The 115,343-nt window shown below is 72.9% G+C and carries 98 protein-coding genes, 3 tRNA genes, 1 pseudogene and 1 riboswitch (2 of these 103 running past the window's edge); of the genes and pseudogenes, 43 read left to right on the top strand and 59 right to left on the bottom strand.

The genetic code is table 11. From position 1 onward, the window contains the following. Positions 1–410: the 3' end of a DMT family transporter gene (locus EYB28_RS01795; protein ID WP_166844355.1), read on the top strand. It extends 568 nt beyond the left edge of the window; 410 of the gene's 978 nt are visible here — the last part of the coding sequence; its start codon lies off the left edge, out of view; its stop codon occupies positions 408–410. Here the strand turns inward: EYB28_RS01795 and EYB28_RS01790 are convergent. Beyond that, entirely contained in the window at positions 338–3,262 is a 2,925-nt protein-coding gene (locus EYB28_RS01790) for an FAD-binding and (Fe-S)-binding domain-containing protein (protein WP_166844354.1), read from the bottom strand. The two genes, EYB28_RS01795 and EYB28_RS01790, sit on opposite strands and share 73 nt — an antisense overlap. Positions 3,263–3,354: 92 nt before the next feature. Here EYB28_RS01790 and EYB28_RS01785 point away from each other — a divergent pair, with 92 nt between their 5' ends. Beyond that, complete coding sequence (locus EYB28_RS01785) at positions 3,355–3,933, top strand: AAA family ATPase (RefSeq protein ID WP_166844352.1); 579 nt, start codon at positions 3,355–3,357, stop codon at positions 3,931–3,933. A 76-nt stretch (positions 3,934–4,009) separates the two neighbouring features. Here EYB28_RS01785 and EYB28_RS01780 read toward each other — a convergent pair whose 3' ends face one another. The 7 genes from EYB28_RS01780 to EYB28_RS01750 all read right to left on the bottom strand — a co-directional run bounded on the left by EYB28_RS01780 (position 4,010) and on the right by EYB28_RS01750 (position 11,637). Then, complete coding sequence (locus tag EYB28_RS01780) at positions 4,010–4,444, bottom strand: (deoxy)nucleoside triphosphate pyrophosphohydrolase (protein WP_166844350.1); 435 nt, start codon at positions 4,442–4,444, stop codon at positions 4,010–4,012. A gap of 93 nt (positions 4,445–4,537) precedes the next feature. Beyond that, on the bottom strand, positions 4,538–4,777 hold the full coding sequence (locus EYB28_RS01775; RefSeq protein ID WP_240930341.1) for a LuxR C-terminal-related transcriptional regulator: 240 nt from the start codon (positions 4,775–4,777) through the stop codon (positions 4,538–4,540). 144 nt (positions 4,778–4,921) lie between these two features. Next, positions 4,922–5,290, bottom strand: coding sequence for a glycine cleavage system protein GcvH (gene gcvH / locus EYB28_RS01770; RefSeq protein ID WP_166844348.1), 369 nt, complete (start codon positions 5,288–5,290; stop codon positions 4,922–4,924). 99 nt (positions 5,291–5,389) lie between these two features. Next, positions 5,390–6,544 carry a glycine cleavage system aminomethyltransferase GcvT gene (gene gcvT / locus EYB28_RS01765; RefSeq protein WP_166844346.1) on the bottom strand — a complete coding sequence of 385 codons (1,155 nt, stop codon included), beginning with the start codon at positions 6,542–6,544 and terminating at the stop codon, positions 5,390–5,392. An 80-nt stretch (positions 6,545–6,624) separates the two neighbouring features. Further along, positions 6,625–9,681 (bottom strand): aminomethyl-transferring glycine dehydrogenase subunit GcvPB, encoded by a 3,057-nt coding sequence (gene gcvPB / locus EYB28_RS01760; protein ID WP_166844344.1) that lies wholly within the window; start codon positions 9,679–9,681, stop codon positions 6,625–6,627. A gap of 193 nt (positions 9,682–9,874) precedes the next feature. Then, a riboswitch (glycine riboswitch) is annotated at positions 9,875–9,971 on the bottom strand. Between the two features lie 26 nt (positions 9,972–9,997). Continuing rightward, positions 9,998–10,630: an HdeD family acid-resistance protein gene (locus EYB28_RS01755; RefSeq protein ID WP_166844341.1), complete on the bottom strand. Its 633-nt coding sequence runs from the start codon at positions 10,628–10,630 to the stop codon at positions 9,998–10,000. A 98-nt stretch (positions 10,631–10,728) separates the two neighbouring features. Continuing rightward, positions 10,729–11,637: a LysR family transcriptional regulator gene (locus tag EYB28_RS01750; RefSeq protein ID WP_166844339.1), complete on the bottom strand. Its 909-nt coding sequence runs from the start codon at positions 11,635–11,637 to the stop codon at positions 10,729–10,731. A 242-nt stretch (positions 11,638–11,879) separates the two neighbouring features. On the opposite strand from EYB28_RS01750, the gene EYB28_RS20055 reads away from it, so the two are divergent. After that, positions 11,880–12,290 (top strand): hypothetical protein, encoded by a 411-nt coding sequence (locus EYB28_RS20055; protein WP_205710812.1) that lies wholly within the window; start codon positions 11,880–11,882, stop codon positions 12,288–12,290. Positions 12,291–12,314: 24 nt separating this feature from the next. Here the strand turns inward: EYB28_RS20055 and EYB28_RS01740 are convergent, their stop codons facing one another. The 5 genes from EYB28_RS01740 to EYB28_RS01720 form a co-directional block, all read right to left on the bottom strand. Beyond that, on the bottom strand, positions 12,315–12,791 hold the full coding sequence (locus EYB28_RS01740) for a DUF6328 family protein (RefSeq protein WP_166844338.1): 477 nt from the start codon (positions 12,789–12,791) through the stop codon (positions 12,315–12,317). Continuing rightward, positions 12,788–13,585, bottom strand: a complete 798-nt coding sequence (locus tag EYB28_RS01735; RefSeq protein ID WP_240930340.1) for an endonuclease/exonuclease/phosphatase family protein — start codon at positions 13,583–13,585, stop codon at positions 12,788–12,790. Before EYB28_RS01735 ends, EYB28_RS01740 begins: the two co-directional genes overlap by 4 nt. 101 nt (positions 13,586–13,686) lie before the next feature. Further along, positions 13,687–14,868, bottom strand: coding sequence for an aminotransferase class I/II-fold pyridoxal phosphate-dependent enzyme (locus tag EYB28_RS01730; protein WP_166844336.1), 1,182 nt, complete (start codon positions 14,866–14,868; stop codon positions 13,687–13,689). Between the two features lie 42 nt (positions 14,869–14,910). Further along, on the bottom strand, positions 14,911–15,282 hold the full coding sequence (locus EYB28_RS01725; RefSeq protein WP_166844334.1) for a type II toxin-antitoxin system VapC family toxin: 372 nt from the start codon (positions 15,280–15,282) through the stop codon (positions 14,911–14,913). Further along, on the bottom strand, positions 15,279–15,515 hold the full coding sequence (locus tag EYB28_RS01720) for a type II toxin-antitoxin system Phd/YefM family antitoxin (RefSeq protein WP_166844332.1): 237 nt from the start codon (positions 15,513–15,515) through the stop codon (positions 15,279–15,281). Before EYB28_RS01720 ends, EYB28_RS01725 begins: the two co-directional genes overlap by 4 nt. 97 nt (positions 15,516–15,612) lie before the next feature. On the opposite strand from EYB28_RS01720, the gene EYB28_RS01715 reads away from it, so the two are divergent. Together EYB28_RS01715 and EYB28_RS01710 are read left to right on the top strand one after the other, a co-directional pair. Next, positions 15,613–16,158: a DUF1992 domain-containing protein gene (locus tag EYB28_RS01715; RefSeq protein ID WP_166844330.1), complete on the top strand. Its 546-nt coding sequence runs from the start codon at positions 15,613–15,615 to the stop codon at positions 16,156–16,158. A 47-nt stretch (positions 16,159–16,205) separates the two neighbouring features. Next, positions 16,206–16,991 carry an HAD-IIA family hydrolase gene (locus tag EYB28_RS01710; RefSeq protein ID WP_166844328.1) on the top strand — a complete coding sequence of 262 codons (786 nt, stop codon included), beginning with the start codon at positions 16,206–16,208 and terminating at the stop codon, positions 16,989–16,991. Positions 16,992–17,006: 15 nt separating this feature from the next. On the opposite strand, the gene EYB28_RS01705 is transcribed toward EYB28_RS01710, so the two are convergent. Continuing rightward, on the bottom strand, positions 17,007–17,591 hold the full coding sequence (locus EYB28_RS01705) for a DapH/DapD/GlmU-related protein (protein ID WP_370459426.1): 585 nt from the start codon (positions 17,589–17,591) through the stop codon (positions 17,007–17,009). A gap of 51 nt (positions 17,592–17,642) precedes the next feature. Between EYB28_RS01705 and EYB28_RS01700 the strand changes: the two genes are divergently transcribed. Continuing rightward, complete coding sequence (locus EYB28_RS01700) at positions 17,643–18,515, top strand: Nif3-like dinuclear metal center hexameric protein (RefSeq protein WP_166844326.1); 873 nt, start codon at positions 17,643–17,645, stop codon at positions 18,513–18,515. Here the strand turns inward: EYB28_RS01700 and EYB28_RS01695 are convergent. Next, entirely contained in the window at positions 18,505–18,921 is a 417-nt protein-coding gene (locus tag EYB28_RS01695) for a RidA family protein (RefSeq protein WP_166844324.1), read from the bottom strand. The two genes, EYB28_RS01700 and EYB28_RS01695, sit on opposite strands and share 11 nt — an antisense overlap. An 80-nt stretch (positions 18,922–19,001) precedes the next feature. Between EYB28_RS01695 and EYB28_RS01690 the strand changes: the two genes are divergently transcribed. The 3 genes from EYB28_RS01690 to EYB28_RS01680 are packed head-to-tail and all read left to right on the top strand — an operon-like array spanning position 19,002 to position 23,118. Then, complete coding sequence (locus EYB28_RS01690; protein ID WP_166844322.1) at positions 19,002–20,345, top strand: alanine racemase; 1,344 nt, start codon at positions 19,002–19,004, stop codon at positions 20,343–20,345. Next, entirely contained in the window at positions 20,345–22,003 is a 1,659-nt protein-coding gene (locus tag EYB28_RS01685; RefSeq protein WP_166844320.1) for an amidohydrolase family protein, read from the top strand. The genes EYB28_RS01690 and EYB28_RS01685 overlap by 1 nt, the downstream gene beginning before the upstream one ends. Beyond that, positions 22,000–23,118, top strand: coding sequence for an alpha/beta hydrolase (locus EYB28_RS01680; protein ID WP_166844318.1), 1,119 nt, complete (start codon positions 22,000–22,002; stop codon positions 23,116–23,118). Before EYB28_RS01685 ends, EYB28_RS01680 begins: the two co-directional genes overlap by 4 nt. Here the strand turns inward: EYB28_RS01680 and EYB28_RS01675 are convergent. The 6 genes from EYB28_RS01675 to EYB28_RS01650 all read right to left on the bottom strand — a co-directional run bounded on the left by EYB28_RS01675 (position 23,105) and on the right by EYB28_RS01650 (position 28,183). After that, a complete protein-coding gene (locus EYB28_RS01675; protein WP_166844316.1) occupies positions 23,105–23,662 on the bottom strand; it encodes an N-acetyltransferase in 558 nt (185 codons plus the stop codon). The two genes, EYB28_RS01680 and EYB28_RS01675, sit on opposite strands and share 14 nt — an antisense overlap. Positions 23,663–23,817: 155 nt before the next feature. Beyond that, positions 23,818–24,321, bottom strand: coding sequence for a low molecular weight protein-tyrosine-phosphatase (locus EYB28_RS01670; protein WP_166851521.1), 504 nt, complete (start codon positions 24,319–24,321; stop codon positions 23,818–23,820). A gap of 67 nt (positions 24,322–24,388) precedes the next feature. Next, entirely contained in the window at positions 24,389–25,141 is a 753-nt protein-coding gene (locus EYB28_RS01665) for a succinate dehydrogenase/fumarate reductase iron-sulfur subunit (protein WP_166844314.1), read from the bottom strand. Continuing rightward, positions 25,134–27,065: a fumarate reductase/succinate dehydrogenase flavoprotein subunit gene (locus EYB28_RS01660; protein ID WP_166844312.1), complete on the bottom strand. Its 1,932-nt coding sequence runs from the start codon at positions 27,063–27,065 to the stop codon at positions 25,134–25,136. The genes EYB28_RS01665 and EYB28_RS01660 overlap by 8 nt, the downstream gene beginning before the upstream one ends. A gap of 9 nt (positions 27,066–27,074) precedes the next feature. Beyond that, positions 27,075–27,905 carry a hypothetical protein gene (locus tag EYB28_RS01655; protein ID WP_166844310.1) on the bottom strand — a complete coding sequence of 277 codons (831 nt, stop codon included), beginning with the start codon at positions 27,903–27,905 and terminating at the stop codon, positions 27,075–27,077. Continuing rightward, the gene (locus EYB28_RS01650) at positions 27,902–28,183 is read right to left on the bottom strand and encodes a hypothetical protein (RefSeq protein ID WP_166844309.1); all 282 of its coding nucleotides are present in this window, start codon (positions 28,181–28,183) and stop codon (positions 27,902–27,904) included. Before EYB28_RS01650 ends, EYB28_RS01655 begins: the two co-directional genes overlap by 4 nt. A gap of 163 nt (positions 28,184–28,346) precedes the next feature. On the opposite strand from EYB28_RS01650, the gene EYB28_RS01645 reads away from it, so the two are divergent. Beyond that, positions 28,347–29,264 (top strand): SDR family oxidoreductase, encoded by a 918-nt coding sequence (locus EYB28_RS01645; RefSeq protein WP_166844307.1) that lies wholly within the window; start codon positions 28,347–28,349, stop codon positions 29,262–29,264. Positions 29,265–29,624: 360 nt separating this feature from the next. On the opposite strand, the gene EYB28_RS01640 is transcribed toward EYB28_RS01645, so the two are convergent. The 10 genes from EYB28_RS01640 to EYB28_RS01595 all read right to left on the bottom strand — a co-directional run bounded on the left by EYB28_RS01640 (position 29,625) and on the right by EYB28_RS01595 (position 40,970). Continuing rightward, a complete protein-coding gene (locus EYB28_RS01640; RefSeq protein WP_166844305.1) occupies positions 29,625–30,584 on the bottom strand; it encodes a diguanylate cyclase domain-containing protein in 960 nt (319 codons plus the stop codon). Positions 30,585–30,792: 208 nt separating this feature from the next. Further along, a complete protein-coding gene (locus EYB28_RS01635) occupies positions 30,793–31,884 on the bottom strand; it encodes a type I restriction endonuclease (protein ID WP_166844294.1) in 1,092 nt (363 codons plus the stop codon). Between the two features lie 123 nt (positions 31,885–32,007). Then, positions 32,008–32,907: a hypothetical protein gene (locus tag EYB28_RS01630; RefSeq protein ID WP_166844292.1), complete on the bottom strand. Its 900-nt coding sequence runs from the start codon at positions 32,905–32,907 to the stop codon at positions 32,008–32,010. A gap of 54 nt (positions 32,908–32,961) precedes the next feature. Continuing rightward, the gene (locus EYB28_RS01625) at positions 32,962–34,491 is read right to left on the bottom strand and encodes an AMP-binding protein (protein ID WP_205710811.1); all 1,530 of its coding nucleotides are present in this window, start codon (positions 34,489–34,491) and stop codon (positions 32,962–32,964) included. After that, positions 34,488–35,258 carry an enoyl-CoA hydratase/isomerase family protein gene (locus EYB28_RS01620; protein ID WP_166844290.1) on the bottom strand — a complete coding sequence of 257 codons (771 nt, stop codon included), beginning with the start codon at positions 35,256–35,258 and terminating at the stop codon, positions 34,488–34,490. Before EYB28_RS01620 ends, EYB28_RS01625 begins: the two co-directional genes overlap by 4 nt. A gap of 73 nt (positions 35,259–35,331) precedes the next feature. Then, positions 35,332–36,870 (bottom strand): sodium/proline symporter, encoded by a 1,539-nt coding sequence (locus tag EYB28_RS01615; RefSeq protein ID WP_166844289.1) that lies wholly within the window; start codon positions 36,868–36,870, stop codon positions 35,332–35,334. Positions 36,871–37,050: 180 nt separating this feature from the next. Then, the gene (locus EYB28_RS01610) at positions 37,051–37,965 is read right to left on the bottom strand and encodes a LysR family transcriptional regulator (protein WP_166844287.1); all 915 of its coding nucleotides are present in this window, start codon (positions 37,963–37,965) and stop codon (positions 37,051–37,053) included. A gap of 48 nt (positions 37,966–38,013) precedes the next feature. Next, positions 38,014–38,361 (bottom strand): hypothetical protein, encoded by a 348-nt coding sequence (locus tag EYB28_RS01605; protein ID WP_166844285.1) that lies wholly within the window; start codon positions 38,359–38,361, stop codon positions 38,014–38,016. Positions 38,362–38,657: 296 nt separating this feature from the next. After that, complete coding sequence (locus tag EYB28_RS01600; RefSeq protein ID WP_166844283.1) at positions 38,658–40,433, bottom strand: ATP-binding protein; 1,776 nt, start codon at positions 40,431–40,433, stop codon at positions 38,658–38,660. A 453-nt stretch (positions 40,434–40,886) separates the two neighbouring features. Further along, positions 40,887–40,970, bottom strand: a tRNA-Leu gene (locus EYB28_RS01595). Between the two features lie 238 nt (positions 40,971–41,208). Between EYB28_RS01595 and EYB28_RS01590 the strand changes: the two genes are divergently transcribed. From EYB28_RS01590 to pknB, 7 genes are read left to right on the top strand one after another with little or no spacing between them, the layout of a single operon-like run. Beyond that, complete coding sequence (locus EYB28_RS01590) at positions 41,209–41,928, top strand: DUF3662 and FHA domain-containing protein (RefSeq protein WP_166844281.1); 720 nt, start codon at positions 41,209–41,211, stop codon at positions 41,926–41,928. Positions 41,929–41,938: 10 nt separating this feature from the next. Further along, positions 41,939–42,436, top strand: a complete 498-nt coding sequence (locus EYB28_RS01585; RefSeq protein ID WP_166844279.1) for an FHA domain-containing protein — start codon at positions 41,939–41,941, stop codon at positions 42,434–42,436. 7 nt (positions 42,437–42,443) lie between these two features. Then, a complete protein-coding gene (locus tag EYB28_RS01580) occupies positions 42,444–43,832 on the top strand; it encodes a Stp1/IreP family PP2C-type Ser/Thr phosphatase (RefSeq protein WP_166844277.1) in 1,389 nt (462 codons plus the stop codon). Beyond that, complete coding sequence (locus tag EYB28_RS01575) at positions 43,829–45,370, top strand: FtsW/RodA/SpoVE family cell cycle protein (protein WP_166844275.1); 1,542 nt, start codon at positions 43,829–43,831, stop codon at positions 45,368–45,370. The genes EYB28_RS01580 and EYB28_RS01575 overlap by 4 nt, the downstream gene beginning before the upstream one ends. Further along, entirely contained in the window at positions 45,367–46,830 is a 1,464-nt protein-coding gene (locus EYB28_RS01570) for a penicillin-binding protein 2 (protein WP_166844273.1), read from the top strand. The genes EYB28_RS01575 and EYB28_RS01570 overlap by 4 nt, the downstream gene beginning before the upstream one ends. Beyond that, a complete protein-coding gene (locus tag EYB28_RS01565; RefSeq protein WP_166844271.1) occupies positions 46,827–48,539 on the top strand; it encodes a serine/threonine-protein kinase in 1,713 nt (570 codons plus the stop codon). Before EYB28_RS01570 ends, EYB28_RS01565 begins: the two co-directional genes overlap by 4 nt. Continuing rightward, positions 48,540–50,567 carry a Stk1 family PASTA domain-containing Ser/Thr kinase gene (gene pknB / locus EYB28_RS01560; RefSeq protein ID WP_166844269.1) on the top strand — a complete coding sequence of 676 codons (2,028 nt, stop codon included), beginning with the start codon at positions 48,540–48,542 and terminating at the stop codon, positions 50,565–50,567. 42 nt (positions 50,568–50,609) lie between these two features. On the opposite strand, the gene EYB28_RS01555 is transcribed toward pknB, so the two are convergent. Continuing rightward, a complete protein-coding gene (locus EYB28_RS01555) occupies positions 50,610–51,296 on the bottom strand; it encodes an aminodeoxychorismate/anthranilate synthase component II (protein WP_166844267.1) in 687 nt (228 codons plus the stop codon). A 71-nt stretch (positions 51,297–51,367) separates the two neighbouring features. Further along, positions 51,368–52,096 (bottom strand): DUF881 domain-containing protein, encoded by a 729-nt coding sequence (locus EYB28_RS01550; RefSeq protein ID WP_166844265.1) that lies wholly within the window; start codon positions 52,094–52,096, stop codon positions 51,368–51,370. A gap of 125 nt (positions 52,097–52,221) precedes the next feature. Between EYB28_RS01550 and EYB28_RS01545 the strand changes: the two genes are divergently transcribed. Beyond that, on the top strand, positions 52,222–52,491 hold the full coding sequence (locus EYB28_RS01545; RefSeq protein WP_166844263.1) for a cell division protein CrgA: 270 nt from the start codon (positions 52,222–52,224) through the stop codon (positions 52,489–52,491). Positions 52,492–52,615: 124 nt separating this feature from the next. Here EYB28_RS01545 and EYB28_RS01540 read toward each other — a convergent pair whose 3' ends face one another. Together EYB28_RS01540 and EYB28_RS01535 are read right to left on the bottom strand one after the other, a co-directional pair. Beyond that, positions 52,616–53,272: a rhomboid family intramembrane serine protease gene (locus EYB28_RS01540; protein ID WP_370459424.1), complete on the bottom strand. Its 657-nt coding sequence runs from the start codon at positions 53,270–53,272 to the stop codon at positions 52,616–52,618. Between the two features lie 388 nt (positions 53,273–53,660). Continuing rightward, positions 53,661–54,200 (bottom strand): peptidylprolyl isomerase, encoded by a 540-nt coding sequence (locus tag EYB28_RS01535; RefSeq protein ID WP_166844261.1) that lies wholly within the window; start codon positions 54,198–54,200, stop codon positions 53,661–53,663. 93 nt (positions 54,201–54,293) lie between these two features. Between EYB28_RS01535 and EYB28_RS01530 the strand changes: the two genes are divergently transcribed. Beyond that, complete coding sequence (locus tag EYB28_RS01530) at positions 54,294–55,319, top strand: hypothetical protein (protein ID WP_166844259.1); 1,026 nt, start codon at positions 54,294–54,296, stop codon at positions 55,317–55,319. A gap of 140 nt (positions 55,320–55,459) precedes the next feature. Here EYB28_RS01530 and EYB28_RS01525 read toward each other — a convergent pair. The 6 genes from EYB28_RS01525 to gyrB all read right to left on the bottom strand — a co-directional run bounded on the left by EYB28_RS01525 (position 55,460) and on the right by gyrB (position 61,622). Further along, positions 55,460–55,535: transfer RNA gene (locus EYB28_RS01525), tRNA-Ala, on the bottom strand. Positions 55,536–55,571: 36 nt separating this feature from the next. After that, the gene (locus EYB28_RS20245; protein ID WP_240930338.1) at positions 55,572–55,691 is read right to left on the bottom strand and encodes a DLW-39 family protein; all 120 of its coding nucleotides are present in this window, start codon (positions 55,689–55,691) and stop codon (positions 55,572–55,574) included. A 64-nt stretch (positions 55,692–55,755) separates the two neighbouring features. Beyond that, positions 55,756–55,829 (bottom strand) — tRNA-Ile (locus EYB28_RS01520). A gap of 125 nt (positions 55,830–55,954) precedes the next feature. Further along, entirely contained in the window at positions 55,955–56,800 is an 846-nt protein-coding gene (locus EYB28_RS20240) for a DUF3566 domain-containing protein (RefSeq protein ID WP_240930337.1), read from the bottom strand. Then, entirely contained in the window at positions 56,800–59,379 is a 2,580-nt protein-coding gene (gyrA, locus tag EYB28_RS01510; protein WP_166851505.1) for a DNA gyrase subunit A, read from the bottom strand. Before gyrA ends, EYB28_RS20240 begins: the two co-directional genes overlap by 1 nt. Before the next feature lie 140 nt (positions 59,380–59,519). Beyond that, entirely contained in the window at positions 59,520–61,622 is a 2,103-nt protein-coding gene (gyrB, locus tag EYB28_RS01505; RefSeq protein ID WP_166844258.1) for a DNA topoisomerase (ATP-hydrolyzing) subunit B, read from the bottom strand. Positions 61,623–62,095: 473 nt separating this feature from the next. On the opposite strand from gyrB, the gene EYB28_RS01500 reads away from it, so the two are divergent. Then, positions 62,096–63,679, top strand: a complete 1,584-nt coding sequence (locus EYB28_RS01500; protein ID WP_166844256.1) for a hypothetical protein — start codon at positions 62,096–62,098, stop codon at positions 63,677–63,679. An 85-nt stretch (positions 63,680–63,764) separates the two neighbouring features. Here the strand turns inward: EYB28_RS01500 and EYB28_RS01495 are convergent, their stop codons facing one another. From EYB28_RS01495 to dnaA, 5 genes are all read right to left on the bottom strand, one after another. Further along, positions 63,765–64,403 (bottom strand): DUF721 domain-containing protein, encoded by a 639-nt coding sequence (locus EYB28_RS01495; RefSeq protein ID WP_370459423.1) that lies wholly within the window; start codon positions 64,401–64,403, stop codon positions 63,765–63,767. Continuing rightward, a complete protein-coding gene (recF, locus tag EYB28_RS01490) occupies positions 64,393–65,628 on the bottom strand; it encodes a DNA replication/repair protein RecF (protein WP_166844254.1) in 1,236 nt (411 codons plus the stop codon). The genes EYB28_RS01495 and recF overlap by 11 nt, the downstream gene beginning before the upstream one ends. Before the next feature lie 16 nt (positions 65,629–65,644). Then, the gene (gene gnd, locus EYB28_RS01485; RefSeq protein ID WP_166844252.1) at positions 65,645–66,538 is read right to left on the bottom strand and encodes a phosphogluconate dehydrogenase (NAD(+)-dependent, decarboxylating); all 894 of its coding nucleotides are present in this window, start codon (positions 66,536–66,538) and stop codon (positions 65,645–65,647) included. Between the two features lie 75 nt (positions 66,539–66,613). After that, positions 66,614–67,747 (bottom strand): DNA polymerase III subunit beta, encoded by a 1,134-nt coding sequence (gene dnaN, locus EYB28_RS01480; RefSeq protein ID WP_166844250.1) that lies wholly within the window; start codon positions 67,745–67,747, stop codon positions 66,614–66,616. 873 nt (positions 67,748–68,620) lie between these two features. Then, complete coding sequence (dnaA, locus tag EYB28_RS01475; RefSeq protein ID WP_166844248.1) at positions 68,621–70,039, bottom strand: chromosomal replication initiator protein DnaA; 1,419 nt, start codon at positions 70,037–70,039, stop codon at positions 68,621–68,623. A gap of 413 nt (positions 70,040–70,452) precedes the next feature. On the opposite strand from dnaA, the gene rpmH reads away from it, so the two are divergent. The 8 genes from rpmH to EYB28_RS01435 all read left to right on the top strand — a co-directional run bounded on the left by rpmH (position 70,453) and on the right by EYB28_RS01435 (position 76,450). After that, positions 70,453–70,590 carry a 50S ribosomal protein L34 gene (gene rpmH, locus EYB28_RS01470; RefSeq protein WP_153942278.1) on the top strand — a complete coding sequence of 46 codons (138 nt, stop codon included), beginning with the start codon at positions 70,453–70,455 and terminating at the stop codon, positions 70,588–70,590. 3 nt (positions 70,591–70,593) lie between these two features. Then, positions 70,594–70,974 (top strand): ribonuclease P protein component, encoded by a 381-nt coding sequence (rnpA, locus tag EYB28_RS01465; protein ID WP_166844246.1) that lies wholly within the window; start codon positions 70,594–70,596, stop codon positions 70,972–70,974. Continuing rightward, positions 70,974–71,288, top strand: coding sequence for a membrane protein insertion efficiency factor YidD (gene yidD, locus EYB28_RS01460; RefSeq protein ID WP_166844244.1), 315 nt, complete (start codon positions 70,974–70,976; stop codon positions 71,286–71,288). The genes rnpA and yidD overlap by 1 nt, the downstream gene beginning before the upstream one ends. 64 nt (positions 71,289–71,352) lie before the next feature. After that, positions 71,353–72,288 (top strand): membrane protein insertase YidC, encoded by a 936-nt coding sequence (gene yidC / locus EYB28_RS01455; RefSeq protein WP_166844242.1) that lies wholly within the window; start codon positions 71,353–71,355, stop codon positions 72,286–72,288. Between the two features lie 26 nt (positions 72,289–72,314). After that, positions 72,315–72,833 (top strand): R3H domain-containing nucleic acid-binding protein, encoded by a 519-nt coding sequence (locus EYB28_RS01450; RefSeq protein ID WP_166844240.1) that lies wholly within the window; start codon positions 72,315–72,317, stop codon positions 72,831–72,833. A 119-nt stretch (positions 72,834–72,952) separates the two neighbouring features. Further along, a complete protein-coding gene (gene rsmG / locus EYB28_RS01445) occupies positions 72,953–73,612 on the top strand; it encodes a 16S rRNA (guanine(527)-N(7))-methyltransferase RsmG (RefSeq protein ID WP_166844238.1) in 660 nt (219 codons plus the stop codon). 203 nt (positions 73,613–73,815) lie between these two features. Next, entirely contained in the window at positions 73,816–74,886 is a 1,071-nt protein-coding gene (locus tag EYB28_RS01440; protein WP_370459422.1) for a ParA family protein, read from the top strand. Between the two features lie 97 nt (positions 74,887–74,983). Beyond that, positions 74,984–76,450: a ParB/RepB/Spo0J family partition protein gene (locus EYB28_RS01435; protein WP_166844236.1), complete on the top strand. Its 1,467-nt coding sequence runs from the start codon at positions 74,984–74,986 to the stop codon at positions 76,448–76,450. A gap of 3,241 nt (positions 76,451–79,691) precedes the next feature. On the opposite strand, the gene trxA is transcribed toward EYB28_RS01435, so the two are convergent. The 6 genes from trxA to EYB28_RS01405 form a co-directional block, all read right to left on the bottom strand. Then, on the bottom strand, positions 79,692–80,018 hold the full coding sequence (gene trxA / locus EYB28_RS01430) for a thioredoxin (protein WP_166844234.1): 327 nt from the start codon (positions 80,016–80,018) through the stop codon (positions 79,692–79,694). A 26-nt stretch (positions 80,019–80,044) separates the two neighbouring features. Next, positions 80,045–81,064 (bottom strand): thioredoxin-disulfide reductase, encoded by a 1,020-nt coding sequence (gene trxB / locus EYB28_RS01425; protein ID WP_166844233.1) that lies wholly within the window; start codon positions 81,062–81,064, stop codon positions 80,045–80,047. 119 nt (positions 81,065–81,183) lie between these two features. Further along, on the bottom strand, positions 81,184–83,109 hold the full coding sequence (locus EYB28_RS01420; RefSeq protein ID WP_166844231.1) for a hypothetical protein: 1,926 nt from the start codon (positions 83,107–83,109) through the stop codon (positions 81,184–81,186). 109 nt (positions 83,110–83,218) lie between these two features. Continuing rightward, on the bottom strand, positions 83,219–85,048 hold the full coding sequence (gene murJ / locus EYB28_RS01415) for a murein biosynthesis integral membrane protein MurJ (RefSeq protein WP_166844229.1): 1,830 nt from the start codon (positions 85,046–85,048) through the stop codon (positions 83,219–83,221). Further along, positions 85,045–87,396, bottom strand: coding sequence for a DUF6049 family protein (locus EYB28_RS01410; RefSeq protein WP_166844227.1), 2,352 nt, complete (start codon positions 87,394–87,396; stop codon positions 85,045–85,047). Before EYB28_RS01410 ends, murJ begins: the two co-directional genes overlap by 4 nt. Positions 87,397–87,406: 10 nt before the next feature. Then, a complete protein-coding gene (locus EYB28_RS01405; RefSeq protein ID WP_166844225.1) occupies positions 87,407–88,048 on the bottom strand; it encodes an NUDIX hydrolase in 642 nt (213 codons plus the stop codon). 139 nt (positions 88,049–88,187) lie between these two features. Between EYB28_RS01405 and EYB28_RS01400 the strand changes: the two genes are divergently transcribed. From EYB28_RS01400 to EYB28_RS01390, 3 genes are read left to right on the top strand one after another with little or no spacing between them, the layout of a single operon-like run. Then, positions 88,188–89,660, top strand: coding sequence for a CCA tRNA nucleotidyltransferase (locus tag EYB28_RS01400; RefSeq protein WP_255461436.1), 1,473 nt, complete (start codon positions 88,188–88,190; stop codon positions 89,658–89,660). Continuing rightward, entirely contained in the window at positions 89,657–90,028 is a 372-nt protein-coding gene (locus EYB28_RS01395) for a MerR family transcriptional regulator (RefSeq protein ID WP_240930335.1), read from the top strand. Before EYB28_RS01400 ends, EYB28_RS01395 begins: the two co-directional genes overlap by 4 nt. Before the next feature lie 57 nt (positions 90,029–90,085). Continuing rightward, positions 90,086–91,105, top strand: coding sequence for an aldo/keto reductase (locus EYB28_RS01390; protein ID WP_166844222.1), 1,020 nt, complete (start codon positions 90,086–90,088; stop codon positions 91,103–91,105). An 81-nt stretch (positions 91,106–91,186) separates the two neighbouring features. On the opposite strand, the gene EYB28_RS01385 is transcribed toward EYB28_RS01390, so the two are convergent. After that, a complete protein-coding gene (locus tag EYB28_RS01385; RefSeq protein WP_240930334.1) occupies positions 91,187–92,749 on the bottom strand; it encodes an MDR family MFS transporter in 1,563 nt (520 codons plus the stop codon). Positions 92,750–92,973: 224 nt separating this feature from the next. Further along, a complete protein-coding gene (locus EYB28_RS01380) occupies positions 92,974–94,320 on the bottom strand; it encodes an MFS transporter (protein WP_166844221.1) in 1,347 nt (448 codons plus the stop codon). Between EYB28_RS01380 and EYB28_RS01375 the strand changes: the two genes are divergently transcribed. After that, the gene (locus EYB28_RS01375) at positions 94,226–95,545 is read left to right on the top strand and encodes a Gfo/Idh/MocA family protein (RefSeq protein ID WP_370459421.1); all 1,320 of its coding nucleotides are present in this window, start codon (positions 94,226–94,228) and stop codon (positions 95,543–95,545) included. The two genes, EYB28_RS01380 and EYB28_RS01375, sit on opposite strands and share 95 nt — an antisense overlap. Next, positions 95,542–96,585 carry a Gfo/Idh/MocA family protein gene (locus tag EYB28_RS01370; RefSeq protein ID WP_166844218.1) on the top strand — a complete coding sequence of 348 codons (1,044 nt, stop codon included), beginning with the start codon at positions 95,542–95,544 and terminating at the stop codon, positions 96,583–96,585. Before EYB28_RS01375 ends, EYB28_RS01370 begins: the two co-directional genes overlap by 4 nt. A 59-nt stretch (positions 96,586–96,644) precedes the next feature. Here the strand turns inward: EYB28_RS01370 and EYB28_RS01365 are convergent, their stop codons facing one another. Then, positions 96,645–97,736: an inositol-3-phosphate synthase gene (locus tag EYB28_RS01365; RefSeq protein ID WP_166844216.1), complete on the bottom strand. Its 1,092-nt coding sequence runs from the start codon at positions 97,734–97,736 to the stop codon at positions 96,645–96,647. Beyond that, the gene (locus tag EYB28_RS01360) at positions 97,733–98,407 is read right to left on the bottom strand and encodes a PadR family transcriptional regulator (protein ID WP_166844215.1); all 675 of its coding nucleotides are present in this window, start codon (positions 98,405–98,407) and stop codon (positions 97,733–97,735) included. Before EYB28_RS01360 ends, EYB28_RS01365 begins: the two co-directional genes overlap by 4 nt. A gap of 322 nt (positions 98,408–98,729) precedes the next feature. Between EYB28_RS01360 and EYB28_RS01355 the strand changes: the two genes are divergently transcribed. From EYB28_RS01355 to rplI, 5 genes are all read left to right on the top strand, one after another. Then, on the top strand, positions 98,730–101,294 hold the full coding sequence (locus EYB28_RS01355; protein WP_166844214.1) for a transglycosylase domain-containing protein: 2,565 nt from the start codon (positions 98,730–98,732) through the stop codon (positions 101,292–101,294). 163 nt (positions 101,295–101,457) lie between these two features. Next, positions 101,458–101,748: a 30S ribosomal protein S6 gene (rpsF, locus tag EYB28_RS01350; RefSeq protein WP_166844213.1), complete on the top strand. Its 291-nt coding sequence runs from the start codon at positions 101,458–101,460 to the stop codon at positions 101,746–101,748. A 166-nt stretch (positions 101,749–101,914) separates the two neighbouring features. Beyond that, positions 101,915–102,457: a single-stranded DNA-binding protein gene (locus EYB28_RS01345; protein ID WP_166844211.1), complete on the top strand. Its 543-nt coding sequence runs from the start codon at positions 101,915–101,917 to the stop codon at positions 102,455–102,457. 89 nt (positions 102,458–102,546) lie between these two features. Continuing rightward, positions 102,547–102,783: a 30S ribosomal protein S18 gene (rpsR, locus tag EYB28_RS01340; RefSeq protein WP_166844210.1), complete on the top strand. Its 237-nt coding sequence runs from the start codon at positions 102,547–102,549 to the stop codon at positions 102,781–102,783. 20 nt (positions 102,784–102,803) lie between these two features. Continuing rightward, positions 102,804–103,250 carry a 50S ribosomal protein L9 gene (gene rplI / locus EYB28_RS01335; protein ID WP_166844209.1) on the top strand — a complete coding sequence of 149 codons (447 nt, stop codon included), beginning with the start codon at positions 102,804–102,806 and terminating at the stop codon, positions 103,248–103,250. A 193-nt stretch (positions 103,251–103,443) separates the two neighbouring features. Here the strand turns inward: rplI and EYB28_RS01330 are convergent, their stop codons facing one another. Together EYB28_RS01330 and EYB28_RS01325 are read right to left on the bottom strand one after the other, a co-directional pair. Then, entirely contained in the window at positions 103,444–104,568 is a 1,125-nt protein-coding gene (locus EYB28_RS01330; RefSeq protein WP_166844208.1) for a type IV toxin-antitoxin system AbiEi family antitoxin domain-containing protein, read from the bottom strand. Between the two features lie 39 nt (positions 104,569–104,607). Then, a complete protein-coding gene (locus EYB28_RS01325) occupies positions 104,608–105,912 on the bottom strand; it encodes an MATE family efflux transporter (protein WP_166851490.1) in 1,305 nt (434 codons plus the stop codon). Between the two features lie 457 nt (positions 105,913–106,369). Here EYB28_RS01325 and dnaB point away from each other — a divergent pair, with 457 nt between their 5' ends. Then, entirely contained in the window at positions 106,370–108,967 is a 2,598-nt protein-coding gene (gene dnaB, locus EYB28_RS01320) for a replicative DNA helicase (RefSeq protein WP_166844206.1), read from the top strand. 735 nt (positions 108,968–109,702) lie between these two features. Continuing rightward, a complete protein-coding gene (locus tag EYB28_RS01315; RefSeq protein WP_166844205.1) occupies positions 109,703–111,532 on the top strand; it encodes an acetolactate synthase large subunit in 1,830 nt (609 codons plus the stop codon). A gap of 176 nt (positions 111,533–111,708) precedes the next feature. On the opposite strand, the gene EYB28_RS01310 is transcribed toward EYB28_RS01315, so the two are convergent. Beyond that, positions 111,709–113,112: a polysaccharide deacetylase family protein gene (locus EYB28_RS01310; RefSeq protein WP_166844204.1), complete on the bottom strand. Its 1,404-nt coding sequence runs from the start codon at positions 113,110–113,112 to the stop codon at positions 111,709–111,711. Between the two features lie 109 nt (positions 113,113–113,221). Here EYB28_RS01310 and EYB28_RS01305 point away from each other — a divergent pair, with 109 nt between their 5' ends. From EYB28_RS01305 to EYB28_RS01295, 3 genes and pseudogenes are all read left to right on the top strand, one after another. After that, positions 113,222–114,061 (top strand): AraC family transcriptional regulator, encoded by an 840-nt coding sequence (locus tag EYB28_RS01305; RefSeq protein WP_166844202.1) that lies wholly within the window; start codon positions 113,222–113,224, stop codon positions 114,059–114,061. Positions 114,062–114,136: 75 nt separating this feature from the next. Then, positions 114,137–114,783: pseudogene (locus EYB28_RS01300) on the top strand (dihydrofolate reductase family protein). A 4-nt stretch (positions 114,784–114,787) separates the two neighbouring features. After that, positions 114,788–115,343, top strand: the 5' portion of a protein-coding gene (locus tag EYB28_RS01295; protein ID WP_166844201.1) for a histidine phosphatase family protein. Its footprint extends 107 nt past the window's final position; 556 of the gene's 663 nt are visible here — the first part of the coding sequence; the start codon lies at positions 114,788–114,790; the stop codon falls past the right edge of the window.

The raw sequence follows: 115,343 nt of genomic DNA, 5'->3' as shown, positions 1-115,343 counted from the left end.
TCGTCGGCGGCCTCGAGCTGCTCGTCGCCGCGGCGCTCGTCGAGGGGGCGCCGCCCTCCCTGTCGGTCACCGAGACCCTCGCGTTCGCCTATGTGAGCCTCGTCGCGACGGCCCTCGGGTTCGTCTGCTGGTTCAGCGGGTTCCGCCACCTCCCGGCCGGGGCGGTGGGCGTGATCGGCCTGCTGAATCCCGTCACCGGCGTCACACTCGGGGTCCTCGCCGGGGGCGAGGTGCTCACCGCGCCCCAGGCGCTCGGGATCGGGCTCGTCCTGGCGAGCGTCGCGCTCGTCAACGCGGGACGCCCCGCCGCGCCGGGCAGCTCGTCGCGTCGGGGCGGTCAGGGCGTGGCCGCACCCCCGCGGCCCGAGGTGCGCGTGGCCGCCTCCAACAGCTCCAGCACGTGCACGTAGTCGCGGCCGGTGGCACGCGACATCCCCATCTCGCAGGTGCGGTTGTTCGACACCGCGGCGTCGAAGGCGCCGTCGGCGCGCTCCCGCTCGGCGATCTCCACGCTCTGGTCGTGGGTGGCCGCCGCCGTGAGCTCGGGGTGCAGCATGCCGCGGTCGCCGGCGAAGCCGCAGCAGTTCCACGCGTCCGGGACCACGGCCTCGTCCGCGACGACGCCGGCCACGGCGCGCAGGTCGTCGACCGCGCCCAGGTGCACGGACGCGCAGGTCGGGTGCACGACGACGCGGCCGGTGCGGGCGATCTCCACCCCTCGCGCCGCGAGCCCCGGCAGCACCTCGGCGCGCACGAACGTCACGGCGTCCACGATCCGCAGGCGGGCGAACCGCTCCCGGTCCGCCGGGCCGAGGTGCTTCGGCGTGTCCACGAGCCCGTGGGTGCAGCTCGACGCGTCGCAGACCACCGGCAGCTCTCCCCCGCGCGTCGCCGTCCACAGGGCGTCGAGCACGCGGCGCGCCATCTCCGCGGCGCCGTCCGGCAGGCCCTTGCTCGCCCAGGGCGTGCCGCAGCACAGGCCGCCGATGCCGTCGGGCACCGCGAGGCCCACCCCGGCGCGCTCGCACAGGGCCCGCAGCGCCGGCTCGGCGCCGACCGGCCCGTCGCCGCCGAGCGGACCGCTGGGCAGGCCGCCGCCGGCGGGGGCGAACAGCTCGCCCATGCAGGAGGCGAACAGCACGCCCCGGGGCTCTGCCGCGGGCGTGACGCCGGAGGTGCCGCGCTGCGGCCCGGGCCCGGGCAGGTCGCCGTCGACGCGGGGCACGACGTCCGTGCCCACGACGCCGCGCGCGACCTCGGACGCGAACCGGGTCACCGGGGTCGGCACCTTCTCCACGACGCCGAGCGCGCCGCGCAGCACGTCCACGACGGGCTCCCAGCTCTTCGCCAGCGCGACGCCGCCGCGCTGCACCGTCCGCGGGTTCGCCCGCGCGCGGTGGCCCTTCATCACCACGCCCGTGTCGATGTCCACCGGGCACGCCTCCACGCACATGGAATCGGCGGCGCACGTCTGCACGCCCCAGTAGCGGAACGCCTTCTCCAGCTCGGCGCGCTCCGCGTCGTCGCCGCGCGCGGCCGCGCCCTGGATCTCCTTGAGCAGGGCGATGCGCTGGCGCGGCGTGGTGGTCGCGGTGCGCGACGGGCAGCCGGGCTCGCAGTACCCGCACTCGACGCACCGGTCCACCTGCGCCGCGTCCTCCCCGCCGGCGGACACCTCGACCTTGAGGTCGCGCAGGTGCTCCTGCGGGTCGTCGGTGATGAGCACGCCCGGGTTGAGCAGCCCGGCGGGGTCGCAGAGGCGCTTGACCTCGCGCATCACAGCGTACAGCTCGTCGCCGTACTGGCGGCGCACGAACGGCGCCATGATGCGGCCCGTCCCGTGCTCGGCCTTCAGGGAGCCGCCGTGGCCGAGGATCATGTCCACCAGGTCGTCGCTGAAGGCGGAGTAGCGCTCCAGCTCGGCCGCCTCCCCGAGGTTCGGCGTGATCATGAAGTGCAGGTTGCCGTCCTTGGCGTGCCCGAACGTCACCGCGTCGTCGTACCCGTGCCGGGCGAAGAGCCCGCCCAGGTCCCGGACGGTCGCGGTGAGGTCGCCGACCGGCACGACGACGTCCTCCAGCAGCGCGGTGCTGCCCGCGGGCCGCGCTCCCGCGACGGCGGTGTACAGGCCCTTGCGCACCTGCCAGAGGCGGGCGCGGGTGGCGGCGTCGGTCGCCATCGCCGCGGGCACCTCCAGCGTGAGGTCCGCGACGGCGTCCGCGGCGGCGTCCCGCAGCGGCGCGAGGGCGTCGTCGTCGGCCGCGCGGTACTCCACGAGCAGGGCGGTCTGACCGGTGATGCCGGCGCCCGCGGCCAGGGACCGCATCGACGGGTCGGCCTTCGGGTCGGCGGCGGCCACCCGCAGCGAGGCCGCGTCCATGAGCTCCATCGCCTCGGGGCCGGTGGCACCGAGCGGGACGAGGGCGTCCGTGGCGCGCTCCAGCGAGTCGAAGACCAGCAGCGTGGTCGCGACCTTCGGCAGCAGCGGCACCGTGCGGAACGTGACGTCGGCGACCCAGCCCAGCGTGCCCTCCGAGCCGATCATCAGGTGCTCGAGGATCTTCACGGGCGCGTCGTGGTCCACGAAGGCGTTGATCGAGTAGCCCATCGTGTTCTTCATCGCGAACTGGCGCTCGACCTCGGCCCTCATGGCCGCGCTGCCGCGCACCCGGTCCCGCAGCTCCGCCAGACCGCGGTGCAGCTCCGGCTCGACGGCGGCCAGGTGCGCGTCGGCGTCCGGAGCCCCCGTGTCGACGACGGTGCCGCTGGGCAGCACCACCGTCATCGCCTCGACCGTGCGGTACGCGGTGCGCGTGGTCCCCGACGACATCCCGGAGGAGTTGTTGGCGACCACTCCCCCGATGGTGCAGGCGATCTCGCTCGCCGGGTCCGGGCCCAGGCGGCGGCCGTGGCGCAGCAGGTGCGCGTTGACCAGCCGCAGCGTCGCCCCGGGCTGGCAGCGGACCCGCTCCCCGCCGTCGAGGACCTCGACGCGGGTGAAGCGCGTGCGGGTGTCGACCAGCATCCCGGCGCCCGACGCCTGCCCCGACAGGCTGGTGCCGCCCGAACGGAACGTGACCGGCATGCCCCGCCGCCGGGCCTCGCCCATCGCGGCGACCACGCCGTCCAGGTCGTCGGCGCGCACCACGGCGTCCGGGCGCAGGAGGTAGTGCGAGGCGTCGTGCGCGTGCGCCACCCTGCTGAGCAGGTCCGTCCTCAGCTCGTAGCCGGGAGCCGTGACCTTGGACGCGGGGGCACTCATGGGCTCAGTCCACCACACGCCCCCCACTGGTCCAGGTCCGCGGGGCTGGTGCCCCGGCACACCGTCCGCGCAGCACGTCATAGGATCCACGGATGCCCCCCGAGCCCGTCCCCGCCGCCGCCCCTCCCCGACGGATCCTCGTCGCCGGGACCTCGGGCGCCGGCAAGACGACGCTCGCCGGACGCATCTCCCGGGTGCTGGGCGTGCCGCACACCGAGCTCGACGCGCTGCACCACGGCCCCCGGTGGACGCCCCGGCCCGAGTTCGAGGACGACGCACGCGCTCTCGCCGCCACCGATGCCTGGGTCACCGAGTGGCAGTACCGCCGCGTGCGGCCGCTGCTGCTGGAGCGGGCCGATCTGCTGGTATGGCTCGACCTGCCCGTGCACGTCGTGATGCGGCAGGTCACGGCGCGTACCGTCCGTCGCCGCCGGGAACGCACCGTGCTGTGGAACGGCAACGTCGAGCCGCCCCTGCGCACCTTCCTCTACGACCCCGACCACATCGTGCGGTGGGCGTGGCGCACCCGGCACAAGCTCCGCGGGCTCGACGTCCGCCTCGCCGAGGAGGCGCCCCACCTGCGGGTCGTGCGGCTGCGCAGCCACGAGGAGACCGACGCGTGGGTCGCGTCGCTCGCCCCCCGGTCCGCCGAGCGGACGAAGGGGTCGTGACCGCGCCACGGTCACTCCGGTCGAAGAAGCCGCCGTCCGGGCCGAGCTCCGGGCGTCGGGTCGTCCGCGGGTCGGGTCAGTGCACGTCGACCGGGTCCCGGAGCAGCTCGGCCAGGCGCCCGACGATCGGCACGTCGCCGTCGAGCCAGTCGACCTCGAACAGTCCGTCGGCGGTGAGCCAGCGCAGCTCGTCGTGCTCCACGAGGGGCGCGGGATCGCCCGCGACGACCGTGCCGAACCACAGGCGCAGCACGTGCCGCGGGGTGATGGGCCACACGCCGCCGTCGGGCCCGGGGATCTCGCGGCCGAGGCGCGCGCGCACGCCGAGCTCCTCGGACAGCTCCCGGTGCAGGGCCTCGACCGGCCCCTCCCTCGGGTCCACCTTGCCGCCGGGGAACTCCCACCGGCCAGCGATCTCGGCGGGGCGGGTGCGCCGCGCGGCGAGGAGCCGCGCCGGTCTGGCGAGGTCGTCCACGAGGGCGGCGGCGACGACGAGGCGGCGTGCGGTCATGGCGACGATTCTGTCAGGCGGGCTCGCCCGCCCCCGGACACGGTCGGGGCCGCCGACGACAGCTGTGTCGTGCGGCGGCCCCGGCGCGATCCGCTAGTGCCCGATCCCGGCCCGTCGTGCCCAGGCCACGGCCTCGGCACGGCTCGAGACGCCGAGCTTGCGGTACACGCTGCGCACCTGCGACTTGACCGTGTTCCGCGTGACGAACAGCCGCGTGGCGATCTGCTCGAGGGTGACCTCTTCGGAGAGGTTGGACAGGACGACGCGCTCGCGACGCGTCAGACTCGTTCCCGGCAACGGCATCGGCCGCGGCTCCAGCTCCATCGTGCTCATCTTCGTGTCCTCCGTCGACGACCGCCGGCCCTGGGGAGCCGGCCTGGGGAGAGCCGTCGATGGTCCAGAGGGGGAAGCACCGCAGTCGTGACGCGACTCACGGATCCCTGATCATCACGATTCGATAACGGGATGGTCGCGCTCTCAGCCCGCCTGGGCCGCGTACTCCTCGGCCGTCATGAGCTCGCCGCGCGACGACACCTCGACCTTGAACAGCCACCCGGCGCCGAACGGGTCGGAGTTGACCACGGCGGGGTCGTCGACCGCCGACTGGTTCACCTCGACCACGGTGCCGCTCACCGGCGAGTACAGCTCCGAGACCGACTTGGTGGACTCGATCTCGCCGACGACGGCACCCGCCTCGATCGTCGCCCCGACCTCGGGCAGCTCCAGGTACACGACGTCGCCCAGCGCGTCCGCGGCGACGGAGGTGACGCCGATCGTGGCGGGCGACGCGTCGTCCACCCACTCGTGCTCGGCGGAGTAGTGCAGGGCGGCGGGGAAGTCGGCCATCGGGGCTCCTCGGTTCCGGTGTGGGGCGTGGTCGCTGGATCGGACTGGACGGGCGCACCGCGACCCTCCGGGGCCGCGGTGCCTCTGGCAAGGATTGTGCTACGAACGCCGGTAGAACGGCAGGGGCACGACGACGAACGGCTCCGCCCGGCCGCGGACGTCCACGGCGAGCTCGGTGCCCTCCGCGGACACCTCGGGCGTCACGTACGCCATCGCGACCGGGTACCCGAGGGTGGGGGACGGCGCACCGGACGTGACGCGGCCGACGACCGCGCCGACCTCGCCGTTCAGGCCGCGACGGACCACGTCGTAGCCGGCGCGCGCCGGACGGCGGCCCTGGCCGCGCAGCCCCACGAGGACCCGCGCGGGCTCGCTGTGCGCCCGGGCCTCCAGGGCCGCACGCCCGACGAACGGCAGCGGCGCGCCGGCGTCGTCCGTCTTGTCCAGCTTCACCACGCGGCCCATGCCCGCCTCGAACGGCGTCGTGGTCTCGTCCAGCTCGTGGCCGTAGAGCGGCATACCCGCCTCCAGGCGCAGCGAGTCGCGGGCCGACAGGCCCGCCGGCACCAGGCCCAGCGGCTCGCCCGCCGCGAGCAGCGCCCGCCACAGCTCCACGGCGCGGTCGGCGTCCACGAAGAGCTCGAAGCCGTCCTCCCCCGTGTACCCGGTGCGCGCCACGAGCAGCTCGACGCCCGCCACCGTCGCCGGCGCCGACGCGTAGTACCGCATCGTGCGGACCGTCTCGACGTCCGCGGCGGCGGTCAGCCCCGCGAGGATCTCCTCCGCGCGCGGCCCCTGCACCGCCGCGAGCGCCGTGGTCTCGGAGCGGTCGTCGACCACCGCGTCGAACCCTGCGGCCCGGTCCACCAGCTCTCGGGCCACCCGCACGGCGTTGCCCGCGTTGGCGACCACCAGGAAGTGCTCGTCGCCGAGACGGTAGGTGATGAGGTCGTCCAGGACCGCGCCGTCCTCGGCGCAGATCATCGAGTAGCGGGCGCGGCCGACCTTGATCGCGCTCGCCCGGCCGACCAGGGCGTGGTCCAGCGCGGCACCCGCCTGCGGGCCGGTGAGGTGGATCTCCCCCATGTGCGACAGGTCGAACAGGCCCGCCGCGTCGCGCACCGCACGGTGCTCCGCGAGGTCCGAGGTGTACCGCAGCGGCATGAGCCACCCGCCGAACCCGGTCATGCTCGCCCCGAGGGCGACGTGCTCGTCGTACAGGGCCGTCGTCTTGTCCTGCTGGTCCTCGGTCATCGAGGCTCCCTTCCAGTGTTGTGGGCGCGAGATTGGCGCTGTTCGGCGACGAATAACGCCAATCTCGCGCCCACAGCGGATCAGTGGGTGGCGAAGGCCTCGGGCGGCGGGCAGGAGCACACGAGGTTGCGGTCCCCCTGCGCCCCGTCGATCCGCCGCACCGGCGGCCAGTACTTCGTCTGCCGCAGCGTCGCGACCGGGAAGGCCGCGAGCTCGCGGGAGTACGGGTGCGACCAGTCGTCGGCGGTGACGCTCGCCGCCGTGTGCGGCGCCTGCCGCAGCGGCGAGGACGCCACGTCCCACTCCCCCGCCGCCACCCGGTCGATCTCCGCCTTGATGGCGATCATCGCGTCGACGAACCGGTCCAGCTCCGCCAGGTCCTCGCTCTCCGTGGGCTCCACCATGAGGGTGCCCGCCACGGGGAACGACATCGTCGGCGCGTGGAAGCCGTAGTCCATGAGCCGCTTCGCGACGTCGTCCACCGTCACCTTGGTCGCGGCGGTCACCGGGCGCAGGTCCAGCACGCACTCGTGCGCCACCAGGCCGTCCGCCCCCGTGTAGAGCACCGGGAAGTGCTCGTGCAGGCGGGCCGCCACGTAGTTCGCCGTCAGCACGGCGACCTTCGTCGCCTCCGTCAGGCCGTCCGGCCCCATCAGCGCCAGGTAGGCGTACGAGATCGGCAGGATGCCGGCCGAGCCGTGCGGCGCGGCGCTCACCGGCACGCCCGACCCGGTCTGCGCCGCCAGCGGGTCGCCCGGCAGGAACGGGACCAGGTGTTCCGCCACGGCGACCGGCCCGACGCCCGGGCCCCCGCCGCCGTGCGGGATGCAGAAGGTCTTGTGCAGGTTCAGGTGCGAGACGTCGCCGCCGAACTCCCCCGGCTTCGCCAACCCGACCAGGGCGTTGAGGTTCGCCCCGTCGATGTACACCTGGCCGCCCGCATCGTGTACGAGGTCGCACACCTCGCGGACGTGCTCCTCGTACACCCCGTGCGTCGACGGGTACGTGATCATGATCGCCGCCACCCGCTCACCGTGCTCCGCGAGCTTCGCGCGCAGGTCGTCCAGCAGGATCTCCCCGTCGTCCGCCGTCGCGACCACGGCCACGCGCAGCCCCGCCAGCGCCGCCGACGCCGCGTTCGTCCCGTGCGCCGACGCCGGGATCAGCACCAGGTCACGGTCACCCTCACCGCGCGACCGGTGGTACTCCTTGATCGCCAGCAGCCCCGCGAACTCGCCCTGCGACCCCGCGTTCGGCTGCACCGACACCGCCGCATAGCCCGTGATCTCCGCGAGCTGCGCCTCCAGCCCCTCGATCAGCTCCGCATAGCCCCGCGTCTGGTCCGCCGGCGCGTACGGGTGGACGTCCGCGAAGCCCGGCCAGCTGATCGCCTCCATCTCCGCCGTCGCGTTGAGCTTCATCGTGCACGAGCCCAGCGGGATCATCGACCGGTCCAGCGCCAGGTCCTTGTCGCTCAGCGCGCGCAGGTACCGGAGCATCGCGGTCTCGCTGCGGTGCGTGTTGAACACCGGGTGCTGCAGGTAGTCGGTCGTGCGGGTCACCGCTGCCGGCAGCTCGTTGCCGGTCGGGGTCTCACTGCCGGCGGCGGGCGCGGAGACGCCGCGCGCGGCAGCGTTCACGGGCCCTTGGGGGCCCTCCACTTCGGGCTTGACTGCCGCGCGCGGCGTCTCCGCGCCCGCCGCCTCGTGCACCACGTTCCGGCCATCGTTCGTCGCCGTGCTGCCGTCCTCGCTCACGGCACCCTGCTCCAGCACCGTGCCGAAGGAGGCGAGGACGGCGGAGACATCGGCGGGGGTGGTGGTCTCGTCGCAGGCAATCTGTACATGGTCGCCGTCAGCCTTGTACAGGTTGTAGCCCGCCTCGGCGGCGGCCGCGACGATCTCCTGCGCGCGGCCGGGGACGACGGCGCGGACGGTGTCGAAGAAGACGTCGTGCTCGACCTCGACGCCGGCGGCGCGCAGTCCGTCGGCGACGGCGACGGCGCGGGCGTGGGTGCGCTCCGCGATCGCGCGCAGGCCCTCGGGGCCGTGGAAGACCGCGTACATCGACGCCACGACGGCCAGGAGGGCCTGGGCGGTGCAGATGTTGCTCGTCGCCTTCTCCCGGCGGATGTGCTGCTCGCGGGTGGCGAGCGCCAGCCGGTAGCCGGGGGTGCCGTCCGCGTCCTTCGAGACGCCCACCAGGCGGCCCGGGAGCTGGCGCTCCAGGCCCTTGCGCACCGCCATGTAGGCGGCGTGCGGGCCGCCGTAGAACAGCGGGACGCCGAAGCGCTGCGCCGACCCGACGGCGACGTCGGCGCCGAGCTCGCCGGGGGAGACCAGCAGGGTCAGCGCCAGCAGGTCCGTCGCCATCGTGACGAGCGCCCCGCGCTCCTTCGCCTCCGCGACCACGGCACGGGCGTCCAGCACCCGCCCCGACGCGCCGGTCTGCTGCACCACCACGCCCACGAGGTCGCCGGCGGGCAGCGTGCCGCCGCCCGCCGTGAACGCCTCCAGACCCGCCGTCAGGCCGGACTCCAGCGACACCACGACCACCGGCAGGCCGATCGCCTCCGCGCGGCCGCGCGTCACCGCCAGGCTCTGCGGGAACAGGTCGGCGTCCAGCACCACGTAGCCGCTCTTCGTGCGGGACGCCCGCCACATCAGCGCCACCGCCTCGGCGACCGCCGTCGCCTCGTCCAGGAGCGAGGCGCCCGCGATCTCCAGGCCCGTGAGGTCCTCGACCGCCTGCTGGAAGTTCAGCAGCGCCTCCAGCCGACCCTGCGAGATCTCCGGCTGGTACGGCGTGTACGCCGTGTACCAGGCGGGGGACTCCAGCACGTTGCGGCGGATCACGGCCGGCGTCGTCGTGCCGTAGTAGCCCAGCCCGATCATCTGGCGCTTGACCTCGTTGCGGCCCGCCAGGTCGCGCAGGTGCGCCAGCACCTCGGCCTCCGTGCGCGCGGCGGGCAGGTCGAGCGGGCGGTCGCTGCGGATCGCCTTCGGGACCGCGGCGTCCACGAGGGCGTCGAGCGTGTCGTACCCGAGCCGGTCGAGCATCACCTGCACGTCGCGGCCGCGGGCACCGAGGTGCCGGTCGGCGAAGACGTCAGGGTCGTGCGCAGGGGTGTGGGTCACGTCGGGCGCTCCGTGAGGTCGGGCCGGATGGCGGGCGGGGCACGAAAGGTGTCCCTCCCCGCTCTGTCATCGGACGCACGCGTCGACCTGAGAGTTTTGCCGGTCCGCCTGCGGGGCGCGCCGACTTGCACCGTCGGTGGGTCCGCACGCGCCGGGGTCACCGGGCACGGGACGGGCCACTTTTCAGAGTTGCCTCGCCACGACGGTACGGGGGCCTGAGAGATTCCCGGGGAGGGGTATTGCTCCTTCGGCGCCGACCTCGGAGGGCCGGACTCTCCCGTCATGGTTCGAGCGGCTGTGTGGTTGTGCCGTCAGTCTAACCGGGCCCGGCGGATTGCTCACCGGTCCCGCCCGACGGCGCGCTCCGGCGGGCGTCCCGGACCCGCGTGCCCGTGGCCAGGCCCCCGACGAGCAGCACCGCGCCCGTCATCAGGAGGTACAGCGCCAGCAGCAGGCCCACCGTCACCTGGTCGTCCGTCGGCCGCGCGAGCACCACCACGCCCAGCACCAGCCACAGCGCCGCGTTCGCCAGGCGCCAGTCCCAGCCCGGCGCGCGGACCGCCCGGGCCCGCAGGGCGCCCACGGCGCCGGTGACGCCCGCCGCGCACGCCCACAGCCCCACCACGAGGAACAGCGCCGGTGCGCTCATCGACGGCCACAGGACGATGACCAGCGCCGCGCCCACGCTCACGAGGCCGGCGACGAGGCGCCAACCGACCTCCCCGTCGCCGCGCCGCTCCTGCACCCCCTCGAGCGCGAGGAGCACGCCCTGCGCGAGGATCACCAGACCGAGGAGCCAGCGCAGCCAGACCAGCCCCTCGTCCGGGTTCGCGAACAGCACGACCCCGCCCACCAGGCAGGCGGCCGCCCGCACGTGGACGAGGCCCCACAGCCGCCGCGCGGTCCCGAGCGTGCGGCGGGACAGCGGCGTCGTCGCGTCGTCGGGCATGTCCGCCTCCCCGGCCGGGCCTCCGGTCGCTCTCTGCTGGCGATGCTAGGAGCACCGGCCGCCCGGCGCCCGCCGGGGGAGCCGGGACGGCCCGGTCGTCAGCCCAGCTCGAGGTCGCGCGTCACGTCGACCATCGCGTCGACGACGGCGCGCACGGCCGGCCCGGGCTCGTGCCGCGTCGCGCGGTGCCGGGCGACGATCCGCCGCGACCCCAGGCCGGCCAGGCTCACGGACTCGACGCCCTCCGGGACGTCCCCGCGCTCCATCGCGAGCGCGGGGAGCATCGCGACACCCTGGTTCGCCGCCACGAGAGACATCGCCGTGTCGAAGTCGAAGTAGGCGTGCCGGGTGGTGATGGTGGCGCCGAGCGAGCGGCCGAGGCGCCGCAGCGCCCGGTCCGCGGCCGTGCCGGACACGGCGCCGATCCACGGCAGGTCGCGCAGGTCGTCGAGACGCTCGGGGCGCGGCATCGCGGCGGGCACCACGACGCACCACGGCTCGTCGACGAGCGGCACGTCGTGCACGCCGCGCGGGGCCGGCGCGTCCATGTCGACGTCCCGCTCCAGCAGGATCACGTCGAGGTCGCCGGCGCGGAGCATGCGCAGGGCGTCCGCGGGCTCGTGCTCGCGCACCTCCACCTCGACGCCGGGGTACTGCTCGGCCAGGTCCAGGAGCATCGGCGCGACGACCACACGGATCGCGGACTGGAACGCGCCGAGCACGACCTTGCCCGTGACGCCCTCACCGAGGGCGGCGATCGCCTGCCGCGCCTCGAGCAGCTCCGACTCGACCCGCTCCGCCGCCTCCGCCAGCACGCGGCCGGCCGGCGTGAGCGTGACGCCGCGCGGCCCGCGGTCGAGGACGGCGATGCCCTCCTCGGCCTCCAGGCGGGCGATCTGCTGGGACACGGCGGACGGGGTGACATGCAGAAGGTCTGCTGCCGCGAGCACGCCCCCGGACCGGTGGACGGCAAGGAGAAAGGCAAGTCTCCGTGGGTCGGTAGCCATGTAGAAATGCTAACTGCCTCGCGCAGAAAGATGAGATTGTGCTGAAGCAGGTTCGTGCTCCAAGATGGGTGCAGCGCCAGGTCGGACGACCCGGCCCCCGGGTCTTCGGGGGCACGGACCGGCTCCCGGTTCTCGGACGGCGCCCCCGTACTCACACCCTTCTTCGTGGTGCTCGCCGCGCGCTGCCCGGACTCCGGGCGGCGCCGCCGTGCGCTGCCCGTCATGCCCCCGGAGGTGGCCTGATGTCGTTCTCCCTGCTGACCGTGATCACCGCCCTCGGTTGGGTCGGTGCTCTCGCCGTGGTGCTCGCCTACGGCATGGTGAGCCGAGGCCGCTGGACCGCCGACTCGCTCGCGTTCCAGCTCTCCAACTTCGGCGGCGCGTTCGTCATGCTGCTCATCGCGATCGCGAACGGCATCTGGCCGTCGGCGCTGGCGAACGTCGCGGCCGTCGTGATCGGCGCCGCCGCGATGCGCACCATCACCAAGGCCCGCAAGGCCGAGCGCGCCCGGGCGGTCGCCGCCGTGCTGGCCGAGTCGCCGGGGGAGCCGCACCTCTTCGTCGTCGACGGGTCGGACGACCCGACGGCCGGCGGACCCGTCGCGGAGCCCCGCGCCGCCGAGGAGGCCGACCGCGTCGGGCTCGCCGCCTGAGGCGGTCAGTGCGGCGGAGCCCGCTCACGCCCGCCGGCGCACCACCGCCGGCAGCACCGCCCAGAGGCCGAGCAGGACCACGGCCGTGCACGCGCCGGTGACGATCCCGGCCGTCCGTCCCAGGACGACGTCGAACACCAGCAGCGCCGTCCCCGCGAGAGCGACCGCGAGCAGCACCAGCCCGGCACGCGTCAGGCGGTCGCCGCCCGTCACCACGGACCGCTTGAGGTGCTTGCGGAACAGGGCCCTGTGCAGCGCGACCGGCGCCACGAGCAGGCCGGTGGCGGTGATGCTCACCAGCACGAGCACCAGGTAGACGGTGTGCTGGAACTCGTCCAGGTCGGCGAACCGCGACTGGAACGGCAGGATCAGCAGGAAGCCGGTGAGGATCTGCACACCGGTCTGCATGACCCGGAGCTCCTGCAGCAGCTCGTTCCAGTTGCGGTCGGAGCGCTGCTCCGGCGTCTCGGGGCGGTCCGGTGTCGTGTCCTCCTCGCTCATGCCACCTCGTCCCAGGCGTCGTCGGCCTCGTCCTCGTCGACGACGGCGCTCCCGCGCAGGGTGAGGTCGGCGACGACGGCCCGGTGGTCGCTGATCCCCAGGTCGAGGGCACGCGCGGCGCCGGTCACCTCGCCGTCCACCAGCACGTGGTCGATCCGGATCCACGGGCGGGTCCGGGGGTACGTCGGCACGTGCACGAGGTCGCGCCACCCGGTCCACCGCGCGGGCAGCCCGTCGCGCACGTTGAGGTCGCCCGCCACGACCAGCGGGCGGGGGGCGTGCCGCAGCCGCCGCCGCAGCCGGGCGAGCTGCCACCACTTCCAGGGATGGCGCTGGGACAGGTGGGTCGTCACGACGGTGACGGGCCCGTCCGGCGTCGCGACGGCGGCGGCGAGCGCCACCCGCGGCTCGTCCACGCCCAGCGGCGGGACCCCGGGGAGGTTCAGCCCCGGCAGCCGGACGGGCCACCACACGTCGACCGGGTGCCGGGACATCAGGGCGATGCCGTACCCGGGGCGTCCGGTCGGCGGAGTGACGGGCGCGCGGCGGCGGCGCCACGGCGGGTCGAGGGGGCCGAGCAGCGCGGGGACGAACCGGTGCTCGAGCGCGCCGACGGCCGCGGCGAGCGCACCGGCCTGGTCCGCACCGCCCGACCGGTCCTGCCCGCGGTCGACCTCCTGCAGCGCGACGACGTCGGCCCCCAGCCCGGCGAGCAGGTCGCCGAGGCGGGCCAGGGCGACGCGCCCGTCGTCGGCGAGCGCGTGCCGCACGTTCATCGTCACGAGCCGGATCATGCGTTCCTCCTTGCGGACCGCGGGACTCGATCGTGCTCCTCGGCGGGACCGCACGCGACCGCGAGCGGGTCCCTCGTCCGCGGGCGGGCGGGCGGCCGCGGTCAGAGGGTGCGGTGCCAGGCGATGATGCGGTCGACGGCACGGCTGACGACGTCGGGGGAGGCGGCGAACGACAGGCGCACCCAGTCGCCGCCGTGCACCGCGTCGAAGTCGCTGCCGGGGGTGATCGCGACGTCGGCCTCGGCGAGGAGCCGGGAGCAGTACGCCACGGAGTCGCCGCCGACGGCGCCCGTGAACGCGCTGACGTTGCCGTACAGGTAGAACGCTCCGTCGGCGGGCGCGACAGGGCGCCAGCCCAGCTCGTCCACGCGGTCGAGCAGGGCGGCCCGCGACGCGGCGTAGCGGGTGACGTCCTCGGCGGCGGCCGCGTACCCGGCGTCGGACAGGGCTGCGATCCCCGCGTGCTGGGCGAGCGCCGGGGGAGAGAGGGCGACGTTCCCGGCGAGGGCGTCGACCGGTCCGACGAGCTCGTCGGGCAGCACGAGCCAGCCGAGCCGCCAGCCGGTCATGGCCCAGTACTTGGAGAACGAGTTGACGACGACGGCACCCGAGCCCGCGTACGTCGCGGCGGTGGCCTGCTGGACGTCCGTGGAGTAGGCGATGCCGTGGTAGATCTCGTCGCTGATCAGGCGGACGTCGTGCTCGGCGCACCAGCGGGCGACGGCGTCGAGCTCCGCCGGGGTGATCATCGTGCCGGTGGGGTTGGCGGGAGAGGCGACGACGACGCCGTCGAGCCCGCCGCCGTAGTACGCCTCCATGAGCGAGGAGACGGTCGGCTGGTAACGCGTCTCGGGCCCGCAGTCGAGCTCGACGACCTCGCAGCCCAGCGCGGCGAGGATGTTCTTGTAGGCGGGGTAGCCGGGCCGGGCGAGCGCCACCCGGTCGCCGACGTCGAACGCCGCGAGGAACGACAGCAGGAACCCGCCGCTCGACCCGGTGGTCACCGCCACCCGCGCCGGGTCCACGTCGACGTCGTACCAGCGGCGGTAGTGCGCCGCGATCGCCTCGCGGAGCGCGGGCACGCCCATGGCCTCGGTGTAGCCGAGGTCGCCGTCGCGCAGCAGCTCGGCGGCGCGGCCGCGCACGACGTCGGACGCGCCGGTGGACGGCTCGCCCGCGCAGAGGTTGAGCACGTCGCGGCCCGCCGCACGGCGCTCGTTCGCGGCGGCGAGCACCTGCATGACGGCGAACGGCGGGACGTGGCTGCGGCGGGAGACCTTCATGCGGCCCATCATGCCGTCCGCCCCGTCGGTGGACGCGAGACCTCAGACGGTCGGCACGTCGTAGTCGCGGAACGCGGGGTCGACCGTGGCCACCGTCATCCCCTCGACCTGGGCCTGCGCGACGATCATGCGGTCGAACGGGTCCCGGTGGTGCCACGGCAGGTGCCGCAACCGCTCCGCGTGCTCGGCTGTGAGGTCCACCGGCGCGAACCTGCCCTCGACCAGCACCTCCGCCATGCCCTCGGGCGCCTCGAGCTTCCCGAGCGACGCCTTGATCGCCACCTCCGCGACGCTGACCGCCGAGAAGTGGACGTCGTTGCGCCGGTCGGCCAGGACGCGGCGGTGCTCGGGCGACAGGTTCGGGTCGTCAGCGAGCCACCACAGCAGCACGTGGGTGTCGGCGAGCACCCTCATGCGCCGTACCAGTCGCGCAGGTCGTCGTCGGTCAGGCTGTCGAAGTCTTCTGCGACCCGCACCCGGCCCGCCCACGCACCGGGCGTCCGGTCCGCGTCCGGCCGGCGGACGGCGGAGAGGACCGCGACCGAGCGGCCGTGCCGTGTCAGGGTGATCTCCTCCCCGTGCTCCGCCCGGACCACCAGGCGTGACAGGTGCGCCTTCGCCTCGTAGATGCTCACCCGGGTGCTCATACGAACCATCGTATCGACTTCTGGACAGATCTGACTAGACCGATCGCACGGTCCAGCATCTCGTTAGGCTGGAGCGAGTCGTACCGAGGAGACGCCGATGACGCCGCACCGCCGCACACCGGACCATCAGGAGAACGACCCCCTGCGGCACGTCGCGCAGTACCGCATCGACCAAGACGTGGCAGCGGAGCAGGCGGGCGACGACGGCCCTGAGGCCGACGACGGCGACGCGCCCGGTCCACGGCCCCGGATGGACGACCGGGCGCTGTGGGTGGACACCGTGATCGACCAGGCGATCCGGCGCGGCGAGTTCGACGACCTGCCCGGCCAGGGCAAGCCGATCCCCGGCATCGGCGGCACCCACGACCCCGACTGGTGGCTGAAGAACCTGGTGGAGCGGGAGAACATCACCGGCGTGCTGCCCGCCGGCCAGCTGCGGAAGGACGACGCCGAGCTGGACGACACCCTCGACCGGGAGCACGACGAGGCGCGGGTGCGGCGCGTCGTCGAGGAGTTCAACGCCCGCGTGGTGGACGCGCGGCGCCAGCTCACGGGCGGCCCGCCCGTCGTCACGAGGACCCGCGACGTCGAGCGCGAGGTGGCGCGTTGGCGCGAGCGCCGCCGCGCGCACGGGATCCGCTGAAGGAGGCCGGGAACCATGCCCGCGCGGACCGCGGCGAGGAGGCGACCGTGACGCACGGGCACGCCGTCCTGCTCGACCTGCAGGGCACGGTCTACGCGGGCGACCACCTGGTCCCGGGTGCGGACGCCGCGGTGGAGGCGCTGCGCGACGCCGGCCACGCGGTCCGGTTCGTCACGAACACCGACTCGGCGGACTCGGCGGCGATCCTGGCGATGCTGCGTCGCATTGGACTGGGGCTGGACGCGGCGGAGCTGTTCACGCCGGTCGACGCCGCGGGGGCGTACCTCGCCGGGCACCCCGACCCGCGGGTGCACGTGCTGGCGACGGGCGCCGTGCGCGACCAGCTCGCGTCGACGATCACGGTGGTCGACCCGCAGGACGGCCCGACGCACGTACTGGTCGGGGACACGCGCGACGTGCTGGACTACCCGGCCCTCGACGCCGCGTTCCGCGCGGTGCTGGAGGGCGCGGAGCTGCTGGCGCTGCAGCACGGACGCTGGTTCCTGCGCGGCGGGCGGCCGGCGATCGACACGGGCTCGATCACCGCGGCGCTGGAGCACGCCGCGCAGGTGCGCGCGCGCACGCTCGGCAAGCCGAGCGTCGACTTCCTGCGGCTCGCGCTCGGCACCGTGAGCCCCGCACCGGACGAGCGGCACGTGTGGGTGGTGGGCGACGACCGGACGTCGGACATCGCCATGGGCCGCGACGCCGGCGTGCGCACCGTGCTGGTGCGCACCGGAAAGTTCTCCCGCCAGCAGCACGAGCCCGACCTGCCCGAGGCGGAGCACGTGGTCGACGACCTCACCCGCCTGCCGGAGCTCCTCGACGGGTAGCGGGCACGCGGGTGCCTACCAGCTCCTCCGGACGCCGGCCTTGGCGCCCGCGACGAGGCTGCGCGGCGGCACGTCGTCGGCCACGACGGCGCCCGCGGCGACGACGGCGTCCCGCCCGATGGTCACGCCCGGCAGGATCGTGGCGCCGGCGCCGATCCACACGTTCTCCGCGACGTCGATGGGCCCGCCCGTGAGGTACAGCCGGCGCTCGCCCGGGTCGACCGGGTGGCTCATGGTGATGAACGTGGCGCGCGGGCCGACCATGGTGCCCGCCCCCAGCCGGATCCCCGCGTAGTCGAGGAACGTGCAGTTCTGGTTGACGAACACCCGCTCGGCCAGGTCCAGGTGCAGGCCGTGATCGGTGAAGAACGGGGGGTAGATCGTCACCCGGTCCGGAAGCGGCCTGCCGAGGATCTCCTCGAGGAGGGCGGCCCGGCCCGCCGCGTCGTCGAACGGCAGGACGTTGAGCCGCGACGTGAGCTCGGTGACCCGCAGGACCCGCTCCGACATGGCGGTGAACTCGGCGCTCAGGGGACGCGCCGTCGTCGGGACCTCTGGGCCGTGGATGGGCATGAGTCGCTCGCTGGGCACGGCGCCCATCGTGCCGTCCGCCACCGACACCGCGTCGGTGCCGGACCCTAGGTTGGTCCCATGACGCCCACCGACGACGCGCGCCGTGCGCCCGGGGCGCCGCGGCCCGCCGACGCGACGCTCACCGCCGCCTGCCTGGTCTCCCGCGCCGCGACCGCGCTCGCGGTGCCGGCGCGCCCCACGACGGTCGACGGGATCGTCGCCGGCGACCCGGCCGCCGTCGTGCGCGGGGTGGTCGTGACGACGCTGGCGACGCTGGCGGTGCTCGGGGAGGCGGTGGCCGCCGGGGCGAACGTGGTGGTGACGCACGAGCCGCTCGACTATGACCACGCGGGGGCGGCGGTCGCCGACCTGGAGTCCGAGGACGACCCGGTGCTGGCCGCCAAGCGCGCGTTCGTCGCCGAGCACGGGCTGGTGGTGTGGCGGTACCACGACGCGTGGCACGACCGCCGCCCGGACGGCGTCGACGAGGGGGCCGCCCGGGCGCTGGGCTGGTCCCTGGAGCCGGCCCCGGCGGCCGACGGCGTCGCGGTGTGCGACGTCGCCCCGACGACGCTCGCGGACCTCGCCGCGCGGGTGGCCGGCGAGCTGGGGGCGCGCACGGCGCGCTACGTCGGCGCGCCCGACCTGCCGGTGCGGCGGGTCGGCATGGACCTGGGGTTCCGCGGGTTCGCCCGCAACCGTGCCCTGCTGCGCCGCGACGGTGTGGACGCCGTCGTGGTGGGGGAGGCGCACGAGTGGGAGACCGCCTCGTACGCCGCGGACGCCGCGCACCTGGGCGGGGCGGGCCTGGTCGTCGTCGGGCACGTGCCCTCGGAGCAGGCCGGCATGGCCTTCTTCGCCGAGTGGCTGCGCGACGTCGTGCCCGAGGTCCCCGTGCGGTTCGTGCCGACGGCCGACCTCGCCCGCCCCGTGCCGGGGGTCAGCCGATGACGGCCTGGGCGTCGATCTCGACGAGCATCTCCTCGCGGGGCAGCTCGACCATCACGGTGGTGCGGGCGGGCAGGACGGCGTCCTCGCCGAGTCGCTCGGCCAGGAACGCGCCGTAGGCCTCGTTCATGGCGGGGAAGTCGGCGCGCGTGGTGAGGTAGACGCGCAGCATGAGGACGTCGGCGAACGTGGCACCGCCGGCGGCCAGCACCGCCTCGACGTTCTCCAGCGTGCGGCGCGTCTGCGCGGCGACGTCGCCGGGGTAGAGGTACTCGCTGGTGGCCGGGTCGACGGGGCCCTGGCCGGAGACCTGCAGCAGGTTGCCGGCGCGCACGCCCTGGGAGAAGGTGTGCGCCGGGGCGGGGGCCCGGTCGGTCGTCACGGCGGTGCGCTGCGTGCCGGTGGTCATCGTCGGTCCTCCTGGAGTTCGTTCAGATTGCTGACATACTGTCGTAGCACGCCCCGACCGCGCAAGGAGGACGGCTCAGCATGGAGCACGACGGCACCACCGACGCCTGCCGGATCGACCGCACGGCGCTCGCCGCGCTCGCCGACGAGCGCACGGGCTGGCAGCACAAGGCGCTCCCGCCGGGGCTCCGCGGGCTGACCGTCGCCGAGGTCCGCGAACGCCGGCCGCACCTCTCGGAGCTGCCGACCCCGCTGCTCACGCTCTCCCGCGCGGCCCTCGACCACAACGTGCGCGTGATGGCGGACTGGTGCGCGTCCCGCGGTCTGAGCCTGGCCCCGCACGGCAAGACGACGATGGCGCCGGCCCTGTGGGCGGACCAGGTGGCCGCCGGGGCGTGGGCGATCACGGTGGCGAACCACTCCCAGCTCGCGGTGGCGCGCGCGTTCGGCGTGTCCCGGGTCATGGTGGCGAACTCGCTGATCTCCCCGCTCGCGCTGCGCGCCCTGGCCGACGACCTGGCGGCGGACCCGGGGCTGCGGGTGCTCGTCTGGGCGGACGACGTCGCGACGGCCCGGCTCATGCACGAGGCCCTGGACGCGCACGTCACGGGCGGCGCGCGGCGCCCGGTGGACGTGCTGGTCGAGCGCGGGGGAGCGGGCGGCCGCACGGGAGCCCGCAGCCTGGCCGCGGCGCTGGAGGTGGCCGAGGCGGTCGCGGCGTCGCCGCACCTGCGGCTCGCCGGCGTGGCCGGGTACGAGGGGGCGCTGGCGCACGACTCGGACCGGGCCGGCCGGGACGTGGTGCGCTCCTACCTCCGCGATCTCGCCGAGGTTCATGCACAGATCGAGGCCCGCGACCTGTACGAGACGGCCGAGCCGGTGGTCTCGGCCGGGGGCAGCGCGTTCTTCGACCTGGTGGACGAGGTGCTCTCCCCGCTGACGACGTCCGGGGCGCGGGTGGTGCTGCGCAGCGGCGCCTACCAGGTGCACGACGACGGCTTCTACCGGCACGTCTCGCCGCTCGGCGACGAGCCCCGCACGGACGGGCCGGTGCTGCGCGCCGCGATGCACGGCTGGGTGCGGGTGTCCTCGCGGCCCGAGCCCGGCCTCGCGCTGTTCGACGCGGGCAAGCGCGACCTGCCGTTCGACGAGGGGCTGCCCCGGGTGCAGCTGCGGCGGCCGCGAGCGGCGGGGGAGGAGCCGGTGGTGCTGCACGGCCTCACGGTGACCGCGCTCAACGACCAGCACGGCTTCTGCCGGTTCGACGCGGACGGCGGGGCCGAGCCCCTGCGCATCGGCGACGAGCTGCGCCTGGGCCTGTCCCACCCGTGCACCGCGATGGACAAGTGGTCGCTCGTGCCCGTCGTCGAGGACGCGGACGCCGCGGACCCCGTCGTGGTCGACCTCGTGCGCACGTTCTTCTGATGGGTGCCGACTGGCTGGTGCGCGACGCCCTGGTGCTGGACGGCACGGGGGCCGACGGCGTGCTGGCCGACGTCGCCGTGACCGCGGGGCGCGTCACCGCCGTCGACGCCGGACGGCGGGACGCCCGCGCGTCGGGCGCGCACCGCGTCGTCGACGCCGGTGGCCGGGCCCTCAGCCCCGGGTTCGTCGACATGCACGCCCACTCGGACGTGCAGATCCTCGCGAACCCGGACCACACCGCGAAGGTCAGCCAGGGCGTGACCCTGGAGGTGCTCGGCCAGGACGGCCTGTCGTTCGCCCCCGTGGACGGAACCACGCGCGACGCGCTCCGCGCGCAGATCGCGGGCTGGAACGACGACCCGCCCGGCTTCGACTGGGACTGGGAGTCGGTGGCCGGGTACCTGGACCGCCTGGACCGGGGGATCGCCTGCCACGCCGCCTACCTGGTGCCGCAGGGGACGCTGCGCCACCTCGTCGTCGGGCCCGAGGACCGGCCGGCCACCGCCGCCGAGGTCGCGCGCATGGGCGAGCTGCTGACCCGCGGCCTGCGCGAGGGCGCGCTGGGCATGAGCAGCGGGCTCACGTACGCGCCCGGCATGTACGCCGACGGCGCCGAGCTGACCGCGCTGCTGCGCATCGTCGCCGCGCACGGGGGCTACTACAGCCCGCACACGCGGTCCTACGGCGCGGGCGCGCTCGAGGCGTACGCCGAGATGATCGAGCTGGCACGGACGACGGGATGCGCGCTGCACCTCACGCACGCGACCATGAACTTCGCCCCGAACGCGGGCCGCGCGGGCGACCTCCTCGCGCTGGTCGACGCCGCGCTGGACGACGGCGTCGACGTCACGCTGGACACCTACCCCTACCTGCCGGGCTCGACGACGCTCAGCGCCGTGCTGCCGAGCTGGGCGTTCTCCGGCGGCCCGGACGCTCTGCTGGCCCGGCTGGTGGACCCGGCCGACCGAGCCCGGATCCTGCACGAGGTGGAGCGCGTCGGCACCGACGGCTGCCACGGCTGCGTGGCCGAGTGGGACACGATCGAGGTCAGTGGCGTACAGAACCCGGCGCTCGACATGTACGTCGGTCGCACGGTCGCACGGATCGCCGGTGACGAGGGCCGTGCGCCCGGCGACGTCTTCATCGACCTCCTCGTCGCCGACCGGCTGGGCACGACGATCCTGCAGCACGTGGGCCACGAGGAGAACGTGCGCGCGATCATGACGCACCGGGCCCACTGCGGCGGGTCGGACGCCATCCTCGTGGGCGGACGCCCGCACCCGCGCGCGTGGGGCACCTTCCCCCGCTACCTGGGGCGGTACGTGCGCGAGCTCGGGGTGCTGGGCCTGGCCGAGTGCGTGCACCACCTCACCGGGCGTCCCGCGGCACGCCTGGGGCTGACCGACCGTGGCCTGGTCCGCCCCGGCTGCGCCGCCGACCTCGTGCTGTTCGACCCCGACACCGTGGCCGACACCGCGACGTTCGAGGACCCGCGGCAGCAGGCCGCGGGCATCGACCTGGTGCTGGTGGACGGCGTCGCCGTGATGGACGGCGGCGCCCGCACGGACGCCCTGCCCGGCCACGCGGTCCGCCGCCACGGCAGCACACCCCCGTCCCGGTCGCGCGGCCCCGCGCCGTTTCGTACGTTCGGGGCGTGAGCGCGCGCACGACCGGCGGTCGGCAGGACCCCGGCGACGAGGGCACGGAGCCCGTCGGCTGGGTGCCCGACGTCCTGCCCGGCTTCGAGCGGCGCACGCTCGTGCTCGAGCCGGACTTCGAGGGCCCGGTGGTGGCGACGCTCGTGCGCCGCGCGCCCGGCACCGCGGCCACCGACGCCGTCCGCGTGCCGGACGCCGGGGTGGACGTGCTGTACGTGCACGGGTGGAACGACTACTTCTTCCAGGCGCACCTGGCGGAGTTCTGGGAGTCGGTGGGCGTCCGGTTCTTCGCGCTCGACCTGCGCAAGTACGGGCGCAGCATCCGGCCGCACCAGACGCCCGGGTTCGTCACCCGGCTGCGCACCTACGACGAGGAGATCTCGGCGGCGCTGGACATCATCGGGCACGGCGAGGAGAAGGCGTCCGGACGGCGGCTGGTGCTCATGGGCCACTCGACCGGCGGCCTGGTCCTGAGCCTGTGGGCGGCGCACCGGCCGGGCCGTGCGGACGGCCTGGTGCTGAACAGCCCGTGGCTGGAGTTCCAGACGCGCCTGCTCGGGCGCCGGGTCCTGGAGCCGGGCGTGCGGGTCCAGGCGGCGCTCGCGCCGCTGAGCCACATGATCAACCTGGACCAGGGGCTCTACGCCCGGTCGGTGTCCTCGCGGTTCGACGGCGAGTGGGAGTACGACGCCGTGTGGCGGCCCGACCGGGGGTGGCGCGCGACGCCGGCGTGGATGTCGGCCGTCTTCCGCGGGCACGACCGGGTGGCGCGCGGCCTGGGGATCGACGTGCCCGTGCTGGTGCTGCTGTCGGCCCGGTTCACCCCGCCGGTGCGGTGGAGCGTCGAGATGCTCCGCACCGACACGGTGATCGACGTCGTCGGCGTGGCCCGGCGCGCGGCCGACCTGGGCAACCGGGTGACGATCGCGCGGGTCGAGGGGGCGCTGCACGACGTCACGCTGTCCGCGGCGCCGGTACGCGACGTCGTCTGGGCGGAGACGGCGCGCTGGTTCCACGCGTACGTGCCGCCCCGCCCGGAACCCTCGCCGGCGCCGGAGCCCCACGGCTGGCGGCGGCTGTTCCGCCGGCGGCCCGCCCGCGTCAGAGCGTCCTGACCAGCTCCAGCTCCTCCCCGGCGTCCAGGGTGAAGCGCCGCCCCGACGGCGCGAAGCCGAGCTTGCGGTACGCCGCCTGCGCGCGCGGGTTGTCGGTGTGGACGCAGAGGCGGGAGACCTCGATCCCCAGGCCACGGGCCCAGGCGTGCACGCCGTCGAACAGCAGCCCGAGCACGCCGGCTCCGCGGTGCTCGGGCCGCACGAACACCCCGACCACGTGCACCTGACGCCGGTCCACCGCCCCGCCGAGCGCGCCGTCGCGCACGCCCCCGGCCCCGGGCTCCTCGACGAGACCGGTCGCCGTGCCGGCCCAGGTGCCGTCCGGGGCGACGGCCACGACCTGCGCGACCTCGGCGCCGGCCGCCGCCCCGCGGGCACGGCCCTCCCAGAAGACGTCCGGCTTCGCCGCGGCCTCGTCGTGCGACTCCAGGAACGCCACAGGCGCGGCCGGGTCGAGCAGGGCCGCCAGGCGCAGGTCCCGGACCTCGCGCCACTCGTCGGCCCGCACGCGGCGGACGTCGTACCGGGGGCGCGTCGTGCTCATGCTGAGTCCTCCCCGCACGATCGCTGCGGTGCCTCGCTCCGGCACACCTCGTCCCTCGGCGTCCCTCCGCGGGGGCTCCTCACGCTCATGCCCGGATCCTCGCACGCGCGGCCGGCGCCGTCCCCGGAATTCGGGCACGCTCCCGGGCGGGGCGGTCAGCGGCCGTCGAGCGCCGCCCGCACGTGCTCGACGATGCCGTCGGCGGCCCCCTCGACCTCGGCGAGCGTCGTGGCGAACCCGTCCTGCGCGCCGTACCAGGGGTCGTCGACGTCGAGGCGCGGGTCATCGTGCGACGCCGGGTCGCCGAGGCGGGGCGCGTTCGGGTCGAACGTCCGGAACATCCGGATCTCGGCGCCCCGGCGGCCGTCCGCCAGGCGGCGCAGCCGGCGCGCGTGCTGCGCCGTCATGGGCAGCACCAGGTCGCGGGCCGTGAGGTCGGCGGGCGTGACCTGCCGCGCGCGGTGCCCGTCGCCCGTCGGGTAGCCGTGCTCGGCCAGCTCGCGGCGGGCACGGGGATCGACCGGGTTGCCGTGCTCCTCGTCGCTCACGCCCGTGGAGTCGACGACGACGCGGTCGCCGAGCCCCGCGGCCTCGAACCGGTCGCGCAGCACGACCTCCGCCATCGGGGAGCGGCAGATGTTGCCGGTGCAGACGGTCATGACGCGGTACGCGGGAGTCTCGGTGCTCACGGGCACCATGCTCGCACCACGGCGAGGGGGGCGGCCGTCACGCCCCGCGACGGCGGATGGTCCGCCCCAGCCAGACCAGGGGGTCGTACTTCCGGTCGGCGACGCGCTCCTTCATCGGGATGAGGGCGTTGTCGGTGATCTTGATGCCCTCCGGGCACACCTCGGTGCAGCACTTCGTGATGTTGCACCGACCCAGCCCGTGCTCGTCCTGGACGACGGCCACCCGGTCGGCGACGTCGAGCGGGTGCATCTCGAGCTCGGCGACCCGCATGAGGAACCGCGGGCCCGCGAAGGCGCCCTTGTTCTCCTCGTGGTCGCGCACCACGTGGCACGTGTCCTGGCACAGGAAGCACTCGATGCACCTGCGGAACTCCTGCGAGCGCTCGACGTCGACCTGGCTCATGCGGTACTCGCCGGGCGCCAGGTCGGGCGGGGGCGTGAACGACCGGATCTCGCGCGCCTTCGCGTCGTTGAACGACACGTCCGTGACGAGGTCCCGGATCACCGGGAACGCCCGCATCGGCGTGATGGTCACCGGTGCGCCGATATCGAGCGCCGACATGCGGGTCATGCACATCAGCCGGGGCCGTCCGTCGATCTCCGCCGAGCACGACCCGCACTTGCCCGCCTTGCAGTTCCACCGCACCGCGAGGTCCGGCGCCTGCGTGGCCTGCAGGCGGTGGACGACGTCGAGCACCACCTCGCCCTCGTCGACCTCCACCTCGAAGTCGACGAGCGAGCCGCCGGCGGCGTCGCCGCGCCACACCCGGAACGCGCGCGTGTCACCCATCGGAACCTCCCTGCGGGTGGGACGACAGCTCCGCCGGCGTGTAGTACTTCTCCAGCTCGGCGAGGTCGAACAGCGCGAGCAGGTCCGCGCGCATGGGGTCCCGTTCCGCCACCTCGACGGCGACTGGCGGGACGGCCGGGTCGTCGTCCTGCGGACCGGACCGTCGGCGGCAGCGCAGCACCCGGTGCCGCCACTGCGGGTCGAGCGTCGGGTGATCGTCGCGGGTGTGCCCGCCGCGACTCTCCGTGCGGGTCAGGGCCGAGGTCGCCACCGCCTCGCCGACCACGAGCATGTTCCGCAGGTCCAGGGCCAGGTGCCAGCCGGGGTTGTACTGCCGGTGCCCGTCGACGACGACGTCTCGCAGCCGCTCCCGCAGCTCGCCGAGCCGCGTCAGCGCCGCCGTCATCTCCGCCTCGGTGCGGATGATACCGACGAGGTCGTTCATCGAGCGCTGCAGGTCGGCGTGCAGGGCGTACGGGTTCTCGCCCGCCGCCTCGCCCCGGTCGAACGGCGCGAGCGCCGTGGCGGCGGCCGCGTCGACGTCCTCGGCGCGCGCCGCGGGCCGGCCCTCCAGGCGCTCGACGTACCCCGCCGCCCCGAGCCCCGCGCGCCGGCCGAACACCAGCAGGTCCGAGAGCGAGTTGCCGCCGAGCCGGTTGGAGCCGTGTATGCCGCCCGCGCACTCGCCCGCCGCGAACAGGCCCGGCACGCCCGAGGCGCCCGTGTCCGGGTCGACGTCGATGCCGCCCATCACGTAGTGGCAGGTGGGACCCACCTCCATCGGCTCGGCCGTGATGTCGACGTCCGCCAGCTCCCGGAACTGGTGGTACATCGACGGCAGGCGCCGCCGGATCTCCTCGGCCGGCATGCGGCTCGCGATGTCGAGGAGGACGCCGCCGTGCACGGAGCCGCGCCCCTCCTTGACCTCGGTGTTGATCGCCCGGGCGACCTCGTCGCGGGGGAGGAGGTCAGGGGTGCGACGGTTGTTCTCCTGGTCGTCGTACCAGCGGTCCGCCTCGTCCTCGGACTCGGCGTACTGCCCCGTGAACACGGCCGGGACGTAGCCGAACATGAACCGGTCGCCGTCCGAGTCTTTCAGCACGCCGCCGTCGCCGCGCACGCCCTCGGTGACGAGGATGCCCTTGACGCTGGGCGGCCAGACCATGCCCGTGGGGTGGAACTGGACGAACTCCATGTCGACGAGCTCCGCGCCGGCCCGCAGCGCGAGCGCGTGCCCGTCACCCGTGTACTCCCACGAGTTCGACGTCACCTGGAACGACTTCCCGATGCCGCCCGTGGCCAGCACGACGGCGGGCGCGGAGAAGACCACGAACCGGCCCGACTCCCGCCAGTACCCGAACGCGCCCGCGATCGCGCCGTCGTCGGACCGGAGCAGCTCCGTGACCGTGCACTCGGCGAACACCCGCAGCCGGGCCTCGTAGTCGCCGGTGGCGGCGTGGTCCTCCTGCTGCAGGGCCACGATGCGCTGCTGCAGGGTGCGGATGATCTCCAGCCCGGTGCGGTCGCCGACGTGCGCGAGCCGCGGGTACGTGTGCCCGCCGAAGTTGCGCTGGTGGATGCGCCCGTCCTCCGTGCGGTCGAACAGCGCGCCCCACGACTCGAGCTCCCACACCCGGTCGGGCGCCTCCTTCGCGTGCAGCTCCGCCATCCGCCAGCTGTTGAGGAACTTGCCGCCGCGCATCGTGTCGCGGAAGTGCACCTGCCACGAGTCGTTCTCGTTGACGTTGCCCATCGCCGCCGCGCAGCCGCCCTCGGCCATCACCGTGTGCGCCTTGCCGAACAGCGACTTGCACACGATCGCGACGCGCAGCCCGCGCTCGCGCGCCTCGATCGCCGCGCGGAGCCCGGCGCCGCCCGCGCCGACGACGAGGACGTCGTACTCGTGGCGTTCCGTCTCGGTCAACGGGCCTCCTCAGCCGATCAGTCTCAGGTCCGTGAGCGTCCCGGCCGCGACGAGCGCGACGTACAGGTCGGTGAGGACCAGCGTGGCGAGCGTGACCCAGGCGAAGAGCATGTGCCGCGTGTTGAGTGCGGACACCCAGGTCCACAGGCGGTACCGGACGGGGTGCTTCGAGAAGTGCGCGAGCCGGCCGCCCATCACGTGCCGGCACGAGTGGCACGACACCGTGTAGCACCAGAGCAGGGCGACGTTGACGAGCAGCACGAGGTTGCCCACGCCGACGACGAACCCGTCCGTGGGGTGGTGGAAGGCGACGATCGCGTCGTAGGTGTTGATCGCCGACACGAGCAGCGCCACGTAGAAGAAGTACCGGTGGACGTTCTGCAGGATCAGCGGGAAGCGCGTCTCACCGGTGTACGTGGCGTGCGGCTCGGGGACGGCGCACGCCGCCGGCGCCAGCCAGAACGACCGGTAGTACGCCTTGCGGTAGTAGTAGCAGGTGAGCCGGAACCCGAGCAGGAACGGCAGGCTGAGCGCCGCGTACGGGATGAGCGGGTTGTCCGGCAGGAACATCCCGAAGTGCGCGGAGCCGGGCTCGGCCGCGCACCCCAGGGACACGCAGGGCGAGTAGAACGGCGTGAGGTACCGCTCGTCGGCGAAGAAGTACTGCCGCTGGAACGCCCGGAACCCGCCGTAGACGAGGAACGCCAGCAGCCCGACGGCGGTCGCCAGCGGCGGCAGCCACCAGCGGTCCGTCCGCAGCGTCCGCGCCCCGACGGCGGCCCGCCCCGGGGCGTCGACCCCGGTGCCGGGCCGACGACGCCGGGGGACGGTCGTCGTCACGACCGGTCGCCGTGGTAGCCACCGAGTCCTTCGTCGTCGGCGTCCTCGAACATGGTCTCGTCCAGCGGCGTGTCGGGCACGACGACGTGCTCGGGCACGTGCCCGTGCCGCACCGGCTCGGCCGACGCGAGGTCGGCCGCGTCGATCTCCAGCCGCTCGACGTCGTTCACGAGGCGGCGCACCCCGGGCGCGTCGCCGTAGGCGCTGTGCACCGCGGACACGCTGTGGCGCAGCTGCTCGATCGCCCGGCGAAGGTCGGCGAGCTCGGCGGTCGTCATTCGGCACCTCCTGAGCGACGCGCCTCACGTCGTTGTGAGGTGCGTCACTACTGACTCTGCCGTGAAGACGCCGGAGTGGCAAGGGCAGGGCTCCCGTGGACGGCCGCACGGCCGGACCCGTCTCGACAGGCCCCCGCGGGCGTTTCGTGGCTACCGTGAGGGCATGGTGCGGTGGTCGGCGGACGGTCTGGTCGCGGTCACGGGCGTGAGCGGGCGGCTCGGGTCCCGGCTGGCGTTCCGGCTGGCCGCGGAGGGCGCGCGGCAGCGCCTGGTCGTGCGACAGCGGGGCCGCGAGCCGCGTCTGTCCGACGGGCGCGCCCTGCCGGAGTGCGAGGTCGCCCTCGCGGACGGGTACCGCGACGTCGCCGCGATGCGGACGGCGTTCGAGGGCGTGCGGACGGTGTTCCTCGTCAGCGCCCGCGAGGCCGCGGACCGGGTGGCGCAGCACGCCGCGATGATCGACGCGGCCGTCGACGCCGGCGTCGAGCGGCTGGTCTACACGTCGTTCGCGGGCGCGGCCCCGGACGCGACGTTCACGTTCGCGCGCGACCACTGGCACACCGAGCAGCACCTCGCGGCGGCCGCGCGCGCCGGGCTGCGGGTCACGGTGCTGCGGGACAACCTCTACCATCACGCCCTGACGACCTTCGTCGGCACGGACGGGGTGATCCGCGGGCCCGCGGGCACGGGACGGGTCGCGTCCGTCGCGCACGACGACGTCGCCGACGTGGCGACCGCCGTCATCCTCGACGAGAACCCGGCGCGGCACGACGGCGCCACGTACGAGGTCACGGGGCCCGAGGCGCTCACGCTGGACGAGGTGGCCGCCACGCTCTCGGAGGCCACCGGGCGCCGGATCACCTACCACGCGGAGACCGAGGCGGAGGCGTACGAGTCCCGCGCCGGGTACGGGGCGGAGGACTTCGAGGTGGCGGGCTGGGTCTCGTCGTACACCGCGATCGCCGTGGGGGAGCTCGCGCACGTGTCGGACGACGTCGACCGGCTCGTGGGGCGGCGGGCCCGGTCGCTCGCGCAGTGGCTGGACGACTACCCCGGGGAGTGGGCGCACCTGCGCCGCTGACCGGGTTCGCCGTATTCCCGTGTTCGCCCGCGGGAAATCCCTTGGCGCCGCTGAGCGGGCAGGCGTAGCGTCGTCGGCACATGAGAAGGGAGGTGATCCGAGCAGTGAAGACTCTTCGGACCCATGAGGTGGTCGCGCGCTGACGTCGCGCGTCTGATGTAGCTCCGCGCCACAGAGGCGCGCGGACCGGTGGCGAGTTCCTCGCGACCACCGGAGCCCGCGGGTGCCGTGCCCTCGTCCAGCACGGCGGGTGGTGCCGTCTCCGGCACCACCACCCCGCGGGCTTCTCGCTGCCCGCGGTCCACCCGCAGGCCTGCCGGAGCGGAGCGCGTCTTCGTGTCGCGCAGGGCGAGGCCTGACTCAGGCCGGCATGCCGGCCCGGACGGCATCCTGCGCGAGCCTCGCCTCGGCGGTGCCCAGGAGCTCGTCGGGGTCGGCGGAGCCCGCCACGGACCACACGACGGCGGAGTGCAGCGCGGGCCACACCTGCCGCCCGGCGTGCACGGCCGGCGTCGCGAGGCCGCTCAGGAGGTGCTGCCGCACCATCTCGGCCGAGGCCGCCGCGTGGAGGTCGTCGAGCGACGGCAGCGTCGCGAGGACGGCGAACCGGTCGCCCTCGACCCGGCCGGCCTCGCAGCCGCGGGGGAGGAGCTCCACGATCCGGGACGCGAGCCCGGACAGCACGAGGTCGCCGACCTCCTGCCCGTGCCGAGCGTTGAGCGCCGCCATGGCGCGCACGTCGAACAGCACCACCACGACCCGGGTCCCCGAGCCACGCACGAGCTCGCACCGGCGTGCCAGGGCGTGCCGGGTGGCCTGGCGCGACGGCAGGCCCGTCAACGGGTCGTGGGTGGCGCGCTCGGCGAGCGCCGCGACGAGGGACCGCATGATGTCGGCCGTGCCGGCCGCGGCCCACGTCCGCCCCGTGACGAGGACGTCGTCGTACCGGTGCTCCCCGGAGCGGGCCATCGCGCGGGTCGCGACGTCGGGCACGCGGGTGGCAGGGTCGACGACGAGCGGGGCCCAGTCCGTGACGGTGGCGGCGGGCCGCCGCTCCAGGACCGCGCGGCCGTAGCCGAGGCGCCCCGTCAGCGCGGCGGCCAGGCCCGCGCGGGTGATGATGCCGGTCCGCCCGCCCGCGTCGTCCTCCACGACGACGCACCCGACGTCCGGGCTGCGGAAGACGACCTCGAGCTCGCCGACCGGCATCGACGACCCCACCGCCAGGACGGGTCGCGCCAGCTCGCCGGCGGTGCCCGCGAGCCGCTCCCCGCCCCGGGGAGCGAGGTGCTGGGCCATCCTGGCGATGTCGTCGTGCACAGCCCGCAGTATGGCCGCCGGCGGTCCGCGACCGGGACCCCCGTCGGCGACTGTTCGCGCAGAGATCATGCGACATTCGCCGCCCGGCCGCCGTCACGTCACGTCCGTGCCCGGATGCCGACGGCGACGCGGGTGCGCGCCCGGGTCGGGCCGCTCGCGACGGCCGGCGACCGGCAGTCCACCCGCCCGCACGGCGGTCGGGGGCTCTTCAGATGTAGTGGTGCACCGTCTTGCGGATGCGTTCCGCGTGCTCGTATATCTGGTCGAGGGAGTCGATCGGCACGCGCGTCTCGTTCTTCTGCTCGTCGAAGAGTCCGAGGTACTTCTGTCCGGTGTTGAAGTGCAGGCGCACGATGGGCTTGCGGTTGTTGTCGTCGAGCAGCACGCCCATGTAGCTCTTCGTGTCGCGATGGACGATCCGGACCGGCGGAACCTCGCTGCAGGCGATGGCTCGCACGATCTGGTAGCCCTCGATCTCTTCGAGAGTCGTCTCGATGCCCTTGTCGTCGCCCTCCGCGGAGTCCACGCTCTCTTCCGCCGCGGTCGCCGCCGAGACCGGCGCCGCCGCGGCGTCGGAGTACGACTGTCCGCCGAGCGCCGCCTTCAGCCGATCGTTCACCTGATCGGCCAGGAACTGCTTCGTGGCCTTGGAGACCAGGACCCGGAACTGCTCCCGGACCCGCTGTGTGAACGACCCGTCGTACACCCGGTTGGTGAGTGCCTTCACCCACTCGTCGTCGGGGTCACGGAACTGCCCGGCGAGCGCCCGCTTCAGGGCCCCGATGTACTTGAGCTCCTCCGCGGCGCTGACGACGGAGTCGAGGTCGAAGGACTCCTTCGTCAGCTTCTCGATCTCCGGGACCAGCGACTCGTCGATGTCCAGCAGGTCGAGCTGCAGGAACGGCTTGTCGTCCATCCGGTTCGACCTGTCGAGGTCGGTGTAGAAGTAGTAGTGCTGACCGTTGGTCAGGAGGGCGATCCTCGCGTTGGTCGTCGCGAAGTACCGGAAGAGCTGCGACGCGTGGTTCAAGGTGAGCGGGGCGCCGACGGCCTTCGCCTCGACGAGGATCTGCACCTCGCCGTCCCGGACGATCGCGTAGTCGATCTTCTCACCCTTCTTCGTCCCCACGTCCGCGGTGAACTCGGGCACGACCTCGTTCGGGTTGAAGACGTCATAACCCAGGACGAGCGAGATGAAAGGCATCACGAAGGCGTTCTTCGTCGCCTCCTCCGTCTCGATCCCACCCTTCTGCTGTCGGATCTTCGCCGCGAGCGAGGCGAGTCGTTCATCGATGTCCACGTCTATACCTCCCGTACGCACCAAGGCGACGGACAATACTTCTCTGCTTCACCGCAACATAGCGAACGACGACATTTCACCCGACGAACCGCGGGTGAATCCGTTCTGAGTCGGCGACTCGGATCAGTGCGGCAGTCTCGGATCTGGTCGGCAGCCCGAGGTGCCGATCCGATCCGGGACTGCCGCGGTGAACGAGGCGTCGCGGCGCGCGACCCCGGCCAGCAGGTCAGCCACCTGGATGCGGGCGTCGTCGCGGGAGTCGACCTGGCGACCGCCCAGCAGGGGCGGCGGCGCGGGCGCGGCCGCCTGGGCGAGGTGGGTGGCGAGCCGCGCCATGCGCTGCGGGGTGAGGGCACTCTGCTCGTCGTGCACCAGCACGACCGAGCGCCGCCCCGCGCTCCACCACAGCACCGTGTCCGCGACGGCGGGGATCAGGGGCTCCAGCGGCGGCGGGATCGTGGGGTCGCCGGCGACCAGCCGCTCCAGCACCGACACCACCCGCGCGCGAGTCAGCCCGCGCAGCACGGGGACGTCGTCGGGGACCTCGGCGAGGAAGCGGGTGACGGCCGCGTGGTCGACCCGGTGGACCCGCCGGGTGCGCACCATCGCGACGAACGCCGTCAGGAACGCCGTCCGCTCCCGGAGCACGGCGGCCTCACCGCGGTGGTCGGCACCGAGGAGCGTGCCGTCGCCGTAGGACGGCTCGCCGACGAGCAGGTCGAGCGCCCGCGACGCGACGAACGCCCGCTTGTCGACCGCGTGCACGTGCGCGCGCCCGCGCAGCGCGTCGAGGAACCAGTCCACGGCGTCGGGGCTACCCGGCCGCAGCAGCACGTACGCCTTGTGCTCCGCGGCGGCGGGGTGCGCGAACCGTTGCGCGAGGTCCGCCAGCAGCTCACCCGCCTCCGCCGCCGTGAGGTCGGTGCTCGCATGCGTGATCACCGGCGAGGCCGGGTCCAGGAGGTTGCTCCCGGAGAAGCCGGACTCGTCGCACGCGATCTCGACCGCGTCCGCGGTGGTCATGCGCCCATGCTGGCCCGACGCCGGGGCCCCGCACCAGCGGAGACCCGGCGGCGCTCAACGCTGCGCGCAGTCGAGCGCGCCGTCGGTGCCGCGGGGGAGCCGGTGCTTCGCCACCCGCTGGCTCGGTGTCAGGGGCAGCTCGTCGAGCACCCGCACGTAGCGCGGCACCTGGAACGGCGCCAGGTGGTCGGCACCCCACGCCACGACGCTCCGCGGGTCCGGCTCGGCGCCGTCCCGGAGCGTGACGACCAGGAGCATCTCCTGCTCGCCGACGTCGGCGGCGACGCCGACCACGGCGCACCGCTCGACGTCGGGGTGACGTCCGTAGACGTCCTCGACCTGCCATGCCGAGACGTTCTCGCCGCGCACGCGCACGCTGTCGCTGGCCCGGCCGTGGAAGTGCAGGTTGCCACCTGCGTCGAGGGTGCCGTGGTCGCCCGTGCGGAACCAGTCGCCGTCCCGCGCCGCGGCGGAGGCGTCGGGGTTGCCGAGGTACCCGGGGGTGAGCAGACCCGGGACGGTGGGCCGGACGAGGATCTCCCCGGGCGCGCCGTCGCCGGCACGGACGTCGAACCACGGCAGCGGGCGCCCCACCCCCTGCCCGGGGCCCTCCTTGTTGACCGTGACGATGCTGGAGGTCTCCGTCATCCCGTAGCACTCGTGCACGGCGACGCCGAACCGCTCCCGGCACTGCTCCCAGATCGCCGGGGTGGCCCCGGCTCCCCACGCCACGCGGACGCGGTGGCGGCGCTCCAGCTCCGACGGCGGCCGGCCGAGCAGGATCTGCAGGATCCCGCCGAGGTAGTGCACGTGGGTCGCGCCGGTGCGCACGACGTCGGCCCAGAACCCGGAGGCGGTGAAGCGCCGCGCGAGCGCGAGGGACACGTCGGCGTACAGCGGCATGAGCAGCGTCTGGGCCCCGCCCACGTGGAAGATCGGCTCCCACAGGTAGAGCACGTCGCCGGGACGGGCGTCGGTGACCTCCAGGGCGCCGACGGCGGCGGCCCGCAGCATGGTCTGGCTGACCCGGACGCCCTTGGGCGGGCCGGTCGTCCCGGACGTGTACAGGAGCAGGCTCGTGTCCTGTACCGCGCCGCCGTCCCGCCCTGGCAACGCCCACAGGTCGGTCGTCGCGCCGGCGTCCTGCGCGACCGCGACGCCCGGGCCGAGGGCCGCAGCACCCTCCCGCTCGCGCAGGTCGGCGACCACGGCGCCCACGACGTCCGCGCCCCCCTCCGCCACGAGGTGCGTCGCGCCGGAGTCGTCCAGCAGGTGCGCGAGCGGGGCGCCGCGGAGCTTCGGGTTGAGCGGCACCCAGAGCGCGCCGACGCGGACCAGGGCGAACACGACGGCGACGTGCGCGACGGTGTTCGGCAGCGCGACGGCGACCCGCGCGCCGACGCCGACGCCGGCGGCGACGAGGGCGTCCCGGACCCGGTCGACCTCGGCGTCGAGCTCGCCGACGGTGACGCGCCGGTCACCCGCGGTGGCGTAGAGCCGGTCGGGTCGCTCTGCCGCCAGCGCGGAGAGCTCGGCGGAGACGTCCCGCCCGCCGATGACCTGCGCCGGCGTCGTCACGCTCACGAGGCCGCCGCGTCGCGCCGGCGGGACAGGAACTCCTGGGCGGTGCCCTGCGGCTCGCCCTCCGCGTAGGCGCCCTTGTCGATCTCGAGAGCGGCGGCGAAGGCGGCGCGCAGGCCCGGTCGCAGGGTCTCGTAGAGGTGCTGCTTGGTGAGCCGGAACGCGTGGGCCGGCTGGGCGGCGAGCTCGGCGGCGCGCTCCTGGGCGCGGGCGAGCACGCGGTCGGCGGGCACGATCTCGGTGACCAGCCCGAGGTCGCGGGCCTCCGCGGCGTCGACGAGCCGCCCGGTGAGCATCAGCTCGGCCGTCTTGGCGTGCCCGAGCGACTGCCACGTCAGGTACATCCCCGTGATGCTCGGGATGCCCGACCTCACCTCAGGCTGCCCCATCCGGACGCCGTCGTGCGCGACCCGCAGGTCGCAGAGCAGGGACAGCTGGTAGCCGGACCCGGCGGCGACCCCGTTGAGCGCTGCGACGACCGGCTTGGGGCAGGACAGGATCGTCTCGTACACGTCGGCGAAGGTCCCCAGCCAGGTCTCGACGTCGTCGACGCCGAACCCGGCGAGCTCGTTGAGGTCCTGGCCGGAGCAGAACGCGCGGTCACCGGCGCCGGTCAGCACGACGGACCGGACGTCGGGGTCGGCGCCGAACCCGGCGACGGCGGCCCCGACGGCCCGCTGCATCTCCTGGCTCCAGGCGTTGAGCGCGTCCGGGTTGTCCAGGGTGACGATGCCGCAGTCGTCGACGACCTCGGTGAGTACCTGCCCCATGGGGATCCTCCTGGTAGGTAGGTGGTGGTGCGTGGTGGTGTGGTGCGCCCGCCGGGCCGGCGGACGGTCCCGCTCAGGCGGTCGCGGCCTCCGCGGGGGCCGGCGCGCCGCTGCGGACGGCGTCGTACTGCTCGCGCACGGTCCGCGACGGCTCGGGGCCCAGACGGTTGCCCACCCAGACGCCGAGCAGGCCGGCCGCGAACCCGGGGACGAGCTCGTACAGGCCGATCGGGTCGACGAGCGGGTAGAGCACGACGGTGAGACCGCCGGCGAGCATGCCGACCAGGGCGCCCACCCGGCTGGTGCGCCGCGAGTACAGCGCGGCGAGGATCACGGGCCCGAAGGCGGCGCCGAACCCGGCCCAGGCGTAGGACACCAGCCCGAGGACGGTGCCGCCCCGCAGGGCGATGGCGACGGCGACCACGGAGACCAGGACGACGGTCGCGCGGCTGATCAGCACGACGGTGCGGTCGGTCGCGTCGCGCTTCACGAACGCGCGGAAGAAGTCCTCGGAGAGGGTCGTCGCGGCGACCACGAGCTGCGAGTCGGCGGTGCTCATGATGGCGGCGAGGATGCCGGCGAGGAAGACGCCGACCAACCACGACGGCAGCAGCTCGGTGACGAGCTGCGCGTACCCGTTCTCGGGGTTCGCGAGGTCGGGGCCGAAGTAGGCGACGGCGAGCATCCCGATGACGCCGCCGAAGCCGAGCAGGGTGACGGACAGGAACACGCCGATCCTGCGGGCGCCCTTCGTCGACGCCGCGGTGCGCAGCCCCATGAAGCGCGCCAGGATGTGCGGCTGCCCGAAATAGCCGAGCCCCCACGCCAGCGCGGACACGATCGCGACGACGGCGACCGAGCTGCCCGAGACCCACTGGCCGTCCACGAGCGCGACCTCGACGAACGGGGACGCGAGGTCGGGGTTGGCGTCCCCGATGCTCTGCGCGACGGCGGCCGGCCCGCCGAGGCTGACGAGCGCCACGACCGAGACGACGGCGAGGCTGACGAACATCAGCACGCCCTGCACGACGTCCGTGTAGCTGGAGGCGAGGAACCCGCCGAGGCTCGAGTAGAGCATGACGACGGCGGCGCCGAGCAGGATGCCCGTCGTGCTCGACACGCCGAACACCTGCCCGAACATCACGCCCGTCGCGACGAGGCCGGAGCCGAGGTACACGACGTAGAAGACGAGGATGACGACGGCGGACACGAGGCGCACGGCGTCGCTGTGGAACCGGTTGGCGAGGTACGCCGGCAGGGTGACGGACTCCGCGCGCCGCCCGCTGCGCCAGTCGAAGCCGTGCTCGGTGTCCTCGCGGAGGCGGCCGGCGACGACCCGCCAGCTCACGTAGAAGCCGACCGTCAGGCCGATGATCATCCACACGTTCTGCATGCCGCTGACGTAGAAGGCGCCCGGCAGCCCGAGGAAGACCCAGGAGCTGGAGTCGGTGGCCTTGGCGCTGAGGGTCGCGGCGAAGGTGCCGAGCCGCCGGCCACCGATGGCGAAGTCGCCGACGTCGTCGTTGCGGCGCATGAACCACAGGCCCATGCCCAGCATGACGGCCAGATAGAGCACGAACGCGACGACCGAGGCCGTGGTGCTGCCGTCCATCTGATCTCCCCATCCCCGCAGCAACGCTGCCGCGTCATCGCCCTTGGTGTCCGTCGAGTCTGCGGGCCCGGCGGGGGACGGGACCAGGGCCTGTGGACCAGAGCTGGACACGCTCGGCATCAGCGCCGCTTACGCTCCGGCCTCCCGGCCCGCGAGCCACGGCCCGGCGACGGCGGGCGCTCAGCGGGCGGTGTCGCCGAAGCCCGCGGTCACGCGGCGGATGGCGGCCAGGAACGCGCCCGTCAGCGGGTTGTCGTCCACCCGCCGCGTCGCGGCGACGATCTGGCGGCGGGGGAGCCGCCGGGTGAGGGGCAGGGTGACGATGTCGTCGTCGGGCTCGTACCCGAGGCCGGGGATGAGAGCGACACCGAGGCCGGCCGCGACGAACCCGCGGACGGTCCCGAAGCTGTTGCTGCGGAACGCGATGTGCGGGCTGAACCCCTCGTCCTCGGCCAGCGCGACGAGGCAGCGGCTCGCGGCCGTGTCCTCCCGGTTGGCGATCCATCGCTCGGCCGCCAGGTCGCCGAAGTCGACGGCGGCGGCGTGCGCCAGCCGGTGCCGCCGGGACGCGATGACGCACAGGTCCTCGACCATGAGCTCGGTGAGCCGCACCTCGGGCGGCCACACCACGGGCACCAGGTCGTACCGGAACCCGAGCGCGACGTCGAGGTCGCCGTCGAGCACCCTCGGGAACAGCTCGTGCGGCTCCCCCTCGTCGAGGGAGATCTCGACGTCACGACGGCGGACCAGGAAGCGCGCGATCACCTGCGCCACGATCGGCCCGCCCGCCGAGGCGAAGCTGCCGATCCGCAGCCGCCCCGCCTGGCCGGCGGCGAGGCGCGCGGCGTCGGCCTCGAGCTGCTCGACCAGCGCGAGCAGCTCCCCGGACCGTTCGAACAGGTACTGCGCCGCCTCCGTGGGCTGCACGCTGCGGGCGCTGCGCTCGAACAACCGCAGCCCCAGCGACCGCTCCAGGCCGGACATCTGCTGGGACACCGCCGAGGCCGTGTACCCGAGCTCGCGCCCCGCGGCCGCGAACGACCCGAGGCGGATCGCCGCCGCGAGCGTCCGGAGGGTGGTCGGGTCGAGCGCCATCCGCCGAGGATAGGCCCGCGGCGGGCGGCACGATGCCGCACGACCAGGTCAGCCCCGCGGCTGCGAGCTCGTGCCCTGGTACGGCTCCGGCGGGCCCGGTTCAGCGGCCGTGTCGGGCGAGACCTTGCCGCCCGCCCGGTGCGGCTCCCCACCGGGGCCCGCCGTCGCGGGGTCGCCGCCCGACGGCTCGGCTCCGTCGCGCAGGTCGGCGATCCTCTGCTCCAGCACCGTCACCACCGGCAGGCGGTCGCCGTGCGCCCGCTCGTAGGTCAGGAGCTCCTCGACGCCGGCCGCGTCGAGCGCACGGATCCGGTGGACGAGCTCCCCGGTGGACAGGTGGTCGTAGTCGGGCAACGGCAGGTCATCGTGTCCCGGTGCGGTCGGGTCGTCGGTCATCGTCGTCGCCTCCCCTCAGGGGCGTGCGGAGTGCCGTACCCCTCGACCGTAGGCACGCGCCGACGGCCCCGCACACCCTCGCGACGACCTTTCCCTCGCCGCCGGGACCTCGCTAGGTCCGTCACCCGGAACGCAAGAGGTCCCGGTCAGGAGAACCTGACCGGGACCTCTCGAAGTGCTTCGGCACTGGGACCGAATCCTTCTCACGTGGGTGGTTTCCGAAACTCGCTCACCAGAGCCTCCATCGCGACTGCGCCAGCGCCAGGCACACCCTGATCGGCCGTCCAGGCACACCTTCAGCCTTGGGCCGAGAGTCGATACTCGCGGTGTCGACTGGTCGGCGGTGCGGTCGCGATGACTACCCCCTCTGCGACGAGCACTCGTAGCCTCGGTCGCAAGGTGCCGACCGTCGTATCGAGGCGGTCGGCCATCGCGCGCACCGAGAGCTGTCCCGCATCGGCAAGCGCGTTGAGGATCCTGTCGTCGATGCTCCCCGGTGCAGGCGCACGCACGTCGGCCTGAGGGAAAAGGGCGACCTGGTCGCGCCGCACACCGTCGAGCCGGTGTCCGGGTCGGTAGGCCCCGTCCGTACGACGCGGAAACTGCAGCCAACCGTCGTCGACCAAGCGTCGGAGCACATGCTTGGCGTCCGCCGAGTCCATCGCCAGCTGCGCACGCAGCACCTGGTCGTCGACGGCATAGCCGCGGTGGACCAGAACCAGCGTGCGACGCAGATCGGCGTCCATGTCCGTCGCACCGACGGAGTCGAGCCAATCGCTTGTCTCTGGGCTCAGTAGTCCGTGCCGGTCGAGAACGACAGTCAAGTCTGTCACTCGTGCGACATAGCGCGGGGCCGCCAAGCCGGAGCGGCCGAGCGCACCGGTCATGGCCGGGATCCCCGAGCCCGCGTTTTCCGACACGGCCTCCTCGGTGTTGAGCATGGGCACGTCCGCTAGCAGCGCCGACAGGACCGCGTTGCGAGAGCGCGAGGTTCCGCTGAACAGATCGACCACGCGACGCCCACCCCAAATCCCGCCGGGGTTGGCGATCTCGAGGCGGTCCGGGAACAGTTCGACGCGGACTTGGTCGCCGAGTGCCCACGGGCTGTAGTCGCGGTGCGTCAAGGCATTGGCGATCGACTCACGGATCGCCAGCTCGGGAATCTCCGGTTCGTCGCGGGCACCCGCCCCGGCGACGACCCGTCGAACCTGGATGTTCTGAAGCACGGCCCGCACCACGTCTTCCACCATGGCGGGAATCGGCCCTTCGATGACACGCCGGTCGAGCATCCGTTGTTCACCGACGAACACATCTTTCGAAGTTCCCGGATAGACAGTGAACGTCACCATGGCCTGCGGCACGAAGTGCTGGGGGTATCGCCCGAGTGCCAACAACCCGGCCAGTGTCGGCGTCGCACCGTCGCTCGCGAGAACGTTGTGCCGCACGAGGATGTCCTTGACGGAGGTCAGGTCAACGACCGAGCGCGGGCGTCGACGACGAAGCCTGGCGACGAAGCGTTCGACCAGATCGTGCTCGAGGTCGTTCAGGGTCGCACCCGGTACCGGGTCGGAGTCGACGCGCGGTTGCTCGACATTCGTCGAGAGGAGAAACACCCCGTACGTGCTCATGCGCCGGTCGCCGTCGCCGACACGTTCGTAGGTCCCAGCCTCCTTGCCCTGGCTTGTCACGAACAAGGGCCTCTGCCCGGCCGGCAGCGCTTCGACGTCGACGACGACCACCGGAGCGTCGTCGACGACAGCAATGTCGACGGAACCAATGGGACGTGGAGTAACCGGGCCCGCACCCTCGTCACTCCGGCGCGGCCGGAAGCCGTTCGAGACCGCATCCCGTATCGCGGTCGCGTCGAAGCCTTCGACGGCGGCGAAATGATGCTTCTCGTCCAGGCCCAGGATGATGAGCCCGCCGTCCCCGTTCGAGAACGCGCTCACCGTCGGCCAGATGTCCTTGGGCAAACCACCGCCGGCAGCCTTGACCTCGATCTGCGCCAGGTCGGTCGACGCTGCACGCAGGCGCCCCACCACCTCGTCGAGCGGGCCCTGACTCGTTTCCAACCGAGCACCATCACTCTCACGTCAGTGCATCATCACTACAGTTCAGTGATGATCACTGTAGTCCAGTGAGTCGATCGTCACCTGCTCATGGAGCGACCAGCCCGAACCCTGGGCCGAGCAGCTCGGCGAACCACCCGACACCCGGCCCATGGGCCGAGCCGCCCGGACAGCGCGCCGACATCGCCGAGGACCGCCCCAGCACCACCAGGCACCCGGCGACAACTGACACCACCGGCATCGCGCAGCCCCGACCGCGCCGCACACCGTCGCGCCCGCACACACCTCCCGCGGCCCTCACGACGCGGTTTCACCAGGTCCGACAGCCGGAGTCAGGGCTCGCGCCGGCGCCCACAGCCGGTTCAGACCTCCCGGAACGCAGAAAGTCCCGGCCAGGAGAACCTGACCGGGACTTTCCGAAGGTGTTCCGGCCCTGAAGCCGAAACCCTCCTCACGTGCGCGAGGGGGGAGTTGAACCCCCACGCCCTCTCGGGCACACGGACCTGAACCGTGCGCGTCTGCCTATTCCGCCACTCGCGCGTGCCGAAGAAGATTAGCACGGTCGTGGGGCAAGTCCCCAATCGCCCTCTCCGGACCCTCGACGAACGGTCCCGGCGCAGGTCAGAAGGCCGACCGTGACCTGACCGTGACACTCCGGTCCCGGGTCTGCGCCGAGGATTCGCAGGAAATCCACACCGCGCGGAGGGCTCCTGCTGCACCCCTGCCTACGATCTAGATAGTCTGCCCGCGGACGATCGGGCAGGCGGGAGGAGGTGGCATGGGCGCCCTGGAGCGCTTCGAGAAGAGTGTCGAGCGCATGATGAACAACGCGTTCGCCAAGGTGGGTCGCAACAGCGAGATCAAGCCGGTCGAGCTCGCGAGCCGGCTGCGGCGCGAGCTGGACGACCGTGCTGCCGTCGTCGGCCGCGACCGCACGGTCGTGCCCAACGAGTTCACGATCGAGCTGTCGTCGTCCGACTTCTCCCAGATCGAGGCCTGGGGAGCGGAGACGATGGCGGACGAGCTCGCGACGAACCTGACCGAGTTCGCGGCGTCGCAGCACTACGCGTTCGTGGGGCCGGTGAGCGTGTCCTTCGAGGAGCACGAGGAGCTCGCGGGCGGCCGCTTCCAGCTGCGCTCGTCGACCGTGCGCGGCAACGTCGCACCCGCGACCTCCGCCGCGCCGTCCACCCGCCACCCGCTCATCGACATCGACGGCCAGCGCTACCTGCTCACGGGCCCCGTCACGGTCATCGGCCGCGACGCGGAGGCGGACATCGTCGTGGACGACCCGGGCGTGTCCCGCCGTCACCTCGAGATCCGCGTGACCCCGGAGGGCGTCGTCGCGACCGACCTCGGCTCCACGAACGGGCTGTTCGTCGAGGGCCACCAGGTGCCCGCCGCCACCCTGCTGGACGGCAACACCCTGACGATCGGGCGCACCCGCATCATGTTCTGGTCCGGTACCGCCGCTGGCCAGCCGACCGAGGACTGGTGATCTACCAAGAATGGGCGAGCTGACGTTCACCCTGCTGCGGCTGGGCTACCTCGTGCTGCTGTGGGTGTTCGTGCTCTCCGCCGTCGCGGTGCTGCGCCGGGACCTCGCACCGCGCGGAGCACCGCGAGCCTCGCGCGCCGAGCGCCGCCGCACCGAGGAGGCCGCTGGGCCGCCGGCCGCCGCCGCGCCCGCGAAGCCGGCCAAGCCCGCACGGGGCGGCCCCACCAAGCTGGTCGTGACCGCCGGCCCGCTGACGGGCACGACCCTGCCGCTGTCGACCGCGTCGATCCTCATCGGCCGCGCCCCCGGCTGCACGCTCGTGCTCGACGACGACTTCTCGTCGTCGCGGCACGCCCGCATCTACCCGCAGGGAGACCAGTGGTTCGTCGAGGACCTGGGCTCCACCAACGGCACGTTCATGGGAGAGACGAAGATCACGGGACCCACCCTGCTGACCCCGGGCGCCGGTGTGCAGATCGGCCGGTCCGTCGTCGAGCTGCAGCGGTGATCGGCCCGTGACCCTCACCCTCCGGTACGCCGCGCGCTCCGACGTCGGCCTGGTCCGCACGTCGAACCAGGACTCCGCCTACGCCGGCCCGCACCTGCTGGTCGTCGCCGACGGCATGGGCGGGCACGCGGGCGGCGACGTCGCGTCCCAGCTCGCGATCGCGGCCCTCGCGCCGCTGGACCGCACGGAGCACGGCCCCGACCAGGCGCTGAACGACCTCGAGGACACGATCGAGCAGGCCCGCGAGGACCTGGTGCGGGCCAGCGAGGCCGACCCGGAGCTGGTCGGCATGGGCACCACCGTCACCGCCCTGCTGCACACCGGCACGACGCTCGTCATGGCGCACCTGGGCGACTCGCGCGCCTACCTGCTGCGCGACGGCGTCCTCTCGCAGGTCACGGTCGACCACACGTTCGTGCAGCACCTGGTGGACACGGGCCGCATCTCCCCGGACGAGGCGGAGCACCACCCGCAGCGCAACGTGGTGATGCGCGTCCTCGGCGACTTCGACGTCGACCTCACCCCGGACATGTCCGTGCGCGAGGCGCACGCCGGCGACCGGTGGATGCTCTGCTCCGACGGCCTGTCCGGCTTCGTGTCGCCCGAGCAGATCACCGAGGTGCTGGACGGCACCGCGTCGCCGGACGAGGCCGCGGAGGTGCTGGTCGAGCTGGCGATGACGGCGGGCAGCACCGACAACATCACGGTCGTGGTGGCCGACGTCGTGGACTCGGACGACGGGCCGGCGCCTGCCGCCGCGACCGCCGAGGACGTCGCCCAGATCGTGGGCGCCGCGGCCTCCGGCGAGCTGCCCGACGCGCTCACCTCGACCCCCGACGACGGCGCGGCCGACCCCGACACCCCGGGCGACCGTGACGAGGACGACGAGGACGACGAGGAGGAGGACGACGACCTCGACGACGCCCGCCCCCGCCGCCGGCGCCGGCCCTGGCTGGTCGCCCTCGTGACGGTCGTGGTCCTCGGCGCCGCGGGCTACGGGCTGTGGGCGGCCTACGGGTGGACGCAACAGCAGTACTACGTCGGTGTCGCCGACGGTGAGGTCGCGGTCTACCAGGGCATCCCGGCGAGCGCCGGGCCACTGACGTTGTCCACGCCGGTCGAGCTCACCGGAACGTCCGTCGACGAGCTCCCCGACTTCTGGGCGGACCAGCTCGACGGGTCGATCCGCACCTCCTCCGAGGCCGAGGCTCGCGAGCGCGCCGACCGGCTCATCGCCGAGGCCCAGCCCGAGCCCGAGCCCACCCCCACACCCACACCCACACCGAGCAGGACCCCGAGCAGCACCCCGTCACCCCGGTCGTCCGCCGGGCAGGGCGGCGACCAGAAGCAGTCCGGGAACCAGGCCGGCGGCTCCGGCGGAGGGGGTGGCGGATGAGCGCGGTCGAGTCGCCGGGCCCGGTCGTCGAGCCCACCGAGCGCCGTCCCGCCCGCGTCGCCGAGCTGTTCCTCCTGGTCCTCGCGCTGGGCGCGGGCATCACGGCGTTCGCGATGGTCGGCCGCAGCATGACGGGCGACCTGCCGGACGGGTTCTGGCCGAAGAGCACGGCCCTGGCCGTGGTCGCCCTGGGCGCCCACGTGGTGCTGCGCATCCGCGCGCCCTGGGCCGACCAGGTGATCCTGCCCGCCGTCGTCTTCGTCAACGGCATCGGCCTGGCGATGATCCTGCGCCTCGAGCTCGCGGACATGAGCGGCGCCAACGCGTGGTCCAGCCTGCTGTACACGTCGCTGGGTGCCGTCGTCGCCGCCCTGCTGGTCTGGTTCCTGCGCGACCACCGCTGGATCCGCAAGCTCACGTACACCGCGATGCTCGTCGGCCTGGGCCTGGTCGCGCTGCCGCTGATCCCCGGCGTCGGCCAGGAGATCAACGGCGCGCGCATCTGGGTGAACGTCGCCGGGTTCTCCATGCAGCCCGCGGAGTTCGCCAAGATCGCGTTCGCGATCTTCTTCGCGGGCTATCTCGTCACCAACCGTGACACGCTCGCCCTCGCCGGGCCCCGGGTGCTGGGGCTGCAGCTGCCGCGCCTGCGGGACCTGGGCCCGATCATCATCATCTGGGCGGCGTCGCTCGGCGTCCTCGTCTTCGAGCGCGACCTCGGCACCTCGCTCCTCTTCTTCGGTCTGTTCGTCGCGATGCTGTACCTCGCCACCCAGCGGTTCAGCTGGATCCTCATCGGCCTGGTGCTGTTCGCCGCGGGCGCCGTGCTCGCCACCAGCATCTTCCCGCACGTCGCGGCCCGCATGGACGTGTGGCTGCACCCGTTCGACGCCGACCTGTACGACTCCGGTGCCTCGTACCAGATCGTGCAGGGCACGTTCGCGATGGCGTCGGGCGGCCTGTTCGGCACCGGCTGGGGCGAGGGCTACCCGTACCTGGTGCCGTTCGCGTTCTCCGACTTCATCTACTCGTCTCTGGGCGAGGAGCTCGGGCTCACCGGCCTCCTCGCGATCCTGATCGCCTACCTGGTCATCGTCCAGCGCGGCCTGCGCACCGCCATCGCCGTCCGCGACGGCTTCGGCAAGCTCCTCGCGGGCGGCCTCGCGTTCGTCATGGCGCTGCAGCTCTTCGTCGTCGTCGGCGGGATCACGCGGATCATCCCGCTGACCGGCCTCACGCTGCCGTTCATGGCCCAGGGCGGGTCGTCGTTGCTCGCGAACTGGATCGTCATCGCGCTGCTGTTGCGCATCTCCGACAACGCGCGCCGCCCCTCCGTGCTGCCCGTGCGGGGCACGGTGGCGCCAGGCGGCGCCCTGAACGACCCGATCGTCGTGGGCGACGACGCCGGGACGCCCGCGCTCGGCACCCCCGTGCGCCGGTCCGTCGCCGACGGGCCCGGCACCGGTCCGGCGCCGTCCGCCCCGACCGAGGCCATCGACCCCGCGTGGGGCCCGGACCACGGGGGTGAGCGCCGGTGAACTCCACCCTGCGCAGGCTCGCCGGCGTCGTCATGGTCATGTTCGTCGCGCTCATGGTCTCGACCACCTGGATCCAGTTCTTCCACGCCGACAACCTCAACGACGACAACCGCAACGTCCGCAAGATCTACAACGAGTACGGGCGCGCCCGCGGCCCGATCGTCGTCGGCGGCGAGGCGATCGCGCAGTCCGTGCCCGTGGACGACGCGTTCGGCTACCAGCGCGAGTACGCCTCCGGGCGCCTGTACGCGCCGTTGACCGGCTTCTTCTCCCTCGCCAACGGCACCACCGGGATCGAGGACGCCGAGAACGACTTCCTCAACGGCCAGGCCGACGCCCTGTGGGTGGACCAGCTGCGCAACCTGCTCACCGGGCGCGACCCGCAGGGCTCGTCCGTCGAGCTCACGATCGACCCGGCAGCGCAGCAGGCGGCGTGGGACGCGCTCGGCGACCAGCGCGGCGCCGTCGTCGCCCTCGACCCGTCGACCGGCGCGATCCTCGCGATGGTGTCCAAGCCCACGTTCGACCCGAACGACCTCGCCTCGCACTCCACGAAGAAGGCGAGCGACGCCTACCAGGACCTGCTGAACCAGGACGACGACCCCCTGGTCAGCCGTGCCACCGCGACCAGCTACCCCCCGGGCTCGACGTTCAAGCTCGTGACGACGGCGGCAGCCCTGGAGAGCGGCGACTACACGCCGGACTCGGTGATCGAGGCACCCTCCGCCTACACCCTCACCGGCACGAGCACGCAGGTCGGCAACTTCGCCGGCACGTCGTGCTCGTCCGCCGGGGAGATGACCCTCGCCGACGCGCTGCGCATCTCGTGCAACACCGCCTTCCTCGGGCTCGGGGGCGAACTCGGCGCCGAGACGATGAACGAGCAGGCAGAGAAGTTCGGGTTCGGCACCGACTTCACGATCCCGTTCCCGACCGCGAAGAGCCAGTACGACCCCGACCCGGCCGAGATGACCACCGCCGAGGTGGAGCTGTCCGGCATCGGGCAGGGCAGCGTGGCGGCGACGCCGCTGCAGATGGCGATGGTGTCCGCGGCCATCGCGAACGACGGCGAGGTCATGGAGCCGTACGCCGTCGACACCGTCCGCGACCCGCAGCTCGAGGTCGTCCAGCAGGCCTCGCCGACCCGGCTCGGCCGGGCCGTGTCCGAGGAGACCGCCGGCCAGCTCACCGACATGATGACCAGCGTCGTCGAGTCCGGCTCCGGCACCGCGGCGCAGATGTCCGGGGTGACCGTCGCCGGTAAGACGGGTACGGCCCAGCACGGCGACAACTCCGAGCCGCCGCACGTCTGGTTCACGTCGTTCGCGCCGGCCGAGGACCCGCAGGTCGCGGTCGCCGTCGTCGTGGAGGAGGGCGGCGACCTGGGCGGGTCGGCCACCGGCGGCAGCGTCGCCGCGCCGATCGCCAAGTCCGTCATGGAAGCGGTGCTGAACGGATGAGGCCGACCACGGGGCTCGCTCTCGGCGACCGCTACCGGCTCACCCGCCAGATCGCCGTCGGCGGCATGGGTGAGGTCTGGGTCGCCGACGACGGGTTCCTCGGCCGCGAGGTCGCCGTGAAGGTGCTCCGCGAGGAGTACACGGGCAACGAGGACTTCCTGCGCCGCCTGCGCACGGAGGCGCGCAACAGCGCCGCGCTGTCGCACCCGAACATCGCCCAGATGTACGACTACGGCGAGCAGGACGGCACCGGCTACCTCGTGATGGAGCTGGTGCTCGGGGAGCCGCTCGCCGACCTGCTGGAGCGCGAGCCGGTCGTCGCGCCCCGCAAGCTGCTGCCGATCCTCGCGGCGACGGCCCGTGGGCTGCACCACGCGCACCTGGCCCAGGTGGTGCACCGCGACGTCAAGCCCGGCAACATCCTGCTCGAGCACGGCGGCGGGGTGAAGATCACCGACTTCGGCGTCTCGCTGGCCGCGAACCAGGCCCCGATGACGGCGACAGGCATGGTCATGGGCACCGCGCAGTACCTCTCGCCCGAGCAGGCGGTGGGGCAGGCCGCGACGCCGTCGTCCGACATCTACGCCCTCGGGGTCGTGGCCTACGAGGCGACGGCCGGCAAGCGACCCTTCACCGGGTCGACGCCGGTGGACATCGCCGTCGCCCACGTCAACGCGACCGTCCCGCCGCTGCCGTCGCACGTGCACCCCGAGCTCGCGGCCCTCGTCGAGCGGATGCTGGAGAAGGATCCCGGGCGGCGTCCGGCGTCCGCGGCGGAGCTCGCGCAGGAGCTGGACGTGCTCGCGCGGGAGATCGCGCAGGACCCGCTGGGCGCGCGTTCCCGCTCCGCCCGCCGGGTCGCCGCCCGCGGCGGCAGCCGGCCTCCACGGGCCGTGCCCGCGCACGCCGCACCCGCACCGGGTGCCGAACCTCCGACGCAGACCGCCGGCGAGGCGATCGCCGAGGAGGCCGACCCGACCCGGTACGGCCCGGTCGGCACGGTCGCGTCGCCGCCGGCCCCCTCGACGCCGACCTCGCCGTCGGGGCACGTCCCGACGCAGAACCCGTTCTCGCCGGTGCCGTCGCAGCCCGGGGCGCCGTCCGGCACCGGACCGTCGGACACCCCCGTCGACGGGGAGCGGCCGGCCGGCCGCGCCTACCCGCCCCGCCGCGACAGGCACGGCGGGCCCTCCGACGCGCGCCGGCCCCTCACGCGCCGCGGCGCCGCGGCCGCGCGCCGGCCCGCCGAGCCGCAGGGACGCGGCGGCTCCCGCTCGGCGTCGTCCCGCACCGGCGGCAAGCGGACGTCGACGACGACCGGGCAGCGGTTCGGCCCGCTCGGCCGGTTGTCGTGGCCGCTGCTGGCCCTCCTCGCACTGCTCCTGGTGCTCCTGCTCGCGACGCTCGTGCGCAGCCTCTCCGCCGACGACGCGGCCTCCGCGGCCGGGATCGCGATGCTGATCACGGCCCCACGGCGGCTCCTGAGCCCCTATGCTGCGACAGCCGGTCCGACGTCGGACCGGCGTGCGCCCGGTGCTCGGCCACGTGCCGCGGTCGCCGGGGGTCGGACCACCTGCTCGACGACGGCGAACGAGATCGTCCCGTCCGACCGCACGACCGTGCACGCGAGCATCACCCCCGCGGATGGGATGATGCACCGGAAGCCGTCGCGCGCCCCGCGCGCGACCACGACCGAGAAGGACGACTGAGTGGTGGACAACACGCCCCGGGTACTCGCCGGCCGGTACGAGGTCGGTGAGCTCATCGGCCGCGGCGGCATGGCCGAGGTGCACATCGGGCACGACAGCCGCCTCGGCCGCACGGTCGCCATCAAGGTGCTGCGCTCCGACCTCGCACGCGACCCGTCCTTCCTCGCACGCTTCCGGCGCGAGGCCCAGTCCGCCGCCGCGCTGAACCACCCCGCGATCGTCGCCGTCTACGACACCGGCGAGGACACCGTCACCGACACCCAGGGCGCGACGGTGCACGTGCCGTTCATCGTCATGGAGTACGTCGAGGGCCACACCGTCCGCGACATCCTGCAGGACGGCGCCGCGGTGCCCATCGAGGAGGCCCTGGAGATCACGGCGGGCGTGCTGAGCGCCCTCGAGTACTCCCACCAGGCCGGCATCGTGCACCGCGACATCAAGCCCGCCAACGTGATGATCACGCCCACCGGCGCCGTGAAGGTGATGGACTTCGGCATCGCCCGCGCCGTCGCCGACTCCGCGGCGACCATGACGCAGACGCACGCCGTCATCGGCACCGCGCAGTACCTGTCGCCCGAGCAGGCCCGCGGCGAGCAGGTGGACGCCCGCAGCGACCTGTACTCCACGGGCTGCCTGCTGTTCGAGCTCCTCACCGGCCGCCCGCCGTTCATCGGCGACTCCCCGGTCGCCGTGGCCTACCAGCACGTGGGCCAGGCCGCGCAGCGCCCCAGCGAGCTCGCCTCGGACGTGCCGGAGGTGCTCGACCGCATCGTCCTGAAGTCGCTGGCCAAGGACCGCGACACCCGCTACTCCACCGCCGCGGAGTTCCGCGCCGACCTCGAGTCCGCCCTGCGCGGAGGTGCGGTCACGGCGCCGCTGCTCGGCGCCGCGGCCGCGGGCGCCGGCGCCACCCAGGTGATGGGGGCCGGCGCCGGCACGCAGGTGATGGACCCGGCCACGCAGCAGTGGGGCGCCACGGGTGCTCCGACCACGCCGCCAGACGGCACGCCCACCGAGGAAGAGGGCAAGAGCCGCAAGGGCCTCATGTGGACGCTCATCACGATCGGCGTCCTCGCCGTGGCCGCGATCGTCACGATCCTGCTGCTGAACGGCAACCGCGGCCCCGAACAGGTCGAGGTCCCGCCGCTGCCCGCGACGGTCACCTCGCAGGAGGCCCGCGACCGCATCGAGGGCGCCGGACTGGTCTACGCCGAGGAGATCGACACGGAGTCCACGGAGCAGGAGGGCACGTTCCTCGGGCAGAACCCGCAGGGCGGGGCGATGGTCGACGAGGGCTCCAGGGTGACCGTGACCTTCGCCGCCGGGCCCGACACGATCGCGGTGCCGCCGCTGGCAGGGCTGTCCGAGTCCGAGGCGGAGGACGCGCTCGCCGAGGCCAACCTCCAGAAGGGCGAGGTCTCCCAGCAGAACAGCGCCTCCGTCGCCGAGGGCGACGTCATCGAGTCGAACCCGGGCGAGGGGCAGGCCGTGACCGAGGGGGACTCCGTCGACCTCGTGCTCTCCACCGGCCAGGTGAGCCTGCCCGACCTCCGCGGCATGTCCGAGGACGCCGCGAAGAGCAAGCTCTCCGACCTGGGCCTGAGCTCGGACACCAGGGAGGAGGAGAGCGACGAGGAGCCCGGCACCGTCATCTCGCAGAGCCCCGCCGAGGGATCGGTGACGCAGGGCGACACCGTCGAGCTCGTCATCGCCAAGGAGAAGGCACCCGAGATGACGACCGTGCCCGAGGTCGTCGGTCAGACGCTGGAGGACGCACAGAACGCCATGGGCAACGCGAACCTCGAGGCGGACCCCACCTTCGAGAACTCCGCCGACGTCCCGACGGGCACGGTCATCTCGCAGGAGCAGCCCCCGGGCACCGAGCTCGAGGAAGGGTCGCACGTCGGGATCGTCGTCTCCTCGGGCCCGGAGGCCGGCGAGGAGCCCAGCACCGATCCGACCGACGGCGAGACCCCGGGCAGCGGCGACGGCGGCGTGGGCGACCTGTTCGGCGGCGACGACTCGTAGCGTCGCCGCGCCGATCACCGGCCCGGCCGACCGCTCGCCGCGTCAGCCCTGGTGCACGAGCGGCGCCATGCCGGACGAGCGCGCCACGGCGCCCTCGTCCCCGCACACCGCGAGCCAGTTCGCGAGCAGCCGGTGCCCGCCCTCGGTGAGCACCGACTCGGGGTGGAACTGCACGCCGTGCAGCGGCAGGTCCCGGTGGCGCAGCGCCATGACGACGCCGCTGGCCGTCTCGCCCGTCACCTCCAGCTCTGCCGGGACGGTCTCGGGCAGCACCGCGAGCGAGTGGTACCGGGTGGCCGTGAACGGGGACGCGAGCCCCTCCAGCACCGCCACGCCGTCGTGCTCGACCAGGCTCGTCTTGCCGTGCATGAGCTCCGGGGCGTGCGCGACCGTCGCGCCGTAGACCTCCGCCAGCGCCTGGTGCCCGAGACACACGCCCAGCATCGGTGTGGCCGACCGGGCGCAGGCCCGGATGACGTCCTCGGAACGCCCGGCCTCCTTGGGCGTGCCGGGGCCGGGCGAGACGAGGACGCCGTCGAACGGCTCTCCGTCGTCGTCGTGGAAGACGCCGTCGGCGTCCGGCTCGGGCACGGCGTCGTTGCGCACCACGACGGTGCGGGCCCCGAGCTGGTCGAGGTACCCGACGATCGTGTAGACGAACGAGTCGTAGTTGTCGACGACGAGGATCCGCGGGGCGGGGTGCGGCGCGTCGGTGGTCGTGTCGGTCATGTCGGTGCCCGTCTCTGCCTGAGGTGCTGGTCCGTGGTCGAGGTGCGGCGCGGGGGCCGCGGGGCGGAGGCTCACGAGAACACGTCGGTCCCCTCCGGCACCGTCGCGTACTTCATCTCCGTGCCGCCGGTGTAGGCGGGGAGCTCGAGGCCGTCCGACGGCGTCACGGACCACCCGAGGGCGACCCAGTCGACGTACTGCTTGTAGATGCGCACGCCGGGGGAGGCGTCGAGAGCCGCCCGGAGGCTGTCCGGGTCGCCGATCGCCTCGATGACGTACGGCGGCGAGAAGACCTTGCCGTGCAGCAGCAGGATGTTCCCGGAGCAGCGGAACGCCGAGGTGGACGTCACCCGCTCGCCCTGCAGCGTCATGGCCTCGGCCCCGCCCGCCCACAGCGCGTTGATGACGTGCTGGACGTCCTGCTGGTGCACGACGAGATCGTCCGCACGGACCCCGCTGATCGACCGGCTGGAGGCGGGGGCGTCGTCGAGCGACACGGTGAGTCCTTCGCCCGTCACCGGGAGCGCGCCCGAGACCACGGACTCGCGGGCGACCAGGTCGGCGTCCCGCGCCGGCAGCCCGGTGTCGGCCCGGGCCCCGAGGTCCTGGACCTGCTGCTGCAGGCTCGTCATCTCGTCGGTCAGCGCACTGACCCGGTCCGACTCGGAGCTGACGAGCTCCGCGAGATCCTGAGGCTCCCGCCCCTCGGAGTCCGCGAGGCGCGCGCTCGCGGTGAAGAGGAGGCCGGAGGCGGCGAGCACGCAGGCGACCGACACGGCGGAGCGGACGCGGCGGTTCATGCCCTCACCTCCTCGGCTCGGTCTCGGGCGGTCCTGCTGACGACTACGCTAGTCGACGGAACCGCACCAGGCGGCGGCGTCCCGACCTCCGACCGCCGCACCAGTCCCGGACAGGAGCCCTTCCCGTGCCCGAGTCGAAGTCCCGCAAGAAGAAGGCCGTCACGAAGCCCGCGGCAGCGACGCCGTCGGCGGCCCCCGCCAAGCAGCAGGGCAATCCCCGCTGGCTGGTGCCCACCATGCTCGGCCTGATGCTGCTCGGCCTGGCGTGGATCGTGACGTACTACCTGACGGCGCCCGGCATGGGCCTGCCGATCCCCCCTCTGGGCGGCTGGAACCTGGCGGTCGGTTTCGTCCTCATCATCGCCGGCTTCGGCCTGACGACCCGCTGGAAGTAACCGTCCGCGCTGGTCACCGGTCTTCCACAGGTGTAGTTCCACAGCTGTGAGAAACCCTGTGGACAACCCGGGGAAGGCCGGGCCCGGGCGGGGTGCCGACGACGACGTCCGCACCCCGTCCGGGTCAGAGGTAACCGACCGCCGCGTAGCGCCAGAGCGTCACCGCGACGAGGGCCGCACCGACGAGGGTGGGCAGGGCCCACCCGACGAGCGCCTGCCGCTCGCGCGGTGCGGCGGCGTAGCCCGCACCGACGAGGAGTCCCACCGCGAGCCCACCGAGGTGCGCCTGCCAGGCGATGTTCGGCAGGAAGAACGGGATCGCCATGTTGATGGCGATGAGGACCACGATCTGGGTCGCGCTGCGTCCCATGCGCCGCAGCGCCGGGATGATCGCGCCGAACAGGCCGAAGACCGCGCCCGAGGCGCCCACCGCGCCCGTGTACCAGATCCCGAGACCGTCCGCCGGGGTGGACAGCAGCACGATGCCGACGGAGCCCCCGACCGCGGCCAGCACGTACAGGGCGATGAAACGGCCCCGGCCGAACGCCTGCTCCAGGAACGGGCCCACGATCCACAGCGCGTACATGTTGAACAGGATGTGCATCGGGCTGGTCGAGTGCAGGAACGCGGCGGTGAGGAACCGCCACGGCTCGTCGAGGCCGACGACCGGCGCGAAGGCCCAGCGTTGCGTCCAGGCGCCGTCGGTGACGAGCTGGAGCACCCAGCTCACCGCGCACAGGGCGATGATCGTCAGGGTGACGACGGGGCGCCCGGTACGCACGGGCGCGCCGAAGACCGTTCTCGCCGACCGTGTGCTTCGGGCCGCCTGCGCGACGCAGTCGACGCACTGGACGCCGACGGCGGCGGGGCGCTGGCACTCGGGGCAGGTCGGCCTGCCGCACCGCTGGCAGCGCACGTACGACACCCGGTCGGGGTGCCGCGGGCAGACCGGCGGAGCGCTCGCGGGCTGCTGCGACGCGACGGGGGGCTCGGATGCAGAGATGGCTCGGTCCTCCGGCTTCCGGCTCAGGGGTGGGTGAGTCGATGTGGCAGGGCGGCGGCGGGCGACGTGGTCGCGGCCGTATCTTTCCCGAAGTGGAGCGCCCCCCAGGGCGCGTGAACGCGGCCGCGACCGCGTCGCCCGCCGCCGCCCGGAACCGTGTGGTGCCTCAGTCCTCGATGGTGACCGAGTTGATGACGATGTCGTCGACCGGACGGTCACCGGGGCGGGTCTTGACCGTGCCGATGGCGTCGACGACGGCGCGGGACTCGTCGTCCGCGACCTTGCCGAAGATGGTGTGCTTGCCGTTGAGCCACGGCGTCGCGGCGGTGGTGATGAAGAACTGCGAGCCGTTGGTGCCCTCGACGGCGCCCGTCACCGGGTTGCGGCGCTTGCCGGCGTTCGCCATCGCGAGGATGTACTTGTCGTCGAACGCGAGCTCCGGGTGGATCTCGTCGTCGAACGTGTAGCCGGGGCCGCCGGTGCCGGTGCCCAGCGGGTCGCCACCCTGGATCATGAAGCTGTCGATCACCCGGTGGAAGATCACGCCGTCGTACAGCGGGTCGTTCCGCTCGGCGCCCGTGCTCGGGTCGGTCCACGTGGTCGTGCCCTTGGCAAGACCCACGAAGTTGTCGACGGTCTTGGGCGCATGGTTCGGCAGCAGCTCGATACGGATGTCGCCGGCCGTGGTGTGGAGGGTTGCGAACATGTCCACATCCTCTCACCGTTCTCTCTCCGGGATCGCCCGTTGCCCGGCGCGTGTATCGCTGCGGCACGGCGCTCCTGGTGGCACAGTGGGTTCATGGTGCGAAAGAACGTCGGCGACAGCGTCAAGGACATCGGCAGCGACATCCCGAAGGAGCTGAGCTCCAGGCTCGCCACGCTCGGCGAGAAGGTCGACAAGGCCAAGATCAAGGACTCCGCGACGGACACGGCCGCCGTGCTCGTCGACGTCGGTTCCCGGGCGGCGGGTGGTGCCAAGGACGCCGCGACGCACGCCAAGGGGTGGGCGGAGCCGCGCGTCGACTCGTTCCTGGAGTGGCTCGTGCCCCGAGCCGAGAGCGCGTGGCGCGACAGCGTGCGGGCCGCCGCACCGCGCATCGAGGCCGCGGCGGACAAGGCCGGCCCGATGGTGGACACGGCGCACGACAAGATCGTCGACGAGTACCTGCCCCGGCTGGTGACGGCGTTCAACGACGCCGCGACCCGTGCTGGTGCGACCGCTGCCGCGGCCACCGAGGCCGCGACGGAGGCCGCGGGCAAGGCCGGCAAGAAGGCCGCGAAGAAGGCGCGGAAGGCGGCCGCGGAGGCCGAGAAGGCCGCCGCGAAGGCGGCGAAGAAGGCCGAGAAGAGCTCCGGGGCGGGCAAGAAGGTCCTCGTGACGGTCGCCGTCGTGGGGGCAGCTGCCGCGGGGTACGCCTTCTGGCGGCGGGCGCAGCCGCAGAACGACCCGTGGGCCGAGCCGTGGGAGCAGGCCTCGGGGCCCGACTTCGACGGCGCGGCGCGCGACGCCAGGTCGGCCGTCGGGGACGCCGCCGAGGCCGTGGGCGAGGCCGCCGGGCACGCCGTCGCCCGGGGCCGCGAGGCGGCGGAGAAGGGCCGCGAGGCCGCCGAGCGGGCGACCGGGCGGGCCACCGAGCTCGGCGACGAGGTCGGCGAGAAGGTCGGCGAGGCCGTGGACAAGGCCCGCGACAAGGCGACCGAGACCGCCAAGAAGGCGTCGAACCGCAGCCGCAGCACCCGCAAGGACTCCGACACGGCGGGCAAGGACGAGTCGGCGACGTCCGCCCAGGACGACGACAACGAGTCGGGCTCCACGACGAGCTGACCCGCACCGCCGGCTCCCGAGCACGACGAGGGCCCCCGTCCGTACCGGGCGGGGGCCCTCGTTCTACGCATGGCTCGCCGGTTCACGCTCCGGGAACGACGAATCCCACCCTCACCGAACGTGTCGGTGCTGGTGGGAGGTGGTGGAGCCAGGGGGACTCGAACCCCCAACCCCCTGCTTGCAAAGCAGGTGCGCTACCAATTGCGCCATGGCCCCGGACGGCCACGAGGGGCCGCGCACGCGCGAGGCGTGTCAGTCGATGGAGTCGGTGACCTCCGACCAGAGGTCTCGGTCGGCGGCGTCCTCGTTGAGTCGCCGCCAGACGAGATAGCCCGCGCCCAGCGCGAGCAGGAGGACGAACAGCTTCTTCATGAGAACCTCCTCGTCACGACCTCGAGGCCGTGCCTGTCAGGGCCCGGGCCCGGTTGGCCTGGAGTGGGGCTAGGAGGACTTGAACCTCCGACCTCTTCCTTATCAGGGAAGCGCTCTAACCGTCTGAGCTATAGCCCCGTGACGCGCGAGAGAACGCGCGTGCAGCACGGAACGTTACCGTACGCCGGCCCCGTCCCCAAACCGGGAACGTGGGCCGGCGGTGTGACGTCCGTCCCGGGTCTCGCGCCGTCCGCGGACGGCGGTCACTCGTCCGTCAGGGTGAGGTGCACGCCGCCGACGAGCGCCGCCGTGATGTTGTACAGGATCGCCAGGATGGTCGCCACGGCGGTCAGCAGGACGACGTCGATGATGGCGATGAGGACCGACAGGGACACGACACGGTCGAACTCGATGAACTGGACGATGTTCACCGTCTGCGGCCCCACGGTCTGCTGCAGGAAGTCCTGGATCGTGGCGAACGTGCCCATGTCGTTGAGGACGTACCAGACGACCATCGTGGCCACGACGATCATGAACCCGATCGCGACCGAGAGCAGGAACGCGAGCTTCATGACCGACCACGGGTCGATGCGGGAGATCGACAGCCGCACCCGCCGCGGCCCGGCCTCTGCCGCCGGCGTCGCCGGTGCGGCGCCGTTCGTCGCGGCGGCCGTGCCGTGGACGCTGCCCGCGGAGTAGTGCATCTCGGGGCGCGGCTCGTCCGCGGTGGCGCCGGGCCCGCTCGTGCCCGCGCCCGTCCGGGCGTCCGAGGCCGGGTCGCCGTCGCCGGCGTCGTCCCGGGTGCTCTCGGGCCGCGCGGACTGGACCTTCTTCGCTGCCGAGCGAGCCGCCGCCAGCGCCGCGGCGGCGGCCTTCACCGCGCCGTCCTTGACCGGAGAGGCGCCCGTGGGCGGCGGCGGGACCGTCCCGGGGGCCGCCTCCGAGGCCTGCGTCTCGTCCGCGGCGGTGTCCGAGCCCGTCGCCGGCGGCCCGGGCACCTCCGCGCGGGGCGCGGCCCGGTGCGTCTGGTCGTCGACCTCGGGTGCGGGATCCGTCTGTGCCGCCGGTGGCGTGGTGGACGCCGTGGTCGACGCGCTCTTCTCGGTCATCAGTCCTCGTCCCCGCTGCTCTCGTGCTCGTCGGCGGCCTGTCCGTCCACGCTAGCCGACTCCTCCTCCGCACGACGCTCGACGTTGCGGGCCACCGCGATGATGCGGTCTCCCTTGTCGGGCTTGGCGAACGTGACACCCTGCGTGGTCCGCCCGGTGAGGTTCACCTCGGCCACCGCGGACCGGACGATCTTGCCACGCTCCATGACCACCAGCACCTCGTCGTCCGGGTCGGTCACGAGCGCCCCCACGAGGTCTCCACGAGCCTCGACGAGGTTCGCCACCTTGATCCCGAAACCGGCACGTCCCTGCACCCGGTACTCGTCGATGCCGGTGCGCTTGGCGAAGCCTCCCTCGGTCACCACGAACAGGTCCGTGCCCGGCGTGACGACGTCCGCGTTGAGCAGCTCGTCCTCCTCGCGGAACTTCATGCCCGTGACGCCCGACGTCGCACGGCCCAGCGGCCGCAGCGTGTCGTCGTCGGCGGGGAACCGGATCGACTGGCCCTTGCGGGAGACGAGGATGAGGTGGTCGTCGGCGTTGACGAGGCGGGCGGCGACCAGCTCGTCCGGGGTGCCGGACTCGTCCTCGCGCAGGTTGATGGCGATGAGGCCGCCGGAGCGCGGGGAGTTGTACTCCCCGAGGCGGGTCTTCTTCACCAGACCGCGACGTGTGGCCAGGACCAGGTAGTCCGCCGCCTCGTAGTCGGGGAGGTCGAGCACCTGGGCGATGTGCTCGCCCGGCTGGAAGGCGAGCATGTTCGCCACGTGCTGGCCCTTGGCGTCACGGCCGCCCTCGGGCAGCTCGTACCCCTTGGCCCGGTACACGCGACCCAGGTTGGTGAAGAACAGCAGCCAGTGGTGCGTGGTCGTGACGAAGAAGTGCTCGACGATGTCGTCCTCGCGCAGCGCGGCGCCGCGCACGCCCTTGCCGCCGCGGCGCTGGGCGCGGTAGTTGTCGCTGCGGGTGCGCTTGGCGTAGCCGCCGCGCGTGATGGTGACGACGACCTCCTCCTCGGGGATGAGGTCCTCGACCGACATGTCGCCGTCGAACGGCAGCACCGTGGTGCGGCGCTCGTCGCCGTAGCGCTCGACGATGTCGTCCATCTCCTCGCGCACGATCGTGCGCTGCCGCTCGGGCTTGGCGAGGATGTCCTGGTAGTCCTCGATCCGGCGCTCGATCTCGGCGTGCTGGTCGATGATGCGCTGCCGTTCGAGCGCCGCGAGACGACGCAGCTGCAGCGCGAGGATGGCGTTGGCCTGCTCCTCGTCGACGTCGAGCAGCTCCATGAGGCCGGTGCGGGCCTCGTCGGCGCTGGGGGAGCGGCGGATGAGGGCGATGACCTCGTCGAGCGCGTCCAGGGCCTTGAGGTACCCGCGCAGGATGTGGATCTCCCGCTCGGCCTCCGCGAGCAGGTACTCGGTGCGCCGGCGCACGACCTCGATCTGGTGGGTCGTCCAGTGCCGCACGAACGCGTCGAGGCTGAGCGTGCGGGGCACGTCGTCCACGAGGGCGACCATGTTGGCGCCGAAGGTGTCCTGCAGCTGGGTGTGCTTGTACAGGTTGTTGAGCACGACCTTCGCGATCGCATCGCGCTTCAGCACGATGACGAGGCGCTGCCCGGTGCGGCCGGAGGTCTCGTCACGGATGTCGGCGATCCCGGCGATCTTGCCGTCGTTGACCAGGTCGGCGACCTTCGCGGCGAGGTTGTCCGGGTTGACCTGGTAGGGCAGCTCGGTGATGACGAGGCAGATCCGGTTCTGGATCTCCTCGACGTTGACGACGGCGCGCATCGTGATCGAGCCGCGCCCGGTCCGGTACGCCTCCTCGATGCCCTTCGTCCCCAGGATCTGCGCTCCGGTGGGGAAGTCCGGCCCCTTGATCCGCTGCATCAGCGCGGCGAGCAGCTCCTCGCGCGACGCCTCCGGGTGGTCCAGGTGCCAGCGGACGCCCTCCGCGACCTCGCGCATGTTGTGCGGCGGGATGTTCGTCGCCATGCCGACGGCGATGCCGGCCGACCCGTTGACGAGCAGGTTCGGGAAGCGTGCCGGCAGGACGACGGGCTCCTGCGTGCGGCCGTCGTAGTTGTCCTGGAAGTCGACGGTGTTCTTCTCGATGTCCCGGACCATCTCGAGCGCCAGCGGCGCCATGCGGCACTCGGTGTACCGCGGGGCGGCCGCAGGGTCGTTGCCGGGCGAGCCGAAGTTCCCCTGCCCCGCGACGAGCGGGTAGCGCAGCACCCAGTCCTGCACGAGCCGCACGAGGGTGTCGTAGATCGCGGTGTCGCCGTGCGGGTGGTACTTGCCCATGACGTCGCCGACGACGCGCGAGCACTTCGAGTACGCCCGGTCGGGGCGGTAGCCGCCGTCGTACATCGCGTAGAGCACGCGGCGGTGCACCGGCTTGAGCCCGTCGCGCACGTCGGGCAGCGCGCGCCCGACGATCACGCTCATCGCGTAGTCGAGGTAGCTGCGCTGCATCTCGAGCTGCAGGTCCACCTGCTCGATGCGGCCGTGGTGCACCGCGACGCCGCCGTCCGAGCTCTCGGGTGCCGCCTCGCCGGGCACTCCGTCGTTCATGTCAGGGCCGGGGGTCTCGTCCGTCACCGTCTACCTTCTTCCTTTCCTGCGCCCGCCCGGGCGCGGGTGCCGCTCCTGCTCGTCCACCGCGTCCACCCGTGTACACCGGCGTCGTGCCGACCTGTACACAGATGGTCGGGCTAGATGTCGAGGAAGCGGACGTCCTTGGCGTTGCGCTGGATGAAGCTGCGTCGGGACTCGACGTCCTCGCCCATGAGGACCGAGAAGATCTCGTCCGCGGCCGCGGCGTCGTCCATCGTGACCTGGAGCAGGGTGCGGCTCTCCGGGTCCATCGTGGTGTCCCACAGCTCGGAGTAGTCCATCTCGCCGAGACCCTTGTACCGCTGGATCCCGTTGTCCTTGGGGATCCGCTTGCCGGCCGCGAGGCCCTGCTCCAGGAACGCGTCGCGCTCCCGGTCGGAGTACACGTACTCGTGCGGGGCGTTCGACCACTTCAGCCGGTACAGCGGCGGCTGCGCCAGGTACACGTACCCCTGCTCGACGAGCGGGCGCATGTACCGGAACAGCAGCGTCAGCAGCAGGGTGCAGATGTGCTGGCCGTCGACGTCCGCGTCGGCCATGAGCACGATCTTGTGGTACCGCAGCTTAGAGATGTCGAAGTCCTCGCCGATCCCGGTACCGAACGCGGTGATCAACGACTGGATCTCCTGGTTGGACAGTGCCTTGTCCAGCCGGGCCCGCTCGACATTGAGGATCTTGCCGCGCAGCGGCAGGATCGCCTGGTTGTGCGGGTTGCGGCCGCGGACCGCGGAGCCGCCCGCCGAGTCGCCCTCGACCAGGTAGATCTCGCAGTCCTCCGGCCGGTTCGACTGGCAGTCCTTCAGCTTGCCGGGCATCCCGCCCGAGCTGAGGATCCCCTTGCGACGGGTCGCCTCGCGCGCCTTGCGGGCCGCGATGCGTGCCTGCGAGGCCTGGATCGCCTTGCGCACGACGTCGCGCGCCTCGTTCGGGTGCGCGTCGAACCAGTCCGTCAGCTGCTCGCGGACCACCCGCTGCACGAACGTCTTGGCCTCGGTGTTGCCCAGCTTCGTCTTCGTCTGGCCCTCGAACTGGGGCTCGCCGAGCTTCACGGAGACGACCGCCGTCAGGCCCTCGCGGATGTCGTCGCCCGTGAGGTTGTCGTCCTTCTCCTTGATGATCCCCTTGTCGCGCCCGTACGCGTTGACCAGGGACGTCAGCGCCGTGCGGAAGCCCTCCTCGTGGGTGCCGCCCTCGGGGGTGGAGATCGTGTTGGCGTACGTGTGAACCGACTCGCTGAAGGCCGTGGTCCACTGCATCGCGATCTCGACGGAGACCTTCCGCTCGGTGTCCTCCGCCTCGAAGTCGATGATCTCCCGGTGGATCAGCTCGGCCTTCTTGGCGCCGTTGATGTGCGCCACGTAGTCCGTCAGGCCCTGGTCGTAGCGGTAGGTCACGGTCCGCACCGGGTCGGCGTCCACGTCCGACGACGACGGGTCGGCCGCGACGTCGTCCGCGTCCGCGTGCGTCCCGCCGCCGGCCACCTCGTCGTCGGCGACGGCGTGGCCGGCCCGCTCGTCGACCAGCGTGATCTGCAGCCCCTTGTTGAGGAACGCCATCTGCTGGAACCGGGACCGCAGGGTCTCGAAGTCGTACTCGGTGGTCTCGAAGATCGTGTCGTCGGCCCAGAACGTCTGGACGGTGCCCGTGGTCTCGTCGGGGCCGAGCGGGTCGAGGCGCCGCACCTCGGTGAGCGGCTCGCCGCCGTCGCTGTACTCCTGCCGCCAGTGGTACCCGTCGCGGCGGACCTCGGACACGAAACGGCTCGACAGGGCGTTGACGACGGACATGCCGACGCCGTGCAGGCCGCCCGAGACCGCGTAGCCGCCGCCCCCGAACTTGCCGCCCGCGTGCAGGATCGTCATGACGACCTCGAGCGTCGGCTTGCCCTCGGTGGGGTGCATCGCGACGGGGATGCCGCGGCCGTTGTCCTGCACCCGCACGCCGCCGTCCGCGAGCAGGGTCACCTCGATGGTGTCGGCGTGGCCCGCCAGGGCCTCGTCCACAGAGTTGTCCACAATCTCGTACACCAGGTGGTGCAGACCGCGCTCACCCGTGGAGCCGATGTACATGCCCGGACGCTTGCGGACGGCCTCGAGGCCCTCCAGGACGGTGATGTTGCCGGCGTCGTACCCGCCCCCCGGCCCGATGCCTGCGTCGGCGGCGGCAGTACTGGGACGTGGGGTGTCGGTTCGGTCTGCCACGGGCTGGGCTGCTCCTCGGTCGTCGTGCACGCGCAAGTCCCCCGCAGGGGCAGGACGGCGCGGCTCACAGGTTCCGGGCCCGACACCACGCGGACCTCTCGGGGCGAGGGCGGCGTGGCACGCCGTCCACCACCCGTCGGAGCCGCCCGACGACGCCTCGTGAGCGCCCGGTGACGTCACCCGGAATGACTGCCCCAGTCTACCTGGCGGGGGCGCCGGATCCGCGGATATCCAGCCCTCGGGGAGCCCTTCGCACGCAGGATCACACGGCATCGCCGCCCGATCTCTCCACACCGTTGTCCACAGGCGGCCGCCGCCGCACCTCACGGTCGACCCCGACCGCACCTTGGGTCCGTTATCGGATATTTATCATCCTTCCGCCACTTCCTCCCCTGCTGGTAGGAATGCTGCGTTTGCTGTCTGCCCGGCGCGACCCCCCGAGCGTCCGCCGACACCGAAGGGACCCCTGGACCGTGAAGAGAACCCTGGCGAGCGTCGTCGCCGGCGCGCTGGCCCTCGGAGGCCTCGTCGCCACCGCGACACCCGCCTCCGCCCACACCCCGACGATCGCCGCCGACTGCGACACCCTCGACGTCCGGCTGACCGATTACTCCCCCCGCGAGGAGAACGTCGTCACGATCCACGTCGACGGCGAGCCCGTCCTCGAGGAGTCGTTCGGCAGCGGAGCCTCCGTCAGCGTCCCGCTCGACGCCGCCGCGGACACCGACTGGACCGTCGCGGTCGAGGCCGGCGACGACCCGGACGGTCACCGCGGCTGGTCGTTCGAGGAGTCCGGCGAGCGCGCCGCCTGCGAGACCCCGGAGCCCGCCGGCTCGCCGGTCCAGGTCGCGATCTACCTGTACCCGAAGCTCGACGCGAGCCGAGGCGCCGCCTGGGAGAACTCCGGGACGCAGGAGCTCCTCGGCACGAAGACGCTCACCCTGGCCGAGGACGAGCTGCGCAACGACCAGCACTGGTACACCGAGCTCCCCGAGACCGACCTGCTCGACGGCGTCGACCTGTGCACCGGGTGGGGGATCCAGCAGGACCTGCTGCGCGGAGGGCCCGACGAGTACGAGGTCCCGCAGAACATCACGTACCCCGACGGGTCCTCCATGGACGGGAGGCTGGTCGACTGGCAGCACCAGGAGCTCGACGAGCTCGGCGTCGAGCTGCCGACGGCCGCGGACTGCGACCGTCCCGAGCAGCCCGAGGAGCCCGAGGAGCCCGTCGTCGTGACCCCGGAGATCCCGGCGCCCGTCACCGTCTGCGGCGCCGACGCGACCGCCGTCGTCCCGCCCGCGAACTCGGAGCAGGTCACCTACCTGAGCACCGAGGCCGGTGTCGTCGCGACCCCGACCGAGGGCAACACGTTCGGTGCGGACCTCGCCGGCTACGTCCGGACCGACGAGGGCGACGTGCTCTTCCCGATCGACGACCTCCTGCCGGCCGAGGAGGACTGTGCGCTGGTGCCCGGCGACATCGCGGCCGTCTGCGAGGGCGCGACGCCGTACCTGGTCTACGGGGTCGGGCTGCCCGAGGGCATCGAGGTCGATGACGAGACCCCGCTGACGATCACGTTCCTCAACCCCGACGGCGACGACTACGTGCAGGAGGACCTGCCTCTCGAGGGCCGGCTCCTGTGGCCCGGCGCCTCGGACACCGAGCCCCTGCAGTGGCCCGGCTACGAGCGCCAGGAGGACGGCTCGTACACGGCGACCGACGGCAACTACGCCTGGACCCGTGACGGCGTGCAGGTCCTGTTCGAGGTCAACCCGTCGTACTCGACCGTCGTCGACTACCCGGCGGCGTCGGAGGACTGCGCCAACCCGCCGGCGGACGACACCGCGCGCCCGGTCGCCGCGGAGACCGACGAGACGCCGGCGCCCGCCGTCGACGCCCCCGACGTCGCCGAGGAGGCGGCCCCGGCCGCGTCCACGGAACCGGAGCTCGCCGCCACGGGGACGACGGCCGGCTGGGTCGCGGCCGTCGCCGTGCTCCTGATCGGGATGGGCGTCACGCCGCTGCTCGTCCGTCGCCGGCTCCGGACCCGCTGACCGGGCCGGAGAACCTGACCGCGCCCTGACGGGCTCGGCGTCGAGGGGCCCTCGGGACGCAGGTCCCGAGGGCCCCTCGACGTGGTCAGCCGTAGGTGTCGCGCGGCCCCGGACCACGCACCGACCGACGACCGCGACGGAACCCCGGGCCTGCGGGGCCGAGGACCGTGACCTGCTCGACCACGCCCTCGCCGACCTCCTCGGCGAGCCGGCGCAGGAGGGTCGGCGTCAGCAGGCGCACCTGCGTGGCCCACGCCGTGGAGTCCGCGCGGACCACCAGGACGTTGTTCTCGAACGTCTCCGGCTGGCAGTGGTCCGCGACCTGGTCGCCGACCACCTCCCGCCACCGGCCGATCACCCCGCCCACGGAGACGTCGGAGGTCCAGCCCTTGTCCCGCAGGAGACGCGAGATCACCTCGGAGAGAAGCTGCGGGTCCCGCGCGTTGGGCCCCTTGCCGGCGCCGCGCGGCTCGGAGAGCGGCGAATGGCGTGCCGGGGCACCCGGGCGCAGGCCCTTGGCCCGCGCGGCCGCCTTGGCCCGGTTGAGCGCCTCGCGGGCCACCTCGATCGCGGGCGTCAGCTCGGTGCGGTCCCGCACCGGACGCAGGTCGCCCGGCTGCCGGCGCCCGGGGACGTCCGCGGCCGCGTCCTGGACGCCGCCCTCGACGGTCGCGCCCGCGCCGTCGAGCGCGCCGCCGTCGTCGTCCGGCACCTCAGGGCACACGACGCACCTGTCCCGGGGTCACCTCGAACCGCGCCCCCATCAGCCCGGCGGGGACGTCCTCGGGCACGGCCGCCGTGACGAGCACCTGGCGGGCCGGCGCGACCAGCTCCGCGAGGCGCTCCCGGCGCCGGACGTCGAGCTCGGCGAAGACGTCGTCGAGCACCAGGACCGGATCGGCGTCCGTGCCCTGGTCCGGGTCCCAGAAGACGTCGTCCGGCGCCGGGCCGGCCACGTCGTCGGCGGGCGGAGGCTGCGGCGTGCCGCCGAGCAGCCGGTACGACGCCAGCCGCAGTGCCAGGGCGAACGACCACGACTCGCCGTGGCTCGCGTACCCCTTCGCCGGCAGCCCGCCTAGGGTGAGGACGAGGTCGTCCCGGTGCGGGCCGACGAGGCTCACCCCCCGCTCGACCTCCTGGTCCCTGACCTGCACCATCGCGTCGAGGAGCGCCTTCTCCAGGTCGGCGGCGCCGTCGGGCGTCGCCGGCGTCGGCCCGTCCGGGGCACCGGCGGCCTCCGCCTCCGGGACGTTCGAGCGGTACGTCAGCTCGGCGTGCCCGTCGGCGTCGCTCACCTGCGCGTAGGCGGCCGCGACCTCGGGCCGCAGCGCCCGCACCAGCGCGAGGCGCATCGTGAGGATCTGCGCCCCCAGCTGCGCCGCCTTCGTGTCCCAGACCTCGAGGGTGGACAGGTCCGGGGCGCGCCCGCCACGGCGGACTCCCCGCAGCGACTTCAGCAGGGCGGAGCGCTGGCGCACCACACGCTCGTAGTCGCTGACGACGCCCGCCGCCCGGGGCAGGAGCTGGACGACGAGCTGGTCCAGGAACCGCCGGCGGCCGTCCGGGTCGCCCTTGACCAGCGCCAGGTCCTCGGGCGCGAAGAGGACCGTCCGCAGGATCCCCAGCACGTCGCGGGCACGCCCGGGCTGGCCGCGGTTGACGCGGGCCCGGTTCGCCTTGCCGGCCGTGATCTCCAGCTCGACGGTGGAGGCACGGTCGCCGCGCACGATGCGGGTCCGCACGATCGCCCGCTCCGCCCCGGCGCGGATCAGCGGCGTGTCCGTGGCCACCCGGTGGCTGCCGAGCGTCGCGACGTAGCCCAGCGCCTCGACCAGGTTCGTCTTGCCCTGCCCGTTGCGCCCGACGAAGGCCGTCGGGCCGGGATCCAGCTCGACGTCGGCCGCGGCGTAGGAGCGGAAGTCGATCAGGGAGAGGTGCGAGACGTACATGCGCCGGAGGGCGGGACTACTGCGCGGGCTTGACCGCGTGACCGCCGAACTGCTGGCGCAGGGCGGCGACGGCCTTCATCGCCGGGGAGTCCTCCTGACGCGAGGCGAACCGGGCGAACAGCGCGGCGGAGATGACAGGCAGCGGCACGGCGTTGTCGATCGCCTCGTCGACGGTCCACCGGCCCTCGCCGGAGTCCTCGACCCAGTCGTCGATCGCCGCGAGCCGGGGGTCCTCCTCGAGCGCCTTCACCATGAGCTCCAGGAGCCACGAGCGCACGACCGTGCCGCGCATCCACGCCTTCATCGTGCCGTGCACGTCGGTCACGACGTCCTTGGCCGCGAGCAGCTCGTACCCCTCGGCGTACGCCTGCATCAGGCCGTACTCGATGCCGTTGTGGACCATCTTGGCGAAGTGCCCGGCGCCGACCTCGCCCGCGTGGACGAAGCCCTCCTCGCGGGGGCCCTCGGGACGCAGCGCGTCGAAGACGGGCATCAGCGTCGTCACGTGCTCGTCCGCGCCGCCGCACATGAGCCCGTAGCCGTTCTCCAGGCCCCAGACGCCACCCGAGACCCCGACGTCGACGTACCCGATGCCGCGCTCGGCGAGCTCGGCCGCCCGCAGCTGGTCCTCGGGGTAGTGCGAGTTGCCGCCCTCCACCACGACGTCGCCGGCCCCCAGCAGGGTGCCGAGCTCTTGCACCACGCCGCGGGTGGGGTCGCCGGCCGGGACCATCACCCACACGACCTTCCGGTCGCCGGGCAGCGCCGCCACCAGGTCCGCGAGCGAGGCGACGTCGGACACCTCGGGCCGCGGGTCGTACCCGGTGACCTCAATGCCGCCGCGGCGCAGCCGCTCACGCATGTTGTGGCCCATCTTCCCCAGGCCGACGAGTCCGATGTGGCTGACCATGGGGCTTCCTTCCGGGACGGTGCTGGAGTCAGGGCGAGCGTACGTCGTCCGGCACGGGGCGCGCCGGACGACGCGTCAGCCGGCGAACCGGATTGGGACCAGCAGGTAGCGGTACTCCGACGAGTCCTCGCCGTCGAGCGACTCCTGGCCCGTGAACTCCACGGGCTTGTTCGGGTGCGTGAACGACATCCGCACGAAGTCCGTGCCGAGCGCGCCGAGTCCGTCGAGCAGGAACTGCGGGTTGAACGCGACCTGGATGTCCTCGCCCACGAGCACCGCCTCGAGCGCCTCGGAGGCCTGCGCGTCGTCGCCCTGCCCGGCGTCGAGCACGACCTGGCCCTCGGTGAACGACAGGCGGATCGGGGTGTTGCGCTCCGCGACGAGGGCCACGCGCTTCGCGGCCTCGATCAGCGGCGCGGTCGCGACGACGGCGTGGATCGGGGTCGCGTCCGGGAACAGGCGCCGCACGGGCGGGTAGTCGCCGTCCACCAGCTGCGACGTCGTGTGCCGGCCGCCGGCCTCGAACCCGATGAGGTCGACCCCCTGCCCCGTGGTGAGGCCGATGTTCACCAGCCCGCCGCCGGAGCCGAGGGACTTCGCGACGTCGGTCAGGGTCCGCGCGCGGACCAGCGCGACGGCCGAGTAGCCGGGCGTCGCGGGGGTCCACGTGAGCTCGCGCAGGGCCAGCCGGTAGCGGTCCGTGGCGATGAGGGTGATGCGCTCGCCCTCGATCTCCATCCGCACGCCCGTGAGCAGGGGCAGGGTGTCGTCGCGGCTCGCGGCGACGCTCACCTGGGCGACGGCGTGGGTCAGCGCGTCTCCGGTCACCGTACCGCTGAGCTCGGGCATCGCCGGCAGCGCCGGGTAGTCCTCCACAGGCATGGTGAGCAGGGTGAAGCGCGACGCGCCGCAGGTGAGCACGACCTTGGTGCCCTCGAGGGTGACGTCGACCGGCTTGTTCGGCAGGGCCCGGGAGATCTCGGCGAGAAGCCGCCCGGAGACCAGCACCGTGCCGGGCTCGGACACCTCGGCGGGGATCTCGGAACGCGCGGAGACCTCGTAGTCGAAGCTGGACAGCCCGATGGTGCCCGCCGTGTCCACCTCGATGCGGACACCCGCCAGCACGGGGGCCGGCGGCCGCGTGGGAAGCGTGCGCGCCGTCCAGGTCACGGCCTCGGCCAGGACGTCACGCTCAACCCGGAACTTCATCCCACTCCTCGAGTTGTCGGTCGATGCGGACGACACGCGGGCCGCGCCCTGCGTCCCGGGCGCGGGACGTCTCGGGAGGCGCTGCTGTCGTCCGTGGCAAACCCTACGCGAGTCGGAGCTTCTTCGGCACGTGAGCGGGGCGACGGTGGACGATGCGGGGGAGCGGTGTCCACCAGGAGGGCGGGCCCTGTGCACGGTCGCCCGACCTACGGGGGCGACCCGGCGCTCCGGACCCGGGTGCAGCCCGTCGCCCGTCTGCCTGATGAAGGTGTGGTGATTCTCTTCCCATTGACATGAACGTCATCGTCATAGGGGCTGTGGAACTTGGGGAGAACGTGCGTCTTCGCAGGTCAGAGCGGTGATAGCACTGTGGAGGGCGTGGGGGCGCAGATGTGGACAACTCGGGTTGCCTGTGGGCGACGGAATCTGTACCCACAGGCGTCCACCGATGAGGGGGTCGTCGTCCACCGGTTCTCGCGCTCGGTCCACACCCGTCCACAAGATTGTCCACAGGTGTGAATCGGGCCGGCGGACGAGAGGCCGCAGTTGTCCACGGGTCTGCTCCACAGGGGTGGGGACGACGGCGCGTCGAGACGGCGGTTCCGCGCCCCGGGATGTGGGCGGTCCTGTGGAAAGCGGTGCGGGACGGCGGTCACGGCTGTGCACAGGACCGTACGGGGCCCGTGTCGTGGTGGACGACGGGGCCGGATCTGTGGACAGAGGCGCTGGTCGAGGTGGACGGCGTGCCGTGAGCGTCCGTGCGCTTCGGTGCGCCCGGGTCCGGAGGTCCAGGAGGGAAAGGACGCCGCCGGCGCCTCACAGGTCGGCGAGGCCCCGGGGACGGGCACGGCCCGGCGCGATGCCGGGGAGGGGTCAGCCGCGGTGCTGCTGCTTGATCCGGCTCGTGAGCTCGGTCACCTGGTTGTAGGTGGAGCGGCGCTCCGCCATCTGGCCCGCGATCTTCTTGTTCGCGTGCATGACGGTCGTGTGGTCACGCCCGCCGAACTGCTGCCCGATCTTCGGCAGTGACAGGTCCGTCAGCTCGCGGCAGAGGTACATGGCGATCTGACGGGCCGTGACGAGCACGCGCGAGCGCGACGACCCGCACAGGTCGTCGATGGTGAGGCCGAAGTAGGCCGCCGTCTGGGCGATCACCATCGACGGCGTGATCTCCGCCATGTCGTCGTCGGTGATGAGGTCCTTGAGGACGATCTCGGCGAGTGCGAGGTCGACCTGCTGGCGGTTGAGGTTCGCGAACGCGGTGACGCGGATGAGGGCGCCCTCGAGCTCGCGGATGTTCGTGGAGATCCGCGAGCCGATGTAGCTGAGCACGTCGGCGGGCACGTCGAGGTGCTCGCTGGCGGCCTTCTTGCGCAGGATCGCGATGCGGGTCTCGAGGTCGGGCGGCTGCACGTCGGTGATGAGGCCCCACTCGAACCGGGAGCGGAGGCGGTCCTCGAACCCGTTGAGCTGCTTGGGCGGGACGTCAGAGGTGATGACGACCTGCTTGTTGGCGTTGTGCAGCGCGTTGAAGGTGTGGAAGAACTCCTCCATCGTCTGTTCCTTGCCCTGCAGGAACTGGATGTCGTCGATGAGGAGCACGTCGACGTCGCGGTAGCGGCGCTGGAACGCGCCGGCGCGCCCCTCGCCGATGCTGTTGATGAAGTCGTTGGTGAACTCCTCGGAGTTCACGTAGCGCACGCGCACGTGGGGGTATAGGTTGTGCGCGTAGTGGCCGATGGCGTGCAGCAGGTGCGTCTTGCCCAGGCCCGAGTCGCCGTAGATGAACAGCGGGTTGTAGGCCTTGGCCGGCGCTTCCGCCACCGCGACCGCCGCCGCGTGCGCGAACCGGTTGGACGAGCCGATCACGAACGTCTCGAAGATGTAGCGGGGGTTGAGCCGCGTGGGCTCGGCGGACGGCTTCGGCGTCGGGGGGAGGACGGGTGCGTCCGGCTCCTCCGGCTCGCCGGCCTCGGCCGGCGTCGCCGTGTAGTCCTGGGACGGGCCGGTGAGGGTGTCGCTGCTGAGCTCGGGGTCGACGGTGATCCCGAACCGGACCTCCCGGCCCAGCGTGGCCGCCATGGCCGAGACGAGCTGGTCGCGCACGCTGGTCTCGAGGTAGGTCCGGGTCTGCTCGTGAGGCACCGCGATGAACACCGTGTCCTCGACGATCGCCATCGGCTTGGCGAGCTTGATGAACGCGAGCTGCCGGGCCGTCATGTCGGGCCGGGCCTCGAGGGTGGCGAGAGTGTGCGCCCAGACGTCGGTGATGTTCTCGTCCGGCTGGGCCACGGGGCGTCGTCCTTGTCCTCGGGATGGTGGTTTCGGGTGGGGGCGGGAAAAACCGCGGACCTGCCACGACACCAGTCTTTCCACACGCTTGTCCACACGCTGTGGACGTTGTGGACAACTCTGTGGACGACCGTACCGGGCAGGCCGCGCGACGTCGCGCCGGGGTGCTGAGATCTTCGCCATCGTAGCCGCCGTGCCGCCGGCCGACCCAGGGGGCGCCAGTTTGACCGCGCACCCCCCCGCGGCGTAACGTCATACAGCCGTTCCAGGTCTTTCGCGCGCCATCACGCGGGCAGCCAAGCCTCGGGCCGGCCGGTCGGCTCGCGGCGCACCTGACGCGCACCGACCTGTGTGATGACCAGCATCGTCGAGGAACTGACGGTGTGCCTCCCCGACGTTTCTTGGAGTTACTCGTGAGCAAGCGGACTTTCCAGCCGAACACCCGCCGTCGTGCGAAGACCCACGGCTTCCGGCTGCGTATGCGCACCCGTGCCGGCCGCGCCATCCTGGCGAACCGCCGCCGCAAGGGTCGCGCCGAGCTCTCCGCCTGACACGTGCTGCCCGCGGCGCACCGACTGCGCCGTTCCGTCGACTTCGAACGGACGGTGCGCCGCGGCACGCGTGCAGGTCGGTCGACCGTGGTGGTCCACCTGCTCCTCGACACCGAGGTCCAGGACCCGCCACAGGTCGGCTTCGTCGTGTCCAAGGCCGTGGGGAACGCCGTGCAGCGGAACGTCGTCAAGCGCCGACTGCGGCACGCTGCCGCGTCGCACCTGACGACGCTGCCCGCCGGGTCGCTCGCCGTCGTGCGGGCGCTCCCGCCGTCGCGCGGCGCCGACTACGGGCGCCTCGACCAGGACCTGTCCGGCTCCCTGACGCGGGCCGTGGCGCGCGCCACGGCCCGCGTCGTCGGTCGTGACCACCGGAGCACGTGATGAGCACCTCGACGATCGGGCAGGGGCGCGACCTCCTGCGGAACCTGCCCGCCACCGTGCTGATCGGCGTGCTGCGCGTCTATCAGAGCGTCATCTCGCCCCTGACCGGGCCGACCTGCAAGTACTACCCGTCGTGCTCGCAGTACGCGATCATCGCGATCCGTACCCGTGGCACCCTGCGGGGGACAGGCCTCGCACTCTGGCGGATCCTGCGGTGCAACCCGTGGAGCCTCGGCGGCGTCGACGACGTCCCGCCCGCTCGGTCGAAGCACGTCCACGAGGACGAGCACGACCTCGAGCACCACGGCGCCTGAGCGACTGACTCTCCCGGCCGGCGCCACCGGGACCGCGGACTTCCGACCAAGGAGACATTTCGGGATGATCGACACCATCCTCTACCCGCTCGAGTGGGTCGTGGCCTGGATCATGTACGGGTCGCACGCCGTCTTCACGACCCTGGGCATGCAGGACGGCGCCGGGCTCGCGTGGGTCCTGTCGATCGTCGCGCTGACGATCGTCATCCGGATCGCCCTCATCCCGCTCTTCTTCAAGCAGATCAAGGCGTCACGCGGGATGCAGATGATGCAGCCCGAGCTGCAGGCCGTGCAGAAGAAGTACAAGGGCAAGACCGATCCCGCGTCCCGCGAGGCCATGGGCCGCGAGACAATGGAGCTCTACCGCAAGCACGGCACGAACCCGATGGCGTCGTGCTTGCCGATCCTGCTCCAGTCGCCGATCTTCTTCGCGCTGTTCCGTGTGCTGAACCACCTGCAGGGCATCGCCGACGGCAGCTACCAGGCGATCGGCCCGATCGACCGGCAGGTCGCGGGGGACATCGAGCAGTCGAGCCTCTTCGGGGCGCAGCTGTCCGACATCTTCCGGACGACGGACTCGATGACCTCGCGGATCGTCGTCATCGTCCTCATCGTCATCATGAGCGCGACCATGTTCTTCACGCAGCGTCAGCTGACGATGAAGAACATGCCGAAGGCCGCCCTCGAGGGGCCGATGGCCAGCACCCAGAAGATGATGCTGTACATCCTCCCCGTGATCTTCCTGATCTCCGGGGTCAACTTCCCCGTGGGTGTGCTGATCTACTGGGTGATCTCGAACCTGTGGTCCATGGGCCAGCAGTTCTACACGATCAAGAAGATGCCGGCGCCGGGGTCCGAGGCGGAGCGTCTGCTGAAGGAGAAGCGCGCACGCAAGGCCGCGGCGAAGGGCGCGATCGAGGCGGAGCCGGAGCCCGAGCCCGAGAAGCCCCGTGGCCAGCGTGAGCAGCCCAAGCGCAAGAATCGGCAGAAGCGTCGGTGAGTACCGAGAGGACCGTGACGACTGACATGAGCACCGAGACCACGTCCGTGGACCAGGACCCCGACCGCACCGCGCGCCTCGAGGAGGAGGGTGAGATCGCGGCGGACTACCTGGAGGAGCTGCTGGACATCGCCGACCTGGACGGCGACATCGACCTCGACATCCGCCACGACCGCGCGGCGGTCGACGTGGTCGCCGACGAGCAGGGGTCGCTCGCGCCGTTGGTCGGGGCGCAGGGCGAGGTGCTCGAGGCCCTTCAGGAGCTCACGCGCCTCGCGGTCCAGGCCCGTACGGGGGAGCGCAGCCGGTTGATGCTCGACGTGGCGGGTTTCAGGGCGACGCGTCGCTCCGAGCTCACCGCACTGGCGGAGCGCGCGGTGGAGCAGGTGCGTGAATCGGGCGAGGAGCTGGAGCTCGACCCGCTGAACGCCTTCGAGCGGAAGGTCGTGCACGACGTCGTGACGGCCTCGGGCCTCGTCAGCGACTCGCGTGGCGTCGAGCCCGAGCGGTATGTGGTGGTCAGGCCCGCCTCGCCGGAGGAGTGACGCATGCGCGAGGGCCCGTCGTTTCACGTGAAACGACGGGCCCTCGCCGTGCCCGCCAGTTCTGTCGGCCGTGGAGAGAGCGGGGCACGCCGTGCTGTCCCGGGAGAGGGAGCATTCCCATGACGATCGAGAACGACGAGACCGGCGCCACCGATGCTGCGCTCGGGTCGAGTCCCGCGGTACGCGGCTACTTCGGCGACCGCTACGAGCTCACGGCCCGGTTCGCCGAGAAGCTGCGGGCCGAGGGGGAGCTGCGTGGGCTGATCGGCCCTCGGGAGGTCCCCAGGCTGTGGGAGAGGCATATTCTCAACTCCGCGGCGGTGCTCCCGTTCCTGTCCGCGGCGCGCACGATCGCGGACATCGGCTCCGGAGCGGGGCTGCCCGGGATCGTCGTCGCGATCGCGCGGCCGGACGCCGAGGTGCTGCTCGTCGAGCCGATGGAGCGCCGCACGGCCTGGCTCACCGAGGTCGCCGACGAGCTCGGACTCGCCAACGTGCGGGTGAAGCACGGGCGGGCAGAGGAGTACCACGAGGCGTTCGAGGTCGACGCGGTCACGTCGCGTGCTGTCGCTGCTCTGTCCAAGCTGGCACGCATGAGCCTTCCGCTCGTCCGGCCAGGCGGGGAGATGGTCGTTCTCAAGGGCCGCAACGTCGCCCAGGAGGTCGACCCCGCACGCAAGGTGCTGCGGTCCTTCAGGGCGGGCGAACCCGAGATCATCGAGGCGCACACGGTCGAGGGTGTGGAGTCGACGACTGTGGTTCGCGTGCGTCGCGGCTGACGGCTCGAACCGCAGGCTCGCGGACACTCCGACCGGCTTCTGCGCCGACCGCGGGACGGTGGGCGTCGCGCGTTCCCCGTGGCCGGAGTTTCGTCCGCTCGCCCACCTGGGCGACGCCGTAGAGTGTGCCCGGGGCCCGGGACATCTGCTCGTGCGCGATGCGAGTCCGGGGTGATCAGCGGGAGCTATCGGAGGAGCGGCACGTGAGCACCAGTACGGAACACGTCGACGACGTCCCGCGGGACGACGAGGTACCGACGGGTGACCCGGCTGTTTCACGTGAAACGGAACCGCGGCTGGAGTGGGCGCAGGACGGCCTGCCGGCGGGGGTCGACGCGCACCGCGCAGCGCTGGTCGCTGCGGTGCCCGATGCGGACGAGGAGACGCCGCTCGCGGCTCAGCTGGCGATCGACGCGCGTCGCAGGATCGACCTGCAAGGTCGACGCTTCCCGAAGCCGGAGCGCACGCGGGTCATCACGGTGGCCAACCAGAAGGGCGGCGTCGGCAAGACCACGACGACCGTGAACCTGGCGGCCGGGCTCGCGCAGTCAGGGCTGAAGGTGCTCGTGATCGACAACGACCCGCAGGGGAACGCATCCACGGCATTGGGGATCGAGCACAGGGCGGGCACCCCGTCGATCTACGAGGTGCTGGTCGACGGCGATCCACTGGATTCGGTCGTCCAGGAGTGCCCGGACGTGCCCGGCCTGTACGGGGTGCCGGCAACGATCGATCTGTCGGGTGCGGAGATCGAGCTGGTCTCCCTCGTTTCACGTGAAACACGGCTGCGTCGGGCGTTGGACGTGTACCTGGACCAGCGAGCCGCTCGCGGCGAGGAGCCCATCGACTACGTCTTCGTGGACTGCCCACCGAGCCTCGGGCTGCTGACGGTCAACGCGTTCGTCGTAGGACGCGAGGTCCTCATCCCCATCCAGTGTGAGTACTACGCGCTCGAGGGCCTGAGCCAGCTGTTGAAGACCATCGACCTGATCAAGGCACACCTCAACCGTGAACTGCGCGTATCGACGATCCTGCTGACGATGTACGACGGCCGCACCAACCTCGCGCAGCAGGTGGCCGCCGAGGTCAGGCAACATTTTCCCGGCGAGACGCTGCGGACGACGGTGCCGCGTTCCGTGCGCATCTCCGAGGCGCCCAGCCATGCACAGACCGTGATCACCTACGACCCGAGCTCGACGGGCGCACTGGCGTACCTGGAGGCGGCGCGCGAGATCGCCGAAGCAGCGACGCAGAGGACCGGGACCGGACGATGATCGGACGGGCGGGCGGAGGAGCGAGCGGGAGCTGCAGGGCTGGAGCGGACGGTTCGGTGACGGGGTCTCATCGCCCCGCGGTGCAGGAGGCACGAGGATGAGTCAGAAGAAGCGTGGTCTCGGTCGGGGTCTCGGTGCGCTGATCCCGTCGTCACCGGAGAGCGACCGCCCGGTCGACGTGTTCTTCTCGGGGAGCGGTGAGCAGGGCGGGTCGGGATCCAGCGCCGCCGTGACAGGCGCCGTCGGTGATGAGGCCAGGGATTCAGAGGACGCGGCCGGGCGCACGAAGGGGCGCTCCGCCTCGTGGGACTCAGCCATCGCCGGGGGCCGATTGCGGATTCGGTCGCAGGCCGTCGGCGGTTCGCGTCCCGACGGGTCGGAGGGGACGTCGACCGCGACGTTGGAGCAGGCCGACGATCGTGCGCCCCTGGAGCGTGACCGAGAAGGGGAGGGTGCGACGGCTGCCGTGCCGGCTCCGGTCGACGGTCCTGTCGACCTCGAGTCGCTCGGTGTCACCACCCGTATCGCGACTACCGTGAGTGACGGGGACGATGCCGTGACGGCACTTCCCGGGGACGACACGGAGACGGCCGGCGTGGCCGGCGCGGAGACGACATCTCTGACCAGTGGCCACGGCGCGGAGCCGTCGGAGGACACCGTCTCATCAGAGGAGACGCCGACCCCCGACCGCGACGATGCCGATGCCGTTTCACGTGAAACGGAACTGGTGCCTGTCCCGGGCGCCCGCTTCGCCGAGGTTCCGGTGGAGTCCATCCGGCCGAACACCCGGCAGCCTCGCACGGTCTTCGACGAGGGCGATCTCGACGAACTGGTCGACTCGGTCTCCCAGATCGGGGTGCTCCAGCCGATCGTCGTCCGTCCGGACCGTTCGGTCGAGGGCCAGTACGAGCTGATCATGGGGGAGCGGCGGTGGCGCGCCTCCCAGGTCGCCGGGCTTGAGACCATTCCCGCGATCGTGCGGGAGACCGACGACTCGGACATGCTCCGGGACGCTCTGCTGGAGAACCTGCACCGTGCGGCGCTCAACCCGCTCGAGGAGGCGGCGGCCTACCGGCAGCTGCTCGACGACTTCGACTGCACGCACGAGGAGCTCGCGTCTCGCATCGCGCGGTCCAGGCCGCAGATCTCGAACACGCTCCGTCTGCTCCGTCTCCCCCCGCTCGTGCAGCGGCGGGTGGCGGCAGGTGTGCTGTCCGCGGGCCACGCCCGCGCCCTCCTGGGCTTGACCGACGGGGCCGAGATCGAACGGCTGGCTCAGCGCATCGTCTCCGAAGGTCTCTCCGTCCGGGCGACCGAGGAGATCGTGACCTTGCTGGTGAACGGCGACGGGACGGCAGCGCCGCGCCGGTCACCGCGAGCGGGCCAGCGCAGCGAGGCGATGGATGAGCTGGCGACGCGCCTCTCCGATCACTTCGAGACCCGGGTCAAGGTGAACATCGGCAAGAACAAGGGCCGGCTCACCGTCGAGTTCGCCTCTGTCGAGGACCTGAACCGCATCCTGGAGGTCATGGCACCGGAGGATCCTGGACTCCTGCGCCCCTGAAGCATCGCGTGCCGTCGAGGGGGCTCGTTTCACGTGAAACGAGCCCCCTTGCCACGTGTCGAGTCGTGGCCGGGTGGCCGTATCGTGCGGCTCGACGAGCCTGACCTCTCGTGACGACGAGTTCCGGGAGTGTCGAGAACGGGACCGTGCGTGAGGGTGCCCGTCGAGCTGCTCGACACCACGGCGTACGAGCGGGTTCGCCGGCGCCTCCTCAACCACTGGGGCTCGCTCGTGCCGCGGCGCGTGCTGCCCAGTCAGCCGACGGGATCGTCGGCCCACCAGGTGGCACGGAGGGGCCGCCCGCGCGGGGGGGCTGGACGGATGCGCGACGACCGTGTCGAGGTCGAGTGGCCACGGCACAGGGCCTTGCGCGCCCCCCCCGGGCATCGGGCAGTCGACGACAGTACCGGTCGGACGCGAATGCTTCCGACAGTCAGTCGCTCCGGCGAGGTCGCGCCGTGGCACTCCGGGGCGACGGACGTGTCTGCGGGCCGACCCTGGCCGCACCGTACAGGGGCAGGTAACGTGACGATCGACGACCTTCAGCCCGGTGGCCCCCGCACGGCGCCGCTACCTCGGCGAGTGCCGGTCCGGCCCGGGCGTGACGGATCCGGCGGCCGTGCCGGTCGTGCTCCCTTCACGCACCGACCTGTGCGAGGTGTACGGATCCGGCCACCACGGTTCGGCGGATGACGTCGGTGGTACCCGCGGGCGGTGAGCTCATGCAGCTCGCCGGGGGAGCGCCTAGCCGGGCTCGGCGGACGTGCGCCCCCGGCCCGCTGGCTCCGTGTTCTCATTGGCGCGCACTGGAGGCCTCGCGCGTGCGCCGGACCCCGCAGGTGCGGAGTCGGGACGGCCGCCAGCGTGCACCCACGGCCTCAGTGTGGTCGTGCGGAGCCGCACGACATGAGCACCGTCGAGGTCAGTTCGACGTGTCCCGAGTATCACTTCCCCGCGTATGCGGGGGGCTGCACCTTCCCTGTGGACCTGCAGGCACTCCGGGGGTGGCGTAGGGGCGTCAGTCTCGCGCGACGGTGGGCATGACCGAGGACAGTGCCGTCGAGGCCTTCTGAACGAGCTCGCCCAGGAGGCGCGAGGAGCGCGATGCCGACGAGGGGAGGGACCCTGTCGTCCATCCAGTCGATGACGAGTGCCAGGGGGACGAGTGCCTCCGGAACGGGCCACCGTTTCACGTGGAACGGCACGACGCCGGCGCAGTGTCCATCGAGTGCCATGGTGGCGAACTCGTGTGCTGGGGATGTCGTGCACGAACGTCTGACGTCGTGAGCATGGGGGGGTGCTCCGTCATCCGGTCGCAGGAGCGCGAGCCGAGATCGGTCGACTTGTGGCGTGCAGGCGGAGGAACGGCAGGCCCAGGGGCTCGGAGGTGGGGTGGTTCCACGTGAAACGTCGCCGGCCGGGGGAGGACGACGCCGACGAGAGATCGGCACCCGCGCGTCGCGGGCCCGAGGCGGTGGTCAGAACCCGATGCAGTGCTTCGGAGAGGGTCGGCTCGGACATGACTGGTGGCGAGCAGCCTGAGTCTCGCCAGGGACTGACGGCATCAGGGAACGAGCGATGTTTCACGTGAAACGGCGTCGAACGCCGACCGAGGGCGGCGCGCCGTTGAGGATCGCGGTGAGCATGGGGCGCCGGGGATGGCGTCAGCGCCACGTCCGACATGGTGCGCCTGGAGCGGCCGAGGACATCCGGCTCGTCCGCCGACGACGAGGAAGCGTGGCACCGGTCGGGGCAGATGACTCGGGCGAGGTCCGGGGTGCCGCACGGCGCCGTGCCGTCGTGAATCACTGGTCGGTGTTGCGGAGGCTGTGGAGGCCTGTCCCGCTGACCGTCGTCGGTGACCGGCGCTGAGGAGGCAGGGCAGGCAGCACCGGAGGTCGTGCATGGCGCACCCGCGCGGGCTGGTGCCATGAATGCGGTGCGCTGGGACGCCACGGGAGTCCCCGCGCGGGCTCGTGGTCGCGGCCATCGTGACGATAGGCCAGGCATCGAAGGTGCCAGCCGTTGTCGAGCCATGTGGGCGGTGGCGGATCGCACCGCTATCGGTGAGCCGGCGGGCTCGGCGGGCTATGGACTCGTCTCGTGCTCGCCCGAGCGCTCCACCTCCGGGCCGGCACTCGTCGGCTTCGCCCTCCGGGCCAGGGTGGCGCCGGCCCGGCCCGGGCAGGCGACGCTGCGGGACATCTCCCGGAGGCGGCGGGCCGCGCATCTCCGCAGGTCAGACCATCCGGCAGGCCGGCGATCACGGGAACCTGGCCGAGCCCCATGACCGCTGGTCGCCCGCCCCCACGGGCAGCTCTCCACACTCGAACTCCCTGGTCGTGGCGGGGGAGCGCCATCGGTGCCCTCGCGTGGCGAGGGAGGAGCGACGGATCCCGCGTGTGCGAGGAGGGGGACGGACCGAGTGCGGCCCTCGAGGGGCGGCGGATCCCGCGTGTGTGAGGAGGGGCGACGGACCGCGCATGGGGCGGAGACCTGCCTCGTGCACGTGGCCGTGCGACGTGGCGACGCCGGAGCGTCGTACCGCACAAGGGGCCCGGACCGGCGGGGGAGCGGGGTCACCGCAGCGAGAGGAGGCGAGCGAGAGCTCGGAGCAGTCGGGAAGGTCGTTCTCGCTCCTGGGTCCTGCGACACCGTAGCTCGGGCCGAGGATGCGACGACCGTGGGGCGCTCCCAGGGGGGTCCACGGACATTCCCGACCATACCGAGTGCCGCGTCCGGGCGGCGACGGCGGAACGACCCGGGATGACGACCGTGTGCAGTGGCGGGTGCCGGAGCGGGTGCCGACGGATGGTGGGTGAACCACACGAACCACACGAACCGCACGGTACGGACGCGACGGTGCCAGTGACGGACGCGACGGTGCCGGGCGGAGGCGACGGTGCCGGGCGGAGGCGACGGTGCCGGGCGGAGGCGGTGTGCGCATGCGGTGTGGCCTGCACCGTGGGCACGCCGCGATGCGGTGGGGTGGGGACGACGCGGTGGGGTGGGGACAACGCGATGGTTGGTGGGCGCCCACCAGGCTCGGCGCCGAGGGGTCCGTGAGACCGAGGCGGCGACGCGGTGCGGTTCCGGCCGGCACACCGGAGCTCGTGCCCGGCGGACATTCATGGTGGAGCGGCCTCGACGACCGTGCCTCGACGTGACGAGCGCGAGCCGGGCACGACGAAGGCGGCTGGTGTTTCACGTGAAACACCAGCCGCCTCCGGGACGCTCGACGTCAATTCGCGAGCAGGGCGTCGATCTCCTCCTGGATGGCCCGCTTGGGGCGGGCGCCGATGATCGACTTCACGAGCTCGCCGCCGGAGTAGACGTTCAGGGTCGGGATCGAGGTGATCCCGTATGCCATCGTGGTCTCCTGGTTGGCGTCGGTGTCGAGCTTCGCGATCTTGATCTTCTCGCTGTACTCGTCCGAGAGCTCCTCGAGGATCGGGGCCACCATGCGGCACGGACCGCACCAGGTCGCCCAGAAGTCGACGAGCACGGGCACGTCGGACTCGAGAACCTCGGTCTTGAAGGTGTCGTCGGTGACGGCGACGGTCGGCATGGTTGCTCCTTCGGTGTCGGAGAGGGTCAGCCCGCGACGGCATCGAGGGACGCGTCGTCGTCGAGCGCCGCCGGGAGGCCGGCGGGGTTGTCGGTGTCGGCCAGGTCGGCGAGGTACGCCTGGGCGTCCAGCGCCGCCGAGCAGCCCGACCCGGCGGCGGTGATCGCCTGCCGGTAGGTGTGGTCGACGACGTCACCGCAGGCGAAGACGCCGGAGAGGTTGGTCCTGGTGGACCGGCCCTCGACGAGGATGTAGCCCTCGTCGTCGAGCTCGACCTGGCCCTTGACCAGGTCGGTGCGGGGGTCGTGACCGATGGCCACGAACAGCCCGGTGACGTCGAGGTCGCGCTCGGCGCCGGTCACGGTGTCGCGGAGCGTGAGGCCCGCGACCTTGTCGTCGCCGGTGATCCCCGTGACCTCGCTGTTCCAGGCGAACTCGATCTTCGGGTCGGCGGTGGCACGGTCGGCCATGATCTTCGAGGCGCGCAGGGCGTCCCGGCGGTGCACGACCGTGACCTTCGACGCGAACCGGGTGAGGAACGTGGCCTCTTCCATGGCGGAGTCGCCGCCGCCGACCACGGCAATGTGCTGGTCGCGGAAGAAGAAGCCGTCGCAGGTGGCGCACCACGAGACGCCGCGCCCGGAGAGGCGCTTCTCGTCGGAGAGCCCGAGCTCGCGGTAGGCCGACCCGGTGGCGAGGATGACGGCGCGGGCGTGGAAGGTCTCGCCGAGCGCCGTGACGACGGTCTTCACGTCTCCGGTCAGCTCGACCCGCTCGACGTCGTCCCACAGCACGCGGGCACCGAACTTCTCCGCCTGCTCACGCATCGCGTCCATGAGGTCGGGGCCCTGGATGCCGGCGGGGAAGCCGGGGAAGTTCTCCACCTCGGTGGTGTTCATCAGGGCACCGCCGGCGGTGACCGACCCGGCGACGACGACGGGTTCCAGACCCGCCCGCGCCGCGTAGACGGCGGCGGTGTAGCCCGCGGGGCCCGAGCCGACGATGACGATGTCGTGCACGGTGGGGGCGGTCGGCTGGTCGGTCACGTTGTCTCCTGGGGTCGGCTGGTCCGGGTCGCCACCGGCCTCAACATCACGGGGGGCCGGGATGTTCCCCGACCGGTGCGGGGCGCGCGGCACACCGGGACGGGGTGCGCCGCGCGCGGTCACGAGATGACGATCTCGTTGAGCTCGAGGTAGTTCTTGCCGTTCGTCACGGGCAGCTCGGTGATCCACAGGACGAACGAGTCGGAGATGGTCTCCTCGGACAGCTTCAGCGTGGTGGTCGAGTCGAAGGAGCCCTCGGCGAGGACCTTCCCCGACGTCGGCTCGGAGTCGCTGGTGGCGCGGACCTCCACGTGCCCGCCCGAGGAGTTCGTGCTGAGCTCGATCGTGGAGACCGGCGCGGGCTCCTCGAGCTGGATCACGTATCCGACGCCGGACTTGAGGTTGCCGAAGTCGGGCGTCGTGTACTGGCGGGTGTACCAGAACGTCGACGGGTCGGCGTCGTAGGCGAGGTCCACCGCCTCCGGGTGCTCGCCGTCGTGGTCGCCGGACGCGGCACCCTCGGGATCGAGCTGGTTGCCCGACGCGATCAGGGGGCGCACCTCGGGGCTCTCCTCGGGCGACGGCTCCTCGGACGTCTCGTCGGACGTCTCGTCCTGGCCGGAGGCCGCCGGCGGCTGCGACGTCGACGGGCTGGCCGCGATCGGCGGCTCGAACGGGTCGAGAGCGCGCGACACCGCCCACAGGGCCCCGGCGACGACGAGCACCACGACGAGCGCCAGGACGATCGGTGTGGGGTTGACGCCCCGGCGGCGGGGCGCGGGGCTGGAGGCGAACCCGCCCGTCGAGGCCGCAGGCTCGGCGGGGCCGGAGCCGGGCGGCGGCGGGACGGGAGCGTGCACCGTCGTGCCGGTCTGCTGCGAGGCGTACCCGGCGGCCGCGTACCCCGTGCCCGGCGGCGGGGGAGCGACGGGCGTCCCGGGCGCGGCCTGCTGCGGCGGCATCGCCGTCGTCGCCTGAGGGCCCACGGGCTGCGGGGGCACCGGCGCGCCTCCGGCCGGCGGAAAGGCCTGGGTGGCGCCGTAGGCGCCCGCCGCCGCGCCCGCTCCCACGGTTCCGACGGCGCCTGCGCGTGCGATCCGGCCCGTCGACGGGCGGCGCACCGGGGGCGCGGGCGGCGGGGTGCCCGGCCGCGCCTCGCCGGCCGCGCCGGCGCCGAGCACCGACGACCGCACCGGGGGCTCGGTGGACGGCTGCACGAACTGCGGCAGGGCGTCCACGACCGCCACCTCGCCCCACGGCGCGAGCGCGGCGACGACGTCGCCCGGTCCCGTGGGCACGTCGGGGGCGCCGCTGGTGAACGCGCGCCGGACCAGCAGGTCGAGGCCCTCGTCGACGTGCGGGACGAGCGCCGACACGGGCAGCACGCCGTTCTCGTCGCGCTGCGCCGGCAACGGCCGGACGGCGTCGGTCGCCACCCACGGGGCGTCGAGGGTGTCGCCGGCCCAGCGTGCCGTGAGGGCGTAGTAGACGAGGGCGACCAGGTTGCGCGCGTCGTCGGCCCCGGCCACGTCCCCGTCGTCGGTGGGGGGCGGGGCGTCCATGCCGGCGAGCGCGGCGTCGATCCCGAGACCGGTCACGACGACGCGGTGCCCGTCCACCCGGACCGCCTCCGGACGCAGCGCCTGGTGGTGCACGCCCCGCTGCGCGGCGGACTCCAGCGCCGCGGCAGCCTCGCCGACGACGGCCCGGGCCTGCTGGCCGTCGAGCAGCCCGTGGGACACGACCTCGGTGAGGGAGGACCCGCGATAGGGCTCGCTGATGATGTAGTACCGCGGGCCGCTGCCGAGGTCTGCGGTGCCGACGTCGAGCACCCGGCACAGCCGCGGGTCGGTGACGAGGGCGGCCCGGCGGGCCGCGTCGAGCGCGGCGGTGGCGTGGCTCCCGTCCACGAAGGTGACGCGGACGGGGCGGTCCAGGATCTGGTCGTGCGCCTCCCAGGCGTCGGCGGCGGCGAGGTCCGTCGCAGCGGGCTGCGACAGCCGGTAGCGATCGACCATGACGGTCCCGGGCTGGGCGGTGCTCACCTGGTCTCCTCGGTGGGGAAGCGGGGGGAGGTGGTCCTCCGGTCCATCGGACCATGGTACGGGCGGCGGGGTGTCCCGGAGCGCGCGGCTCGCGCCACCGTGACCGGCCTCATCGGTGCAGGCGCCGGAGGATCGGGGCGAGGGCGTCGTCGAGCTCGCGGACCCGCAGGACCTTGAGGGCGAGGACGTACGCGACGACCATCACGAGGCCGCCGGCCGCGGTCGCGAGCACGGCGTGACCCCACGACGTGAGGTCGCCGCCGTCGAGGAGCCGGACGGTCAGCCAGCCCATGCCCCCGGCGATGCCGGCGCCGATGACGGCCCGCACGTACAGCCGCAGCACGCGCCGCCCGTCCATGCCGTGGAGCTTGCGCTGCATGCCGCGCACGCGCAGCAGGAGGGAGATCCACGTGGACAGCGCGAACGCGCCACCGGCCGCGACGGCCCACCACGCGGACGGCAGGACGGCCACCGCCCCCCAGAGCACCGCGACCATCGAGACCGTGGCGATGACCTGGATGACGAAGATCGACCGGCCGTCCTCGAAGGCGAAGTACATGCGCCGGACCAGCACCGTCGCGCCCAGGGCGATGGCACCGAGGGCCATGGCCCGCAGGACGGGCGCGATGGTGCCGACCTCGTCGGGACTCAGCGTCGGCAGCAGCGACGACGTCAGCGGGGTGGCGAGGACGATGAGCGCGGTGGCGGCGAAGACGGAGAACACGCCGGCCGAGCGGAGCCCGAGGGAGATGTCGCGCCGCACGCCGGGGATGTCGCCGGCCTGGACGGCCGCGGTCATCCGCGGGAAGAGCACGGTGACGATCGAGACGACCACGAGGGAGTGCGGCAGCAGGTAGATGGTCATGGCCTGCGTGTACGCCGCGTTGCCCGCGACGGGGTCGGCCTCGGTGCCGGTGCGCCCGGCGGCCCACAGCACGTTGGAGAGGAAGAGCACGCCGAGCTGCTCCAGCACGACGGCGCCGATGGTCCACCCGACGACGGTGCCGGCCGAGCGCAGGCCGATGCCGCGCAGCCCGAGCCGGAACCGCCAGCGGAACCCGGAACGCCGCAGCGTCACGACCAGCACGAGCGCCTGCGCGGCGATGCCCACGGTCGCGGTGCCGGCGAGGACGGTCGTCTGCGTGCTCGTCCACGCCGACAGGTCGCTGATGCCGCCGGCGGGGGCGGTGCCCCACACGAGGACGAAGGCGCCGAAGCCCAGCAGGGACACGATGTTGTTGGCGACGGGGGCGATGCCGTACGCGCCGAACTGCCCGCGGGCGTTGAGCACCTGGCCGAGCAGCATGTACAGGCCGTAGAAGAAGACCTGCGGGATGCACCAGTAGGCGAAGACGACGGCCAGGTGCCGGGCTTCGGTGTCGGTGGGGGAGCTCAGGGTGTAGAGCCACACGATCAGCGGGGCGGCGACGACGAGGACCGCTGTGAGCAGGACCAGCCCGAGGCCGGAGACGCTGAGCAGCTTGTCGAGCCGTTCGCGCGCGTTCTGCGCGTTCATCGCACGCACGATCTGCGGGATGAGCACGGCCTGCAGCACGCCCGCAGAGATGAGCGCGAAGAGCATGTTGGGCAGCTTGTTCGCGATGTCGAACGCGTCGGCGACCGCGCCCGCGCTGCCGACGCACGCGACGAGCAGCATGCTGCGCACCAGCCCGGAGGCCCGTGACGCCGCCGTGCCGAGCGACATGGCGAGCGAGCTGCGTCCGAGGCTGGTCCGTCGCACCCCAGTCGCCTCGCCCTCCGTCGCGGCGGCGTCGGCGGTCGGCTCCGCCGCGACGTCGGGCGCGTCGGGGGGCGGTGTGGGAGCCGGGGTCGTCGGCTCGGGCGGGGTCGTGCCGTCGCCGGGCGAGCCGTGGTGGCGACCGGGCCGGGCGTGCCGCGGCGGCCGGCGGTCGTCCCCGGTGGGTCGGGAGGGACTCATGCGCGGTCGTCCTCCGGGGGCTGGTGGACGGGACGGGGGGCCTCGGCAGGACGGTCGACGCCGGGCGGGGCGCCGTCGGCCGCGGTGGCGGCGTCGACCGGCGGGGCCGCCTCGGCTGCCGTGCTTCCGGCGTCCGCCGAGTCGCCGGCCGTGGGCCGCCCCCGGCGCCGGGCGCGCCGGACGCTGCGCCAGATGCCCGCGATGAACAGCACGCCGATGGCGGCGGCGATGACCGCCGTGCCGACCGTCTCCCACCCCGCGCGCACCCGCACGTCGAAGGTCGTCGGGGCCGCCGCCGTGGCGCCGCTCGGCGCGAGCGCCTCGACCGTGATCGTCACGTTGCCCGAGCCGATCGCGCGCACCTGCACCGGGACGTCCGCGGAGCGTCCCGCCGGTACCACGACCGTGGGCCGCGTCTCGATCTTGAGGCGCGGGTCGTCGGGGCGCAGCACGACGGTGACGGTCGCGTCGGTGGGCAGGTCGTTGCGCACCAGGACGGGCAGCTGGCCGTTGTCGCTGATGAGCGTCACGGTGGTGCGTTCCACGACGCTGATGCCCTGCCGCAGCGCCGACGCCTGCGCGACAGCGGTCGACACGGCCTCAGAGCGCATGTCGCGCGCGTCGCGGTACGCGACGGCGAGCGGGGCGACGAGGTCCTGCCCGACGGGGGCGGTGAGCGCGGCGGGGTCGTCGGCGACGGTCGCGAAGCCGGCGACGGACCGGCGCGCGTCGGAGAGGGCGCGCACCGAGGCCGGCTTCAGCTCGGCCCCGTCCGGTTCGGCGCCGGGCAGGTCGTCGCGCGGCGTGTCCGTGGCGGGCGTGTCGATCGTCTCCGCCAGCGGGACGACGTCGGACCATCCGGCCTGGTCGAGGGCGGCGAGCACCTGGTGCACGGCGTCGACGTCGGGCGTCCAGCCGCGCGGTACGGCGGCGAGGAGCCGCAGCGGGTCCCCGCCGCCCGTCGCGTCGGCCTGCTCGACCGCGAGGACGGCGGCGTCCGCGAGCAGACGCTGCGCGGCCTCGCCGGGGGTGGGGGCGGAGTCGTCGGTGGTGAGCGACGCGACGACGTCGGAGAGGTGGTCGTCGGCGACGAGGGCGGAGACCTTGCCCCCGGGGGTCGCGACGGCGGTGCGCGCGGTCGCGGGCGCGTCGCCGCGGGGCGCCAGCCCGTCGCCCACGACGACGTGGTCGACGCGGGCGTCGCGGGCCGCTCCGAGGGTGGCGACGTCGGGCCGGCCCTGCGGCCACGCCAGGGTCAGGTCCCACGACGCCGGCGTCCGCCAGGTGTCACCGAGGGTGCCCACGGCGTTCGTCGCGGCGCGGACGTCCGCCGACGAGACGTCCGCGTGGGCGAGCGCGCCGAGGTCCGGGTCGAACGCCGGCAGCGCGGCGACCTCCGGCACGCTGCCGTCGACGAGCCGTGCCGCCCACGCCGCGGAGGCCGCGTCGTCGGAGGCCTGCGCGGCGGACACGAGGGCGGGGTCGGCGGCCAGCGTGATGCCGGGCGCGTCGCCGTCGGGCGTGGCCGCGTCCGCGAGGGCGGAGAGCCGGCCGCCGTCGGCGGTGAGCGACGCGAGCTCGTCGGCGTAGCCGGTGGTGGCGGGCTCGTCGCCGGTCCCGTCGGTGGTGTCCGTCGTGCCCGCGGTGCTCGCCCCGTCCGTGTCGCCGGCCTCCTCGGTGCCGTCCGGGGTCACGGGGACGGCGGGGCCCGTCACGGGCGCCACCACGCTGATCCCCACCGGGTCCGGGGCCGAGCCCTCCGGGGCGTACAGCAGGAAGGTGTGCAGCACGTCGAGGGTGGACTCGGCCTGGTCCACGACGGAGACCGACATCTCGCGCGGCCCCCACGGCGCGTCCTCGGCCAGGTCGAGGATGTCGACGTCGAGCTCCAGGTCGCGCTCGACCGTGTCGCCGGCCGGAACCTTGCCGACGTCCTCGACGAGCTGCCGCGAGGCGGTCGTCGTCGAGGTGGACCCGGACCAGGCTGCGAGGTCGTCGCGCGACGTGACGGGGCGCCAGTGGACCCCCAGGTCGAGCCGTGACCCCTCGAGCGCGGTCTCCCGGCCGTTGGTGACGCGCACGGTCAGGGTGACCGTCCCGCCGGGCCGCGCGACGGCCGGCTGCGAGCTCACGAGCTCCACCGTGACCTCGCCGTCGACGGCCGCGGGCGCCGCTCCGGGGGCCGCGGTGGCGCTCGCGGGGAGGCCGGTCGTCACGTCGTCGCGCGCTGCCGTGTCGCCGGGGCCGGGCGTCGGGCGGGCCAGCCCCGCCACGAGCAGGACCGCCACGAGGCCGGCGAAGAACGTCACGAGCGCGGCGAGCACGCCCACCGAGCGGGAGCTGGTCACGCGCGCGGCCTCACTCACCGGCTCCGGGGAGGAGCAGACCCGGCCGGCGGGCGAGCACCTGCCGCGCGACACCCGCGAGGCGCTGCTCGTTCGGGTACGACAGCCGCCCGCCCAGGTCCTCGACGGGGATCCACAGGGCGTCCTCGGCCTCGCCGTCGGGGTCGTTCTCCGCGGTGATCGTGCCGCCCTCCGCGCGCAGCAGGAAGTGGTGGACCATCTTGTGCACCCGCCGGTCCTCGCCGCTGAACCAGTAGTCGATGACGCCGAGCCGGCTGCGGACCGTGCCGTGGATGCCGGTCTCCTCGCGGATCTCGCGGACCGCGGCCTCCTCGGGGGTCTCCGCGCCCTCGAGATGGCCCTTCGGCAGGCACCACTCGAGACGACCCCCACGGTTGCGCCGCACGATCACCGCGGCCCGGGGGCCGTGCGGCGTCGCGTCGACCACGAGACCGCCGGCGGAGGTCTCCTCCACGACGGGCAGGTGCGCCGTCGAGCCCACGGGCGTGGCACCGACGATGCCGGGCGTCGCGACGCCCGGCTGGCGGGTCAGCCGGGCGGGGTCCACGCGCAGCGGGTGGCCGCCGGGCGGCACGGGCACCGGCACACCCGGACGCCCGCGACGCGGGCCGGGGACCGGTGCCGGGGATGACATGCGCCCACCCTACCGAGTGCGCGAGGGGCGTCGTACGGCGCCCGACCGGGCCGGACGCACGCCCGGGCGCGCGTCGGCACCCGGCGGCGGGACGTGGCGGTTCGGCACGAGGCGAGCAGATCTGGGATCATGGTCCGCCGTGCCGACCCCTGAGCCTCCCGCCCCTGCAGCGCTCCTGCGCCGTGCCCTCGCCGTGCTCACCGAGATGGCGCCGGCCGCCGTCGAGCTCGGCGAGATCTTCCGCGACGCCGGCCACGAGCTCGCCCTGGTCGGCGGGCCCGTGCGTGACGCCTTCCTCGGCCGGGCGAGCCACGACCTGGACTTCGCGACGTCGGCCACCCCCGACCAGACGCAGGCCCTCCTGGCACGGTGGGGTGACGCGCACTGGGACATCGGCAAGGAGTTCGGCACCATCGGCGCCCGGCGCTTCGCGCGCTCCGGCACCCACGGCGGGGACGTGGTCGTCGAGGTCACCACGTACCGCAGCGACGAGTACGACGCGGCCTCCCGCAAGCCGGTCGTGGCGTTCGGGGACACGCTCGACGGCGACCTGTCCCGGCGCGACTTCACCGTGAACGCGATGGCGGTGCGGCTGCCGGACCTGTCGTTCGTCGACCCGTTCGACGGGCTGACGGACCTCGCCCACGGCGTGCTGCGCACCCCTATCGCCCCCGAGCGGTCGTTCGACGACGACCCGTTGCGGATGATGCGTGCGGCGCGGTTCGCGGCCCAGCTCGGCTTCACCGTCGAGCCGGCGACGTGGGCGGCGATCGTCGACATGGCCGAGCGGGTCGAGATCGTGTCCGCGGAGCGCGTGCAGGCGGAGATCAGCAAGCTGCTGCTCGCCGACCGCCCGCGGGCCGGCCTGGAGGTCCTGGTGGAGACGGGCCTGGCCGCCCAGGTGCTCCCGGAGCTGCCGGCCCTGCGCCTGGAGATCGACGAGCACCACCGGCACAAGGATGTCTACCAGCACTCGCTGACGGTGCTGGAGCAGGCGATCGCGCAGGAGACGGGCCCGGACGGCCCCGTCCCGGCGCCGGACCTCGTGCTGCGGCTGGCGGCCCTGCTGCACGACGTCGGCAAGCCCGCCACCCGGCGGTTCGAGCCGGGCGGCGGCGTGAGCTTCCACCACCACGAGGTGGTCGGGGCCAAGCTGGTCGCCAAGCGGCTGCGGGCACTGAAGTACGAGAAGCAGGTGGTGAAGGACGTCTCCCGGCTGGTGGAGCTGCACCTGCGCTTCCACGGCTACGGCGACGGCCGGTGGACCGACTCGGCGGTGCGCCGGTACGTCACGGACGCGGGCCCGCTGCTGGAGCGGCTGCACCGTCTCACCCGGGCGGACTCCACCACCCGCAACCGCCGCAAGGCACAGCGCCTCGCCGACGCCTACACCGACCTGGAGCAGCGCATCGCCGCCCTGCGCGAGCAGGAGGAGATCGACGCGATCCGCCCGGACCTGGACGGCACGCAGATCATGGCGGTCCTCGGCATCCCGCCCGGCCGCGACGTCGGAGCCGCCTACAAGCACCTCCTCGCGCTGCGCATGGAGCACGGCCCGCTCGGCGAGGAGGCGGCCACCGCGGAGCTGAGGGCGTGGTGGGAGTCGCGGTGACCGGCCGGACCATCGCGGAGGCAGCCGCGGAGTGCGGCCTCACCACCCACACGCTCCGGTACTACGAGCGGGACGGCCTCATGCGCGCTCCCGTGGCGCGGTCGAGGTCCGGGCACCGCCGCTACACCGACGAGGACGTCGCCTGGGTCCGCCTGGTGACCCGCCTGCGCTCCACCGGCATGCCGATCAGCGAGGTGCGGGCGTACACCGACCTGGTGCGGGCCGGCGAGGGGACCGAGCCGGAGCGCCTCGAGCTGCTGCGCCGGCACCGGCAGCGCGTGCTGGACCGACTCGCCACCGTGCGGCACGACCTCGCGGCGATCGAGGACAAGATCGCGGTCTACGCCGGCACCGCCGGCGGGTGCTGACCCGAGCCCGCCCGAGCAGTTGACTTCGAGCGCGCTCGAAGATCGATCGTCGATCCCATGAGCACTCCAGCACCCCTCGGCACCCGCGTCCTCGGCGACCCCGCGCGTGGGCTCACCGTCTCCGCCCTCGGCCTCGGCTGCATGGGCATGTCCGCCTTCTACGGCACCACCAGCGGTGCCGGCTCGGCCTCCGACGCCGAGTCGGTCGCGACCGTCCACCACGCCCTCGACCTCGGCGTCACCCTCCTCGACACCGCGGAGATGTACGGGCCCTGGACGAACGAGGAGCTCGTCGGCCGGGCGGTCGCCGGCCGGCGCGACGACGTCGTCCTCGCCACGAAGTTCGGCATCGGGACGACGGCGGACGGCGGGCGGGCCCTCGACGGCAGCCCCGCCAACGTGCGGCGCGCGATCGACGGGAGCCTGCGCCGCCTCGGCGTCGACCACGTCGACCTGTACTACCTGCACCGCGTGGACCCCGACGTGCCCGTCGAGGAGACCGTCGGGGCGATGGCCGAGCTCGTGGCCGCGGGCAAGGTCCGCCACCTCGGGCTCTCGGAGGCGTCGCCCGCCACGATCCGGCGCGCCCACGCGGTGCACCCGATCACCGCCGTGCAGACCGAGTACTCCCTGTGGACCCGCCACGTCGAGACCGAGGTGCTGCCGACGCTCCGCGAGCTCGGCATCGGGCTCGTGCCGTACTCCCCGCTCGGGCGCGGCTTCCTCACCGGCCGCATCACCTCGCCGGACGACCTGGCCGACGACGACTTCCGCCGGAGCAACCCCCGGTTCGCCGGCGCCGCGTTCGACGCGAACCTCGCCCTCGTGGACCGCGTCCGCGCGCTCGCGGACGCGAAGGGCGTGACGGCGGGACAGCTCGCGCTGGCCTGGGTGCTCGCCCAGGGCGACGACGTCGTGCCCATCCCGGGGACGCGCCGCCGGACGTACCTGACGGAGAACGTCGGCGCGGCCGCCGTCGAGCTGACCTCCGACGACCTGACGGCGCTCGCGGACGCGGTGCCCCCGGAGTCCGTCGTCGGCGAGCGGTACGCCGACATGTCCAACATCGACCGGTAGCTCCTGCCTCCCGGACGCACGCGAGCGGGGTGGTGGTCCATGAGGACCGCCACCCCGCTCGTGCCGCGAGGACCGCCGGCGTCAGTGGGCGGCCGGCACCCCGCCCTTGACCGGCTCCGGCTTGCGCAGCCGCGTCGCGAGGGCGAGTGCGGCGACCGCCAGCATCGCCGCGGCGATGAAGGACAGCCGCGCGCCGCCCGACATGGCCGCCGTCTCGCTCACACCGTCGGCCTCGAGCGCGACCGACCGCACCGTCATCAGGGCGATGAGCAGCGCCGTGCCCGCGGCTCCCGCGAGCTGCTGGGTGGTGCCCATGACCGCCGAGCCGTGAGAGTACAGGTGGGGCGGGAGGGCGCCGAGCGTGGAGGTGAAGGTCGGGGTGAACACCAGCGCCAGCCCCAGGCTGATGACGATGTGGCCCGCGAGCACCACCCACACCGGTGTCGACGACGACAGGAGGGCGAGCACGCCCATCCCGGCCGCGACCGCGCCCAGGCCCGGCAGCACGAGGGGCCGCGGCCCGATGCGGTCGTACAGGTTGCCGACCACGGGACCGAGCAGGCCCATCGCGAGACCCCCGGGCAGCATGATCAGGCCGGTCGTCACCGCCGACATGCCCATGGCGTTCTGGGCGACCACCGGCAGGAGCATGAAGGTGCCGAGCATCGTGCCGAAGGCCAGGACCATGAGGCCGATGCCCAGGGCGAACCCGGGCGCCCGGAAGACGCGCAGGTCCAGGAGGGCGGCGTCCGTGCGCTGCAGCACGAGCTGGCGCCGGACGAACACGGCCAGGAACGCGGCGCCGACACCCACCGACACGACCGGCGGCACCGCCACGTCGTGCTGCGCGGCCTCGCCGAAGCTCGACAGCCCGTAGACGAGGCCGCCGAACGCGCCGACCGCCAGCAGGAGCGAGAGGGTGTCCAGCCGCTGGCGGGCCCGGTCGGCGACGTCGGTCACGAAGAGCGTGCCGACCACCAGGGACACGATCGCGATCGGCAGCACGATCCAGAAGACCGCCCGCCACCCGAGGGACGTCACGACGAGCCCGGCGAACGTCGGGCCGAGGGCCGGCGCGACGGAGATCACCATCGACACGTTGCCCATGAGCTTGCCGCGGTGCTCCGGCGCGACCAGCGTCATGACCGTCGTCATGAGCAGCGGCATCATGATCGCGGTGCCGGTCGCCTGCACGACGCGCGCGGCGACGAGCAGGCCGAAGACGGGTGCGAGGGCCGCGAGGAGCGTCCCCGTGCTGAACAGCGACATCGCGAGGATGAAGGCGCCGCGCGTGCCGAGGCGCTGCATCAGCCAGCCCGTGGTGGGGATGACCACCGCCATGGTCAGCAGGAACGCCGTCGTGAGCCACTGCCCGGTGGCCTCGGTGACCCCCATCTCGTCCATGATCGCCGGCAGCGCGACGCCCATGGTCGTCTCGTTGAGGATGACGACGAAGCCCGAGGCGAGGAGCAGCGCGATGACGACGAAGCTCTGCCGGGAGAGGCGTCCGTCGGTGCGTTCGGGGGTGGTGCCCTCCGGGCTGGTGCCACGGGGGGCGGTGTCGGTCGCGGTCAGGGTCGCCTCCGAGGGGTCGGTGCTGGGTCCGGCTGGTGCGGTCGTGTCGGTCGGGCGCGGGGCTGGCACGCTGGTCTCCTCGTGTCCGTGCCGGGGAGCTCCCGGCTGAGGGCAGGGGCGCACCGGCGCCGGGGGGCGCGGGGCGTCGTCGGCTCGGTCGTGGTCCGGGGGCTGGTCACCCCGCGGTGCGGTCGCCCTGAGGCGTGACCGTACTGTGTACGACCACGAACCATCCTCAGTTATTCCCGCGTCCCTGGCGACCTGATTTCCGCCCGGGACTCATCGGTCCGGGTTCACCGACCCGGTTCGTCGACCCGCGCGGATCCGCTCTCCCGGGCGGGGGCGTCGGCGCCGGCGGTCGTCACGGGGGCGGCGGTCCGGGCCCCGGCGGTCCACAGGAGCAGCGCGACCGCGACGTACGCGACGGCGAGGCCGGCGAAGACCGGCCTGGACCAGCCGGTGTCGGGCAGGGCGACGGCCGCCAGGGCGGCGGCTCCCACGAACGCGGCGTTGTACAGGACGTCGTAGAACGCGAACGCGCGGCCACGGAACTCGTCGTCGGCGTCGCGCTGGACGATGGTGTCCACCGCGATCTTGGTGCCCTGGGCGGCCAGGCCGAGCAGCGCCGCGCCCGTGTAGATGACGGCGCGCTCCGGCGTCGTGAGCAGCAGCACCTGGCTGGCGGCCGCCACGAGGAGCATGAGGACGATCCAGACCTGCGGGCCCGTGAACCGCGACAGGGTCGGGGTGAGGACCATCGCGCCGGCGCCGCCCACCCCCGTGAGCGCGACGACGGTGGCGAAGGTCGCCATGCCGGCGGTCTGGTCGCCCGGCTCCAGCAGGTTGCGCGAGATGAGGATCGACGCGATGAACACCACCCCGTACAGGAAGCGGTGCGACGCCATGACCAGCAGCGCCTGGCCGGGGGTCCGCCGGGCGGCGAGGTAGCGGGCGCCGTCGACGAGGCCGTGGGCCACCCGGGCGAACTCGCTGCGCAGGTCCGCCTCGGCGGGATGCTCGGGGCCGAGCCGCCGGCGACCGATCCGCAGTGCCAGCAGCGAGGCGATCGCGAAGACGAGCGCCGCGCAGACCAGGGCGGACGAGTCCTTGACGCGGCCGGGCTCGAACGCGAGCCCGAGGACGAAGCCGACGCCGCCGCCGACGAACGCGGCGCCCGCTCCGAGCGTCGGGCTCAGCGAGTTGGCGGTGAGCAGGAGCGGCCCGTCCACCACCCGGGGCAGGCCGGCGGACAGCCCCGCCAGGAGGAACCGGTTGACCGAGAGGGCGGCCAGGCCGAGGGCGTAGATGCCCACCGTCACCCCGCCGGTGAGCATGAGCGTGGCCATGCCCAGGGTGATGACGACCCGCACGACGTTGCCCCACACGAGCACCTGCCGGCGCGACCAGCGGTCGAGGAAGACGCCGGCGAACGGCCCCACGATCGTGAAGGGCGCGAGCATGACGGCGAACGCCCCCGCGATGGCCGCGGCGGACCCCTGCGACTCGGGGGAGAAGAACAGCAGCGACGCCAGCCCGACCTGGAACATGCCGTCGCCCGCCTGCGAGACGAGGCGCACGGCGAACAGCTTGCGGAAGCCGTCCAGGCGCAGCAACGCCTTCAGCTCCGAGATCACACCCACACGAGCACCCTATGCGCCGCCGGGAGCTCAGGGCGCCGTGCCGGCTCGTCGACGGCGGGCGCTTGTCGTCGCGCGACGACCGGCGATACGTTGCGAGACCACCGCCCGGCCGCGACGGAGGGACCGCATGTCGCACCGCACGCCCACACTCACGGTCGGCCTCGTCGGGGCCGGTGGCATGGCACGGGCGCACGCGCCCGCCTGGCGTGCCCTCGGCGCCGACCTCGTCGTCCACTCGCACGACGGCGCGGCCGACGTCGCCGCCGCGCACGGCGGCCGGGCCGCCGCGACGCTCGACGACCTGCTCGACGCCGTCGACGTGGTCGACGTCGTCACCCCCACGCCGACGCACCTCGCCGTCGCCGGAGCGGCGCTCGCCGCGGGCCGCCACGTGCTCTGCGAGAAGCCGCTCACCCGCACCGGGGCCGACGGTGCGACGCTCCTGGCGGCCGCCCGGGCCGCCGACCGCCAGCTCTACCCGGGGCACGTGGTGCGGTACTTCCCCGAGTACGCGCGGATGCGGGACGCCGTGCGCGCCGGCGCGGTCGGCACCCCGGCCGTCCTGCGGTTCGCCCGGGGCGGGGCGTTCCCCACCTGGTCGGCCTGGTTCGCCGACGAGGCGCGGTCCGGCGGGGTCGTCCTCGACCTCATGCTCCACGACCTCGATCTCGCCCGGTGGGTCGCCGGGGAGGTCACCTCGGTGCACGCCACCCGGCGGTCCCTCGACGCCGACGGCGCGCCGCGCACCCTCGCCCACGTCGTCCTCACCCACGCCGGCGGTGCGCTGAGCCACGTGCGCGGCCTGTGGGGAGCGCCGCACACCAGCTTCCGGACGTCGTTCCACGTCGCCGGCAACGCCGGGACGCTGAGGTTCGACTCCGCCGAGTCCGGCGGCGTGCGGACCGACCTCGCCCCCGTCCCGACCGGTGGAGAGGACCGGCCCGCCCCGGCGGCGGGGGAGAGGGAGAGCCCGTACCTCACCGAGATCCGCGAGGTCGCGCGCGCGTTCGTGGCCGCGCCGACCGCGCTGGCCCCCGACCACCCGCTCCACCCCCGGGCGAGCGCCGTCGACGGCGTGGTCGCCGTCGAGATCGCCGAGGCCGCGCTCGGCTCGATCGCGTCGGGGGAGCCCGTCGCCCTGGACACCGCCGCGCGGGTCCGTGACCTCGGGGGAGTCCCCGAGGCGGCGCCCCACCGCCTCGCCACCACCGGGAGCCCCGCATGAGCAGCACCGACACGCCCGGCGCCCCCCGCAGGGTCGCCGTCCTGTCCTTCGCCCACGTGCACGCGGCGTCCTACCTGGAGCTGCTGCGCGACCGGCCCGACGTCGAGCTGCTCACGGCCGACCCGGACGCCGCGACCGCGCCCCCGGGCGAGCTGCGCGGTCGGGACTTCGCCGACCGGCACGGCGCGGCGTACGTCGACACCTACGCCGAGGCGCTCGCCTGGGGGCCCGACGCCGTCGTCGTCTGCGCCGAGAACGCCCGGCACCGCGACGTCGTGCTCGCCGCGGCGGCGGCCGGCGCTCACGTGCTCTGCGAGAAGCCGCTCGCGACGCGGGTCGAGGACGCCGAGGCGATGGTCGCGGCCTGCGACGAGGCCGGCGTCGTCCTCATGACCGCCTACCCGGTCCGCTTCAGCCCCGAGTTCGCGACGCTGCGCCGCCTGCACGAGTCCGGCGCCCTCGGCACCGTGCTCGGCGCCACCGGCACCAACAACGGCAAGGTGCCCGCCGGGCGTGCCTGGTTCACCGACCCCGAGCTGTCCGGGGGAGGGGCGCTCGCCGACCACGTGGTGCACGTCGCCGACCTGCTCGACGTGCTCCTCGCCGAGGAGGCGGTCGCCGTGCGGGCCGTGACCAACCGCGTCCTGCACGGCGACGACCCCCGCGTGCGCGCGGAGACCGGCGGCCTCGTCAGCATCACCTACGCCGGCGGTGCCGAGGTCACCGTGGACTGCTCGTGGTCCGTCCCCGACGACGCGCCCACCTGGGGAGGTCTCACGCTGCAGGTGTACGGCACCGAGGGCGTGGTCGACGTCGACCCGTTCGGGGCGCACGTCGGCGGCCTCGGGGCCGGGGGCCGGCCCGCGTGGCTCGGCCTCGGCGAGAACCTCGACTGCCTCATGCTCGACCACTTCCTCGAGTGCGTGGACACCGGGCGGACGCCCGGCCCCGACGGGAGGGCCGGCCTGCGCACCCTGCGCGTCGTCGCCGCGGCCCAGGCCTCCGCCCGGGCGGGCGGGGCCGTGGTCCGGCTGACGTAGCGATTCCTCCCCTTTCCCGGGCGGGAACGGGGAGGAATCGCTACGTCACCACGGAGAGATCAGCGCTCGACCTCACCGCGGATGAAGGCCTCCAGGTGCGCACGCCCCTGGGTGTCCTCCATCTGCACGGGCGGCGACTTCATGAAGTACGTCGACGCCGACAGGATCGGGCCGCCGGTGCCGCGGTCCTTCGCGATCTTCGCCGCGCGGATCGCGTCGATGATGATGCCCGCGGAGTTGGGGGAGTCCCACACCTCGAGCTTGTACTCCAGGCTGATCGGGGCCTCGCCGAACGCCCGGCCCTCGAGGCGCACGTACGCCCACTTGCGGTCGTCGAGCCACGCCACGTAGTCCGACGGGCCGATGTGGACGTTGCGGTCCTCCTTCTTGCCCCCGAGCGCGCCGGTGAGGTTGGACGTCACCGCCTGCGTCTTGGAGACCTTCTTCGACTCCAGCCGGTCGCGCTGCAGCATGTTCTTGAAGTCCATGTTGCCGCCGACGTTCAGCTGGTAGGTGCGGTCCAGGACGACGCCGCGGTCCTCGAACAGCTTCGCGAGCACCCGGTGGGTGATCGTCGCGCCGACCTGCGACTTGATGTCGTCGCCGACGATCGGCACGCCCGCGTCCTCGAACTTCTTCGCCCACTCGGGGTCCGAGGCGATGAAGACCGGCAGCGCGTTGACGAACGCGACGCCCGCGTCGATCGCGCACTGCGCGTAGAACTTGTCGGCCTCCTCCGACCCCACCGGCAGGTAGGAGACGAGGACGTCGACCTGCGCGTCCTTGAGCGCCTGCACGACGTCGACCGGCTGCGTGTCCGACTCGTCGATCGTCGCGGCGTAGTAGTCGCCGAGACCGTCGAGCGTCGGGCCGCGCTGGACCAGGACGCCCGTGGGCGGCACGTCCGCGATCTTGATCGTGTTGTTCTCGGAGGCGTAGATCGCCTCCGAGAGGTCGAACCCGACCTTCTTGGCGTCGACGTCGAACGCCGCCACGAACTCGAGGTCGCGCACGTGGTAGTCGCCGAACTGCACGTGCATGAGACCCGGGACGGTGTCGGACGGGTCGGCGTCGCGGTAGAAGTGCGCGCCCTGGACCAGGGACGATGCGCAGTTTCCGACGCCGACGATGGCAACGCGGACGGAGGTCATCCTCGCTCCTTGTTTCTCGGGGCCGGGGCGCCTGGCGCCCCGGCGTCGTGGTCGCGGTCGCGGCCGAGGGCCCGGTCGCGCTCCGTGGTGATGAGTCCGTCGAGCCAGCGCACCTCGCGCTCGACCTGTTCGAGCCCGTGACGCTGCAGCTCGAAGGTGTACTCGTCGAGCCGCTCGCGGGTGCGTGCGGCGGACTCCCGGACCGCCTCCAGCCTCTCGGTGAGCCGGGTGCGCCGACCCTCGAGGATACGGATGCGGGTCTCGGCGTCGGTCTGCGCGAAGAACGCGAAACGGACGTCGAAGCTCTCGTCCTCCCACGCGGCCGGCCCCGACGACGCGAGGACGGTCTGCAGGTACTCCTTGCCCTCCGCCGTGAGGCGGTACACGATCCGGCCGCGCCGTCCCGTCCGGGACGACCTGGCCGTCTTGGCCGACGGGCGGGCACTGCCGCGCGCCGACGGGCGTGCCGCCGTCGCGGGGTCGGGCTCGGTAGCCTCGATGAGGTTCCGGGCCACGAGGGACTTCAGCGCCGGGTACAGCGTGCCGTAGGAGAACGCGCGGAACGAGCCCAGCAGGAGGTTGAGCCGCTTGCGCAGCTCGTACCCGTGCAGCGGGGCGGAGTTGAGGAGGCCGAGGATGGCGGTCTCGAGCACGGCAGACCTGCTGCGCACGATCGACTCCTTCCGCTCCATGCTCCGCCCCGGGGCGGCTCGTACCGTATCGACCTATCGAGTCGATACATCGAGAGAATAGGACGCGCCGACACGTGGGTGCAACGGGAACCGTCCCGGGAGGACGCCGGTCCGGGCCCGCCGACTTGTGAAGGTTCCGAGGAGCGGGAGCCAGAGCCCTGCGCACGGTCAGCGATAACTGTCGCCCGAGGCGCGCGAGTCTCCCGAATCGGACGGGGCATCGCCTAGGGTTCCCTGTGGTCCGCAGGCCGGAGCAGGACGCCGTCGGGCAGCTCCGGTCCCGCACGACGAAAGGCTTGACGTGGCGAGGAAGCGTCGCTTCTGGAACTACCCACGCCCCAACAAGGGCGTGGTGCAGCGGTGGCTGCCCTCGTGGCGCATCGTCCTCGGGACGCTGCTCACGGGCGCCGCCCTGGGCGCCGGCCTCTTCGTCGCCGCGTGGAGCACCACGACCATCCCGGACAACCTGGACAGCGTCAACCAGCAGGCGACGACGGTGTACTGGGCGAACGGCAAGGAGATGGGCACGTTCGCCGAGCAGAAGCGCGAGAAGATCGCGCTCGCGGACCTCCCGCCCTACGTCGGCAACGCGGTCGTGGCGTCCGAGGACGACACCTTCTGGACCAACAACGGCATCGACGTCAAGGGCATCGCCCGCGCCGCGGTGAACAACCTCAAGGGCGGCCAGCGGCAGGGTGCCTCGACGCTCACCCAGCAGTACGTGGAGCGCACGCGGCTCGACACCACGACCTCGTACGCCGGCAAGGCCCGCGAGGCGATCATCTCGCTGAAGATCGCGCAGTCGATCCCCAAGGAGGAGGTGCTCGAGGGGTACCTCAACACCATCTACTGGGGGCGCGGCACCTACGGCATCCAGACCGCGGCGCAGGAGTACTTCGGCAAGGACGCCAAGGACCTCACGCCGTCCGAGGCCGCTCTCCTGGCCGGCATCATCCCGTCGCCCGTGAACTGGGACCCGTCGGTGAACCTCGACCAGGCGAAGGTCCGCTGGGAGCGCAGCATCGACCGCATGCACGCCCAGGGGTACATCACCGACCAGGAGTTCTCCGACGCCGAGTTCCCGAAGTTCAAGGAGAAGAAGGAGGCGACGAACACCCGCGGCGGGCAGAAGGGCTACCTGCTCCAGGCCGTGCGCAAGGAGCTCGTGGCCTCGGGTCAGTTCGCCGAGGAGGAGCTCGACACACGCGGGCTGAAGATCACCACGACGATCCAGCCGAAGCTGCAGAAGGCGGCCGTCGAGGTCGAGAAGTCGATGCACGAGGACGGCACCTACGGCAAGGCGAGCAAGAAGGCGCGGATGTCGCTGGTGTCGATCGACCCGCAGACGGGAGCCGTCCGCGCGCTGTACGGCGGACCCGACTACGTCAAGCAGGCGCTCAACACCGCGACGGACGACGTCGTGCAGGCAGGCTCCACGTTCAAGCCGTTCACCCTCATCGGCGCCCTGGAGAAGGGCCACACCCTGGACGAGCGGCTCGACGGCAACTCGCCCAAGATCTTCCCGGAGGCGAACAACGGCGAGGACTGGGAGGTCCCGAACTTCGGCGGCGAGGACTGGGGCAGCAGCATCGACCTCGTGAAGGCGACGGCCCACTCGGTGAACACCGCCTTCGTCGAGCTCAACCAGGAGATCGGCCCGGAGACGACGATCGACGTCGCCAAGCGGGCCGGCATCCGCGAGGACGAGGACTACCCGCTGTCCACGGGGCTGTCGAACGTGCTCGGTGTCGACTCCGTGCGCCCGATCGACCTGGCGCGCGCCTACTCGACCATCGCCGCCGGCGGGTACCGCACCACGCCGCACGTGGTCGACAAGGTGGAGACGCTCGACGGCACGGTCGTCTACGAGGGGCCGACGTCGCAGGAGCGGGAGTTCAAGCCCCAGGACATCGCCGCCGCGACCTACGCGATGACCCACGTGGTGGAGGAGGGCTCCGGCACCGAGGCGCAGGCGCTGGGCCGGCCGGTGGCGGGCAAGACGGGCACGTCGAACGACAACAAGTCGGCGTGGTTCGCCGGGTTCGTGCCCCAGCTCACGACCGTCGTCGGGCTGCGGCAGTACGAGAAGCTCGACCTCGAGAAGGGCCTGATGTCGGGGCAGGCCGAGATCGACGACTTCGGCGAGTACCCGGAGATCACGGGTGGCTCCTGGCCGGTGCAGGCCTGGACCGACTACATGCAGATCGCGACCGAGGGGATGGACGTCGAGGAGTTCCCGGAGTACGTGCCCCCGACGCCGACGTACTCGCCGACGCCGAGCGAGACCCCCACTCCGACCGAGGAGACGACGGTCGAGGTGCCGGACGTCGTCGGGCAGAACGTCGCGAGCGCGACGAACGCCCTCCAGCGGCTGGAGCTCGTCGTGCGCACGCAGGCGCAGAACAGCGACCAGCCCAAGGGGACGGTCCTGCAGATGTCGGGGGCGGGGCAGACCGTGCCCGTCGGCTCGACGATCACCCTCGTGGTGTCCACGGGCCAGCCCGAGGAGCCGGAGCAGGTGGTCGTGCCCGACGTCGTGGGCCAGCCGAAGACGACCGCCGAGCAGATCATGCGCGGCGACGCCTTGAAGCCGGCGACCACCGAGGAGTACAGCGACCAGCCCGCCGGGACGGTCATCGCGACCGACCCCCCGGCCGGGACCAGTCTGCCGGTCGCCTCGACCGTGACCCTCGTCGTGTCCCGGGGCCCGGAGCCGGAGGACGACGGCAACAACGGTGGTGGGAACGACCCGACCCCGACCGAGGAGCCGACGTCGAGCCCGACGCCGACCGACGGCACCGGGACCGACGGCGGGGACAACGGCGGCGGCAACGGGATCTTCGGCTCGGCCGACAGCGGCGGCTGAGCCGCCGCCGCCCCGATTACCGCAGAGTCCCCTCCGACGGGTACTCTGGTGGACTGGCTGTGCCCACGGTCCTGATGACCGTGGAGTGCGGCCGACGCACGCAAGAACCCTCCTGTCACGGAACGACCGTGACCGCGAAGACCAGAGGAGGTGGGTTGAACACATGCGTCAGTACGAGCTGATGGTGATCCTGGACCCGGAGGTCGAGGAGCGCACCGTGGCCCCGTCGCTGGACAAGTACCTGACGGTCATCTCGACCGAGGGTGGTTCCGTCGACAAGGTCGACATCTGGGGTCGTCGCCGTATGGCGTACGACATCAACAAGCGTTCCGAGGGCATCTACGCCGTCGTCGACTTCACCTCGACGCCGGACACCGCGAAGGAGCTGGACCGCCAGCTCGGCCTGAACGAGGCCGTGCTGCGCACCAAGATCCTGCGCACGGACGCTCGCTGATCCACTCGAACCGACTCTCCCTCCCGTCCGGGCGACGAACCCGGAAGGCCTCCCGCGCGGACGCCTTCCGGATGTCACCACCCCGTGATGGGATCGCCCTAGGTAGTCGCACTATGCACTCGCACTAGGCAGTCGCACACGCGCGGAACGAACGAAGGAGCTTGGCATGGCTGGAGAGACCGTCATCACGGTCGTCGGAAACCTGGTTGCGGACCCGGAGCTGCGCTTCACCCCGTCAGGTGCTGCCGTCGCCAACTTCCGCATCGCGTCCACGCCGCGCACGTTCGACCGGCAGACCAACGAGTGGAAGGACGGCGAGGCGCTGTTCCTCTCCTGCTCGGTCTGGCGCGACGCCGCGGAGAACGTCGCCGAGTCGCTGACGAAGGGCATGCGCGTCGTCGTGCAGGGCCGTCTTCAGCAGCGCTCGTACGAGACCCGCGAGGGGGAGAAGCGCACCGTCTTCGAGCTGCAGGTCGACGAGGTCGGCCCGTCGCTGAGGTACGCCTCGGCGAAGGTCACCCGCATGCAGCGTTCCGGTGGCGGTGGCGGCTTCGGCGGCGGCCAGCAGGGGGGCGGCTTCGGCGGTCCCCAGGGTGGCCAGCCCGGTGGAGGGTTCGGTTCCTCCGGCGGTCAGCAGAGCAACGACCCGTGGGCCACGGCAGGCCCCGCGTCGTCGGGCGGCGGGTTCTCGGACGAGCCGCCGTTCTGATCGACCGCCCACACCCCAGATCATCCCGTCCCGGTTCGCCGGCCGCCTCGCGCGGCCGGTCGGGACTGCACCTGTGAAGGAGCAACACCATGGCGAAGCCTGTGGTGCGTAAGCCCAAGAAGAAGGCCAACCCGCTCAAGACGGCGAAGATCGAGTCCGTCGACTACAAGGACACCGTCCTGCTGCGGAAGTTCATCTCCGACCGCGGCAAGATCCGTGCCCGTCGCGTCACCGGCGTCTCCGTCCAGGAGCAGCGCCAGATCGCCAAGGCCGTCAAGAACGCGCGCGAGATGGCCCTGCTGCCGTACTCGTCGTCGGCCCGCTGACCGGAAGGGATCACTGAATCATGGCAAAGCTGATCCTGACGCACGAGGTCACCGGTCTCGGTGAGCCCGGCGACGTCGTCGAGGTGAAGGACGGGTACGCCCGCAACTTCCTCGTCCCGCGCCGTCTGGCCACCCCGTGGACCAAGGGTGCGGAGTCGCAGGTCTCCGCGATCCGCAAGGCCCGCAAGGCCCGTGAGATCGCGACGCTCGACGAGGCGAAGGCCGCGGCCGACTCGATCGAGGCCAAGCAGGTCGTCGTGACCGCCCACGCGGGCGAGTCCGGCCGCCTGTTCGGTGCCGTCACCACGGCGGACATCGCCGCTGCGGTCGAGGCCGAGGGCACCAAGGTCGACAAGCGCAAGATCGAGATCGGTCAGCCGATCAAGTCGACCGGCGAGTACACCGTGAAGATCCGCCTGCACCCCGAGGTGTCGGCGAAGATCGCCGTCAAGGTCGTCGCCGGCTGAACGCCTGACGCCTGACGCACCACGGCCCGGTCCCCGCCAGGGGCCGGGCCGTCGCCGTCCCCGCGCCCGTCCTGCCGTACCGCCGCCCTCTCGCCCGCCGCCGGTGGTTCTGACGTGTCGCGATATATGCGCGATTTCACGAGACGTCAGAACCACCGACGGGTCCGGGGAGGGTCGGTGGGCCCGGGAGGGGTCAGAGCTGGAAGGGGCCCCGAGGAAAAGCCTGGTCGGGTCGCCACCCGGTTGACCGGAGTCGTGGTGCCAGCACACGGGCCGGTACCCCGGCATCCGCCTCGCGGCCGGTGAAGCGGAATACCAGATGCCCCGCGTCGACGAGGTTGTTCTGGCGGGCACGGTCGCGGTAGAGCGCCTTCGTCATGGAGTGGGCGTCGTGCCCGTCGATCTCGCAGATGAGCCAGCGACCTCGACCGAGCCACCAGGCCAGGTCGACGCGAGCCCTGTCGTCCGGGCCAGGGCCGAGGAAGACCTGCTGCAGCGTGTCGGGAGGTACTCCCTCGTCGAGGAAGCCGAGGCGCGCTCGGGTCTCGGCGGGTGACTCCGCACGGGTGTCGGCGAGATCCCACCACTCGTGCGTCTTGCCGACTCCGCGCCGTCCCCGGGCGAGGTCGTGTGCGCGGCCCAGTCCGGTGGCGTCCACTTTGCGCTGGTACAGCGCGCTGTCCATCGCGGCGACGGCGTGCATCCGGTCGAGCTCGGGTACGGCCTGTGCCAGCGCATGTTCGACGGGTACGACGAGCCGGTCGCCGATGGTCTCGAAGTATCGAGGGCTGGTGAAGCGACGCAGCGCAACGCCTTGCCGGGCGGCGCGCGGGCGACGATCGACCCGGGCGATGTCGATCCTCGGTGCGGCTGGAAGCCCTTGGACCCCGTGCAGCACGAGGGCGGTCTGCCCGACTGCGACGGCTGCTGGCCCGTGGGCGAGCAACCCCCGCCAGGCCGCCCGACGGCGACGGTGCTCGAACAGGTCTCCGCGTGCGCGGTCGGGGTCGTGGGTGCGGTCGAGCAGCGGCGTCGGACACAGGTCGTACACGCCGGGCAGAACGCGGGTGACCCGGCCGGCGCCTGCCGCCCTGGCGATGCGGGAGCGCGACACTCCTGCTCGCTCGCACTGCGAGACGTCGACGAGCCCCTCCTGCGCGCGTGCGACGGCGAGGAGCTCCGGGGGCAGGACGTCCGGGGTGCGCACCATGAGATCTGACCAGAGGTTCGCGGCCCTGCGCCGAGGCCTGTGGACAACCACCTCTCCCGCTCGCCGGTGGTCCTGATCGGTCGCGCAATGACGGGCATTGTGCGACACGTCAGAACCACCGGTGGGGTGGGGGTGGTGTGACGGAGGTCAGGCTCCCGTGACCATCCAGCGGTCCCCGCGGGCGCGCACTCCGGTCGTGACGGCGCGGGCGAGCATGAAGACGCCCGCGAACGCGGCCCACAGCCAGGCGAGCCCCGCGGCGCCGTCGGGCGCCCAGGCGCGGACGGCGAGCGCGAACGGGGCGTACACGACGAGTGTCAGCATCCCGGCCCAGGCGAGGTAGCGGCCGTCGCCGGCGCCGATGAGGACGCCGTCGAGCACGAACACCCACCCGGCCATCGGCATGCACAGCCCGCACACGAGCAGCCCGGCGGCGGCCGCGGCGCGCACCTCGGGGTCCGGGGTGAAGAGCGGCGCGAGCCACCAGCCGCCGGCGGCGAAGACGACGCCGACGACGACTCCCGCGCCGACGCCCCACTGCAGGGAGCGGCGCAGCAGGGCTCGCACGCGGACGGTATCGCCGGAGCCGAGCCCGTGCCCGATGAGCGCCTGGCCGGCGATGGCGAGGGCGTCCAGGGCGAAGGCCGCGAGCCCCCACAGGCTGTTGACGACCTGGTTCGCCGCGAGGGTCACGGGCCCGAGGCTGGTGGCGACGCTCACGGTCAGCAGGATCGCGAGCCTCAGGGAGACGGTGCGTACCAGCAGCGGGGCGCCGGCGACGGCGTTCGCCCAGATGCCGGCGTGGTGGGGGCGCAGCGACGCTCCGAGCCGGCGGGCGCCGCGGACGACGACGGCGGTCAGGGCGGCCGCCATGAGCAGCTGCGTGGCGGCGGTGGCGATCGCCGACCCGGCGATGCCCAGCCCGACCCCGTACACGAGGACGACGTCGCCCACGGCGTTGACCACCGCGCCGGACGACGCGACCCACAGGGGTGTGCGGGTGTCCTGCAGGCCGCGCAGGACGCCGGTGGCGGCCAGCACCACGAGCATGCCGGGCAGGCCGGCCACGGACCAGCGCAGGTACGTCGTGGCGTGCGTGGCGACGTCGTCCTGCGCGCCGAGGGCCGCCACCGCCCAGGGGGCGGCGACGGCGAGGAGGACGGCCAGCAGGACGCCGAGGCCGAGGGACAGCCAGATCCCGTCGATCCCGGACTGCAGGGCCTCCCGGCGGTGCCCGGCGCCGAGCAGCCGGGCCACGGCGGCCGTGGTGGCGTACGCGAGGAACACGCACAGCCCGACCAGAGTGAGCAGGATCGTGGAGGCGAGGGAGAGACCGGCGAGCTGCGCCGTGCCGAGGTGGCCGACGACGGCGCTGTCCACGAGCACGAACAGCGGCTCGGCGATGAGCGCGCCGAACGCCGGCCAGGCGAGCGCGAGGATGTCCCGGTCGATCCGGCGACGGTCGAGTGCCGTCCCGGACCTGTGGACAGAGGGGTCCTGCGGCGCCTCCGGCGGGTGGACGCCGGGTGTGGACGATGACGCGCAGGTGTCCTCGCCGTGGCCGTCGTCTGGATCGTCGGCCGCGGGAGGTGTGCGGCGCACGTCACCCAACTGATTCTCCTCCACAGGCTGAGGGCAGCGTCCTCGCAGGTCACAGCGACGCTGAGCGTTGTGCACAGCCGATATCCCCAGTTGTGCACAGGGCTGTCCACCGTCCGTGCACAGCCTGGGGCTCGCTGTCCACAGGACTGTCCACACCGCTGTCCACAGCACTCGTTGCACACCCGGCCGGGCGAGCCTAGCGTCAGGCGCGGTGTCAGTGGCTCAGGCTAGAACGAGAACCTGACAGCAGGGGATCCAGTCCGGTCACAGACCTGAGACCGGCGACGTCCGGGGGAGCGAGGTGGGCATGTCGATCGAGGAGCTCGAGGCGGGGTACGCCGGGTCGTCGAGCGCCGGTTTCGACCGCACACCTCCTCAGGACATCGCGGCCGAGATGAGCGTCCTCGGCGGCATGCTGCTCTCCAAGGACGCCATCGCCGACGTCGTCGAGCAGATCCGCGGCAACGACTTCTACCGCCCCGCCCACGAGGCGATCTACGACTCGATCATCGACCTGTACGGTCGCGGCGAGCCCGCCGACGCCATCACGGTCGTCGCGGAGCTCACCAAGCGCGGCGAGCTCCAGCGCGTCGGCGGCGCCCCGTACATCCACGACCTCATGGCCGGCGTTCCGACGGCCGCCAACGCCGGCTACTACGCGCGCATCGTGCGCGAGCGCGCCGTGCTCCGCCGCCTCGTCGAGGCCGGCACCAAGATCGTGCAGCTCGGTTACGCCACCGACGGCGGCGAGGTCGACGCGGTCGTCAACAACGCGCAGGCGGAGATCTACGCCGTCACCGAGCGCCGCACCACCGAGGACTACCTGCCGCTCGCCGACATCATCGGCGGCACCATGGACGAGATCGAGGCCGCCGGGAACCGCGGCGAGGGCATGACCGGCGTGCCGACCGGCTTCTCCGACCTCGACCGGCTCACCAACGGCCTGCACCCCGGTCAGATGATCGTCGTCGCCGCGCGGCCGGCAATGGGCAAGGCGCTGGCCCTGGACACTCCGCTGCCGACGCCGTCGGGCTGGACGACGATGGGGGACGTCCGGGTCGGCGACAGCCTCGTCGCCGCGGACGGGACCCCGACGACGGTCGTCCGCGCGACCGAGGTCATGACGGGCCGTCCGTGCTACGAGGTCGTGTTCGACGACGGAACCACCATCGTCGCCGACGCCTGGCACGAGTGGGCGACCAGCACACGAGCGCAGCGTCGCAGGGTGCGCAACGGCGAAGAGCCGCAGTCGTCGATCCTCACTACCGAGGACATCGCGGCGAGTGTGCGCTGTGCCACGGCTGACCGCCGCGCCAACCATTCCGTCGCGACGGCGTCCGCGCTCCGGCTCGATCAGGCCGAACTGCCCCTGCACCCGTATGCGCTCGGTGTCTGGTTGGGCGACGGGCACTCGGCCTCCGCACGCTTCACGTCCGCGGATCCGGAGATCGCGATGCGGCTCGAAGGGCTGGGGTACGTGGTCGGCGAGCGGGCGTCGCGGCCAGGACGGGCAAGGCTCTACCAGCTTCAACTGCCTGACGACAGCGCCGTGGAGCACCGAAGCTGTGAGGTCTGTGGTGCCTCGTTCGTCCCGAAGCTGTCGCACGTCCGGACGTGCGGGCGGTCCTGCGGCGGAAGGGTCTCGCGTTCCGGGGACGCGGGCGTCGCGCCTGCCTGCCCGGACTGCGGAGGCCCGAGCTCGGGCCACCGGCGGTGCATGGCGTGCCACGAGCACCACGGATCAGTGCCGGCGATCCTCCGGTCGCTGAACGTCCTGGGCAACAAGCACATCCCCACCCAGTACCTGCGCGCCAGCGAGACGCAGCGCCGTGAGCTCCTGGCTGGGCTGCTCGACACCGACGGCACGGTCAACAGGACCGGTAGCCCACAGTTCGTCGTCACGAGCCGCCGGCTGGCCGAGGATGTTCGTGAGCTGCTCCACACGCTCGGCTATCGCACGGGCTGGTGGGAGAAGCCCGTCAGAGGTCGGCACAAGACGTCGTCGACGGCTTTCACGATCACTTTCACGACCGACGACGACGTGTTCGGACTGGAGCGCAAGCGACTCGTCCACAAGGAACGCCGTCGCCCCGCCACGGCGAAGCTCACGTCGCGCTACATCGTCGATGTGCGCCGTGTCGAGTCGGTCCCGGTGCGCTGCGTCGAGATCGACCACCCGTCGCACCTCTACCTGGCCGGCAGCGGGATGGTGCCGACGCACAACTCGACGCTCGCCATCGACTTCGCGCGTTCGGCGTCCATCCACAACCAGCAGACGTCCGTCGTCTTCTCCCTGGAGATGAGCCGCAACGAGATCACGATGCGTCTGCTGTCCGCCGAGGCGCGCGTGCATCTGCAGAAGTTGCGCAACGGCTCCATGGGCGAGGACGACTGGCAGAAGCTCGCCAAGGTGATGGGCAAGATCTCCGAGGCGCCGCTGTTCATCGACGACTCGCCCAACATGTCGCTCACCGAGATCCGCGCGAAGTGCCGCCGGCTCAAGCAGAAGCACGACCTCAAGCTCGTCGTCATCGACTACCTGCAGCTGATGACCTCGGGCAAGAAGGTCGAGTCGCGCCAGCAAGAGGTCTCCGAGTTCTCTCGCGCGCTCAAGCTGCTGGCGAAGGAGATCGAGGTCCCCGTCATCGCGCTGTCACAGCTCAACCGTGGGCCCGAGCAGCGCGGAGACAAGAAGCCCCAGATGTCCGATTTGCGCGAATCGGGCAGTATCGAACAAGATGCCGATATGGTCATTCTTCTGCACCGCGAGGACGCGTACGAGAAGGAGTCCCCGCGGGCCGGCGAGGCGGACATCATCGTCGCCAAGCACCGCAACGGCCCCACCGACACCATCACCGTCGCCTTCCAGGGGCACTACTCGCGGTTCGTCGACATGCAGGTGTGATGCCAGCGCCTTCGTCGACGTGGAGCACATCTGTCATGGCCGGGTGCGGCGTGCGACGTGGGGGCGACCGGGGACCTGGGGTGGGTCCGGGAGCGACTTCTGGGGTAGTGCAAGAACGTCATGACCGACAAGGTCTACCCGAGCACGGCGCACGCACCGCGGCGACAGGCCGCTCCGAGGGTGGGCTCGAGTGGCGTGTGCCGTACCTCCCCATCGACCCCGCTGATCTCGGACGCATCGACGACGCCGTGATCCGCGTGAACTGACAGTCCGGAGAGGGCGGCATCGCCTCCCTGCTCGAGTCCGAGTACGGCACCGAGCTGCCGCGCCGGCTGCAGATCGACTTCGCCCGGCACGTTCACCGGTACACCGACCCCAGCGGTAGCGAGGCCACAGCCCCGGAGCGTCGGCGGCGGCTCGTGCTGGGCCGCCGGTGTCGCCGGCTTCGCGCTGGACGCGAACCTCCGCGCGGTCATGCGGGTAGCAGCCCCTGCCGGACGTCGAAATGGACTGGTGTCTGCCGGTGGACCGGGTGCTATCGTCGCTGCGTCGGCGTTCCTACCCTGGACACTCGGCACTCCCAGCGCGATCGTGTCGCGGCAGGCTGGCGTGGAAACATCCGCCGCCCCGCGGCCGAGACGAGGGCTCATCGATGTCGCGAGCCTCGTGACCGCCTCCCTCAGAGATCCCGGCACCGACGCTCGGCGTCGTGGTGCCCCTGTCCAGGAGTACGACATGACTCTTCTCGCCGCCGCCTCGTGCGGACCGATCCCCTCTGCAAGAACGACACCGCGGCTCGTCGCCGACGACGCGGCACCGGCTGCCGAGACCATCACTGGTGCCCGCGCCGTCGTGCGGACGCTCGAACGTCTCGGCGTCACCGACGTCTTCGGGATTCCCGGGGGCACGATCCTGCCCACCTACGACGCCCTGATGGACAGCCAGAGGATCCGACACGTTCTGGTGCGTCACGAACAGGGCGCCGGCCATGCCGCCGAGGGGTACGCCGTCGCCTCCGGCAGGGTAGGAGTCGCGATGGCGACGAGCGGCCCGGGTGCCACCAACCTCGTGACGGCGATCATGGACGCCAAGGCGGACTCCGTGCCGCTCCTGGTCATCACCGGGCAGGTGCGCTCCGACCTCATGGGCACCGACGCGTTCCAGGAAGCCGACATCGAGGCGATCACGCTGCCGCTGACCAAGCACTCGTACGTCGTCACGAAGGCCGAGGACATCCCCGGTGTGCTCGCCGAGGCGTACCACCTGGCAGGTTCGGGCCGCCCCGGTCCCGTGCTCGTCGACATCACCAAGGACGCCCAGCAAGCGACGACGGCCCTCGCGTGGCCTCCTGAAGGCGAGGAGGAACGCCCAGGGCGTCGCCGGGTCAGCTCCACGCAGATCGGTCGCGCCGCCGAGGAGATCGCGCGTGCCGCCCGACCGGTCCTCTACGCGGGGGGCGGCGTCGTGCGCGCCGATGCCGCGTCCGAGCTGCGTGAGCTCGCCGAGGTCGTCGGCGCACCTGTGGTCACCACGCTGATGGCCCGCGGGGTGCTGCCGGACTCCCACCCGCAGAACCTCGGCATGCCGGGCATGCACGGCACGGTCCCCGCCGTGCTCGCGATGCAGGAGGCCGACCTGATCATCGCCGTCGGCGCGCGGTTCGACGAGCGGGTCACCGGTGACACGACGCTCTTCGCCCCGGATGCCTGCGTGGTCCACATCGACATCGACCCCGCGGAGATCTCCAAGATCCGTCACGCCCACGTCCCCATCGTGGCCGACGCGCGGACGGCGCTCGCGGCACTGTGCCGGACTCTGCGACCACTGGCCCCGACGTGGAGGGACCTGTCCTCCTGGTGGAGGCGGCTCGACGACCTGCGCCAGGAGTTTCCCTTGGGGTACACCGCGCCGCGCGACGGACTCCTCGCACCCCAGCACGTGATCCGACGTCTCAGCGCCCTGTCCGGGCCCGAGGCCACGTTCACCGCCGGTGTGGGGCAGCACCAGATGTGGGCCGCGCAGTTCCTCGAGCTCGAACGTCCCCGCCAGTGGATCAACTCCGGAGGCGCTGGAACCATGGGTTTCGCCGTCCCCGCCGCCATGGGGGCCAAGATCGCCGCGCCGGACCGTGTCGTGTGGGCGATCGACGGCGACGGCTCGTTCCAGATGACGAACCAGGAGCTCGCCACCTGTGCCCTGAACGACATCCCGATCAAGGTGGCGATCATCAACAACTCGGCGCTCGGGATGATCCGCCAGTGGCAGACGCTGTTCTACTCCGAGCGCTACTCGAACAGCGCCCTGCACACCGGGCACGAGGCGGCCCGGATCCCGGACTTCGTCCGCCTGGCCGACGCCTACGGATGTGCGGCGCTGCGGGTCGAGCGGGAGGAGGACGTCGACGAGGCGATCCGGACCGCCCTGGCGATCAACGACCGTCCCGTGGTGCTCGACGTCGTCGTCGGCAACGACGCGATGGTCTGGCCCATGGTGCCCCAGGGCGTGGGCAACGATCGCATCCAGTATGCCCGGGAGCACCTGCTCGCCTTCGGGGACGCCGACTAGGACGATCTGCCCGGGTGGTGCGGGGCGCGCGGCGTGCTCGCACCCACCACCCGGGCCGACAGGGATCCGCCCGGGAGCCTTGCGGCGGTGCATGAGTGCGGCTCCGCGGGCCCGGGCCGAGGTGTGTATCGCCTGGTTGCGACGCCGCCTCACTGAGTGCGGTCCGGGCTCGTCCGTCACCGGCCGACGAGCAGGTCCGCCGTGACCAGGACGTAGCCGTCGTCGCGCAGGTCCTTCACGATCCCCGGCACGGCGTCGATGCTCGTCGGGTGGATGTCGTGCATGAGGATGACGCTGCCGGGCCGCACCTCGTCGCGGACCCGCCGTCGCGTCTCCTTCGCGTCGAGGGTGCGCCAGTCCTCGGTGTCGAGGTTCCACAGGACGGTGTCGAGCCCGGTGCGCGTGGCGAGCGACCGGACGCGGTCGTCGACGTCGCCGTACGGGGGCCGCAGCAGGAACGGGGCGGTCCCGGTCGCGTCGGCGATCGCGTCCTGGGTGCGGCGGAGCTGGTCGCGCACGGCCGCGTCGTCGAGGGTGGTGAGCTGCGGGTGGTCCCACGAGTGGCTGGCGACCAGGTGACCGTGGCGGGCGACGGCGCGGGCGACGCCCGGCCGGGCGGCGACGTTCTCGCCCAGCATGAAGAACGTGGCCGGCGCGTCCTTCCTGTCGAGGATCCGCAGCAGGCGCCGGGTGTCCGCCACGGGGCCGTCGTCGAACGTCAGCGCGACGCACCTGTCCTTGCGGCAGTCGACGCCGTCGGCGCGGGCGGCCCGACGCCGCTCGGTGAGGATCTCGTCCAACCGGTCGGACCACAGGGACTCCGTGGTGTCGAGCACGGTGTCGCGCAACGCGACGGCCTCGTCGGGGTCGACGGCAGCCACGCCGGCATCGAGGACGCCGTCGGCGTCGTCGACGGCCGCACGGAGCGAGCGCAGGTCACCGGCGCCGACGCCCTCGGTCCGCAGGTCCTCCAGCGCGTCACGCGCCTCGCCGTCGGCGGCGTCCAGCGCGTCGTAGGTCCAGTGTCGGCGCGCCGCGGCGACCGCCTCGGTCGCCTCGCCCACGGCGCTCGCGGCCGCGTCGAGGTCGTCGGGCGCGGGGTCGGAACCGGTGACGACCTCGGCCTCCACCTCCGCCAGCGTCTCCCGGTGGAACGGGTTGGGCCGGGTGACCGCCTCGACGGTGCGGACCTCCGACGGGTAGGACACGTCCGCGTCGCGGAGCTCCTCGGCGTCGCTGAGCACCGCGCCCAGCGTCCTGCGGACCGCGGGGTCGTCCACCTGGCCCTTGCTGGCGGCCTGGACGGGACGGCCGTCGTCGATCGCCGCGACGAGCGCCCTGCGGCTGTCGGCGTACGCCTCCTCGGCCCGGGCGCGCGACCCCTCGGCCTCGTCGGTGACGCGGGCGACCTCGGCGTCGTGCTCGGCCACGGTGTCGACCCACGCCTCGTGCTCCAGCACCGCGGCGACGAGGCAGCCGGCCACGACCGTCACGACGACGAGCACGCCGATCCACCACCGGCGCGTGCGGCGGCGAGGGGCGGGGGCCGGTCCGTCTGCCGGCGTCGGTGGGATGCTCACCGGTCGATCCTCGCGCGTGGTGCGGTCGAGGACGGACCGGATTCCGACGAAGAGGACATGATCCGGGTCACGGGAGGCCGCGAGGCGTTCGTCGCGCGACCATGACGGGGTGGACTACGCCGGGCGCGTCCCCGCTCCGCCGCTCGACCGGTACATCGACGACATCTACTGCCTCTCCGGGGTGCCGCGACACCGGCGGCTGAACGTGCCGCCGATGCCGTCGGCGCACCTCTTCGTCAATCTCGCGGGTCCGGTGGCCGTGCACGACCCGGGGGGCGCCGGGCCGCCGGCGGTGTTCAGCGACGGCTGGTTCATGGGCCTCTGCACGAGGCGCGTCGTCATCGAGTACCCGCCGGTGGTGAGACTCGTCGGGGCGCACTTCACGCCGTGGGGCCTCTCGTCGTTCGTCGGCCTGCCGGCATCGGCGCTCACGGACCGGTGGGTTCCCGTGGACGCGCTCTGGGGAGGCGCGCTGGACGGGATCCGTGACCGGCTGGACGGGACGACCTCGAGCGGTGCCCTGCGGGTGCTCGAGGACGAGCTCCGTTCCCGGCTGCGGCCGGGGCGCCCTGGGGGCCTCGAGCTGGTCCACCGGACCGCCGGGGTGCTGGCCGCCTCGTGGGGCGGGATCTCGGTGGCGGCCTTGGCCGGAGGAGCCGGGGTCAGCGGCAACCACCTGGCTGCCCGGTTCAAGGACCACGTCGGTGTCACACCGAAGCGCATGGCACGGATCTACCGCTTCGCACGCCTGATCCTCTCGGTCGACACGCGTCGTGACGTCGGACTTGCGGAGCTCGCGCACGCCGTCGGCTACGTCGACCAGTCGCACCTGAGCAACGAGTTCAAGGCCTTCACCGGCCTGACGCCCACCGCGTACCTCGAGCTGCGCCGCCGCTTCCCTGCCGAGAGGGGATTTCCTCCGGACCAGGGGCCCATGCCCGCGGAGTGATTTTCTCCAAGACACCGGGTCTCGTGCGGCGACAGGATCGGCAGGAACGATTTCCGGACGAGAGGAGAGCCTGCCGTGAGCAAGGTCATCATGCACAGCGTCGTCTCGGTCGACGGCTTCATCGCGGACGACGACGACGGCGTCGGGCCGCTGCACGACTGGTACTTCGCCGGCGACACGCCGATCACCGCCGACGACGGCGCCGGGTTCGACCATTCGGGCGCCGGCTCGGGGTTCCGTGTCTCGGCTGCTGCCTCGGCTCCCTACGTGCGCCAGATGTGGGCGTCGATCGGCACCATCGTCATGGGCCGACGGCTCTTCGACCTGGTGAACGGTTGGGAGGGCAGCCCCCCGACGGGCGACCACGTCGTGGTGGTGTCGCACCGTGCCAAGCCCGAGGGCTGGCACCCCGAAGCCTCGTACCACTTCGTCGACGACGTCGCGGCGGCGGTCGCGCGAGCCCGTGAGCTCGCGGGCGACCGTGCGGTGGCCGTCAACGCCGGTGAGGTGGGGGCCAGGCCTTCGCGGCCGGGCTGGTGGACGAGGTGGCGATGGACGTCGTCCCCGTGGTCTTCGGGTCGGGCAGGCGCTACTTCGGTAGCGTCACCGGTCAGCACCTGCTCGACGACCCGCACACTGTCGTCCGGGGTGACGGCGTCCTGCACCTGCGGATGAACGTGCGAAGGTGGTGGCACGACCCGCCCCCGGGCCTGGGATGCTGAGGTGATGCGACTCCTCCTCCTGCGCCACGGTCAGACACCCTCGAACGTGGCGGGCCTGCTCGACACAGGTGCGCCCGGACCGGGCCTGACGCCGCTGGGCGAGCGGCAGGCCGCGGCGGTGCCGGGCGCCCTGGCTGGCCGCCGCATCGACGCGCTCGCGGTGTCGTCGCTCGTGCGGACGTCGCTCACGGTCGCGCCGCTGGCCGAGCACCGGGGGCTGCGACCCGCCGTCGTCGACGGGCTGCGGGAGATCGAGGCGGGGGCGCTGGAGATGTCCGGGAACGGCGACGACCACGGCACCTACCTGCGGACGGTCTTCGGCTGGGCGCGGGGCGACCTGCACCGCCCCATGCCCGGCGGGCCGGACGGGCGCGCGTTCCTGGGCCGCTTCGACGCGGCGGTGGCCGAGCTGTCCGCGACAGGCCACGACGCCGTCCTCGCGGTGTCGCACGGTGCGGCGATCCGCGCGTGGTCGTGCGCCCGGGTGCGCGGCGTGGACGTCGACGCGATGGAGTGGGAGCCGCTGGACAACACGGGCCTCGTCGAGGTCGAGGGCGACC

Origin of the sequence: Isoptericola sp. BMS4, from assembly GCF_011634835.1 — a bacterium.
Lineage (GTDB): Bacteria > Actinomycetota > Actinomycetes > Actinomycetales > Cellulomonadaceae > Isoptericola.
This window is presented reverse-complemented; position numbering and strand designations above follow the sequence as displayed.

Coding starts and splice junctions, on each gene's coding strand:
- EYB28_RS01790 (WP_166844354.1), bottom strand. CDS start 3,262: ATGAGTGCCCCCGCGTCCAAGGTCACGGCTCCCGGCTACGAGCTGAGG.
- EYB28_RS01785 (WP_166844352.1), top strand. CDS start 3,355: ATGCCCCCCGAGCCCGTCCCCGCCGCCGCCCCTCCCCGACGGATCCTC.
- EYB28_RS01780 (WP_166844350.1), bottom strand. CDS start 4,444: ATGACCGCACGCCGCCTCGTCGTCGCCGCCGCCCTCGTGGACGACCTC.
- EYB28_RS01775 (WP_240930341.1), bottom strand. CDS start 4,777: ATGAGCACGATGGAGCTGGAGCCGCGGCCGATGCCGTTGCCGGGAACG.
- gcvH (WP_166844348.1), bottom strand. CDS start 5,290: ATGGCCGACTTCCCCGCCGCCCTGCACTACTCCGCCGAGCACGAGTGG.
- gcvT (WP_166844346.1), bottom strand. CDS start 6,544: ATGACCGAGGACCAGCAGGACAAGACGACGGCCCTGTACGACGAGCAC.
- EYB28_RS01755 (WP_166844341.1), bottom strand. CDS start 10,630: ATGCCCGACGACGCGACGACGCCGCTGTCCCGCCGCACGCTCGGGACC.
- EYB28_RS01750 (WP_166844339.1), bottom strand. CDS start 11,637: ATGGCTACCGACCCACGGAGACTTGCCTTTCTCCTTGCCGTCCACCGG.
- EYB28_RS20055 (WP_205710812.1), top strand. CDS start 11,880: ATGTCGTTCTCCCTGCTGACCGTGATCACCGCCCTCGGTTGGGTCGGT.
- EYB28_RS01740 (WP_166844338.1), bottom strand. CDS start 12,791: ATGAGCGAGGAGGACACGACACCGGACCGCCCCGAGACGCCGGAGCAG.
- EYB28_RS01735 (WP_240930340.1), bottom strand. CDS start 13,585: ATGATCCGGCTCGTGACGATGAACGTGCGGCACGCGCTCGCCGACGAC.
- EYB28_RS01730 (WP_166844336.1), bottom strand. CDS start 14,868: ATGAAGGTCTCCCGCCGCAGCCACGTCCCGCCGTTCGCCGTCATGCAG.
- EYB28_RS01725 (WP_166844334.1), bottom strand. CDS start 15,282: ATGAGGGTGCTCGCCGACACCCACGTGCTGCTGTGGTGGCTCGCTGAC.
- EYB28_RS01720 (WP_166844332.1), bottom strand. CDS start 15,515: ATGAGCACCCGGGTGAGCATCTACGAGGCGAAGGCGCACCTGTCACGC.
- EYB28_RS01715 (WP_166844330.1), top strand. CDS start 15,613: ATGACGCCGCACCGCCGCACACCGGACCATCAGGAGAACGACCCCCTG.
- EYB28_RS01705 (WP_370459426.1), bottom strand. CDS start 17,591: ATGGGCGCCGTGCCCAGCGAGCGACTCATGCCCATCCACGGCCCAGAG.
- EYB28_RS01700 (WP_166844326.1), top strand. CDS start 17,643: ATGACGCCCACCGACGACGCGCGCCGTGCGCCCGGGGCGCCGCGGCCC.
- EYB28_RS01695 (WP_166844324.1), bottom strand. CDS start 18,921: ATGACCACCGGCACGCAGCGCACCGCCGTGACGACCGACCGGGCCCCC.
- EYB28_RS01690 (WP_166844322.1), top strand. CDS start 19,002: ATGGAGCACGACGGCACCACCGACGCCTGCCGGATCGACCGCACGGCG.
- EYB28_RS01685 (WP_166844320.1), top strand. CDS start 20,345: ATGGGTGCCGACTGGCTGGTGCGCGACGCCCTGGTGCTGGACGGCACG.
- EYB28_RS01675 (WP_166844316.1), bottom strand. CDS start 23,662: ATGAGCACGACGCGCCCCCGGTACGACGTCCGCCGCGTGCGGGCCGAC.
- EYB28_RS01670 (WP_166851521.1), bottom strand. CDS start 24,321: ATGACCGTCTGCACCGGCAACATCTGCCGCTCCCCGATGGCGGAGGTC.
- EYB28_RS01665 (WP_166844314.1), bottom strand. CDS start 25,141: ATGGGTGACACGCGCGCGTTCCGGGTGTGGCGCGGCGACGCCGCCGGC.
- EYB28_RS01650 (WP_166844309.1), bottom strand. CDS start 28,183: ATGACGACCGCCGAGCTCGCCGACCTTCGCCGGGCGATCGAGCAGCTG.
- EYB28_RS01645 (WP_166844307.1), top strand. CDS start 28,347: ATGGTGCGGTGGTCGGCGGACGGTCTGGTCGCGGTCACGGGCGTGAGC.
- EYB28_RS01630 (WP_166844292.1), bottom strand. CDS start 32,907: ATGACCACCGCGGACGCGGTCGAGATCGCGTGCGACGAGTCCGGCTTC.
- EYB28_RS01620 (WP_166844290.1), bottom strand. CDS start 35,258: ATGGGGCAGGTACTCACCGAGGTCGTCGACGACTGCGGCATCGTCACC.
- EYB28_RS01615 (WP_166844289.1), bottom strand. CDS start 36,870: ATGGACGGCAGCACCACGGCCTCGGTCGTCGCGTTCGTGCTCTATCTG.
- EYB28_RS01610 (WP_166844287.1), bottom strand. CDS start 37,965: ATGGCGCTCGACCCGACCACCCTCCGGACGCTCGCGGCGGCGATCCGC.
- EYB28_RS01605 (WP_166844285.1), bottom strand. CDS start 38,361: ATGACCGACGACCCGACCGCACCGGGACACGATGACCTGCCGTTGCCC.
- EYB28_RS01590 (WP_166844281.1), top strand. CDS start 41,209: ATGGGCGCCCTGGAGCGCTTCGAGAAGAGTGTCGAGCGCATGATGAAC.
- EYB28_RS01585 (WP_166844279.1), top strand. CDS start 41,939: ATGGGCGAGCTGACGTTCACCCTGCTGCGGCTGGGCTACCTCGTGCTG.
- EYB28_RS01575 (WP_166844275.1), top strand. CDS start 43,829: ATGAGCGCGGTCGAGTCGCCGGGCCCGGTCGTCGAGCCCACCGAGCGC.
- EYB28_RS01565 (WP_166844271.1), top strand. CDS start 46,827: ATGAGGCCGACCACGGGGCTCGCTCTCGGCGACCGCTACCGGCTCACC.
- EYB28_RS01555 (WP_166844267.1), bottom strand. CDS start 51,296: ATGACCGACACGACCACCGACGCGCCGCACCCCGCCCCGCGGATCCTC.
- EYB28_RS01550 (WP_166844265.1), bottom strand. CDS start 52,096: ATGAACCGCCGCGTCCGCTCCGCCGTGTCGGTCGCCTGCGTGCTCGCC.
- EYB28_RS01535 (WP_166844261.1), bottom strand. CDS start 54,200: ATGTTCGCAACCCTCCACACCACGGCCGGCGACATCCGTATCGAGCTG.
- EYB28_RS01530 (WP_166844259.1), top strand. CDS start 54,294: ATGGTGCGAAAGAACGTCGGCGACAGCGTCAAGGACATCGGCAGCGAC.
- EYB28_RS20245 (WP_240930338.1), bottom strand. CDS start 55,691: ATGAAGAAGCTGTTCGTCCTCCTGCTCGCGCTGGGCGCGGGCTATCTC.
- EYB28_RS20240 (WP_240930337.1), bottom strand. CDS start 56,800: ATGACCGAGAAGAGCGCGTCGACCACGGCGTCCACCACGCCACCGGCG.
- gyrA (WP_166851505.1), bottom strand. CDS start 59,379: ATGAACGACGGAGTGCCCGGCGAGGCGGCACCCGAGAGCTCGGACGGC.
- recF (WP_166844254.1), bottom strand. CDS start 65,628: ATGTACGTCTCGCACCTCTCCCTGATCGACTTCCGCTCCTACGCCGCG.
- gnd (WP_166844252.1), bottom strand. CDS start 66,538: ATGGTCAGCCACATCGGACTCGTCGGCCTGGGGAAGATGGGCCACAAC.
- dnaN (WP_166844250.1), bottom strand. CDS start 67,747: ATGAAGTTCCGGGTTGAGCGTGACGTCCTGGCCGAGGCCGTGACCTGG.
- yidD (WP_166844244.1), top strand. CDS start 70,974: ATGAGCACCTCGACGATCGGGCAGGGGCGCGACCTCCTGCGGAACCTG.
- yidC (WP_166844242.1), top strand. CDS start 71,353: ATGATCGACACCATCCTCTACCCGCTCGAGTGGGTCGTGGCCTGGATC.
- EYB28_RS01450 (WP_166844240.1), top strand. CDS start 72,315: ATGAGCACCGAGACCACGTCCGTGGACCAGGACCCCGACCGCACCGCG.
- rsmG (WP_166844238.1), top strand. CDS start 72,953: ATGACGATCGAGAACGACGAGACCGGCGCCACCGATGCTGCGCTCGGG.
- EYB28_RS01435 (WP_166844236.1), top strand. CDS start 74,984: ATGAGTCAGAAGAAGCGTGGTCTCGGTCGGGGTCTCGGTGCGCTGATC.
- trxA (WP_166844234.1), bottom strand. CDS start 80,018: ATGCCGACCGTCGCCGTCACCGACGACACCTTCAAGACCGAGGTTCTC.
- murJ (WP_166844229.1), bottom strand. CDS start 85,048: ATGAGTCCCTCCCGACCCACCGGGGACGACCGCCGGCCGCCGCGGCAC.
- EYB28_RS01405 (WP_166844225.1), bottom strand. CDS start 88,048: ATGTCATCCCCGGCACCGGTCCCCGGCCCGCGTCGCGGGCGTCCGGGT.
- EYB28_RS01390 (WP_166844222.1), top strand. CDS start 90,086: ATGAGCACTCCAGCACCCCTCGGCACCCGCGTCCTCGGCGACCCCGCG.
- EYB28_RS01375 (WP_370459421.1), top strand. CDS start 94,226: ATGCCGTCGCCCGCCTGCGAGACGAGGCGCACGGCGAACAGCTTGCGG.
- EYB28_RS01370 (WP_166844218.1), top strand. CDS start 95,542: ATGAGCAGCACCGACACGCCCGGCGCCCCCCGCAGGGTCGCCGTCCTG.
- EYB28_RS01365 (WP_166844216.1), bottom strand. CDS start 97,736: ATGACCTCCGTCCGCGTTGCCATCGTCGGCGTCGGAAACTGCGCATCG.
- rpsF (WP_166844213.1), top strand. CDS start 101,458: ATGCGTCAGTACGAGCTGATGGTGATCCTGGACCCGGAGGTCGAGGAG.
- EYB28_RS01345 (WP_166844211.1), top strand. CDS start 101,915: ATGGCTGGAGAGACCGTCATCACGGTCGTCGGAAACCTGGTTGCGGAC.
- rpsR (WP_166844210.1), top strand. CDS start 102,547: ATGGCGAAGCCTGTGGTGCGTAAGCCCAAGAAGAAGGCCAACCCGCTC.
- rplI (WP_166844209.1), top strand. CDS start 102,804: ATGGCAAAGCTGATCCTGACGCACGAGGTCACCGGTCTCGGTGAGCCC.
- dnaB (WP_166844206.1), top strand. CDS start 106,370: ATGTCGATCGAGGAGCTCGAGGCGGGGTACGCCGGGTCGTCGAGCGCC.
- EYB28_RS01315 (WP_166844205.1), top strand. CDS start 109,703: ATGACTCTTCTCGCCGCCGCCTCGTGCGGACCGATCCCCTCTGCAAGA.